The following is a 115,343-nucleotide window of genomic DNA, read 5'->3' as shown; positions in this document are numbered from 1 at the left end:
AACGCCGTCGGCGCGCTGACCGTGGAACCGTCGCTGCCGCCTGGGGCGCGGCGAGTCGAAGCCGCCCGCGAAGCCATTCGGCACTACGGGGTCCGCTGCGTGTTTCGCGAGCCTGAATTCGCCTCGCCGCTGATACGCACGGTAACCGCTGGGCGCGACGTGCGCGTGGGCGTGCTCGATCCGCTGGGCGCGGACCTCAAACCGGGGCCGGATCTCTATTTCAGACTGATGCGCAACCTAGGCGCTCACCTGGAGGCGTGCCTTGCCCACTGAGCAACCAGCTCGGGTACCGGCAGCGGCATGCCGGCGTCGACGACTTCGTCGCCGGCATGCTCACGCTCCACCCGCTTGTGGTCCGCCCAATGGATAAGCTGCAGGCGGCCGTCGCGGCGCTCGACCAGCGCAGTGCAATGCTCGACCCAGTCGCCATCGTTGCAGTACAGCACACCGTCCACCTGCTCGATGCCGGCAACATGGATATGCCCGCACACATAGCCGTCGAATGCGTGCCGCGCCGCCTCGTGTGCCGCCGCCCCCATGAAACGTCGCACATAACGGCGAGCGCCGCCAGAGCGGCCCTTGAGCCAGGCAGACAAAGACCAATAGGGTCTGCCGTAACGCCCGCGCAGCCGCGCGGTCTGGCGATTGAGCCAGAGCAGGACGTTGTAGGCGGCGTCGCCGATCGCCTGCACCACGCGGCCGCAGTGCACCGCGGCATCGAATTCGTCGCCATGACTGACCCGCAGCCGTCGCCCGTCGCGGGTCACGTGAACGTCGTCCAGGCGTATCTCGATGCCGTTGTAGGTGCTGCCGGCCAGGCTGCGCAGAGCTTCGTCGTGGTTGCCCGGGATATACACCACGCGCGTGCCCGCGGCGGCCAGATCGAAAAAGGCGCGCAGCACCTCGCTGTGCGTTTGCGGCCAGTGCACCTGACGCCGCATCGCCCACAGATCGATCACGTCGCCGACCAGATAAAGCGTGTCGCAATGCGTGTGACGGAGAAAATCCAGCAGGTAGTCGGCCCGGCAGTCGGCCGTCCCCAGATGGATATCGGAAATGAAGATCGCACGGTAGTCGAGCCGTTCCATGTCCACCCCCAGTCGCCCGGATGTGGGCACTATGGGTGGGCAAGATGACAGGGCGATCTCATCGGCTTGACGATGCGATGAAGTCCGCTGGACGTCAGAACAACAGCAGCGCCCACACGATCACGGCATTGAGGATGCTGACCAGCACCGCCGCCGACCCCATGTCCTTGGCGCGCGCGGACAGCAGATGGCGCTCGCCGCCGAAGCGATCGATCGCGGCCTCGATGGCGGAGTTGAGCAATTCGACCACGAGCACCAGGAACACGCTGCCGATCATCAGCGCACGGGCGACGGCATCGTCGCCCAGCCACAGCGCCAGCGGCATGAGCACCGCGCTGACAGCCAGTTCCTGCCGAAAAGCGGATTCGTGACGGAACGTTGAACACAGACCATGCCAGGAATATCCGGCCGCCTTGACGATACGCTTGAAGCCCGTGTGACCGCTCGACGCCATGAAACCCCATCCCCGTTGTGCGAGCACACACTAACGGGGCAAGGTTTCAGGGCGATGAATGGGGGCGGAACGCCGGATTCAGGATGACGGCTGCCAGCGCAAGTCGAGTTCGCGCGCGGCGCGCACTTCGTCGAAACGGCGGTTGGGCAGACGGTAGGGCGCGCCCTTGACCATGTCGGCCTCGCTCATGGATTCCCGGCGGATGGTGGCCATCGACTCCACGAAGCCGTCCAGGTCCTCCCTGGCTTCGGTCTCGGTCGGCTCGATCAGCAGACATTCCGGCACGAGCAGGGGGAAGTAGGTGGTCGGGGCATGATAGCCGTAATCGAGCAGCCGCTTGGCATAGTCCATCGCGGTGACGCCGGTCTCCTTGGCCTCGCGCTTGAGCGTGACCACGAACTCGTGGGTCGCCCGGCGTTGCGGATAGGCCAGCGAAAATCCGGCATCGCGCAGCCTGACGGCAAGATAGTTGGCATTGAGGGTTGCGTATTCGGCCACCCGCTGCATGCCCTCGTGTCCCAGCATGCGCATATAGGCGTAGGCGCGCAGCAGCACGCCGACGTTACCCATGAAGGCGGACAGCCGCCCGATGCTTTGCGGCATGTCGGCTTCGGTCAGCAGGCGGTACTGCCCGCTCTCGCGCGCCACCACCGGCACCGGCATGAACGGCAGCAGACGTTCGCCGACGCCGACCGCACCCGCACCCGGCCCGCCGCCGCCGTGCGGGGTGGAGAAGGTCTTGTGCAGATTCATGTGGATGACGTCGAAGCCCATGTCGCCGGGACGCACCTTGCCGAGAATCGCATTGAGATTGGCGCCGTCGTAGTACAACAGGCCGCCGGCCTCGTGCACGATCGCCGCGATCTCGTGGATACGCCGCTCGAACACGCCCAGCGTCGAGGGATTGGTCAGCATGATACCGGCGGTCTGGGGATCGACGGCGGCGCGCAGAGCCTCCATGTCGACATCGCCCTCGCTATCCGTCGGAATTTCCCGGACACCGTAGCCGCACATGGTCGCGGTCGCCGGGTTGGTCCCGTGCGCGGCATCGGGCACCAGAATTTCGGTGCGCGCGTGATCGCCGCGGGCCTCATGGTAGGCGCGGATCATCGCCACGCCGGCGAACTCGCCCTGCGCGCCGGCCATCGGCGTCAGCGAGACGCCGCGCATGCCGGTCACGCCCTTGAGCATTTCCTGCAGCTCGTAAAGGCAGGCCAGCATGCCTTGGGCATGCGCGTCCGGCGTATGCGGATGCAGGCTCAGGAACCCATCGAGCATCGCCGCCGCGTTCGAGCCGCGCGGGTTGTACTTCATGGTGCACGAACCCAGCGGGTAGAAATGGGTGTCGATGGAGAAGTTCTTCTGCGACAGCCGGGTGTAATGGCGTACCGCCTGCAGCTCGGACACCTCGGGCAGCCCCGTGGCGCTGCGACGCCGGAAACGTTCGGGCAGGGCAGCCGTGTCGGCGGTCTGCAGCGGCGCCTGCGCGGGTGCGCGGCGCCCCGGGCGGGCATGTTCGAAGATCAACATGGGCGAAAACTCTCGTAGGAATGGAATGACGCCGCCGGCACGCATGGTGCCGGCGGCGTCCGCTCAGGCCAGCGCCGCCAGGGCGGCGTCGTAATCCGGCTCGTCGGCAATCTCGGGCACCAGCTGCGTGTAAATCACGCGGTCGCCTTCGTCGATCACCACCACCGCGCGCGCGGTGATCCCCGCCAGGGGACCGTCCTCGATCAGCACGCCGTAATCCTTGGCGAAGGCGCGCGTGCGCATCAGCGACACCGGGATCACGTTGGACAGCGACTCGTCGCCGCAAAAACGCTTCTGCGCGAACGGCAGATCGGCGGAGACCATCAGCATCACCACGCCCTCGCGGCCCCTCGCAAATTCGTTGAACTTGCGGGTCGAGGTCGCGCAGGTCGGGGTGTCCAGGCTGGGCACGATGTTGAGCAGCTTTTTCTTGCCGGCATAACTGGCCAGGCTGACGTCGTTCAGATCGCCGTCGACCAGATGGAAGTCCGGCGCCTGCGTACCGACCGCGGGCAGTTCGCCGGTGGTGTGGATCGGATTGCCTTGCAAGGTGATCGTGGCCATGTGCTTCTCCTTCGGTGGTGGTCAGCCCTTGAGGGCACGCTTGAGGCTGTCGATGTAGCGGTCGATGTCGTCCGCCGTCTTGGTTTCGGTGGCGCAGACCAGCATCACGTCGCTCAGCGCCGGGTCGACGCGGCCGAGGTCATAGCCGGCCTGGATACCGTCGGCCGCCATCGCCTCGCACACGCCTGCGGCCTTGCGCGGCAGGCGCAGCGCGACCTCATGGAAATACTCGCCCGCAAACGCCCGACGCGCGCCGACTTCGGCGGCACGCTCCGCCAGGGCATGCGTATTGGCGTAGCTGGCGCCGGCGACCCGCGCCAGTCCGTCGGGCCCGAGAATCGCCATGTGGATGGTCGAGGCGGTCACCACCAGTCCCTGGTTGGTGCAGATGTTCGAGGTCGCCTTCGAACGTCGGATGTGCTGCTCGCGCGCCTGCAGGGTCAGCACGAAGCCGGGCTTGCCGTCGGCATCCACCGAGCGCCCGACAATGCGCCCGGGCATCTGCCGCACATGCTGCTTACGCGTGCACATGAAGCCGTAGTAGGGGCCGCCGTATGACAGCGGCGCGCCCAGCGGCTGGCCATCGCCGACGACGATGTCGACGCCACTCTCCCCCCATTCGCCCGGCGGCTTGAGCAGCGCCAGGGTCATCGGGTTGACGGCCGCGATCATGATCACGCCATGCCGGGCGGCCCAATCGCTCAACGCGTCGACCTCCTCCAACACGCCGTAGAAATTCGGCTGCGGCACCACCAGGGCGGTGGCCGCGCCCGTCTCCGCATACGCGGAGAGTGCGGCTGGATCGAGGCGCCCGCTGGCCGGATCGCAAGGCAGATCGACGAGTTCGATGCCCTGGTTGTGCACGATGTTGTGCGTGGTGGCGCGCCAGGCCGGGTTCAGGCTGGCCGGCACCAGCACCTTCCGCGTCTTGGCACGGCGGTTCAGGCGCACCGCCATCAACACCGCCTCGGCGAGCGCGGAGGCGCCGTCGTACAGAGAGGCGTTGGACACCTCCATACCGGTCAGCCCGGTCATCATGGTCTGGTATTCGTAGATCAGCTGCAGCGTGCCCTGCGAGGCCTCGGCCTGATAAGGCGTATAGGCGCTGTAGAACTCGCCGCGGGTGGCGATCTCCCAGACGGCGGCGGGGATGTGGTGTTCGTATGCGCCGGCACCGATGAAATTGAGCATCGGCCGATCCTGGCCGGCGCGTTCGCGCATCAGGCGCAGGGTTTCCATTTCCGAGAGCGCCGGCGGCACGCCGTCCAGACCCTTGGCGCGCAGCGCGGCCGGAATTTCGTCGAACAGATCTTCGATATCGGTCACACCGATGGCCGCGAGCATATCGCGGACATCGGCATCGGTATGCGGAATAAACGGCATGGGTTGCTTGTCCTCGACGGGGCCTCAGCCCTCGGCTTCCACGAAGGCGGCGTAGGCATCGGCGTCCATCAGGCCGGCCAGGCCATCGGCCGCCTGCAGGCGCAGGCGGAAGAGCCAGCCGTCCCCATAGGGATCCTGGTTGATCAGCTCGGGGCTGTCGGCCAGTGCCTCGTTGCCCTCGATCACCTCGCCGTCGAGCGGCGCATACACGTCGGAGGCGGCCTTCACCGACTCCACCACGGCGCAGGCATCGCCGGCGCTGACCTGGCGCCCGGCCTCGGGCGGCTCGACGAACACCAGATCGCCCAACAGCTCCTGGGCATGGTCGGTGATGCCGACGGTGCAGCTGCCGTCCCCATTGTCGCGCACCCATTCGTGGCTCTGGGTGAATTTCAGTTCCGCCGTCTGCTGACTCATTGCGATTGTCTCCCGAGACTGTCTTGCGTGTAAGTAAAAAGGCTGTAGGGTGCAGGCTGCGGCTACAAGCAGCTTTGGCCGTTGCGCACGAACGGTGGCTTGACCACGCGCGCGCGCAGGCGCTTGCCGCGGATCTCGACCTCGCAGCGCCCGCCGGTACCGGCGGGCACGCGGGCCAGCGCGATGGCAACCCCGAGGGTGGGCGAGAAGGTGCCACTGGTGGTTTCGCCCACGCCGGCGCCGTCGGCGATCACGCGCTGATGACCGCGCAGCACGCCGCGGTCCTCCAACACCAGACCCACGAAACGGCGCAGGCCACCGCCCGTGCGTTGCCGCTCCAGCGCCTCGCGGCCGATGAAATCGCGCTCGGCCGGCTCCCAGGCCACGGTCCAGGCCAGACCGCATTCCAGCGGACTGATGGTTTCGTCCATGTCGGTGCCGTAGAGATTCATGCCGGCCTCAAGGCGTAGCGTGTCGCGTGCGCCCAGGCCGATCGGCCGCACCCCGGCTGCCAGCAGGGCGCGCCAGAAGGCGGCAGCCTCGTCGTTCGGCAGCATGATTTCGAAGCCGTCCTCGCCGGTATAGCCCGTGCGCGCCACGAAGCGCTCGCCCAGCTCGGCCGCCTGGAACACGCCCAGCGCCAGCGCACGCGCGCCAGCGTCGCCGAGCACGCCAGCCGCCAGTTCACGGGCGCGCGGCCCCTGTACCGCCAGCATGGACAGATCGTCGCGCACCTCGATATCGACGTCGAAGGCCTCGGCCTGCTTGCGGATCCAGGTGAGATCCTTGTCGCGGGTCGCCGCATTGACCACGGTACGGTAACGCCCGTCGTCCAGGTAATAGGTGATCAGATCGTCGATGACCCCGCCATCCGCCTGCAGCATGCAGCTGTACAGGGCCTTGCCGGCCTGCTTGAGGCGGTCGACGTCGTTGGCTAGCAGACGGCGCAGGAAATCGCGTGCGCCGGGGCCCGCGAGATCCAGTACGGTCATGTGCGAGACGTCGAACACACCGGCTGCGCGGCGCACCTGATGATGTTCTTCAAGCTGGGAGCCGTAGTGAAGCGGCATGTCCCAGCCGGCGAAATCGACCATCTTGGCGCCGGCGGCGAGGTGTTCGTCATGCAGGGCGGTACGTCGGGTCATCACTCGGGTTCCCATCAAAAAGGCGGCAGGCGACATCCACCGGATGCCGGTCGCCGCCCCTCTGTCCACGGACCTGAGAGATCAGGCCCCATGGCGGAGCCCTCCCCTTCGGTGGGCGGGCCGAACCCGCCGCTCTCCAGAGTCGATATCGGCCCGCGTGTCCTTTTGCCTGAGCGTTTCCGGGCGGTTTGCGCCTTCGGCGCCCCGCCAGCGGCGGGGTCTCTCCAAGCGGGCTTGTCGATCGAGCGGCCAACTATAAACGAGAGCCGCGCGAGAGAGAAGCTGCGCACCCGGTCAATGCTTGCCCAGCACTGCCACGGTCTCCTGCGCTGCCGACGTCATCTGCGCCTCGATCGCGCGCAGGCCGGCCAGCAGCTGGGTGTCGTGCGAGGCGCGCAGGGCCTTGGCGGTCAATCCCGCCATAGCGTCGGGACGCAGCATGGTCGCGTTCGCCGGCAACGCAACCTTCTCCGTCGGCTCCAGGCCCTTGTGCCAGAAGGAATGGCCGTTCGGCGTGAGCCATTCCTCGACGGCGAGCAGCAGCGCGGCACCGTCGGGCAGCATGAATTGCTGCAGCACGGTACCGGTTCCAAAGGTCTTTTCGCCGATCAGCGGCGCCCTGCGATCATCCTTGAGCGCGCCGGCGACGATCTCCGCTGCACTGGCGGTGCCACCGTTGACCAGCACGACGACCGGCAACGCGGTCTTCGGCACATCCGCGCTCACCGGTACCGGCCGCACCCGCCCGTGCACGTTGCGCTCCAGCATGACGTTGCCCTTGACCACGAACTGGCTGGCCACGTCGATCGCCTCGGTAAGCAACCCGCCGGGATCGTTGCGCAGATCCAGGATGATGCCGCGCGCGCCGGCCTCTCGGGCGGCGGCCAGCGCCTTGGCAAGCTGCTCGGCCGTGCCATTGCTGAAGCTCGAGATGCGCACGTCGGCCACCACCGTACCCGGCAGCATGTGCCAGCTCACGGTGTGGATCGGGATTTTCGCGCGCACCAGCGTGACGGTGCGTTTCTTGCCGTCGGCGGGATCCATCAGTTCGAGCACCACGCGCGTACCCACCGGGCCGCGGATATGATCGACCACTTCTCCCAGCGGATCGCCGGTCACGCTCTTGCCGTCGACCTTGAGGATGATGTCGCCCGGCCGCAGATGCGCGCGCTGGGCGGGGGTGCCGTCGAGCGGGGTCACGATCACGACCTGCCGCCCCTTGAGCCTGACCTCGGCGCCGATGCCGGCGAAGTGCCCGCTGATGACCGAATCGGCCATCTTGACCATGTCCGGCGTCAGGAAAGTGCTGTGGCCGGTGTCACCCAGGGAGTCCACCATGCCGCTGATTGCCGCGTAGGTCATGTTCCTGGGCTTGATCGAGGCGCGGTCGACGTAGTGCGCGTCGATCAGGTTCCAGGCCCGCGACATCAGCAAAAAATCAGGCACCGCGCGCCAAGGCACCACTGCTGCGGGGATGAGACCGGCGAGATACTGCCGGTCGACCGCGACACCGGCCACAAGCCCGAAAACGAATACCAGCAGCAGGGTGGTCAAACGCATGCGACGGGGGGGGGAGGCAGGCTTCACGGCGACCCTCTTGATGCCATTGGACAGCGCGGCCGGATGGCCGCCAGAGCGCAGCTTACCAGATCGCACCCGCCTCGGCGGTCGCCGGCGCGGCAGCCTCGACGTACAGCCTCCCATCGCCAGGCGCAGCCTGAATGCCTGGCGTCACGAGCGGCCTGGACGTCGGCACCTGCGTCCGCCCGGGAACCGACGACGCGCCACGCACAAGGCAGCCGCCTGGCGCTCCAGTACGGAACAGGACGGGCAAGCCGGCTACTGACCGCCCTGGCGCAGGGCCATGATCGCCTGGTTGCGCAGGGTCTTGAGCGCGGTCAGCACCGTCTCGCCCAGCGTCACGCCACCCGGCAGATCGAGATAAAAAAGCCCGAGTCGACGTCCACCGGCGGTCAACGGCAACACCATGAATCGTTCGCCGCGCAACAGTCCGTCCAGTTCGGCGGGCAGATATCGCGCAGCGGGCCGTCCCGCTCCGGCCGATTCCTGCACCACGATATCCTTATCCACCGAAAGCCCCAGCGCGATGACATCGCGCCGTTCGCCAGCACGCGGCAGTTTCAACCCGAACAGCGCATCGGCCCGGTCGCCCAGCACGAGCCGCGCGGTCACCTGTGTGCCTCCCGCGTCGAGCAGGAACAATACCGCATGCTCGGCCCCCGAACCGCGATACATGGTTTCGAGCACGCTCTGCAGCAATTCCGCCAGATTGAATGTATCGACCAGGCTGGCCGTCACCTCGTTGACGCCCGCCATCAGCAGCCCGAGGCGCTGCTCATCGGTCATCTGCAGCGCCGTGGGGGCGTCGAACGCTTCGGCTGCCGCCTGCGGTGGCGCCTCCGCGGCGACCTGCCGCTTCGAGAGCGCCCACGCAGGCAGACTGATCCCCGTACCCGCGACGAAGACCCGCAGATCCTGGCGCGAAGTCTCGATCAATTCGTTGATCTGTGGCCGCTTGAGTGTGAGCGCGGGCTGGAAGCGCTCCGCCAGGCGGTCGAGCCGTCGGCCGCCATCGCGCTCGCCGCCGGACGCGACTTCCTGACTGAGTTCGTTGGCGAAGGCGCAGACCATGCGCAGACGGTCTTCGTCAGACCCGGGTTTCTTGACCACGCCATCAGGGACCGGCGTGAGCGTCTGGATCATGCCGGCCGGAAAGTTCCACTCCTTCAGCACCGCCTTGCCGATATGCGCATAGTCGACGCCCAGCACCTCGCGTGCCGCGCCGGTTTCCGGCACGCGCCGCCGCTCGGCCGCCAGCCGTATGTCCGCATGCTCCTCGGGAAAGTAGTAGATCACCAGCAGCCTGCCGACCGTATGCATCAGGGCGCAGATGAAGACCTGCTCGGCATCGAGGTTGGTGTATCTTTCAGCCATGGATTTGGCCATCAACGCGCTGTGCAGCGCCGCGACCAGGCCTTCGATCAGCTGCCGATCCTGCCCGCTGTCCTTGAGATTCTCGAACAGGATCAGGCTGAGTGCGGCGGTGCGGACCCTGTCGAAACCGAGGATCATGATCGCCCGGCTGACCGTGCGGATGTTGCCGCCAAACTGGCCGTAATAGCTGGAGTTGGCCAGTCGCAGCAGCTTCTGGGTAGTCGCATAGTCCTGCAGAACGACATTGGCCAGCTGTCCCACGCTACGGTTGCTGGACTCCGCGGACAGGCGGTTGATTTCCTGAATGGCGCGCGAGAAGCCGGGAAAATCCGGCTTGCGCTTGATGCGGCGCAGCATGAAATCCAGGCCGCTGCCTCGGCCGGCTTCGTATGCCACCTCGCCGAAGGCCGCGAGTGCACGCCGAAACTCGCCGGCATCGGCGTAGCGGTCCTCCGGCGCAGGCGCCGTCGCGCGCAGCACCAGTTGATCGAGACGCGCATCGCCGCTGCCGGCGACACGGGATGGCGGATCGAGCCGGCGTTGCACGATGGCGCGGCGGATCGCCTCCTGCGATTCGCCGGTAAAAGCCCGCTTGCCGGTCAGCAGCTCGTAAAACAGGACGCCCAGGGCGAAGACATCGGAACGCGCATCCACCTTGTCGCCCTTGACCTGCTCGGGCGTCAGATACGGCACCGAACCCCATTGCAGATTGGCATCGGTCACCGCCGCCGCCGGCATGGCGATGCCGAAATCGGTGACGCGGGCACGGCCGTCGCCACCGATCAGCACATTGGACGGCTTGATGTCGCGGTGCAGGATGTCGGCCGCATGCGCCGCCTCCACGCCCGCGAGCACGTCGAGCATGATGCCCGGCGCCTCATCGGCGCGGTACGGGCCTGCGCGCAACCTTTCCGCGAGCGAGGCGCCCTCGACGTATTCGAAAATCAGGAACACGCCTTCGGGGTAGCTCCCCGCCTCGAACAGCGGCACGATATTGGGGTGTTTGAGGCCGCCGACGATGCGCGCCTCGCGCATCAGCCATTCGCCGGCGCGCGTATCGCCCAGGGCATCCGCAAGCACGGTCTTGATCGCCACCAGACGCTCCAGACGCGGATCGTAGGCCTGGTAGACGGCGCCCTGCGCGCCCTTGCCCAGCACGCCTTTGACCTCGAAGCGATCGATATTGGAAGGTATTCTCACGGTGCCCACGCAAACCTCGTCCCTTGGCGTCATCGCCGCGCGGCCCTGCGCGAGGCGTTCCCTGCCATGCGTTATTGGCCGTTTCCGGCGCGCCCTCAGCCCTGCGTGCCATCATCGGCGCTGGCCACGCGGTTGCGGCCGCTCCGCTTGGCTTCGTAGAGCGCGGCATCTGCCTGACTGAGCGCACGGTCGATGGTCGCGACATTGCAGTCGACGGCCGACACGCCGATGCTCACGGTCAGATGGATCATCCCGTCCGGTGTCGTCACCGGCGTGGCGGCGACCGCCTCGCGCACGCGCTCGGCTGCATCGACACCCCACTCCGCGCTCATCTCGGGCAGCAGGATGGCGAACTCCTCGCCACCGATACGCGCTGCGATATCGTATTCGCGCAAACAGCGGCCGATCGCCTCGACGACCGAGTTTAACGCGTTGTCGCCGACGGCATGACCGAAACGGTCGTTGATCTGCTTGAATTCATCCACATCGAGCAGCAGCAGCGCAAGCGGTGCGCGCTTGCGTCGCGCGCGCAATATCTCGCGCTCGGCCAGTTCGAAAAAGCTGCGCCGATTATGCAGCCCGGTCAGGGTATCGGTGCGTGCCAGACGCTGAAGTTCGCGCTCGATCCGCTTGCGCTCGCTGATATCGACCAGACCGACGAAATAGACCGTCTCGCCATCATACTCGGTCCGCACCGCCGTGAGCATGGTTTCGATCGTCTTGCCGTCGACGGTGCGCAGATGCACGTCCGCGCCTTCCACCGCCCCCTGCGTGCGCAGACGTGTGATGACCTGCTCGCGCTCGCGCAGATCGACGTAAAAATCCGGCGTGCGCAGATCGCTGATCTCCCCCGGCTCCACGCGCAATAGCAATGAAGCCGCATGATTCATGCGCAGGATCGCGCCATCACGGTCCCGCGTCAGCACCAGCGGCACGGGGGCGACCTCGAACAAATGTTTCAGGTTGTCCTCGCTCTCGCGCAGACGCGCCTCCACAAGCTTGCGGTCCGCGATCTCCTGCCGCAGCTCGGCATTGAGCGACTGCAGAGCCTGTACGGTCACGTATTCGCCGCGCTGGCTGCGATTGATCAGGCGCACGAAGAATGTGCCCATCAGATTGCTCAGCAACAGCAGCAGCACCGGAATGGTCAGTTCGATCGATGTCGCCTCGAACGCGATTCGGAAAATGACCAGGAACGCCACGCTGAACACCCAGGGGATCAACAGCTGCCCCGTCGACAGGTTGGGCAGAAAGATATAGAAAACGGTGACGATGGCCAGCATGCTCATGGTGTGGAAGACGATGCTGCCACCGTGCAGGAAAACCACGCCCAGAAAACCCAGCGCGAGGGCGAGCTCGAACGCCAGCATGCTGAACACGGGCAGCGCCCGGTCGCGCTTGCCGTTATAGTGCGCGCGCGCCGCCAGCCATAGTCCCGCGGCCATGACCGCCAGTCGATCGACGAACAGCCAGTGATAGGCATTCGAGTCGCCGAGCACGGCATGGTCGTACAGCAAGGCGACAAAGTAGAGAATGCCGCCGAGTAGACCAGCCGTGATCAGACGTCCATTGAACCAGCCATGATGGGATCGCCTGAAATCCGCTTCCAGCCGCCCGTCGGCAAAGCCGCCGACCAACGAATAGACCGGGTCCCGCTCGGGCGCGTCGCGCCCTCGAACAGGCGGTTGTCCTGTCACCTGCCGCGTCATGGGTGGCCGACATTCCCTTTTCTTAGGTGCCGCGAGCAAGTGCCCGCCGCCATGACCCAAGCATATGACACACCCGGGCGCTTCGCTTGCGCCGCAGCGCTGCGGACGCCACGCACAAAAATATGGACACGCACGCCGCAATGATTATCATGCGGCGCGAGACCCGTCCGGCAGGCACCGGGCGCGCGGGCGCAGGCGAATCCAACCGACTGACGGACCCACCGCCCCATCGCGCTGCGCGTGGATGCGGCATGCCCGCACACGATGGCCGGACGGTCCCCTTAAAATTTCCCAGCGGTCAACCGGCAGGCTGTCAAACCTATGAGCGAAAATCCGATATGGTGCGGTTACTTGGAGGCGGGTAGCAAAAGCACGCCCGTGGTGCTGGATCAGCGCCTGAATACGGGCAAGCCGGACACCGTCTATCTCTTCAACCATTCGCGCAACGCCTTTCTCGAGTACAAACGCGAGATCGTCGACGCCAAACTGCGCGAACTCAGCGACGGCGAAGCCGACGTCGGCGCCCTCAAGGCGGCCTTTGCTGACGCGCGCAAGGAATTCCGCCCGCGCGTCAGCCGCGCTCAGGCGATCGCCGAAAGCTCGGAAAAGGCGGCAAAGCCGGCCCGCGAGGAACCGCCGGAAGACGACATGGACGAACTGGTCGTCGCCGGCGACGAGCCGGATACGGATGCCGACGAGGACGAAGACGACTGGGGTGAGGAAGACGAGGACTGACAGGCTCTGGCGTCACGCTCAGCCCGGGCGATAGCGCAGGTCCAGAGTGGTCGGCAGATAGGGATTGGGCGGTTCCGGCGACGGCACGCCGCCACCCGGCGAATGCCCCTCCGCGCGGAAACGCGCGATGCGGCGCGACTCCGCCTCGTTGGCGTTCACCGGATAACCGTCATAGTTGCGTCCGCCCGGATGAGCCACATGGTAGGTGCAACCGGCCACTGCGCGGGCATTGAAATCGTCGATCAGATCGAACACCAGCGGACCCTGTCGCGGGATGGTCGGATGCAGCCCGGAAGGCGGCTGCCAGGCCTTGAAACGCACTCCGGCCACGTATTCTCCGACCACGCCGGTCGACGTGAGCGGAACGTGGCGGCCATTGCAGGCCACCCGGTAACGCCCCTCCGGCAACCCGCTCACCCGCAGCTGCACGCGCTCGACGGAGGAATCCACGTAACGCGCGGTGCCGGTAGCCGTGACCTCTTCGCCCAGCACATGCCAGGGTTCGAGGGCGGCCCGCAGTTCCATGGCGATACCGTTCCACTGGACCGTTCCGTAATGCGGGAAACGGAATTCCAGAAACGGCGCGAACCACTGCAGGTCGAACTCAAAGCCCCAACGCTGCAGATCCTCGATCACCGAACGCAGATCCGACCAGACGAAATGGGGCAGCATGAAGCGGTCGTGCAGACCGGTGCCCCAGCGAATCGGCCGCTGCAGGTAGGGATGTTCCCAGAAGCGGGCGACCAGGGCGCGCAGCAGGAGCATCTGTACCGCGCTCATGCGCGGATGCGGCGGCATCTCAAATCCCCGGAACTCAAGCAGCCCGAGGCGGCCGGCCGGACCCTGCGGCGAAAACAGCTTGTCGATACAAAATTCCGCGCGATGGGTATTGCCGGTGATGTCGGTCAGCAGGTTGCGCAGCAGACGATCCACCAGCCAGGGCGCCGGGGTTTCGCCGGACGGCAGCTGCTGCAGGGCGATCTCCAGCTCGTAGAGACTGTCGTCACGCGCCTCGTCGATGCGCGGCGCCTGACTGGTAGGCCCGATGAACAAGCCGGAGAACAGGTAGGACAGCGCCGGATGATGCTGCCAGTATACCAGCAGACTGCGCAGCAGCTGCGGCCTGCGCAGCAGCGGGCTGTCGGCCGGCGTGGCGCCGCCGAGGGTGACGTGATTGCCGCCGCCGGTGCCGGTATGACGGCCGTCGAGCATGAATTTTTCCGTGCCGAGCCGGGTCTGGAAGGCTTCCTCATAGAGCGAGGTGGTCAGGTCGACGAGTTCATCCCAGCGCGCGGTCGGCTGCACATTGACCTCGATCACGCCGGGATCGGGCGTCAGCTTGAAACGGGCCAGGCGGGAATCTTCCGGCGGCTCGTAGCCTTCCACGATCACGGCCTGAGACAGCTCTGCCGCGACCGCCTCGACGGTCGACACCAGCGCCAGGAAATGTTCGGCATGGCTCAGCGGCGGCAGGAACACGTGCAGACGGGCATCGCGGACTTCGACGCAAAGCGCGGTATGGGCGATCGGCGTTTCGTCACCCGCCCACTCGTCGGCGTCCGCGGGTTCCGGCGCGGACTCGTCCACCGCGCGGTCGGGCGCATCGTATCGTTGCGCCACCTCGCCCATCGCCGCTCTCAGATCGGCCCGCGGCTCGAAGGGATCGCGCGTCGCTGGCGGTTCGCGCCGCGCCGGTTCGACCCAGGGCAGCGCATCCAGCGGCAAGCGGAACCCCATCGGCGAATCGCCGGGCAGCAGATACATCGCAGCGGCGCGAAAGCGCCAGCGGGACGAGCGCCAGCACGCGGCGACATCGTCCCAGCGCAACGGCAGGGCGTAGCCAACCGGTTGCGACAAGCCCCGCGAGAGCACTCGGGCAAGACGCTTGCGCGCGAGCGGGTCGTCCAGCGCCGCCGACTGCGGGTCCAGGTTGTCGGGCATGCGCTGCTCGGCGTGCAGGTAATGGAAGGCGTCCTCGTAACCGGCGGTCACGCAGGTATCGTCGAGGCCAAGGCGACGCGCCAGGCTGATGGCGAAACGTTCCGCCTGCGCGAGATCCGCCGTGCCGGGCGCGCGTTCGTCCGCCAGCCAGCGCGGGTCTCGCCACACGGGCTCGCCATCGCGCCGCCAGACGCAGGTCAGCGCCCAGCGCGGCAAGGGTTCGCCCGGGTACCACTTGCCCTGCCCTCGGTGCAGCAACGCACCCGGCGCGAAGCGCGCCTGCAGACGTTTGAACAGCGCATCGGCAAGCCGTCGCTTGTCGTCGCCCAACGCGGCCGTGTTCCACTGCGGATCGTCCATGTCGTCGACCGACACGAAGGTCGGCTCGCCGCCCATGGTCAGGCGCACATCGCCGCGCTCGAGCTCGGTGTCCACCGCCCGCCCGAGGTCCATCACCCGCTGCCACTGCGCTTCGCTGTACGGGCGGGTCACGCGCGGATCCTCGTGGATCCTCACCACCTCGTTGCGATAGGCGAATTCGGTCTCGCAAGGATCGGTCGCCCCCGTCAGCGGCGCCGCATCCTCAGGGGTCGGCGTGCAGGCAAGCGGGATGTGGCCCTCGCCGGCGAACAGCCCCGACGTGGGATCCAGGCCGACCCAGCCGGCGCCGGGCACGTAAACCTCAGCCCAGGCATGCAGGTCGGTGAAATCCTGCACCGGCCCGGAGGGGCCGTCGAGCGCCTTGACGTCGGCCGTCAGCTGGACGAGATACCCCGAAACGAAACGCGCGGCCAGACCCAGATGCCTCAGGATCTGCACCAGCAGCCACGCCGAATCGCGGCAAGAGCCGCTGCGCAGGCCCAGCGTCTGCTCGCAGGTCTGTACACCCGGCTCCATACGCACCAGATAACCGATGTCGCCCTGAAGACGCCGATTGAGCGCGACCAGGAAGTCGACCGTCGGCATCGGGTCGCGCGGCACCGCCGCCAGCCATTCGCGCAACAGCGGACCGGACTCCGTCTGCTCCCGGTAGGGCGCCAGCGCCCTGGCAAGATCGTGGGCGTAGTCGAAAGGCCATCGCTCCGCATAGGCCTCGAGGAAAAAATCGAAGGGGTTGATCACCGTCATTTCGGCGACCAGCTCGACGGTCACGGCCAACAGACGCGTCTTCTTCGGGAACACCAGTCTGGCCTGAAAGTTGCCGAAGGGATCCTGCTGCCAGTTGATGAAATGATCCGCCGGCTCGATCTTCAGCGAGTAGCTCGGGATGGATGTGCGGGCGTGCGGCGCCGGCCGCAGGCGGATCACATGCGGGGTCAGTTCAACCGCGCGGTCGTAACGGTATTCGGTGTGATGATGAATCGCGACGCGTATGGCCATCGTCAGGTCACTCCTTTCAATCGCCCATACGCACTACGGCGCCGGATGGCGGTCAGTTCTGCGTGGGTGCGACTACGGATTTCTTGCGGCCACGGCCTCTTCGCGGGCGCCGCTCGGCCGGCACGGCCTGGAAGTAGGTGGCCGCGATGGCATCGTGCAGACGACCGAGCTTGAGCTGCACAAGGTCCACGAAGGCATGCACCGCATCGTCGTCCATGCGGCCGACGCGGCGCTTGCCGATGCGCGCCGCCAACGCGTCGATCTCCGCGGTCAGTGCCTCGCTACGGGGCAAGTGGCCGATCGCCGCCGCCGCCTCGCCGATACCGTGCAGGATCGAGCGGGGAAACTGGCGCTCCTTGAACAGGAACTCGAGCACCTCGCGCCGGCGCACCGGCGCCTGCACCTTGAGCCAATAGGCTTGGTAGCCGGAGATGGAACGCAGCAGGGATAGCCACTGGGCATGCCGGAACGGCTCTAGCTCCGCGCTCTGCACGTCGGGATGCGCGGGCGCGGTGCGCACGTCAACGATACGCGTGGTCATATCGGCGCGTTCGAGATTGCGACCGATGCGCAGGAAGTCGTAGCCCTCGTCGTGCAACATCGAGCCCGCCAGCAACCCGGTCACTTGCTGCGCGGCCGCGATCACTTCGCCCAGTTTGTCGTAACGGCGGCTGCGCGCCAGCCCCGAAGGCAGCTCGGCCTTGGCCTTGAGGTAGAGGTCGTTGATGCGCTCCCAGCCCTCGCGCGGCAGCGCGTCCCGGATGGTACGCGCATTCTCCCGCGCGGAATGCAGCGAGCTGAGCAGGGACCCCGGATTTTTTTCGTCCGCCACCAGGAAACGGACGACATTGCGCTCCGAGGCCTCGTTGTAGTGTTCCGCGAACTGTTCGCTGCTGCCGGTGATGTCGACCAGCGGCTGCCAGCCCAGCGGCACGCGCCTCGGCAGATCGAGCAGCAGCAGCGTGTTGACGTTGACCAGCCGCGCCGTGTTTTCGGCCCGCTCCAGATAACGGCCCAGCCAGTAGATACGTTCCGCAACCCGCGACAGCATCCTCAGCTTCCCTCCGTGTCGACGATCCAGGTGTCCTTGCTGCCGCCACCCTGCGACGAATTGACCACGGTGGACCCCTTGCGCAGCGCCACACGCGTGAGGCCGCCGGTGGTGACGTAGGTCTTCTTGCCGGAGAGGATGAAGGGCCGCAGATCGAGGTGGCGCGGCTCGACGCGATTGTCGACCAAGGTCGGCGCGGTGGACAGCGTCAACATCGGCTGGGCCATGTAATTGCGAGGTTGCTTGCGGATCAGTTCGGCGAATGCCTCGCGCTCCTTACGGCTGGCCGCCGGCCCGACCAGCATGCCATAGCCGCCGGATTCATTGGCCGGCTTGACCACCAGCTTGTCCAGATTGGCAAGCACGTGGTCGCGCTCGCTCTTGTTGACGCAGAGGTACGAAGGCACGTTGGGCAGGATCGGATCCTGATCGAGATAGTAGCGGATGATTCCAGGCACATAGGTATAGATCACCTTGTCGTCCGCCACGCCCGAGCCCGGGGCATTGGCGAGCGCGACCTTGCCCTTGCGCCAGGCGCGCATCAGCCCCGGCACGCCCAGCTGAGAATCCGGCCGGAACACCTCGGGATCGAGAAACTGGTCGTCGATCCGGCGGTAGATCACGTCGACGCGCGACAGGCCTTCGATGGTGCGCATGTAGACGCAATCGTCCTCGCCCACCAGCAGATCGGACCCCTCCACCAGCTCGGCGCCCATCTGCTGGGCAAGGTAGGCGTGCTCGAAGTAGGCCGAGTTGAAAATGCCCGGCGTGAGCACCACCACCTCAGGCTGCTTGACCCTACGGCGAGACAGCGCCGAAAGACAGTCGTAAAGCTGGGCAGGGTAATCGTCCACCGGCAGGATGCTGGAGTCCTCGAACAGCTCGGGAAACACGCGTTTCATCACCTGCCGGTTCTCGAGCATGTAGGAAACGCCCGAGGGCACGCGCAGGTTGTCCTCCAGTACGTAGACCGTGCCGTCGCTGTCGCGGACCAGATCGGAACCGCAGATGTGCGCCCACACCCCGAGCGGCGGGTTGATGCCAATGCACTGCTCGCGGAAATCGCGCGAATTGGCGATCAGCTCGCGCGGCACGACGCCGTCCTTGAGAATGTGCTGACGGTGGTAAAGATCGTCGATGAACAGGTTCAGCGCCTGCACGCGCTGCTTGAGTCCCCGCTCGATAAGCTCCCATTCGGCGCGCGGAATCACGCGCGGCACGACATCGAAGGGCCAGGCCCGGTCGATGGAGCCGTCTTCTTCGGAATACACGGTGAAGGTGATGCCCATGGTCCGTATCGCCAGCTCGGCTGCGGCACGGTGTTCGGCCAGTTCGCGGTCGTCAAGCCCGCCGAGGAAGCGGCACAACGCCTCGGCGCCGTTGCGGGGTTTTCCCGGTTTTTCGATCAGTTCGTCGTACAGCCCATCGGTTACATAGCGCTGCCATTCAATCGCCATGCACAAGCTCCTTGTGAGATGATGCGCCGGCGACTTGCATCGGGCGATTCCCTCCGCAATATTCCACCCTGTCCGGCACGTGTCTTCGATTGGCTACGGCACACGCGACCCTAGCAGGCATGGGATGCACCATGACGGTGCGCAGAAGCACTTGCCCGGTCACCGCCATACTCCAATATCAACAGAGCGCCTGCCATGACGTACTGCCTCGCGATCAAGGTTAACTCGGGGATGGTTCTGGCCTCCGACAGCCGCACCAATGCCGGCATGGACCACATCAATACCTACTCCAAGATGTATGCATTCGACATGCCAGGCGCAAGATCCTTCGTGTTGCTGAGCGCCGGCAATCTCGCCACCACCCAGGCGGTGATCAATCTGATCGAACGCGATCTTGAGCAGGACGCCCCCACCAGCCTCAACACCGTAGCACATCTGTTCGAGGCTGCGGATTACGTCGGCAATCTCAGCTGCGAGGTCCAGCGACGCCATTCCGGCGGCAGCCAGCGCAGCGGCGTCAATCTGGAAACCACCTTCATCCTAGGCGGGCAAATCGAGGGCCAGGCGCAGGAACTGCTGCTGATCTACCCGGAAGGCAACTACATCGCCGCCCCGCCGTCCAAGCCCTATCTGCAGATCGGCGAAATCAAATACGGCAAGCCGATCCTCGACCGCGTGGTGCGGCCGGAAACCAGCCTCGGCGACGCCGCGCGCTGCGCGCTGGTTTCGCTTGATTCGACCATGCGCAGCAACGTTTCCGTGGGCGCCCCCTTCGAACTCGCAATCTACGAGGCCGGCACGCTGAGTCTCGGGCACCGCATGCTGCTCGACGTGGACGATCCGCTGTACATCGACATCCAACAGATCTGGAACAAGGTGTTGATCGACGGCATCAACGCGCTGCCGCAATTCGACTGGGAAGCCGGCTTGCAGGCGCCTTCAGCCGGCGGCTGACGCCGCGATGAGGCGGTGTACCAGGGCAATCTTCTCCACCGCCTGGCCGGTCAGGGTAAAGGGGTAGGCATCGGGCTGACCCATGCTGCGGTTGAGCGCATTGAGCGTCTGGGTCAGCTGGTGCCAGTCGGCCAGCAGATCGTAGAGATCGGTGGTGGCATCGAGGGTCGCCTCCAAGGAGCGCACGGGCCGCCCATGAATGGCCAGTTCGTAGTCGCGGGCCATTTCGAGCGTATCGACCAGATGCAGGTAATGCGCCCAGGTTTCCGCCCAATCCTCCCAGGGATGCGCCGCCGCATAGGCGCTGACGTGGCGACTGGGCCAGTCCTTGGGGGGGCCTGCGGCGTAGTAGCGCGCGAGCGAACGCGCGTAATCCTCGCGCTCATCCCCGAAAAGCGCTCTGAAAGGCGCCAGCCACTCGCTGGTCGCGACCAGACGGTACCAGTAATAGTGTCCGCTTTCGTGGCGGAAATGCCCCAGCAAGGTGCGGTACTGCTCGTTCATCGCCTCGCGGACGCGTTCACGCGTACTGGGATCGGCCTCCGCGAGATTGATGGTGATGGTGCCGTTGAGGTGGCCGGTGTAAATCCGCCCGCTGCCGCCCTCGTCGTTGAATTCGAGACTGTCGTCCACGTCCTCGAGAAAGGCGAAGGCCAGCCCGTGCGCGGGATCGGCCGCCTTGCCGAACACCGGAAGGCCGAGCCGGTCCAGGGTGTAGATCAACCTGCGCTTGGCCTTTTCGATACGCAGCCAGGCCTGGCGATTGCCGGGCTTGGCCAGATTGGGAATGGCTTCATTGAGCCGGCAGGCACGGCAGAAAACGCCGTCGTCCGTTTCCGCGATCATCCAGTTGCAAACATTCTCGACCGCATAATGACGGCACTGGCGATAACGCCGGCCACGAAGGCCTTCGAGATCGGGGCGCCAACGGCCGTCGCCCAGCGCAACCAGCGGCGAGAGCATCCCCATATCCGGCAGGTAGCCGAGCACCTTGCCGCAGGTCAGGCAACGCGTATTTTCGAAATAAAGGCGATTGCCGCAACTACAGGAAAAGGTCTTCATCGCCGTGCCACCTCTAACCGCGGGACGCACCCGATCGGCCGCACACGCCATCGGCCGGGCAAGCGCCTATCCTGCCGCAGACGGTCCGCCCCGGCCAACGCCGAGGCGGACTCCGGCATCAGGCCCGGCGCTGGCGCGCGCGCGGGCCGGGTTTGCTACCGGCCGCCTGCGGGCGACCACGCTCGCCACGCACCGGCTGCCCACCCTGAGGCGGCCTGCGGCGACCGACCTTGTTGCCCGCGCCGCGCTTGGCGGGCGGCTTGCCCGAGGCGCGATTGGGATCGAAGGCCGATTCCGGCTCGAAACCGTCGACGGTATCCACGGTCAGCGGCATGTTGATGAGACGCTGGATCGCGCGAAATTGATCCGATTCGTCCACGCAGACCAACGACAAGGCCTCGCCGCGCTCCCCGCCGCGACCGGTACGGCCGATGCGATGCACATAGTCCTCCGGCGTATCCGGCAGTTCGTAGTTGACCACGTGCGGCAGGCGGTCTATGTCCAGGCCGCGGGCGGCCACATCGGTAGCCACCAGCACGCGCACGGACTGGCGCTTGAAATCCTTGAGCGCACGGGTGCGCGCGCCCTGGCTTTTGTCGCCATGGATCGCCGCGGCCGTCAGGCCGTCCTTGGCGAGACTGACGGCCAGGCGGTCGGCGCCGCGTTTGGTGCGCGTAAACACCAGCACCTGGCGCCAGTTGCGCGACCCGATCAGATACGACAGCAGCTCGCGCTTGCGTGCGTGGTCCACCAGATATACCGACTGGCTCACCGCTTCGGTGGTGGCATTCGCGCGCGCGACCTCGATCGCCTCGGGCTCGTGCAGGAAACGCCCGGCGAGCTGGCGGATCGGGCCAGCAAACGTCGCCGAAAACAGCAGGGTCTGACGCTTCGCGGGCACGCTGCGCAGAATGCGCTCGATGGCGGGCAGGAACCCCATGTCCAGCATGCGATCGGCCTCGTCGAGCACCATGATCTCGACCTTGGACAGATCGACGCTGCCGCGATCGAGATGATCCTGCAGACGTCCCGGGGTCGCCACCAGGATATCGACGCCGCGGCGCAAGGCCATGATCTGCGGCTGGATACCCACGCCGCCGAACACCGCGAGACTGCGCAGCGGCAGATGGGCGCCGTATACGCGCACGCTGTCCTGCACCTGGGCCGCCAACTCGCGCGTCGGCGCGAGAATCAATGCGCGGACGCGCCGCGGGCCGCCCTGAGCGGCCGCCGCCAGACGATCGAGCAGCGGCAGCGTGAAGGCGGCAGTCTTGCCGGTACCGGTCTGCGCGCCGGCCATGAGATCCTTGCCGCGCAGCACCGCGGGGATGGCCTGGGCCTGGATGGGGGTGGGGCTTTCGTAGCCCTGCTCGGTGACGGCACGCAACACGGCGGCCGACAGGCCGAGATCAGAAAATGTCATGAAGCACTCCTTGAAGGAAAAATCGCCAAGGCATGGCCGGTCGCGGGGCGACGGCCTGAATACGGGTAATCGGGGAATGGCCCTGGCAGAAGGCAGACCGCGACCGGTTTGACGGTACCGGCCTGGTGCTTCGCCAAACGGGCGAGAGACTGCTGGTACGCGCGACACTGGGTCAACATCGTGTCTCGACAAACGGGATCATTGTAGCACGGCCCACGCCAAACCGCGCATGCGCCGCCACGGCCGTCAATAATTAGCACAAATGGCTCACATTTGTTTCATAATCAAGCCATAACGCCCAATAACACTCGCTACCGAGCCGACATCCAGAGCGACGCACGTGCCCGCAAGAATTGCCGCAAGTCTTGGCCTATGGCTGCTTTGCCTGCTGCCCGCCTGGGCGGCTGGACCGCCCAGCGTGGCCTTTTTCTACGGACAGCACCCGCCGGTCGACGTCCTGCATTCATTCGACTGGGTCGTGGTGCAGCCCTACGCGGACATCGACCCGCGGCAAAGCGATACTGCCCATACGCGCTATTTCGCCTACCTCTCGCTGGGCGAGGTGGACAAGTCCTCACCCGAGGCGACCGCCCTCCCCACGACCTGTCGCCTCGGCACCGACGCGCCGTGGAACAGCTGGATCGTGGACCAGGCCCATGCCGAGTGCCGCCGCTTCTATCTGGAGCGGGTTATCAAGCCCTTGATCGCGCGTGGCTTCACGGGTTTTTTTCTGGACACGCTCGACAGCTACCAGCAGGTGCTCACCCAACCCGCCGCGCAGGCCGCCTACCGCAAGGGGCTCATCGCGCTTATCCATGCAATCCACGAGCTGGCCCCCAACAGCCAGCTGATCCTCAACCGCGGCTTCGAACTCCTGCCCGCATTGCGCGACGACGGTGTCGTCGGCGTGGCCGCCGAATCGCTCTACCGCGGCTGGGATCAGGCCACGGGGCAGTACGTCGACGTGCCGGCGGAAGACACCCGCTGGCTGCTGCAGCGTCTCCAGGCCGTACGGCATGAGGGGCTGGTCCCCATCGCCATCGACTACCTGCCGCCCGACCAGCACCAGCAGGCCGAAAGCGACGCCCGCCGCATCGCGGCCGACGGCATCGTGCCCTACGTCACCAACGCAACACTCGACATCGTCGGCACCGGCGCCATCCGCGTGCTGCCACGCCGGGTGCTGCTGCTGTACGCCGGGCACGAGGACATGATGCACAACAACGCCAATTGGTATGCGGCCATGCCGCTCAATCACATGGGCTATGCCACATATTCGCTCGACGTGACCCTGGACCCGCTGCCGCAGGGCCCGCTGACCGGGCAGATCGCGGGCATCGTCACCTGGTTCAACGCCGACAGACTCAAAAATGCCGGCAAGGTCTACGCCTGGCTGCGCCGCCAGATGGCGGCCGGCGTGCCGGTCCTGATTCTGGGAGAATTCGGCTTCCCGATGGATGTCCCCCATCTCGCGCCGCTGGGCCTGGAGGCCGGCACCGCGCCGAACGGGCTGTTCAAGGCCAGCATCGCGCACGCGGACCCTGATTTTGTCGGCTTCGAGAGCCCGGCCCTGCCGAACGCGCCCGATTTTCAGCCGCTGCGCCTGGCGAAAGGGCGCCCGCTACTCGACATCGCGGTCGACGGGCACCGGGAAACCGCCGTGGCCATCACGCCCTGGGGCGGATACGCGCTTTCGCCCTACGTCGTGCAAACCCTGCCGCAGGGCAGCCTGGCGAGCGACATGCGGCAGAGCAGCTGGGTGATCGACCCCTTCCGCCTGTTCGCGGCCGCGCTGCGCCTGCCGCCCATGCCGGCACCCGACACCACCACCGCGAACGGCCGGCGCCTCCTGTTCGCCGAAATCGACGGCGACGGCTTCGCCTCCGGCTCCTGGGATTATCGCTACCGCGACCAGCTGGCCTCGAAGGTGATTCTCGATCAGGTGCTCAAGCGTTACCGCGTCCCCACCGCGGCCTCCGTGATCGCCTCGGAATTCGTCGACGATGGACTCTATCCGGCCGCCGAAGTCGCCCGCCTGCGTCCGGTGGCGCGCGAGATATTCAGCCTGCCGTGGGTCGAAATCGGCTCCCACACCTACTCCCACCCCTTCGACTGGTCCGCGCTCGAGCGCGACCCCGGGCTTTCGGCCGGCCTGCATCTTGGCAAACAGGGCAACGACGCGCGCGACGAACGCGGCTACGTACGGACCGACAACCTCAAATACGGCTACAACCTCCCGGTACCCGGCTACCGGTTCAGCCCCAAAATGGAGGTCGACGGTTCCATCGACATCATCAACCGCCTGCTCGCGCCGCCCGGCAAGCGCGTACGCATCATGCAATGGTCGGGCGACACCGACCCCGATGCCGAAGCGCTCTCGCTGGCCTACGCCGCCGGCGTAATGAACATCAACGGCCTCAACAGCACCATCGACCGCGCACGCCCCTCGCTGACCAACGTCGCGCCGCTCGGCGTCTGGAAGGGCGATCATTTCCAGGTCTTCGCACCCGATGCCAACGAAGACACCTACACCAACGGCTGGCAACCGCCCTACTGCGGCTACCGCAAGGTCATCCAGACCTTCGAGATGACCGACAAGCCCCGCCGGCTCGGCCCCATCGACATTTACTATCACTTCTATTCCGGCGCGCGCGCCTGCGCACTCGAATCGTTGCACATCGTCTATCGCTGGGCACTCGCGCAGAAGACCACGCCGGTCTTCCCGTCCACCTATTCGCATATCGCACTCGGATTCGAACACGCCGCGATCGCGCGCGACGGCGACAGCTACCTGATCCGCAATTACGGCATGGACCGGACGCTGCGCATTCCGGTTTCCATGGGCTACCCGGACATGGCTGCAAGCCGCAACGTCGCCGGCTTCGACGATCACGGCAAGGCCCGCTACATCCACCTGGGACCCGGCGGCGACGCCCGCCTGGTACTGTCCGCCCATCCGCCCGCCACGCCCTACCTGCGCAGCGCCAACGGGCTGACCGAACGGCTTGCCGTCGGCACGGGCTCGCTCAGGCTCAAACTCGCCGCAGTGGTCGCGCCGCTGGAGTTCACGCTGGGGCATGCGGCAGGCTGCAAGGTCGAGGTCGACGGGCGCCCCGCCAAGGGACAACGCCAGGGCAAATTCACGCACTATCGAATACCGCATGCCAGCGCCGATATCGCTACCGTCTGCCCAGCCCGCTAGGGAGCGCCTTGCCTCGCCGTGGTTCTCGGCGGGCCTGCTCATCGGCACGCTGGCGGCCTTCGTGTTCCTGTTCCCCAAGGCCAACCTGAATCGCCAACTGGCCAACGGGCACAACGTCAGCGCGGCGACGTTGATCTACCTGACGCTGATGACCCGCGCCAGCCCCAGCGACGTAGCCCTGCACACATTGCTCGCACGCAAGGCCCTTCAGGTCGGCGACCTGGCGCTGGCGCGGCGCGCGCTCGAGTCCTGGCCGGAAGCCTCGACCGACACGCCGGCAAGCGTGGCGCTGCTGCGCCTGGATATCCTTCGCGCCGCGCTACTGGCGGCGAAGCCGGGCACGGCGGCCCGGCAGCAGGCGATCACACGCTATCGCGCAGGCGTACTGCAAACCGCCCACCGACTTTCGACTTCCGAGCTGCTGGTGCAGGCGCACATAAGCCTGGGGTTCGGCCTGTATGAAACCGCCGCCGAACTCAGCGATGCCGCGCTGGTGCGTGCAACCACTCCCGGCGACAAGCTGCGTGCCCTGCATCTCGGCATCAACAGCCTGCTCGCTTCCGGCGATCCGAAAGCCGCGCTGCGCTTCGCCGTGCGCCAGGCCCGCCACATACCCGACGAAGCCGCCCTCTGGCACAGTCTGTTCCAACTGGGCATGCAGGCGGGCGAACCGCTGGAGGCCACTGACTACGCACGCCGCTGGTTCAGGCTCGCGAACTCTCCCGTCGAGCGCCGCCAGGCCTTCGACGGCCTCATCCACGCCTATCTTGCCGCCGGCAAACCGGGCGAAGCACTCGATCTCGCAGGCGCGCTGCTGCCCGACATCGTGCCCGACCGCTCGCTCTGGCGGCGACTGACGCGCCTCGCGCTGGCGGCCGATCGCCCCCATCTGGCCGCCCGCTATGCGCGCCGTCTGGTCGGGCTGCCGGAGCCGCGACCATGAGGCGCGCACCGCTGGCGCTGGCGCTGGCGCTGGCGCTGGCGCTAGGCGCCCCCGCGCTGCACGCCCAACCCCTGCCGTCCGCCGCCTACAATGCCGCGGATTGGCAACTCGCCTGGCAGGCCTTTCTCGGCAATGGCGACGTCGAATCCGCCTACCGGCTGGCGCGCGCCGCCGTCGCCGCACGGCCGCATAGCATCCTCTGGCACCAACGGCTGGCCGCCGCAGCGGAACAAAGCGACCATGCGCGGGATGCGCTGGAAGCCTACTACTGGCTGGTGACGCACGCCCACCGTCACGAATATCTCGGCAAGGCGCTCGGCCTGGCCGAAGGACTCGACGATCCGACACGCGCGATCCCGCTCATGCGTATCCAGCTGCGTGCGCGGCCGTACGACGAGCGTCTCTGGTCCGGCCTGATCGGCGAACTGCTCAAACTCGGCGACTACGCACGGGCGCTGCAGCTGCTGCAGGCGGCAGACCGCAAACACCCACGGCGCTTCTTCCTGTGGGAACAGGCCGTGCTCTACCACCAGAGCTGGGCGAACCCGAGCGCGAGCTGCGCACACTCGAAAGCTACAGCCGCCGTTACGGCCCCGAGCCGAAGGTCATGCTGCAGATCTCGACCCTGCTCTATCTGCGCGGCGATTATCAAGGCGCCTACGCCAGCCTGCAGGATGCCCGCCCCCTGGCCACGCCGCAGGACACCGCTTACTGGCGCACGCTGAGCGGTCTCGCCTGGCTGCTCGGCGACTACCGGGTGGCCGCCCAGGCCAGCCGGGTGCTCTACGACGCCGACACCGCAGAGCCCGACGATTACCGGCGCCTTTACCTCACTCAGCTGCACCAGGCACCGAAGCAGGCCTTCGACATCGCCCTAGTCGGCTGGCGCCGCACGCATCAGCCCGATCTTTTCCTCAATGCCGTGGCCGCCGCCGTCGCCGCCGGCAAACCGGCCTGGCTGACGCAAGCCTATGACGGACTCCCCGCCAACGAAATCGATCGACTGCAACGGCTCCCCGGCTACTGGACAGGACTCGCGGCGCTGCATGCCAGCCGCAACCAGCTGAATGCGGCGCAGGCCGCCTACGCTCGCGCGCTGGCGATCAGTCCCGACGACGACCAGCTATGGGCCGACGACCTGTGGATGCTCGTCGACCATCACGACAGGCAGACGCTTTCCGCACTGCTGCCGAAACTGTCCTCGAGCGCCGGCGACCACCCCACCTTGTGGTCGCCGATGGCCGCCGGCTACGCCCTTATCGGCCAGCCGCAACACGCCCTGCCGCTGCTCGACCGGCAGTGGTCGCGCCATGCCGGGGATCCGGCCTGGCTCGCGGCCTACGCGGACACGGCGCAACAGGCCGGCCATCCGCTAATCGCACGACGGCTGCGGCGCCATGTCTTCGAGCACCTCGCCGCTCGCCCCGACACCCCCGCTCACGCCAGCGCCATACAGCGGGACCGCTTGCTCGCATCCCTGGCCACCCAGCTGCTGCCCGGAGACCCTGCCCGCAAGTGGATCGCGAAGCTTGCGCGCCAGCCTCGCAGTGCGCAGGCACGCGCCGAGGTACTCGCATGGACCCTGCAGCTCGATACCGACGACAGCGCGCGGCTGTGGCGGCAGCAGGCATACGGCCCAAGCAACGCCCTGCCCGCATGGGCGCGCCTGTCACTCGCGCTCCGCGCCGACGATGCCTCGAGCGCCGCGGCCCTGCTGAGCCACGATCTCGACGCCCTGCCCGTGCAGGATGCCGCCAACGCCGCCTCGACACTCGGTTGGACGCCGCTGGCCACGCAGCTCTATTTCGACGACCTGCGCGACCGGTCGGACGCCTACGACGCGCTCTCCGCATTCCGCCCGCTGGCGTTGGCCGGCAGCGACCGCATCGGCACCGGCCTCGCACTGATGCGCGCAAGCGGCCTGAGCCTGATCGACACGCATCTCGCCACGCGCCATTGGCTGACGCCCGGGCTTGCGCTCGCCGGCCGCGTCGATCTCGGTGCGCAATCCGCCTACGACAACAGCCTGCTCGGCCCGCCGCCGACCGCAAGTCGGCAAGCCCAGCTGGCGCTGACCCGCACCCTGCGGCGCGGCAGCTTCTCGGCCAGCCTCGGCGGCGGGCGCAACCTCGCCGGCTATCTGACCGCCGGCGCCGGCTGGGAATACCGCTGGAGCCGGCGGCTGTCGACTACTGCCAGCCTCGCCTATGGCGCCACGCCCAGCGCCAGCGTACCGCTGCAGATCGGCGCCAGGGAGGATCGGCTGGAGCTGACCGCCAGCTTCGAACCGACCCCCCGCAACGCCCTGTACGGCAGCTTCCACACCGGCGAATACCGGGCACAGGGCGGCGGCTACCTGGGCGGCATCACCGCCTTGAGCCTCGACGTCGAGCACCGACTCTGGCTCTCGCCCCCCAGCCTGCGCATCAGCGCCAGCCTCAGCGGCGCGCGCTTCCGTCGCGCCGCACGGCTGCCCGCCCAGCTCGCGGCGCTGGTCCCCGCAGGCGAAACACCGGACGTCGGCTTCTTCATTCCACGCGACTACGCGCAGGCCTGCGTCGGTGGCGGCTTCAACGACCGTTACCAACAGGACTACACACCGCTCCTGCGGCCTTTCGCCAGCGCCAACGTGTGTGCCAACAGCGATTACGGGCCCGGTTATCTGGCCACTGCCGGCGTCGCCCTGCCCGTGGCCGGCCCCGACCATCTTGCGCTCAGCCTCCAGCTGGGCACCAACCTCGGCGCAACCGGCAGCACCACGCAAACGCTGACCCTGAGCTACCGCTACTATTTCAAACCAATCGACTGAACAAGGGATGCCCTCATGAAACCAAGAATCGTCGGTCTTTTGACGCTCTTCAGCCTGATTCTGCTCTCCGGCTGTGCGACATCCAGTCTTTACACCAGCCCCAAACCCACCACCGTGGCGGATACCGGCTGGGCCGTGCCCGCGCTGGTGAACAATACGGCTACGCCGTACGCCGGCGCACGCGCGCAACAGATGCTCGCGGCGCTGCTGGTCAGCCATGGCGTGCACCAGGTGCGGCTGCCGCCGCCGGCATCCGACAATGCCGCGCTCCCGCTGCACAATGGCGAGGCAGAACAGGCGGCCGCGCTGGCCTGGGCCCGCACTCAACATCTGCGCTACGCGCTGCTCGGCAGCGTGGACGAGTGGCGCTACAAGGTCGGGCTGGACGGTCAGCCGGCGGTAGGCTTCACGCTGCGGCTGGTGGATCTGGAAAACGGCCATACGCTGTGGAGCGGCACGGCTGCTGCCACGGGCGGCAGCCGCGAGGGCATCGCCGTGCTTGCGCAGAAGACCCTCAACCGGCTCATCGATCGTCTGCGGCCGCGATGAATCTGCGCCGCCGCCACACCGCGCGCCTGGGCCGGCTCGGCCCGGGACCCATCGCGGAAATTCTGCTGCTGCCGCTCGCGGCACTGTGGCTGGGCCACCTCCTGAGCCCGAACGCACCCTTCGATATCGGCGGCTTTCCCTGGCTGTGGCTGGCGCCGTTGCTCATCGGCCTGCGTTACGGCATCGGTCCGGCGCTGGCCGCCAGCGGCATCCTGGCCGTCGGCGGCCTGTGGCTGCCGGAACTCGGCCTCGGCAATCAGGCCATGGCCTTGCCCCAGATCGTCGGCGGCATGCTCGTCAGCCTGATCGGCGGTCAGTACGCCACACTCTGGCACGGCCGTCTGGGCCAGGCCGAGGCGCGCCTCTATTACAGCGAGAACCGCCTGGAATCACTGACCCGCGCCTTCTACGTCACGCGCATCTCGCACGATCGGCTGGAGGAAACCCTGATCACCCGGCCGGTCAGCCTGCGCGGGGCACTCGAAGCCGTGCGCACGGAACTGCAACACAACGGCTCGCACCTCACGCCCGAAGCCGGCCAAGCCCTGCTCCAACTGCTGGCGCACTACTGCCGCATCGAGTCCGCCTCGCTCTACGCCTTCGAGGGCGGGCAACTGAGCGCCCCTCCGCTTGCGCGGATTGGGCAGGACGGTGCGTTCAATGCCGACGATCCCTTGGTCGTGCTCGCGCTCGAACGCGAGGAAGCCGCCTACTTCAGCGTCGACCAGATCGTCGACGGGCTGGCGGGCGAATACCGGCTGGTGATACCGATCATCACCGCGGACGGTTCCCGCATCGGCCTGCTGGTGGTCAGCGACATGCCCTTGCTGGCCCTCGACGAGGAAAATCTGCTGACGGCAACCGCCATCCTCGAATATTTCGCCGACGAGGCAGCCGCCCAGCGGGATGCCGGCGGCTTGCTGAAACGCCATCCACGCTGTCCCGCCACCTTCGCGCACGAGCTGTACAAGATATGCCACCTGCGTGCCCGGGTCGGTGCGCAATCGACGCTGGTACTTTTCCGTCCGAAGGCCGCGCAACCGAATACCGAGCTGCTGCTGCTGATCCTGTCGATGCGGCGAGGGCTGGACCAGTACTGGCAGCACCCGCTAGCGGAGGATGCTCCCAGCCTGCTGGCCCTGCTGCCGCTGAGTGGCTCGGCGGGCGCACACGGTTTCGTGGCCCGCGTGGACGCGCTGTCGCAGGATCAATTCGGACTCTCGCTGAGCGACGCCGGCTGGGTCGCCGAGGTTCACCCCATCGAGACCATCGATCCCGATACGGTCCTGCAAGCCGTCCTGGGGCAGGATCCGACCGCATGAATGCCTCACTGCTGTCGCTGCACGACTGGCTGACGCCCAGCGGATCCACGGCGGGACCGCTGGTACTCGGCCTGCTGCTCATCAACACCTTGCTGAGCCTGCTGATCGCCCTGCCGGCAAGACGCCTGATTCCCGCGCGCCTGCGTGGACACCCCGTCATCGATTACGCCACCTTGACGGCCATGGGCACCCTGATCCCGATTTTGGGTCCGCTGCTGCTGCTCGTGATGCTGGTCGTGCTGCCCCGGCTGGAAAAATCGCGCGCACCGCAACAGCCAAACTACATCAGTTCGCCGGCGTTCGCCCCCGAAATCCCTAGTGAACCGAGTCATTTCGGCGTCGGCGGGGCGATCGCCCGTCTGCGCAATCTCGATCCAGGCTCCGCCCAGGGCGCGCGCGCGTTGATGGCGATCGAAAACCAGCGCAGCGCCAACACCACCGAACTGCTGCGCGAAGCCCTGCGCCACCCCGACGAACATCTTCGCCTGCTCGCCCACGCCCTGATCGACCAGCGCGAGTCGGACATCACCCGTATGATCCGGCGCCTCGAAGGCGTATTGCCGCAAACCCCCGATCACGCATCCGGGCCGCTGCGCCTCGAACTCGCGGAACTGCACCAGGAACTGCTTTACATGGGACTCGCACGGGAAGGCATGTCGAGGCATCACCAGGCCGCCTGCCAGCGCCATCTAGAAGCCGCGCGGGAAAACCTGGGCGACACGCCGCGCCTACTGCGCATCGAAGGGCGCCTGCTGCAGCGATCGCCGCGAGCCGAACGGACGGCCGCGACGTACGCGCGCGCGCTCGAAGCAGGCGCGCCACCCGGGCGCGTGCTGCCCTATCTGGCCGAAATCGCCTGGAGAAATCGCGATTACGCCGCCATTCGGGCGCTTTTCGCACGCAATTCCCTGTTCACCGAGTTACCGGTGGTAGGCCGGATCGCCGAGCGCTGGAGATCGAAGACATGAGCCGTGCGCAGCCGGAAATCGACGTCACACTGCTGCTCGAGGGCACCTACCCTTACATCAAGGGCGGCGTATCGAGCTGGGTGCACGCGCTGATCGGCAGTCTGCCCCACCTGCGCTTCGCAGCGGTGTTTCTTGGCTCGCGTCGACAGGATTACGGCGACATTCTCTACACCTTGCCGTCCAATCTCGTACACCTCGAAACCCATTTTCTGTTCAACCCGGACGCAGAGGGCCGCAATCCGATCAAGCCGCCGCGGCTACCCGCACACGCCCGCGAACAGATGGCAGCCCTGCACGAACGGCTGCGCACGACCGACGGCCAGGCGCTGTCGCCGGAGGCCTATCTCGACGATGACGGCGCATTCGGCGAACGAGCCTTCCTCTACAGCGAAGCCGCCTGGGACTACATCACCGAACAATACGAGAATGTGGCCGCAGAACCCTCCTTCGTCGATTATTTCTGGAGCGTGCGCAACCTGCATGCGCCGCTGTGGATACTCGCGAGGACCGCAGCCGCCCTGCCGCCCTCACGGCTGTTCTTCAGCCCGTCCACCGGCTATGCCGGATTCCTCGGCACCCTGGCGGCACAACGGCAGGAGCGCCCTTTCGTCCTCATGGAACATGGCATCTACACCAAGGAACGCCGCATCGATCTCATGAAGGCCGAATGGATCCACGACAGCCGCAACATCCTGCAGCGCGATCCGACCGAGATCAGCTACCTGCGCGAGTTGTGGGTCCGATTCTTCGAGGTGCTGGGACGGCAGGCCTACCGTAGCGCCGATCCGATCATCAGCCTGTTCAATGCGGCATCCGCCCAGCAGGTCAGGGACGGTGCCGATGCCTCGCGCTGCCGCGTCGTCCCCAACGGCATCGACGTCGAACGCCTGTCCCGTCTGCGTCGCGCGCCGGGCGCGCCGCCTCCTCCCGTCATCTGTCTGCTCGGGCGGGTCGTGCCGATCAAGGACATCAAGACCTTCATCCGGGCAACCCGCATCCTCTGCGACCGTCGGCCCGACATCGAGGCCTGGATCGTGGGGCCACAGGACGAGGATCCTGAATACACCGCCGAATGCCGTGAGCTCGCGGACGTACTCGATCTCGGCAATCACCTGCGCTTCCTCGGATTTCGCTACCTGGAGGACGTGCTGCCCCAGGTTGGGCTGCTGGTCCTGAGTTCGATCAGCGAGGGCCTGCCGCTGGCCGCCATCGAGGGCTTCGCAGCCGGCCTGCCGCTGGTGGCGACGGAGGTGGGCGCCTGCCCCGAGCTCGTCCACGGTCGACCGGACGAAAACCCGCCGCTCGGCACGGCCGGCCGCATTGTCGGATTGGCCGACCCCGAGGCCATGGCGGCGGCCTGCCAGGCACTGCTGGACGATCCCGCGGCCTATGCCGCGGCGGCGCGCGCGGCGGTGGCGCGCGCCGAACGCTATTACGACAAGACCCAGATGATCGAACGCTTCGACGCGCTGTTCCGCGAACGCATGGGAGACGATTGATGGCCGGCATTGGCTTCGAACTGCGCCGTCTCGCGGACAGCGAGACCTACCTCGGACTGTTGCGCGCCTACGCCTATGCCGGCGTCATCGGCTCCGGCCCCTGGGTGCTTTCGATTCTCGCCATCCTGATTCTCGGCTTCATGAGCCTCGGGGTCGTCATCCCGCCCGGCCTGATCACGCAGTTCCAGGTCAGCGTGACCTGGCTGATCGCCCTGAGCCTGATCTACACCGGCGGACTGCAGCTGCTGTTCACCCGCTATGTGGCGGATCGCCTGTTCGCACAGGAGCCGCGACGGGTCGTACCCAACCTGATCGGCCTGCTGTTCATCGCCCTGCTGCCCGCCTTCGTGCTCGCCATCGCCGCCAGCCTGTGGCTGCTGCCGGGCACCTCCGCCGCCTACCGGCTGCTGATGATCCTGGGCGGCCTGCTGCTATGCGTCATCTGGGTGCTGACCGTGCTGCTGTCGGGACTCAAGCAATACACCGCCGTGCTGACGCTGTATGCACTGGGCTACGGCAGCGCGGTGGCCAGCGGGCTGTGGCTGCGGCCCTGGGGACTGGAAGGCCTGCTCGCAGGCTTCGTCCTGGGACAGATTCTGCTGGCAGTCGGCATGTTCGCGCTGATCTGGCGCGAGTATCCCCCCACCCGTTTCGTCGAATTCGATTTCTTCCAGCCCGGCCGGCTGCACGCCTGGCTGTTCCCCGCGGGCCTGTTCTTCAACCTCGGCGTGTGGATAGACAAAATCATGTTCTGGCTATGGCCGGGCACCGGCAGCACCGTGATCGGCACCCTGCATGCCTCCGCCATCTACGACACCCCGATTTTCCTTGCCTACTTCACCATCATCCCCGGCATGGCGGTATTCCTGCTGCGCATGGAGGTCGACTTCGTGCACGCCTACGACCGCTACTACAACGCGGTCCGCAACGGTGGTGCCTTGTCCGCAATCCGCGATCAGCGAACGCAAATGGTCATCGCCGCCCGCGAAGGTCTGTTCGGAATACTCAAGGTGCAGGGCATGACGCTGCTGCTGCTCATCGTCTTCGGCGGCCACATCCTGCGGCTGCTCGGCATCTCCCCGCTGTTCGAACCTCTGCTGCTGCTCGATTCGCTGGGCGTCATGCTGCAGCTGCTCGTGATGGCAGGTCTGAACATCCTGTTTTACCTTGACCGTACCCGGGCCGCGGCCCTGGTCGCGCTGCTGATGTTCGGCTCCAACGCCCTGTTCACTGCCGTCAGCCTGATGCTCGGCCCCTACTTCTACGGCTATGGCTTCGCCGCCGCGATGCTGCTCACCGCGCTCGTCGCCCTGACGGTCACCGACCGCACGCTGGACCGGCTGAACTACGAGACCTTCATGCTCCGCTGACCCTGACCGACTCAAGGGCGCTCCGCCCGCCCCAGGTAGATCCCGCCGAAAACGCGGGCACCGCGCAGCTGATGCAGCACGGCGAATCCGACATGGCCGCACCAATAGGTCCAGGCGAGATAGGCAAGATAGCGGTGGATGAGCGACAGGCTGGTGATCGCCGCCGGGTGCGGGCCATCGGCCAGTCCGCCAAGCCGCGCGGGAATGAGCATGAACAACAAGACGCCTGTTGCCGCCATGCCCGTCATCGCGAGCAATCCCAGCCCATGCACGAAACTGGACAGGCCGATCTGCGGACCGGCGGCAGGCAATCGCCCGCGCAGCATGCCGGCCATCTCGCCGCCGACCCGTGCGAGGCCGGCGGCATGCCAGGGAAAGAGCAGCCCCAGATCCCGGTGCGAAAAACTCCAAATCCAATGCATCAGAATCACCGCCGCGGCAGCCAGGCCCATGTACTCATGCCAGTGGAAATACAGCAACGTGCCCGGCGTCGATATCCACAGACCGCTGAACAACTGGAACGTCACGCACAAGGTCAGACCCCAATGCAACACCCGGGTGAAACCGTCCCACCGTGCAGCCGCGTCCATTGTCGCCTCCTGGCACCCGCCCGATCATGTTCGGATATGATTACGACGATCGCGCGACAAGGGCGTTCCCGCCGGAGATCACGCGCGCTTGATCGAGGTCATGTGGGCACGCACGCAACGCAGGATGCCGTAATCGTAACACCCCTCCAGCGCCTCGTAGACCGGCTTCATGCGTTCGCCGCCGTGCGTCGAGAAGGCTTCGCGGATCCGCGCGATACTCGCCTCGTCCAGGCCCACCGCCTCGCCCAGCTCGATCTCGCCGCGCGCGACCGCCTCGGCCAGATGGGCGTAGATCGTGGACTGGCTCAACTCACGGCGCTCGGCAATCGCGGGAGCCGTCATGCCCGCGCGAAACAGCATCAGGGTCTCGTCGACGCTGGGCGCCGGCCGCGCCTCGTCGTCGGCATGCGCGCGGACGACGTCCAGAACATCGTTGCCGTAGGCCTCGAGCTTGCGTGCGCCGACGCCACCCAGCTCGCCCAGTTGCGCGAGCGTGTCCGGCCGCGCCTCGACCATTTCCCGCAAGGTGGCATCATGGAAAATCACATAGGCCGGCACGCCCTGGGATTCGGCCAGGCGCTGGCGTAGCTGGCGCAGTCCTGCCCAGAGCTTCGCGTCTGCCGCGTCCGAGAAGTCGGCATCCGCCGTCGCACGCGTCCGCGGGCGCCGCGCGGCCGTCACGCGCTGCACGCGCAGATGCAGGCGCTGTTCGCCACGCAGCACGGGCCGACTCGCCTCGGTGAGCAGCAGACTGCCGTGTCCCTGCAGGTCCACCGTCAGCAGGCCGCGCGCGATCAGCTGACGAAACAGTCCGCGCCAACCGGCGGTATCCAGCTCGCTGCCGATACCGTAGGTGCTCAGGCGGTCGTGCCCCAGCGAGCGCATGCGCTCGCTGTCTCGGCCGAGCAGCACATCGACCACATGATTCACGCCAAATCGCTGCCCGGTGCGGTGCACGCAGGACAGCGCTTTCTGCGCCGCCACCGTGGCATCCCAGGTTTCGGGCGGCGACAGACAGTTGTCGCAATTACCGCAGGGCGCCTCAAGCACATCGCCGAAATAGCGGAGCAGGGCCTCGCGACGGCAGCCCGTCAGTTCGCACAAGCCCAGCATGGCGTCGAGCTTGTGGCGTTCGAGCCGCTTGCGCGTCTCGTCGGCCTCGGAACCGGCCTGCATCTGCCGCAGGGTGATGACATCCTGCAAGCCATAGCTCATCCAGGCATCGGCCGGCAGGCCGTCGCGGCCCGCGCGACCGGTTTCCTGATAGTAGGCTTCGAGACTGCGCGGCAGGTTGAGGTGCGCGACGAAACGCACATCCGGCTTGTCGATACCCATGCCGAAGGCGATGGTGGCAACCATGATCACGCCTTCCTCGCGCAGGAAGCGCGACTGATTCGCCTGCCGCTGCTCGGCCGGCATGCCGGCATGATAGGGCAGCGCGTCCAGCCCCTTCGCGCACAGCCACTCGGCCACCGCTTCCACACGCTTGCGCGATAGGCAATACACGATACCGGCCTCGCCGGCATGCTCCTCGCGGATGAATCCCAGCAGGCGCTGGCGCGCGTCCCCGCTCTCTTCCGAAATGCGATAGCGGATGTTCGGCCGGTCGAAACCGCTGACGAACACCCGCGCCGCATCGAGACCGAGTCGCTCGACGATCTCCTCTCGGGTCGCTTCATCCGCCGTTGCCGTCAGCGCGATCCGGGGTATTTCGGGAAATCGCTCATGCAGCATCGACAACCGGATGTATTCGGGGCGGAAGTCATGCCCCCACTGCGACACGCAATGGGCTTCGTCGATCGCGAACAGCGCCACGCGGATTCCGGCCAGCTGCTCCAGTGTCCGGGGCATCAGCAACCGCTCGGGCGCCACGTAAAGCAGATCCAGTTCGCCCGCCATCAGCTGGGACTCGACCTCGCGCGATGCCTCGGCGCTGAGGCTCGAATTCAGGAATGCCGCGCGCACGCCATTCTGCCGCAGGGCAGCCACCTGGTCCTGCATCAGCGCGATCAGCGGCGACACCACGACGCCAACACCCTCGCGCAGCAACGCGGGAATCTGGTAGCACAGCGACTTGCCGCCCCCCGTCGGCATCAGCACCAGCGCATCGCCGCCAGTGCTCACATGCTCCACGATATCGGCCTGTTCGCCACGGAATCGCTCGTAGCCGAAGACCGTGTGCAACAGGGCTTCGGCTCGCGTGCGCGGCCGCTCAGTCATTGCCATCACAAATCGCCTTGCGGCGCACACGTCGCCAACCCCACCAGAGCGCGCCGGCCAGCAGCAGCACGATCGCCGTCAGGCCCAGATAGAAGGAAAAACGCTCGATCAGCGGCAGATAGTCGAAAAACCGCTTGCCGAGTGCATAGACGCCATATCCCCAGGCACCGACCCAGAGCGCCGCGCCAATGGCGTTGTAGACCAGAAAGCGCCGCCACGGCATGCCGGCGCTGCCAGCGACGATGCCATTGAGCTGGCGCGCACCCTGAAAAAAACGCGCCACCAGCACCACCTCGCCGCCGTAACGCTCGAAAAACCGATGCACCCGGTCGAGCCGCTCGTGCGTGAGGCCCACGCGCTTGCCGTAACGCACCAGCAGGCGCGCGCCGCCGAAGTATCCGATGGCGAACCCGATGTTGTCGCCGATCACCGCACCCAGCCAGGCGAGCATCAGCAAGGGCGCAATCTGCAGCCCGCCTTGGGAGGCGATCAGCGCCGTGCCGATGAGCACCAGTTCCCCCGGCGACGGCAGGGCGAAGTCCTCCAGCAACACCAGAAAGAATACGGCCGCATAACCGTAGGCATGGAAAAAGGCCTGATGCGCCGCGATATATTGCTGTATGTACTGGGCGGTCAAAACAAGGCTCGGTCGGTGAATGCGTCTCGGCGGCGGTCGTGCGGAATGCCGTTTCCCGCGTCCGGTTCGCGAGGCCGGCGAGCACGCGTCAGGCAGGCAGGCGGTTATCATACATTGGGCTGCAGCCCGCGTCAGCGCTCGCTGTCAGAGGCGCCAAACCCTCACACAAACCATTAGCATTCGCCCGAACCATGGGCTAGACTGTAGCCGCTGCAGTCAACGCTAAGGTTGTTTTGGTTGTCCCTTCGGCATCACCCTTAACCCCCTTCGTCTGCAGTCAACAACATCCTTTATTTGGCAACACCAGGTACATATCAAATGGCTACAGGTACTGTGAAGTGGTTCAACGAGTCCAAGGGCTTCGGCTTTATCGCCCAGGACAACGGTGGTGATGACGTCTTCGTGCACTTCAGCGCGATCCAGGCCCAGGGCTTCAAGACCCTGGCGGAAGGTCAGAAGGTGACCTTCGACCTCCAGCAGGGCCCGAAGGGACCCCAAGCGGCGAACGTCGTCGCACAGTAATCAGGGCCCCACGTCCCGGATTATGACGGGACCCTGCGAATAGCAGGGTTCCGTAGTTTGCCTTCCCTGGACCGGCGTCCGCCGCGTTCGATGGTATTTTGTTTTCGTTCCACCCTATCGGTCCGCCGCAGCGCGGATGGTGTGCGACCCCCTAGCCTTCGTCCTTGGGTCGTTTCTTCACACCCAGCTTCGTCCGCGGCGCGGCCGGCGAGATGCCTGCATTGCGTTTGCCTGTCGCCGGCCCAGACTTGCCTCGTTTGGCGGACGCCCGCTCGCTGGGGCGCGTAGCCGGCTTCGCCGCCTTGCCAGCCCCCGCCTTGCCGGCTCCCGCCCTGGCGCCGCCTGCCCGCTTGCCCCCAGTCGAACGCGGCGCACCGGTACGGCGACGCACGGGCGCGAGGCCTGCGTCATCGCCTCCACCCAGTTCGCTGATCTGCAACGGCCGTCCGCATACCCAGACCTTCTGCAGGTGGCGGAAAATGTCTTTCGGCATGCCTTCCGGCAGTTCAACGGTGCTGTAATCGTCGAACAGCTTGATCTGGCCGATGTGGCGACTTTCGACGCCGGCCTCGTTGGCGATCGCGCCAACGATATGCTTGGGCTGCACACCGTGTTCGCGCCCGACGTCGAGACGGTAGCGCACCATTTCCGGCTGCGATTCGCGCTTCGACGTGCGCTTGCGCGGTGCCGGATTGCCGGCATCCACAGAGACGGCTTCACTCCTGCGCGGCGCGGGTTTGTCCGCGACCGGTCGGGGCAGCGCAAACAATGGACGCTCGCGCTGAAGCAGGTAGGCCAGCGCCGCCGCGATCTCGGTCGGACCGACATCGTGTTCGGCCTGATAGGATTCGATCAGGTTCTCGAAGGGTGAAAGCGCCTGCGAGGCCATCACCTCGCCAATGCGCTGCTTGAACTGCGCAACGCGGCGGTCGGTGACGGCTTCGTGGCTGGGCAACTGCATCTGGGAGATCGGCTGGCCGGTCGCGATCTCGATCGCACGCAGCATGCGCCGTTCGCGCGGCGACACGAACAGGATCGCCTCGCCCTTGCGTCCGGCGCGTCCGGTACGTCCGATACGATGCACATAGGCTTCTGTATCGTTGGGAATGTCGTAATTGATGACGTGGCTGATACGCGACACATCCAGTCCGCGCGCGGCCACATCCGTCGCCACCACGATATCGAGGCTGCCCGACTTCAGGCGTTCGACGGTCTTTTCGCGCTGCAGCTGATTCATGTCGCCGTTGAGCGCGGCGCAAGCATAACCGCGCGCCTCCAGCTTCTCGGCCAGTTCGGCCGTGGCGGTTTTCGTGCGCACGAAGACGATCAGCGCGTCGGTATCCTCGACCTCCAGCATGCGTGTCAGCGCATCGAGCTTGTGCGCGCCGCTGACCAGCCAGTAGCGCTGGTTGATGGTCGCCACGGTGGTGGTTTTCGACTGGATGCGGATCTCCACCGGCTCGCGCAGGTGGGTACGCGCCACGCGGCGGATCGCCTCCGGCATGGTCGCCGAAAACAGCGCCACCTGACGTGTCGTCGGCGTATGCGTGAGAATCGCCTCGACGTCGTCGATGAAGCCCATGCGCAGCATTTCGTCGGCCTCGTCCAGCACCAGCGCGGACAGGCCGGAGAGCGAAAGCGTGCGTCGGCGCAGATGATCCTGCACCCGCCCAGGCGTGCCGACGATGACATGTGCGCCGCGCCGCAACTGGCGCAGCTGCGTATCCATGCCCTGGCCGCCGTAGACCGGGAGTACGTGGAAGCCCTTGAGGTGACGGGCATAGGTCTGCATGGCCTCCGCGACCTGGATCGCCAGTTCGCGCGTGGGCGTCAGCACCAGAATCTGCGGCTCCGCCCGCGCGAGATCCAGGCGGCTCAACAACGGCAACGCGAAGGCCGCCGTCTTGCCCGTACCGGTCTGGGCCATGCCGAGCAGATCGCGGCCTTCCAGCAACGGCGGGATGCTTTGCGCCTGAATCGGCGAGGGCGACTCGTAGCCGATCTCTTCGACGGCCTTGAGGATGGCGGGCGCGAGCGCCAGATCGGCGAAACGCGGGGACGGAACTGCTGACATGGGCGGCCTGCTGGCGAGGGCCCGGATTGCGAGAAACGCGGGCCAATGGGAACAAGGGCGCGCATTGTAGCCGAACGGGCGGCCCAATTCGCGGTTTATTTCGAATCGCCGGGCCGGCGACTCAGGCGAACTGCCCGGCCACCCAGCCCGAGGACCAGGCCCACTGAAAATTGTAGCCGCCCAGCCAGCCGGTCACATCCACCACCTCGCCGACGAAATAAAGCCCCGGCACTTCGCGCGCCTCCAGGGTTCTGGAAGACAGCGCATCGGTATCCACGCCGCCAAGCGTCACTTCCGCCTTCGCGTAGCCCAGCGTTCCGGAGGGCGTCAGCGACCAAGTGTTGAGTCGCTCGCCGAGGGCTTCAAGATCGCGACGGGCATAGGTGTCGAGCGGTCGATCGCCCCCCGCGAGCGTGCACCAGGCCTGCGCGAAGCGTCGCGGCAGACGCTCCGACAGCAGAGTGGACAGCAACGCCCGCGAGCGCTGCTGTCCGGCCAGCCAGCGCGCGCCATCCTCGCCGGGCAGCAGATCGATGCGCACCGGCCCCCGAGCGCCGCCGAACTGCCAGTAGCTCGAAGCCTGCAGGATGGCCGGCCCCGAAAGCCCGCGATGGGTCAGCAGCACGCTCTCCTGAAATGCGGGCGAGGATGGCGGCACCCGCGTCATGGCCTCGACCGATACACCGGACAGCGGCTTGAGCGCGGCCAGCAGATCGGGCGGCAGCACGAGCGGCACCAGCGCCGCCATCGGCGGCACCACCGGCAGGCCGAACTGCTCCGCCAGACGGTAACCGAAGGGCGTGGCGCCCATCTTGGGCACGGCCAGTCCGCCGGTCGCGACCACCAGGGACATGCCGCGGAAACGTCCCTGATCGGTGTCGACCTCGAAACGCTCCACCCCGCTGCCGTCGAGCCCGCGAACCGCATGCACCTTGCAGGGCTGCGCCCAACGCACGCCGGCGCCGTCGCAGTCCTGCCGCAGCAGGTCGATGATCGCCTGCGCCGAATCGTCGCAGAACAGCTGACCGTGATCGCGCTCGTGGTAGGCGATGCCCTGTCGCTCGACACGCGCGATGAAGTCCCAGGGAGTGAACCGCGCGAGCGCGGAACGCACGAAATGCGGATTGCGCGATAGATAATGGCCGGGTGCCACCTCGCGGTTGGTGAAATTGCAGCGACCGCCGCCGGACACCCGGATGCGTTCGCCGATCCGCGCGGCATGGTCGATCAGCAGCACCCGACGGCCACGCGCGCCGGCCTCCGCTGCGCACAACATGCCCGCCGCGCCGGCGCCAATCACGATGACGTCGAAACGCACGCAGCCCTCCGCACGGTTATCCGGCTGTCAAACGCTTCCGGTAACTTGGTCATCCCGATGATCGCTTCCGCCCCTTCGCAGCGCCCGGAGTATGCCATGTTTCTGACTTTCGGCTTCGCCCTCGCCACCCTAGGTCTCGCCTATGCCATGCTGCGCTTTTCCCGCCAGCAGACCCGTCTGGGGCGGCTGGCGGCGGCCTTGCCCGCGATCCGCGACTGGCAGGCCGGCCATTCGCTGTCGCTACCGGCCGATACGCCCGCTTTCTCCACCCATCTCGCCCGTCTGCATGACTGCCTGCCGCCGGAATCCCTGTACGCGCTGCGGGAAGCTTGCCTGGCCGGCCATGCCGCGGATCGCAGCCTGATCCCCGGACACAAGCGCGGCGGCACCCTTTCCTACGACACCCTGCTCGAGGTGGCGCCGGCGGTGATCGGACTCTATCTTTCCGAGGAACTGCAGGCGCTGTGTTCGCGGATCGTCGGCGCGTCGCTGATGCCGGTCCCCGTGGGCGATCAGAGCGCTTGCTCCGTATTGCTCTATGAGCGCTCCGGTGATCATATCGGCTGGCACTACGACCACGATTTCTACCGCGGGCGGCATTTCACTGTGCTGCTGTCTATCGAAAATCGCGGCAATGACCGCGGCGGCGTGTCGTCGGCATGGCTAGAAGCTCGGCGCGGCGAATCCGTCGAACGCGTGCCCACGCCGCCCAACACGCTGGTGATTTTCGAGGGTTGTCGCGTGCGACACCGCGTGACGCCACTGGCACGGGGCGAACGTCGCGTGCTCGTCAGCATGACCTACTGCACCGACCCCTCCGCGAGCCTGCTCGCAGACCTCGCGCGGCGCGCCAAGGACATGGCCTATTTCGGGCCGCGCGCGCTGTGGATATGACGCCTCAGCGCCATGCATCGACCGCCTGTCTCGCGGCTGCGTTCGCCGGCCGCGCGATCAGCCCCGTGGCGCCGAGGCTGACACGATACTCGGCACCGGCCGCCATCGGCAGATACACCGAGCTGCCGTACATCGCGTCGACAAATGGCAGGTGCAGCCGCCGCGACCAGCGCCACACGTCCAGGCCACGGTCGCGCGCCAGTGCGTAGACCGTGTGCGGGTCGCGGCGCGCGGCCGCCACCGAGGCATAGCGGCCGGACAGCCTCCGCAACTGATAGAGCGGCTCGAAACCGAGCAGCGCGGCCCAGGCCCGCCACTTGAGCACGCGCGCATCCAGCTGCCAGTCCTGTCCTTTCAAGCGGTAGCTTGCGCGCCCGGCCGGCGTGACGAGCTCGGCGACGAACTCGACGGGGCCCGCCGCCGCAAAGCGGATCACCGCCACCGGCCGCTCGACCGTCAGGCGCTGGTAGCCCGCCAGGTCCAGCGCCGCGAATCCGGCCAGGCCCGCCGCGGCGACCAGGACCAGCCCCACGCCGCCGTGACCGCCGGCACGCAACGGGTGACGCGCGGCGAGGTGATGCCAGCCGCGCCACAACGAGGCCAAGCCAGCCAGAATGAGCGCCAGCGCCATGATCACTACCGCTTCGGTCATGCCTGCTCCCGCTGTGGTCGTGCGCCCGATGATCCAACACACAGCCGGGCCGATCAACGCCACCATCGACTACATTTCGGCATATTTCGATATGCCGAGGTAACCATGCTATGCTCGCCACATGGATCACGTGATCATCTTCAAGGCGCTGTCCAATGCCTCCCGCTTGCAGATTCTCGAACTGCTCAAGGAGCCGGACCGCCATTTTGCCGGGCACGAGGCCATGAGCCGCGTGCACGAATACGGCGTCTGCGTGGGCGCCATCCAGGAAAAGCTCGGTTTATCGCAGTCCACCGTTTCGAGCTATCTCAGTCTGCTGCAGCGTGCGGGCCTGGTCGAGGCGCGGCGCGTGGGAGCCTGGACCTACTACCGCCGCAACGAATCAACCCTGCACGCCCTAGGGAACTTCTTCCAGTCGCAACTCTGAACCTCAACCCGCCCCGCGTTGGCAACCGGACCCCAATATCTATGTTCCTAGATATTGCGAATTGAAAACCCAGACCGGGGGCATGCCGACACCAGGCATGACACCCGACTTCCACTGTCATTCGAAGGAGAAAAAATGTCCGAACAAGCCTTGCTCAAACCCGTCAAACTCGGCCGTTACGCGCTACCCAACCGCGTCGCCATGTCGCCGCTGACGCGCAACCGCGCGGCCAATCCCGAGCTTGCCCCCACCGCGCTGCATGCCACCTACTACACCCAGCGCGCCGGCGCCGGCCTGATCATCAGCGAGGCGAGCCAGATATCGCCGCAGGGCGTCGGCTATCCCAACACCCCCGGCATCTACTCGGACGCCCAGGTGGCCGGCTGGCGCCGCGTCACCGAGTCCGTGCACGCGGCCGGCGGGCATATGTTCTGCCAGCTCTGGCACGTCGGGCGCATCTCGTTGCCGGATTTCCATGGCGGCGAACCGCCGGTGGCACCCTCCGCGATCAATCCCGAAACCACGCTGTACGCACCCGATTTCAGCCAGAAACCGACGGTGACCCCACGCGCACTCGGGACCGAGGAAATCAAAGGCATCGTCGACGATTACGCGCACGCCGCGCGATGCGCGCTTGAGGCCGGCTTCGACGGCGTCGAGGTGCACGCGGCGAACGGCTATCTGCTCAACCAGTTCCTGATCGACACCAGCAACCAGCGCAGCGACGCCTACGGCGGCAGCATCGAAAATCGCGCGCGCATCGTGTTCGAGGTAGTGGATGCGGTGGCGGCCATCTGGGGTGCCGACCGGGTCGGCATCCGCCTGTCGCCCAGCGGCCTGTTCAACATCGGCGCCGGCAGCGACAACCGGGCACAGTTCGACTACGTCGTCGACCGTCTCAACGACTATGCGCTTGCCTATCTGCATCTGATGGAACCCTTCGCCCCGGTGGACGACATCCCCAACATGATCCCTCGCGTGGCCGAACACTATCGCCCGCGCTACCGCGGCACGCTGATGATCAACAACGGCTTCGATCAGGCGAAGGGCAACGCGGTCATTGAAAACGGGCACGCCGATCTGGTCGCCTACGGCCGTCTCTTCATCAGCAACCCGGATCTGCCCGCGCGCTTTGCGGCTGGCGCACCGCTGACCGAGCCGGACCAGGCCACCTTCTATGTCGGCGGTGAAAAGGGCTATATCGATTACCCGACCTACGAAACCGCCTAAGCAACCATGTCACGCGGCGGGCGGGTTTCGGCCCGTCCGCCCGGGGAGGCCTTCATGTCAGCTCAACATCGCCATTTCGCACGGATACTCGAGGGGATGGATGCCAGCGACGGTGCGGGCGTGCGTCTCAAGCGCTATATCGCCCGCCCGGGACTGGAAGCGCTCGACCCCTTCCTGCTGCTGGACGAATTCCGCACCGACCGCGCGGACGACTACATCGCCGGCTTCCCGCCGCACCCCCATCGGGGCTTCGAAACCGTGACCTACATGATCCATGGACGCATGCGGCACCGCGACTCGACCGGCATGGAAGGCCTGCTCACGCCCGGCTCGGTCCAATGGATGACGGCCGGTCGCGGCATCATCCACAGCGAGATGCCGGAAATGGAATCCGGACTGATGTGGGGTTACCAGCTCTGGGTCAATCTCCCGGCCAGTCTCAAGATGAGCGCGCCGCGCTATCAGGACATCGGGCCGGAGCGCATACCCGAAATGACCGACGGCGCCGCGCGCGTGCGCGTCATCGCGGGCGCCCACGGCGGCACGCGCGGAGCGGCCGAAACCCTGACCGAGGTCGCCTACCTCGACGTCGAGCTTGCGGCCGAGGGCCGCTTCACCCGCGCGGAACTGCACGGCCATGCCAGCTTTCTGCTGGTGCTCGATGGCGAATTGCAGGACGTCGTCGGCACGCGCGCGCGCCGCGGCCAGCTTGCGGTCATCACCGGCGAGGGTCCGCTGGCGGTCGAGGCCGACGGCGAGGGCGCACGCTTTCTCTATCTGGCCGGCGCCCCCCTGAAGGAGCCCATCGCCTGGCGCGGGCCCTTCGTGATGAATACGGCGACCGAGCTGCGCCAGGCCTTCGACGACTACCAGAACGGGCGATTTACCGCCCCCGCGCCCGGGAATCAGGATTGATCCGTGGTTTTCCCGACACCTGCTATAGTCAGTCAATAAGTCAAACCAACCTTTCCGTTAGACCGCCCTATTTGTAGAGGCCGCCCTTCGGATGCATCCCCGTAAACGGCGCGAACGCCGTATCAGCGTGATTGCGAGCCTGATCCTCGTCACCCTGACGCTGGTGGCCAGCCTCTCCATTTTCCTGGTCATGGAGCACCAAGCGGAACGCATCGTCAACCGCAGCCTCCAGCTGTCCCTGGAAAGCCGCGTGCGGCTGTTCAATGCCAAGATCCAGCAACGGCTGGAGGCCAGTCAGCTGGTGGCCACCCGCCCGTTCATCATCGCCCAGCTCAAGCAGCTCGACGCCGACCCGCATGACGCCGCCGCCATCAAGGCCGTCCAACTGGCCGCCGACACCCTGCTGCCCACGGGTTTTTCGCTGATCCGCTTCAGCCTGCCTGACCGGCACACCATCGCCGCGGCCGGCATCGCCGCGGTCCACCCAGGTTTGAGCGTGCCGCTCAAGCTGGAAACCACCGCACAACTGTTGTGGAGCGACGGCGGCTTCGTGCTCGCGCAAGAGCGCCCGATGCTGGACGGTCGCCATCGGCTGGTGGGCTACGTCCTGACCGAATCCCGCCTGCCCGAGCTGACCCACATGCTGCGCGATACCGAAGCGCTGGGGCGCACCGGCGAATTGGTCGTCTGCGGCAACGCCAGCAGCGGCATGCAGTGCTTTCCGGCCGCGCTCAGCCGACGCATCTACCGCGACGTCCCGCCCGTGCAAAACGGGCAGCCGCTGCCCATGGCCTACGCCTTCGAAGGCAAGAGCGGGCTGGTCACCACCCGCGACTACCGCGGTCACGAGGTGGTCGCGGCCTATACGCCGCTCGCCCAACTCGGCCTCGGCATGGTACTCAAGGTCGATACCGACGAGCTGTACGCGCCCATCTACGAACAGGTGCGCGAGGTCAGCTACATGCTGCTGTTCTTCCTCGCCGCCGGCCTGCTACTGCTGTACTGGCTGGTCAACCCGCTGGTCCGCAAGCTCGCCATTTCCGAACGCGAGGCACGTCACGCCAGCGAGCGGCTGCGCGACAGCGAAACCCGTACCCGCACCATTCTCGACAATATCGACGAAGGACTGGTCACCCTTGCGGCCAACGGCACCGTCGAATCGCTCAACCCGATGGCCGAGCAGCTGTTCGGCTACGCACCCGGTGCACTGCTGGGCAGCAACATGCTGGACCTGATCGACGCGGACGACCACGCCAAATACCGCGAGCGCATCGAACACTTTACCGCCCGACAGGATCTGCACGCCCCGCCGACCGCCTTCGAACTCGCCATAGCGCACCGCAACGGCAAACGCCTGCCAACCGAGGTCCGTATCAGCGACATGGTGCTGGGCGGGCAACAAAAGTTCATCCTGGCCATCCAGGACATCACTCGCCGCAAGGAAGCCGAAGCCCGCATCCTGCACATCGCATCGCACGATCCACTCACCGGCCTGCCCAACCGCACCCTGCTCGAAGACCGCATCAAGCAGGCGATCCAGTCGCACTATCGGCGCCACGAGCGCTTTGCCGTGATCTACATCGATCTCAACGACTTCAAAACCATCAACGATTCGCTGGGGCACACCATCGGCGACTCGCTGCTGCGCGCCGTGAGCGGGCGCCTGAAGGAATGCCTGCGCCAGGAAGACACGGTGGCGCGCCAGGGGGGCGACGAGTTCATCGTCATCCTGTCCCGCGTCGAACACCCCGACGATGCGGCGACGGCCGTGCAGAAAATCATCCAGACCCTCACCCTGCCCTATTTCATCGAGGGCCATGAGCTGCACAGCGGCGCAAGCCTCGGCATCGCGATCTATCCGGAAGACGGCCACAACGTCACCGCCCTGCTGAAAAACAGCGATACCGCGATGTATCAGGCCAAGGCCCTCGGCCGCAACAACTATCGTTTCTATTCGCCCGAAATGGATGCCAAGGCCGCCGACCGGCTAATGCTGGAAAACAATCTCCGCCGGGCCCTGGAGCGCAACGAGCTGGCGCTGCATTACCAGCCCATCGTGTCGCTGGCAAGCGGCGAAGTCGTCGCCGTCGAGGCGCTGTTGCGCTGGACCCATCCGGTCATGGGCGCCGTTTCGCCGGCGCGCTTCATCCCGGTCGCGGAGGACTCGTCGCTGATTCTGCCGATCGGCGAATGGGTGCTCGAAACCGCCTGTCGGCAAATCCGCGAGTGGGACAGGAGCGGCAGCTTCCATGGGCGCATCGTGATCAATCTATCGCCACGCCAGTTTCGCCAAGGCGATCTGGTCCAGCGCTTCACGCATATCATCAAGCGGACCGGCATCGACCCTCGTCGACTCGGCATGGAGATCACCGAAAGCGTGATCATGGAAAATCTCGACTCGTCCATCCGCATGCTGCAATCGCTCAAGGACATGGGCGTGGAATTTTCGCTCGACGACTTCGGCACCGGTTATTCGAGTCTCAGTTACCTCAAGCGCTTTCCGGTCGACAAGCTCAAGATCGATCAGTCCTTCGTGCGCGATCTGGTCAACGATCACGACGACGAAAGCCTGGTCAAGGCGATCATCGCCATGGCGCACAACCTCAAGATCCGCGTGGTGGCCGAAGGCGTGGAAACCGTCGACCAGCTCGAATTCCTGCGCGAACACCGCTGCGATCTGTATCAGGGCTACTATTTCAGCCGGCCCCTGCCCGCGCACGAACTCAAATTCCCCCAATATCTCCCGCGCCCGAACGAACCAAACGCCGGCTCCAGCCTCTAATCGACAGAATTGATTTACACATCAGTCGATTGGATGGCGATGCCGGCTTGTCCGGCCGCCGTCTCCGCCCCCACCGCGAGGACCGGCGCCCATGGATCCCCTGATCGATATCATCCGCCGCACCCCTGACATACTCGCCACCAGCTTCATCCTGGTGGTCGGACTCGGTGCGCTCGCGGTGGTCGTGCTGTTCGTGATAGACCTGTCGCAGACCGGCAATGCCATCCGCCACAATTTCCCGGTACTCGGCCGTTTCCGCACGCTGTTCACCAAGCTGGGCGAATTCTTCCGTCAGTACTTCTTCGCGCTGGATCGGGAAGAACTGCCGTTCAACCGCGCCGAACGGGAATGGGTCTATCGCTCGGCCCAGGGCGGCAACAACACGGTGGCCTTCGGATCGACGCAGCCGCTGCAGCAGAGCGGCACCCTGCTGTTCGTCAATGCCCCCTTTCCGGTACAGGAGGCCGGCGCGCGCCCCGCCGCGCCGTTGTTGATCGGCGCGGACTGCCCGCAGCCCTACGCCGCGCCGTCGCTGCTCAACATCTCGGGCATGAGTTACGGCGCCATTTCCGCGCCGGCGGTCCGCGCACTGTCGCGCGGCGCGGCGCTCGCAGGCTGCTGGCTGAATACCGGCGAAGGCGGACTTTCCCCGCACCACTTAGAAGGCGGCTGCGACCTCGTGTTCCAGATCGGCACGGCCAAATACGGCGTGCGCGAGGCGGACGGGTCGCTGAGCGAGGCGCGACTGCGCGAGATCGCCGCACACGAACAGGTGCGCATGTTCGAGATCAAACTCAGCCAGGGCGCCAAACCCGGCAAGGGCGGCATCCTGCCGGCGGCCAAGGTAACGCCGGAAATCGCCCGTATCCGCGGCATCGCTGCGGGCACCGACTCGATTTCCCCCAACCGCCACCCGGAAGCCGGCAATACCGCGGAGCTGCTCGATTACATCGCCCGCGTGCGGACTCTGACCGGCAAGCCCACTGGCATCAAATGCGTCATCGGCGATCCGGCATGGGTGGACGAACTGTGCCGGGAAATCCGCGCCCGCGGCCCGGCCGCCGCGCCCGACTTCATCACTGTGGACGGTGCCGAAGGCGGCTCGGGCGCAGCACCGCTCGCCCTGATCGACGCCATGGGACTGCCCATTCGCTGCGCCCTGCCGGCGGTGATCGACGCCCTCGACCACGCCGGGTTGCGCGAACGTGTGCGCGTGATCGCCTCGGGCAAGCTGATCACGCCGGTGGAGATGGCCTGGGCCTTTTGCGCCGGCGCCGATTTCGTCGCCAGCGCCCGCGGATTCATGTTCGCGCTCGGCTGCATACAGGCGTTGCGTTGCAACCGCAACACCTGCCCCACCGGCATCACCACCCACAGCGAGCGCCTGCAGCGCGGCCTCAACCCACAGGAAAAGGCCGTGCGCGTGGCCAATTACGTCGCGGAAATGCGCGCGGGACTGGCCATGATCGCGCACAGCTGCGGCGCCGCCCATCCGCGGGCGCTGGAACGCAGGCACTGCCTGCTCGTCGGCGGCACACCCACGCCGGTATCCCTCGCCACCTCGGCCGGCACGCCGCGGTGACGCGACGCGTCCCTCCATTTTCGCCTGACCCACGGGGTATCCATGCAACGATTTCATGACATCAAGGCCGCCGAACTGCTCGTGCGCGCGCTCGAACACGAGGGCGTGGAATACATCTTCGGCGTACCGGGCGAGGAAAATCTCGATCTGATCGAAGCGCTCAGGCGTTCGTCCATCCGGCTGATCGTCACCCGCCATGAACAGGCTGCCGGCTTCATGGCCGCCACCTATGGCCGCCTCACCGGCAGGGCCGGCGTCTGTCTCGCAACGCTAGGCCCCGGCGCCACCAATCTGGTGACCGCGGCCGCCTACGGGCAGCTCGGCGCCATGCCAATGCTGATGATCAGCGGCCAGAAACCCATCCGCAAGAGCAAGCAGGGGCGCTTCCAGATCATCGACGTGGTCGAAATGATGCGCCCGATCACCAAGTCCGCGCGCCAGATCGTCTCGGCCCACGCCATACCCGCACTGGTGCGCGAGGCCTTTCGCGTGGCCCAGGAGGAACGCCCCGGCGCCGTGCTGCTGGAACTACCTGAAGACATCGCGGGCGAAATCGTAGGCGAGGCGCACCTGTTCGACATCGCCGTACCGCGCCGACCCGCGCCGGATCCGCAGGCACTCGACTGGGCCCTTGAAATGATCGCCGAGGCTCGCCGCCCGCTGCTGCTGATCGGCGCCGGAGCCAACCGCAAACGCATCATCGAGCCGCTGCGGCGTTTCGTGGACAAGACCGGCATCCCGTATTTCAACACCCAGCTCGGCAAGGGCATCATCGGCGAGCACCACCCGCGCTATATCGGTACCGCCGCGCTCTCGGCGGGCGATTACGTGCACTGCGCGATCGAGCGCGCCGATCTGGTGATCAACGTCGGCCACGACGTGGTGGAAAAACCGCCGTTCCTGATGACGCCGGGCGGCGCGCGCGCCATCCATGTCAATTACAGCAGCGCCATCGTCGACGAGGTCTATTTCCCGCAGCTGGAACTGATCGGCGACATCGCCGCCACCTTCGAGCACCTGGCCGAACGCATACAACCCTCGCCCAGGCACGAGTTCGATTATTTCCTGCGCATGCGCGAGGAAGTGCTCGCACATATCAGCGACCTCAACGACGACGCGCGCTTTCCGCTGGCGCCGCAGCGCATCGTCGCCGACGTGCGTCGCGCCATTCCCGCGGACGGACTCGTCACCCTCGACAACGGCATGTACAAGATCTGGTTCGCGCGCAATTACCTCACCGATCACTCCAACGGGCTGCTGCTCGACAACGCCCTGGCCACCATGGGCGCAGGACTGCCGTCGGCCATCCTCGCCGCCCTGCTCAACCCCTGCCAGCGCGTGCTTTCTGTGTGCGGCGACGGTGGTTTCATGATGAACAGCCAGGAACTCGAAACCGCGGTTAGACTCGGCATCGATCTCGTGATACTAGTGCTGCGCGACGATGCCTTCGGCATGATCCGCTGGAAGCAGGCCGTTTGCGGGCACGCCGACTGGGGACTGCAATTCGGCAACCCCGACTTCGTCCGCTATGCCGAAAGCTATGGCGCCGGCGGACACCGCGTCGCCGACGGCAATGCCCTGGCGCCGCTGATCGAGCGCTGTTTCGCGCTGGGCGGGGTACAGTTGATCGAGGTGCCGGTCGACTACAGCGAAAACGCCCGCGTGCTGACCGACGAACTGACCGCGAAGACCTGCCTCGTCTGAGGCGGCTCGCAAAACGAGGAAATCCTATGCCATTTCGCAGCATCAACCCCGCGACCGGCGAGACGGTCGCGACCCACGACGCCATGTCCGGCGCGCAGATCGACGACGCCCTCAATCGCGCCGTGGCGGCCCAACGCGAGTGGGCGGCCATGCCGATGAGCGAACGCGCGCGCCACATGCACGCGCTGTCCGACCACCTGCTGGCCGGCAAAGCCGAATTCGCCGCGCTGATGAGCCGCGAGATGGGCAAGCTGTATGCGCAAGGCATTGCCGAGATCGAGAAATGCGCCTGGGTCTGCCGCTTCTACGCCGACCAGGCCGAGGCCTTTCTGGCGCCCGATCCGATCGAAACGGAGGCCTATCGCAGCTACGTCAATTTCCGCCCCCTGGGCGTCGTGCTCGCCATCATGCCCTGGAACTACCCCTTCTGGCAGGTACTGCGCTTCGCGGCGCCTGCGCTGATGGCCGGCAACGGGGCCGTACTCAAGCATGCCCCCAACGTGTTCGGCTGCAGCCTCGCGATCGAAGCGCTGTTCCGCGAGGCGGGTTTTCCGGAACATCTGTTCCGCAGCCTGCTGGTCGACATTCCCGAAACCACCGCGGCGATTCACGACCCGCGCATCGCCGCCGTCAGCATCACCTCCAGCGTGCGCGCCGGCCGTGCGGTAGCCGCCGAGGCCGGGCGCGCGCTGAAAAAATGCGTACTGGAGCTTGGCGGTTCCGACCCCTTCATCGTGCTTGAGGATGCCGATCTGGCACGCGCCGTCGAGGTCGGCATCACCGCCCGCTTCCAGAACAGCGGCCAAAGCTGCATCGCCGCCAAGCGCTTCATCGTGGTCGACGAGGTGTACGACGCCTTCGAGCGCCGTTTCGTCGACGCCGCGAGCAGCCTGAGCATGGGCGATCCCCTGGATGCCAAGACCCAGATCGGCCCGCTGGCGCGAGTGGACCTGCGCGACGAACTGGCCGATCAGGTACGCCGCAGCGCACTCGCCGGCGCGCGCATTCTGACCGGCGGCGAGGTGCCCGCAGGCCTCGGTGCGTTTTACCCGCCCACCGTGCTTGCGGGCGTGGAGGCGGGCATGGCGGCCTGGTCGGAAGAACTGTTCGGACCGGTCGCCACACTGATCCGCGTGCGCGACGAAGTCGAGGCCATCCGCGTGGCCAACGCCACCGAGTTCGGGCTTTCCGGTGCCGTGTGGACACGGGATCTGGCGCGCGGCGAACGCATCGCGGCGCAGCAGATCGAATCTGGCGCCGCCTTCGTCAACAGCATGTCGAAGTCCGATCCACGCATGCCCTTCGGCGGCATCCGCCATTCGGGCTACGGCCGCGAGCTGTCGATCTACGGCATCCGCGAATTCGTCAACATCCACGCCGTCTGGGTGGAGGCGCCGGACTGACGGCGCTCAGCCACGCTGGGCCATCGACAGCAGCAGCCCCAGACCGATGAACAGCCCGCCACTGAGCCGGTTGAGCGCCCGTCCGCGATCCGCGCGACCGAACCACGACGCAAGTCGGGTGCCGCCGAAGGCGTAGGCCACCTGCCATGCGACCTCGAAGGTCACGAAGGTGCCGCAGAGCAGCGCATATTGCACCGGCTGCGGCCGCGCGGGATCGATGAACTGCGGGAACAGGGCACCGAAAAAGACGATGGCCTTGGGGTTGCTGGCGGCGACCCAGAATCCCTGGCCGAACAGCCGGTGCAAGGGCCTGCGCCCGGCGACGCGGGCGATATCGGGCGTCAGCGCCAACTCGCTTGCGCCCGTCCGCCAGGTCTTGATGCCGAGATAGACCAGATAGGCCGCCCCGATCCATTTGAGCGTTTCGAATGCCGGTTCGGAGGTGGCCAGCAAGGCACCGAGCCCCGTGGCGGACGCCAGCATCATCAGGATCAGCGCACTGATGGCGCCGAACGTGGTGGCCAGCGTCCGCCGCACGCCATGCTGCATGCCGTGCGTCGCGGCGAGCAACATGCAGGGACCCGGAATCATGCTGAGCACGAATACCGTCAGGGCGTAGATCGACCAAAGCTGCAGGCTCATGCACCACCTCGCAACGGCAAGGAACGAGCGCGCATCCTAGCGCCGCTCGCTGAACCAGAACAGCAGCGCGAGCAGCGGCGCCGCTGCGCCAACCGCAGACACGCCAACCCAGCCGGCCAGGCTGTAGGCGTAGGCCGCGCCGGCGGATCCGGCGGCGCCGCCGGCGAAATAGCAGGTCATGTAGGCGGTGGTCAGGCGGCTGCGCGCGGCCGCATCGAGCTGGTAGATCGCGCTCTGATTGAGAATCTGCGTCCCCTGCACGCCAAGATCGAGCACCACGACGCCGACCACCAACGCGAGCAGGGCATGCGGAAACGCACCCATCAGCAGGAAAGCCAGCATCACCAGCGCGATGAAGCCGCCGGTGGCGATGCGGGCGTGGCCGCGATCGTGCAGATGCCCGGCGAACGAGGCGGCCATCGCGCCGGCCACTCCGAGCAGGCCGAAGGCACCGATGCGCGCCAGGCTGTAACCGTAGGGCGGCGCTGCCAGCAGGAAGGGCAAGGCGGTCCACAGGGCGCTGAAGCTCGCGAAGACGCAGAGGCCGTAGACGATGCGCCGGCGCAGCACCGGCTCGTCGCGCAGCAGGTGCAGGACCGAACGCAGCAATGCCGGATAGGACACTCGCGCCTTGCCCGGATCCCGCGGCAACACGCGCGCGAGCACCGCGGCCTGGATCAGCATCGCACCGGCGGCGACCCAGAACATGCTGCGCCAGCCGAAGGCGTCGGACATCAGCCCGGAGACCGTGCGCGCCAGCAGGATGCCAAGCAATAGCCCGCTCATCACCCTGCCGACCACGCGACCGCGCGCGTGATCGGCGGCCAGATGGGCGGCGAAGGGCACGAGAATCTGCACCACCACGGAGGTGACGCCGATCGCCAGCGAGGCGGCGAAGAACAGCTCGATGTTCGGCGCCAGGGCGGCGCAGATCAGGGCGATGCTGGTCAACAGCGTGACCGTCACCACCAGCCCGCGTCGCTCGACCAGATCGCCGAGCGGCACCAGCAGCATCAGGCCGGCGGCATAACCCAGCTGGGTGACGGTGACGATCAGACCCGCGGTATGAATCGGCACGCCGAAGGCCTTGGCCAAGGTGTCGAGCAGCGGCTGCGCATAGTAGATGTTGGCGACCGTGACGCCGGTTGCGACGGCCATGGTCAGTACGAGGGCCGGGCTGATGCCCTGATTGCGGGCGACCGGGGCGGTTTCGAGGGCAGGAGGTTGGCTCACGGGGCATGCCGATCTTTCGACTGGGGCGGGCAGGATACGCCACCTGCGCGCGTACCGGAATCCCGGCGCGCGCACTCCCCGCTCAACCCGCTGCGGCCGCCTCGTAAACGCCTTCCAGCACCCGCTGGATTTCACGCTCCACGGCATCGGCCAGCAATACGGCCGCATCCGCCGGCAGCCGGGAAGCCACCGCATCGGTCAGTATCGGCGGATAACGATCCAGCAGCGCGCCCAATCCGGGCAACCGCGGCGCCACGGCGCGCAAAGGCGATTCGTCGCCCGCGCTCGTGACGGTACCTGTCTGCAACCGGCCGCGCAGACCGCGCGCCCAGAGCAAATGACCCGCGTAGGCGGGCATCAACGGATCGCCCGCAGTCGTGGCATCGAATGCCGGCCGATGCGATGCCAGCTCCTCGCCGCTCAGGGGAGGCGAGAGGAAGTAGCCCTGCACGCGATGGACGCCCAGGGTCTGCACCGCCGCCAACGTCTCGGGCGAGTCGACACCCTCCACCACCAGCGATACGCCAAGACTCTGCGCCAGATCGACGAGGCCCAGCAGAAAACGCAGATCGGCGGGACGTCGATCAAGGCCGATACCGAAACCGCGATCGAGCTTGAGGCTGTCGAACGGCAGGCTCCTCAATCGCTCCAGGCTGGCATAGGCGCTGCCAAGATCATCGAGGGCGAGGCCGATACCGAGCGCCTTGAGCGTCTGCAGGCGCTCGCGCATCGCCGGATCGGCGAAAAGTCGGCCGCTGTCGATGATTTCGATGGTCAGACGCGCGGGGTCTATATCGTGCGCCTCCAGGCGCGACTGGATCGCCAGCGCCGTGCTCGGCGCCAGCAGGTCCAGAGGCTCGAAATTGACGGAAACGCCGAGCGACAGCCCCGCACCCTCCCAACGACGCAACTGGGCCAGCGCCTGATCGAGCACCACGAAACTGGTCCTGCGCACATCCACCGGGGCCAGTTGGGCGAGAAAATCGTCCGGTCCCCTCGTGCCCTGGCGATGATGCAGCCGCGCCAGCGCCTCGACGCCGCTCATGCTACGCGCCGGCAATTCGATCACGGGCTGGTAGTACACCGTCAGATCCTGCGGCGCCAGCCGCTTGAGCGGTTGCGGCATCTGGCCGGCCTCCGGCAGGGGTTCGGCCGCATCGTGGACGGCAGGATTGTAGGCGTACAGCGTATAGAACAGCCCGCGCACCCGGTCCCGTCCCTTGGCGGCATAAAGCGCGTGATCGGCATGCCGCATCAGATCGCGCGGCTTGGAGTCGTCCAGCGGATAAAGGGTGAGGCCGAGGCTTGCCTTCATGTCCACCTCGTGCTGCCCCACATGGAACGGCGCATCGAACACGCTGCCGATGCGCTCCAGCAGTTGCTCGACATCGGCCCAGCGACGAATATCCTCCATCAACAACACGAATTCGTCGCCGCCCAGCCGCGCGAGAAAATCGGAGCTGCGCAACACCCGGCGCAGCCGATCCGCAAGCTGACGCAGCAGCAGATCGCCGACGTCGTGCCCGTAGGTATCGTTGACCGCCTTGAAACCGTCCAGGTCGAGCAGCCCGATGGCCAACAGGGTCTGCTGGCGCAGTGCGCGGGGCAGACAGGCCTCCAGACGCTGATCGAGGGCGAAGCGGTTCGGCAGGCCGGTGAGGAAATCGCGCGTCGCGGCCTGCTGCAACGCCATCTCGCGCTCCTTGAGCGCGGTGATGTCGGTGAACACGCCGACATAGTGCAGAACCGTGCCCTGGTCATTGCGTACCGCGCTGATGCTCAGCTGTCCAGGGTAGGCCTCGCCGTTGCGGCGGCGGTTCCAGAGTTCGCCCTGCCAGCAGCCGACGGTTTCGAGTGCTTCGCGCATTTCGCCGTAGCCGTCCTGGTCGTGGCGGTCGGAACGCAGCAGTTCCAGGGTCTGCCCGAGTACTTCGTCGCGGTCATGGCCGGTGATGCGGACGAAGGCCGGATTGACGTTGAGCATGCGCAGACCGGCATCGGTGAACACGACGCCCTCCTGCATGTTTTCGACCACGCTGGTCATCTGCCGGCGATAGATTTCCTCCCGCATGCGGTCGGACACGTCCGTCTGCAGGCCGATGTAATGAGTCAGCTCGCCCTCGTCCGACACCACGGGTGACAGGGATATCTCGTTCCAGAAGTGATGGCCATCCTTGTGCCGGTTCTGCAGCACCACCGTCGCGGGCCGACGAGCCTCGATCGCGTCGCGCAGCAGCGCGCGCACGGCGGCGTCCGCGGTATCGTCCTGCAACATGCGGCAATTACGCCCGAGGACCTCTGCCGCGGTATAGCCCGTGATGCGCGTGAAGGCCGGGTTGACGTAGATAAGCGGCTGCTCCGGCTGGCGCATGTCCGCAATGGAAATGCCCTGCTGCGCCGCCTCGATCGCACGGGATTCCAGATGCAGATCGGCCAGGGCATCGCGCAGCTCGCGTTCGCGGGCCTGACGCTCGATCGCGAGACCCAGTGTGCGCGCACCGCGCTCCAGCACCGGCAGCAGTCGTTCGAAGTCGACCACGCGCGCGAAGCTATTGGTCGCCAGTACGCCCCAGATCGAGCCGCCTACGGGGATCGGGCTCATGGCCACCAGACGCAGGCCATAGGCATCGACCTGCTCACGCCACTCCCGCATCCCCGGGTTATCGAGAATTCCCTCCTGCTGGTAGTCCTCGCGCCATTGCGATTCGCCGCTCTCCATGACGCGGTCGATCAGCATCGGCATGCCGGCCGCCTGAGCCGCACGGTGCGCATCGAGATAGATCGCCTTGATTTCCGGACTCACGCCTCGACTGGCCAACACCTCCAGCGCCCCGTTCGGCTGCTTGCGCCCGACCCAGACGAAGGGGAACAGCGACGACTCGTGCAGGATGCCGACGAAACGATCGGCAATTGCGGCCTCATCGGCACCCGGGTCGAAGGTCTCATGCGAACGGACGATGGCGTCGAGCAGGCACGCATAGGCCTGCTCCGACGCTTGGCCGCGGCAGCGCTGGAGGGCAAGCGCGAGCAGGCGTGCGAAATGCGTCCAAACGGGCACGTCGCAATCCGCGAACACACCCACCCGGCGGCTATGGAACACGAGACAGTCCTGCGGATCCGCATCCCCGGACAGGGGAAAAATTGCGGCCGACGCCCACTCGGGGTAGACCTCGCGCCACGCCTCCGCCCGGGGGTCCGTCGCCCAGTCGCTCACGACGGCAAGCGGCCCAGGGTGTGTCAAAACGTGAACCAAGAGAGTCCCATTTGATCTAAGTTTGAAGGCAGATTTCTGGGGGCGGGATGAAGCGTTTTATTGAAGGTCAGAGCCGTACGCAAAGCGTCTTGTTTCCAGAAGTCCTTGATGATTATGTCAGCGATGCCAACCCGGTTCGTGTGGTTGATGTCTTTGTCGATGAACTGGATCTGGGTGCGCTGGGATTTGCCGGGGTTGAGCCGGCGTCTACGGGACGTCCCGGTTACCATCCGGCCGTTCTTCTCAAGCTTTACATCTATGGGTATCTCAACCGGGTGCAATCCTCGCGTCGTCTTGAGCGTGAGGCCCAGCGCAACGTCGAGCTGATGTGGCTGACCGGTCGCCTGATGCCGGATCACAAGACCATTGCCCGCTTTCGCCAGGAACATGGACAGGCCATCGGTAATGTCTGTCGCCAGTTTGTGTATCTGTGCCGTCAGCTGGGTTTGTTCTCCGAAGCCCTGGTGGCCATCGACGGGAGCAAGTTTAAGGCGGTGAACAACCGGGACCGGAACTTCACGAAGGCTAAGCTCAAGCGTCGAATGGAAGAGATCGACAAGAGCATCCAGCGTTATCTGGTGGATCTGGACACGGCCGATCGTCAGGAAGATGAGGTGGCCCGGGCCCAGTCAGGGCGTCTTCAGGACAAGATCTTAGCGCTCAAGTCACAGATGAAGCAGCTGCAGGCCATCGAGACCGAACTCAATGCGAGTCCAGATGGCCAACTCTCACAGACCGATCCGGATGCACGTTCCATGAAGAGCCGTGGCGCAGGGATCGTTGGTTATAACGTCCAGACTGCGGTTGATGCGCAACATCACCTGATTGTCGCCCATGCGGTGACCTCGCACGGCAGTGATCGTGACCAGCTCACAACGATGGCAGAACACGCTCGAACGGCCACGGGTGAAACGGATCTGACAGTCATTGCGGATCGGGGGTATTACAAAAGCGAACAGATCCTGGCCTGTCATGAGGCGGGCATTACCGCCATCGTGCCGAAGACCACGACGTCGGGCGCCCGAGCTGATGGCCGCTTCGACAAGGCGGACTTTATCTATGATGCGACCAACAATGAATATCGCTGTCCTGCCGGACAACGTTTGATCTGGCGTTATGTCAGCACAGAAGGTGGCCTGAAGATCCATCGTTACTGGAGCTCACATTGCCCACGGTGCGACATTAAATCCCAATGCACGCCCGGTGATTATCGACGGGTCAGTCGTTGGGAGCATCAGGATGTCCTCGAAGCCATGCAAAGACGTCTGGATCAGGCGCCGCAGAGCATGCGCATCCGAAGACAAACGGTCGAGCATCCATTCGGAACGATTAAATCATGGATGGGCCACACGCACTTCCTGACCCGAACCCTGGAACATGTGAGTACCGAGATGAGCCTGCATGTATTGGCCTACAACCTCAAGCGCATGATGAACCTGATGGGAACGCAAAACCTGATCCAGGCCATCCAGGCTGGGTGAAACCCGGCGCGCCAATCCCTTCTTTATTCAGCACCACAGGTTTCTACTGAAGGGGCCAGCTGATTAGCTTAAGACCCAGATCGGCGGTTTTGACACGGCCTCGGCCACTCGCAAGCGAAAGGTGGCAGCCGCTTCCCGCGCCCGGCACGCTCATGCGGCGCCCCCTCATCCGCCGCATCGGTCCCGGCCGTGAGAGCGGGCTGGAGCCGGCCGTCACTGTCGGCGCAGCCGTACCACCCGCCGTCGATACCCGGGAAGCGGGTCGCCGCCTCCAGCATGCCTTGCAGCAGCGAGCGCTTGTCGGCCGCCGTCAACAGCAGAGGTTCCAGCGCCTGAATCAGTCGGGTCAGTTCTCCTGATGCATCCTTCATTTGCGCCACTGCACCCCCGCCCGCATTCCGATCGGCGCCCCGCACCGACACACTCCGTCCATGATCGTGTCACGGCAACCGTTTGCGGCAGTATACCCCTCATCAGAGGATGGGTTCAGTCTGCCCGGACAGGCCATCGCCCACATCGCCATCGCGGCAGACGCGGTTCTTGCCGCCGGTCTTGGCGGCATACATCAGCACGTCCGCACGACCGAGCAACTGGCCCGCCGTCTCGCCGCCGCGGTATTGCACCAGCCCGATGCTCGCGGTCACCGGGCGCCGGCTCAATCCGTCCGTCACCGCCGGTATCCGTTCACGCAGACCGTCCGACAGCGCATACGCCGCCTCCGCGCGCATACCCGGAAACACGATCAGGAATTCCTCGCCGCCCAGGCGCACCAGATAATCGCCCCGCCGAATGTGCCCGCGCACTTCGGCCGCCACGCCGCGCAGCACCCGGTCGCCCGCCTGGTGGCCCTCTTCGTCGTTGATGCGCTTGAAATCGTCCAGATCCAGCAGCGCCACGCTGACCGCCTCGCCGGGACGCCGATCCACCTGCGCCATGCAGCGCGCCAGCACCTCAAGCCCCGGCTCGCGCATCATCGCGCCNAGCAGCGCCACGCTGACCGCCTCGCCGGGACGCCGATCCACCTGCGCCATGCAGCGCGCCAGCACCTCAAGCCCCGGCTCGCGCATCATCGCGCCGGTCAACGCGTCGTAGCTCGCCTGCTCGCGCAGGCGCCGCTGGTACACGCTCAGCTCGCGATAGTGGTGCCAGGACAGCATCATCGAAACCCCGGCCGCGAGCAGCGAAACCCCGAATACCGTCGGCGCCACCGGTTGCGCCCCCTGGTTGATGGCCGGAAACAGGACATAGATCGCGCTCAGGCCGGCCATCAAGCCGGCGCTCCAGCGGAGCGAACGCACATGTCCGAGCAGTAGCACGTAGGCCAAGGGCATCACCGGTATCCAGACCAGCAAGATCGGCGAATCGAAATTGAACAGACTGCCCCAGAGCAGCGACAGCGTGATCAACAGCGCCATGACGCCGAAGATACGCTCACCGGTACCCGTGCTGCGCGACATCCAGTACCACAGCGGCAGCGCACAAATCGGGAATACGAGCGACGGCAACGTACGCAGGGTCAGCGGCGTCTCGCCATGGCGGGACTCGATATAGAACATCACCAGCGAGGCCACCACGCCGAGCGGCACGATCACGAACAGAAAACGGATGCGCTCGGCACGGTTTCCGACGCCGCCCACCTCGTAGCCTGCCCGGTCAGGCGACGCCTTTGCCATGTCGTCTTCCCTCTCAGATCGGCGGCCGAAGACGGAGCCACGCCGGTGGCGACCCCGTCATGCGATCGCACCGGTGGCGGTTTGCCCAGCCGCGGGGGGCGCCTCGCGGCAGACGCGGTTCTTGCCGCCGGTCTTGGCGGCATACATCAGCACGTCCGCACGACCGAGCAACTGGCCCGCCGTCTCGCCGCCGCGGTATTGCACCAGCCCGATGCTCGCGGTCACCGGGCGCCGGCTCAATCCGTCCGTCACCGCCGGTATCCGTTCACGCAGACCGTCCGACAGCGCATACGCCGCCTCCGCGCGCATACCCGGAAACACGATCAGGAATTCCTCGCCGCCCAGGCGCACCAGATAATCGCCCCGCCGAATGTGCCCGCGCACTTCGGCCGCCACGCCGCGCAGCACCCGGTCGCCCGCCTGGTGGCCCTCTTCGTCGTTGATGCGCTTGAAATCGTCCAGATCCAGCAGCGCCACGCTGACCGCCTCGCCGGGACGCCGATCCACCTGCGCCATGCAGCGCGCCAGCACCTCAAGCCCCGGCTCGCGCATCATCGCGCCCGTCAACGCGTCGTAGCTCGCCTGCTCGTACAGACGGCGCTGATATGTGCTCACCTCGCGGTGATCGTGCCAAGCCAGCAACGTCGCGAAGGCATATGCCAGCAACCCGGCGACGAAGGCCATCGGCGGCACCGGGTGCATGCCATGGTTGACGACCGGGAACAACAGATAGCCGGCGACAAGACCTGTCATCACGACCGCATTCCAGCGGATGGCGCGCTCATAACCCAGTAGGAAGATGTAGGTCAGCGGGAAGACCGGAAACCAGATTAGCGCGACCAGCTCGTTGAGCGTGAACAGCGCGCCAAGCAGCTGCTGCGCGCTGATCAGCAGCGCAAAACCGGTGAGACCCTGCTCGTAGCCGCGGTAGCCGCCGCGATGGATGCGATACAGCAGAAAAGGGGCGAACAGCGGGAACAGCATCGCGGGCAGCACGCGGAACCACGGCACCTGCTGCAGCTCGATATAGCTCATCAGCAAGGCCACCGCCACACCGATCGGCGTGGCGATGTCGAGAAACCGGATCTTGGTCCTGACGAACTCGTCGCTACGGCTCAGATCGCGCGCAATGTCGCGGATCACGGCGTCGGTCATGAGTGCCTCGGAGTGCATGCCGCCCGCGATGACCGGGCCGGTCGTTATGTATGCCGCCCATCGTGGCAACGGCGTCGCTCCATACCCGTACGGGTGTATTCCACTACAGTCAGCACGCGAAGTATAATCCGCGCATCCTATGATTGGCAGGCGCTACATGCGGTTGGTCTCCTTCGATGCTTTCCGAACCCTCGGACTGCCCGGCATCCATTACGTCAAACCCGAGCACTTCCTGCATCAGCAGGCGCTGGTCGATGCCGCCGACTGGGTACTGTTCCCGGAATTCTGGCAGCTCGGCACCCTGGTGTTCGCCCTGCGCAAACGCATCTTCCCGAGTCTGTCGAGCTACCTGCTCGGTCACGACAAGATCGAGATGACGCGAGCCTTCCAGGCGGTGGCGCCGCGTCACGTGCCCGAAACCGTCATCGCCGCCAACACACCGGACGATGCCGACCGGCTATGGTCCACGCTGACGCCGCCCTTCGTTGCCAAAATCCCCCGCAGCAGCATGGGCGAAGGCGTGTCTCTGATCGAATCGCACGCCGACTGGACGCGCTATCTCGCGGCCACGCCGACGATATACGCGCAGGAATACCTGCCCATCGACCGCGACCTGCGCGTGGTGATCGCCGGCAGCGAAGTCGTGGCCGCTTACTGGCGCCTGCAGTCCGCCCGCAGCTTCCACAACAACCTCGCGCGCGGCGGCCGCATCGGCGACGACCCGGTCCCTCCGGCGGCGATCGAACTCGCCCTGCTGCTCGCACGCACGCTCGGTATCGACCACGCCGGCTTCGATATCGCGATGGTCGGAGGTCATCCCTACGTACTCGAATTCAACCGCCTGTTCGGCTACCAGGGGCTCAACGGCCGCCTCGATCGGCTCGCCGGCGCCATACTCGATCACCTCCGCACGCAGGGCGACCATCATGGTCCCCATGACCCCATTCGCCCCACCCCGGTGTGGCCCACCGCCGCCTGAACGCAGCGACCGGCAAGGCGGGCCGTCTTATCGTTTTTCCCTATATCACCATCGGCAATCCCGCTGAATCCAAAAAAAACAATAAAAAAACAACAAATTAAATAAATATTGGCAATGAAAGCCCGGCCCGGGGCCGCATGGCGGTTTCGGGCCATCGGGCATAAAATGCCGCCCTCGGCAGACAGGCCCCTGCGGCCTTTCCCGTCACGTTCCATTCGCCACACCCGCCCCGCGGCCGCGTCCAGCCGACACGCCGGCGGGCAGTCTTCGGGGGAGCCGCACCCGCAGCGACCCGTTTGCACACCGGACAAGGAGTCGATCAACATGAAAGCCAAAGCCGCCGTCGCCTGGGAACCCCGCAAGCCCCTGGTCATCGAAGAGGTCGAGGTCGAAGGGCCCAAGGAAGGCGAAGTCCTGCTCAAGGTGCATGCCAGCGGCGTGTGCCACACCGACGCCTTCACCCTGTCAGGCGACGACCCGGAAGGCGCCTTCCCCTGCATCCTCGGCCACGAGGGCGGTTGCGAGGTGGTCGAGGTCGGCCCCGGCGTGAAGAGCCTCGCCGTCGGCGACCACGTGATCCCGCTGTACATCCCCGAGTGCGGCCACTGCGAATACTGCCTGTCCGACAAGACAAACCTGTGCCAGACCATCGCCGGCACGCTGTGGAGCGGCTACATGCCCGACCACACCCGACGCTTCAAAGCCCGCGGCCAGGACATCTTCCACTACATGGGCTGCTCGACCTTCAGCGAATACACCGTGGTGCCGGAGATCGCGCTGGCCAAGATCAACAAGGCCGCGCCGCTGGACAAGGTCTGCCTGCTCGGCTGCGGCGTCACCACCGGCATCGGCGCGGTGCTCAACACCGCCAAGGTCGAGCCGGGCTCGACGGTGGCCGTGTTCGGCCTCGGCGGCATCGGCCTGTCCGCCATCCAGGGCGCGGTGATGGCCAAGGCCGGGCGCATCATCGCCGTGGACATCAACCCGGAGAAATTCGAGATGGCCCGTGCCCTCGGCGCCACCGACTGCGTGAACCCCAAGGAACTCGGCGTCAGCACCACCGAGGCGATCAAGGAAATGACCCACGGCGGCGTCGACTACTCCTTCGAGTGCATCGGCAACGTCGAGGTCATGCGCGAGGCGCTGGAGTGCTGCCACATGGGCTGGGGCGTCTCCACCATCATCGGCGTCGCCGGTGCCGGCCAGGAGATCCACACCCGTCCGTTCCAGCTGGTCACCGGGCGCACCTGGAAGGGCACCGCCTTCGGCGGCGTCAAGGGCCGCACCCAGCTGCCCGACTACGTCGAGCGCTACATGAGCGGCGAGATCAAGATCGACGAAATGGTCACCCACACCATGCCGCTGGAAGACATCAACCGCGCCTTCGACCTCATGCACGAGGGCAAGAGCATCCGTTCCGTCATCCTCTTCTAAGGCCGGCCATGAGCTCACTCGAACGCATCGAACGCATCAAGGAAAGCGGCGGCTGGCTGGAGCGCTACCGCCACGACTCGGCGAGCTGCCGTTGCCCGATGACCTTCTCGATCTACCTGCCGCCGCAGGCCGAGCAGGGACCGGTGCCGGCGGTCTACTGGCTGTCCGGCCTGACCTGCACGGACGACAACTTCCGCACCAAGGCCGGCGCCCAGCGCTACGCCGCGGAACTCGGTCTCGCGCTGGTCATCCCCGACACCAGCCCCCGCGGCGAGGGCGTGCCCGACGTGCCCGAGCGCTACGACCTCGGTCAGGGCGCAGGTTTCTACGTCAACGCCACCCAGGCGCCGTGGTCCGAGCACTACCACATGTACGACTACGTCACCCGCGAACTGCCGGCGCTGGTCGAGGCGCACTTCCCGCTGGTGCCAGGGTTGAAGTCCATCTCCGGGCATTCGATGGGCGGCCACGGCGCGCTGATCTGCGCGCTGAAGAATCCCGGCGCCTACCGCTCGGTGTCGGCCTTCGCGCCGATCTGCCACCCGACGGTGTGCGGCTGGGGCGAGGGCTGCTTCGGCGCTTATCTGGGCGACGACCGCGAGGCCTGGAAGGCCTACGACGCGACCGAACTGGTCGCCGCCGGCGCCGCGCCCATCCCGCTGCTGATCGACCACGGCACCGACGACGAATTCCTGCCCGACCAGCTCTATCCGCAGGATCTCGAAACCGCCTGCCGCGCGCGCGATTTCCCGCTCACCCTGCGCATGCAGGCAGGCTACGACCACAGCTACCACTTTATCGCGAGCTTCATCGGCGAGCACCTCGCCTACCATGCGGCCGCGCTGAAATAGCGCCCGTCCTGCCGTGTCGGGGTGCGCCACCGCCCCCCGACACGGCTCACGCCAGCCCGGGTTCGCGCGCCGCGTGTTGCGCGGCCGCCCAGTCGCAGAATGCGTCCGCCGGCATCGGCCGGCCGTACAGATAACCCTGACCATAGCGGCAACCCAGACCGAGCAGCTGTTCGGTCTGCTCGGGGCGCTCGATCCCCTCGGCCACGACCGCGTGACCGAAGGGCTCCGCCATGCCGATGATCGCCTGCACCAGACTGCGGCTCTGGCTGACGTTGTCGATCTGGGCCACGAAGCGGCGGTCGATCTTGACCCCGCTGACCGGCATTTCGCTCAGATGGGAAAGACTGGCGTGCCCGGTGCCGAAATCGTCGAGGTAGACCGAAATGCCGCGCGCCACGCACTGCGACAGCACGTCGACGATTTCCTTGCGGTCGCTGAGCGCGGCGGTCTCGACGATCTCCAGGTGCAGGCGGTCGTAATCGATGGGATGCTCCCCGGCCGTGAGCTGATCGAGTGATTCGCAAAAACCCTTTTTGCGCAGCTCCCAATCCGACACGTTGAGCGCCAGGGTCATGCCCGACAGGGCCTCGCGGCACTGCCAGGCGCGCAGCAGCGCCACGCCGGTCACGATGACCCAGCGACCGATTTGCTCCATCAGCGGATCATCGTGCACGGCCCAGAGAAAGCTGTCCGGCGCGAGAACCGTGCCGTCCGCCCGCACCCAGCGCAGCAGCGCCTCAGCGCCGACGGGGCGGCCATCGCGCAGGTCGACGATCGGCTGCAGATACAGCGCGAGGCGGTTCTCCTGCAGAGCCGACTCCAGCGCCTCGCGGGTCGCGCGCCGGGCCTGCAGATGGCGGTCGATCTCGTAGCCGTAAAAGCGGTAGCCGCCGCCGTCGGCCTTGGCACTGTACATCGCCATGTCGGCCTGGTGGATCAGGGTATCGGCATCACCCTCGTCGTCCATCAGCATGGCCACGCCGATACTCGGACGCACCCCCACGCGGCGGCCTTCGACGGTCATGCGCAGACGCAGGGCGAGGTCGATGCGCCGGCACAGCGCCTCGACCTCGCTCACGCGCCCGATACCTTCCGAGAGCACCAGAAACTCGTCGCCGCCCATGCGCACCACGGTATCGCCGCGGCGCACGATCTCGCGCAGGCGATCGGCGCAGCTCTTGAGCAACAAATCGCCGAAATGGTGACCGAGGCGATCATTCACCGCCTTGAAGCCGTCGATATCGATCACAATGACGCTGAGCATGCGTTCCTGACGCCGCGCCCGGTTCATGGCCCCTTCCAGTACTTCGGGCAGGGCATGCCGGTTGGGCAGGCCGGTCAGCGAATCGCTCATGGCCTGCCTGCGCAGGCGCGACTCCATTTCCTCGCGCAGCAGCGCCGCGCCGATGAGGCCGGCCAGCGCCTCGACGGTTTCCAGGGCCTCGGGGTCGGGCAGGTTGGTGCGGCTGCCGAACCAGGACACGGCCAGCACGGCGGCCATCTCGCCGTCCGGCCAGCGCACCGGCACCGCAAGATTGGCGCGCAGCCCGGCCGCGACGAATATCTCCATCGCCATCGACGAATGCGCATAATCGCCCACGAAGCGGGACTGGCCGGTGCGCAGCACTTGGCCGGAAACGCCCTGTTCCACGGGGTAGCGATAGCCCATGAAACGCTTGCTGAAGGCCGGCGGCACGCCCAGAAAGAAGCGGTACTGCATGGTGTCGCCGTCGCGCACGATCAAGGCCGCGCCATCGGCGCCGCAGCAACTCGCCGCAGCGCCTGCCGCCTTGCGGAAATAATCCTCGAAACGCGACTCGCGCGACAAAGCCTTGAGCACCGCCGCCAGATTCAATGTGCCCGCGTTTTCCATGCCCCTTCCAGTCGCTCCATATCGGCACGCTCAAGCGGCTCAGGATACCGCAAGTGCACGCCGATTCGTCATTGTGATTGCAACGCCCGCACACCGGGTCAAGAATGCCCGCCTTCACGCATATTACGGACAGCATTTTTCATGCCCGACATGCCTGCCTCGCACGATAAGCGCCTGGCGCACTGGTCCCGTCGGCTTCGCAGGGCGGCGATCTCGCTCGCCGCCCTGCTGGCCGCCGTGCTGTTCGCCCACCCGCTTTTCGGGCTGGACACCGACGCCGCGCGCGGCGCCGCGCTGCTGGTGCTGACCATCGGCTTCTGGGCCACCGGCGCCCTACCGGAGCACCTCACCGCACTGTGGTTCATGCTGCTCGCGATGCTGCTGTCGGTGGCGCCGGCCGGCGAAGTCTTCTCCGGCTTCAGTTCGCCGGCGCTCTGGCTGGTGTTCTCCGGGCTGGTGCTGGGGCTGGCGATCGACCGTACCGGCCTGGGCGCACGCATCGCCAGGCAGATGGCCGACCGCATCACTCACCACTATCTCGCCCTGCTCGGCGGACTCGTCGCCGTCGGGGTCGTGCTCAGCTTCCTGATGCCATCCTCGCTCGGGCGTGTGGCCCTGCTGGTGCCGATTGCGCTGTCCGTGGCCGAGCATGCCGGCTTCGAGCCCGGCTCGCGCGGCCGCACCGGCGTGGTGCTGGCCGCCGCCTTCGGTTGCCAGATTCCCGCCTTCGCCATCCTCACCGCCAACGTACCGAATATGGTGCTTGCCGGCAGCGCCGAGACCCAGCTCCATCTCTCGCCCAGTTACGGCGAATATCTGCTGCTCCACTTTCCGGTGCTGGGCCTGCTCAAGGCGGTCGTGCTGACCCTGCTCGTGGCCTGGCTCTATCCCGACCGCACGCGGCCTGCCGCCAGGCCTGCGACCGTCAAACGCCCCCTGAGCCGCGACGAGCGCCTGCTCGCCGGCGTACTGGCAGCGGCCCTGGCGTTGTGGATGACCGATTCGATCAACCATCTCTCGCCGGCCTGGGTGGCGCTCGCGGCGGCGTTGATCCTGATGCTGCCGCGATTCGGCATGGTCGGGCCCGCCGCCTTCCGCGAGGGCATCAACTTCAATTCGCTCTTCTTCGTCGCCGGGGTCATCGGCTTCGGCGCGGTCGTCACTTACACCGGCCTCGGCGCGCGCTTTGCCCACCTGCTCGCTCAGGTGCTGCCGCTGGCACCGGGACATCCGTTGCGAGACTTCGCCTCGCTGACCCTGGTTTCGCTGGTCACCGGCATCTTCACCACCCTGCCCGGCGTGCCCGCCGTGCTGACCCCGCTGGCCGGCAAGATGGCAGCCGCCTCCGGACTGCCGGTCGAAACCGTGCTGATGACTCAGGTTCTGGGCTTTTCCACCGCGCTGTTCCCCTACCAATCCGCGCCGCTGGTAGTGGCGATGCAGCTGGGTGGCGAATCGCTGCTGCCCGCCTTGCGCCTGCTGCTGGCGTTGGCCGCGCTGAGCCTGACGGTGCTGCTGCCGCTCGATTATCTGTGGTGGCACGTGCTCGGCTGGCTTTGAGTTCGCCGGAAACGCCCCCCGCCGCGCCTAGCGCTCCGCCTGCGCCAGCAGCCAGTCGCGGAAGGCCTCAACCTCCGGCCGTTGCAGACGCGCGGGCGGCGCCACGAAGTGATACACATGATCGGTGGGCACCGCGCCGTCGAACAGATGGACCAGGCGGCCGGCCTTCAGCTCGTCCGACACCAGGCTGCGCCAGCTCAAGGCCACGCCGATACCGGACACCGCAGCCTGGATCGAAAGATTGAGATCGCCGACGTAGCGCGTGCGCAGCGGACCGTCCACATCGACGCCCAGCGAAGCCAGCCAGGTCTCCCAGTCCGGCATGCCGAGTTCCAGCTCCTGCTGGTCGTCCTGCAACAAGGTCACGCGCAACAGATCGTGCGGCGTGCGCAGACCGGCGGCGAGCGCCGGCGAGGCCACCGGCACGATGGATTCCGGCATCAGGCGCTCGGCATGCAGTCCGGCAAACGGCCCGGCGCCGAAGCGCACCGCCGCGTCGACGTCCTCGATGCGGAAATCGACCGCACGGCGGGTCGGCGACAGGCGCAGTTCGATCTCGGGATGTCTGGCCTGGAAATCGTCCAATCGCGGCACCAGCCAGCGTGCGGCGAACACCGGCGGACAGGAAACCACCAGAGGCCGGCCGGCATCGGCGCCGCGCAGCCGCCCGATGCCCTCGTACAGACGTTCGAATCCTTCGCTCAGCAGCGGCAACGCGGCCAGCGCCGCATCGCTGGGCTGCAGTTCGCGACCGCGGCGAAACAGGCTGATGCCGAGCAATTCTTCAAGCTGCCGCACCTGCTGGCTGACGGCCGCGGGCGTGACATGCAGTTCCTCGGCGGCGCGGGTGAACGAACGCAGCCGGATGGCCGACTCGAGCGCGCGCACGGCGGTCAACGGCGGCAGACGCCTTGCTATTAGATTTCCTTTAAATTGACTCAATGAAATGTCGTTTGATGTCTTGTTTAACGGAATTTAGGCTGTGTCCATCCGAAATTCAATTCAAGGAAAACTTTAGATGAACACGGCACTGGTCTATCTGCTCGTCACCGCCGCGGTGTTCTTCGGCGGCGCCAATTTCACCCTCGCCGGTCCGGTGATGACCGCCCTGCCCCCGCTGTGGGCGGCGGCCGCGCGCTTTCTCTTCGGCACGCTGCTGATCATGGCCATCGTGGCCTGGCGCGGCGGCGATCTGGTCGGTTCCGCACGCCGTCACGGTCCGATCTACCTGATGCTCGGGGTGGTCGGCATCGGCGGCTTCAATCTGCTGTTCTTCTTCGCCCTGCAGCACACCTCGCCGGCCAACGCCGCATTGATCCTCGCCACCAACCCCTTGCTGACCACCCTGCTTGCGGCGCTCACCCTAGGCGAACGCCCCACCGCGCGCCAGCTCGCCGCACTGCCCCTGGCGCTGATCGGCGTGGTGGTGGTGATCTCGGGCGGCAGCCTGGAGCGCCTGGCGGCGCTCAAGATATCCAGCGGCGATGCGCTGATGATCGCCGCCGATTTCGCCTGGGCGGCCTACAACGTACTTACCCGCCGTTACATGCCGGCCGGGCCGCCGCTGACCAACACCTCGCTGGTGATGGCGGCCGGCGCGGCGCTGCTGGTGCTCGTCGCCCTCGGTTCGGGCGAGCCGCTGCGCATGCCGGGCGGCGAGGCCCTGGCCGCGCTGGCGGTGATGGTGATCGGCGGTACCGTGCTGTTCTATCTCTTCTGGAGCATCGGCATCGCCCACCTGGGCGCGGGCCGCACCTCGCTGTTTCTCAATCTGGTGCCGGTCTTCGCCATGCTGCTCGACACCCTGGTCGGCATTCTGCCGACCGCCGCCCAACTCGTCGGCGGCGCGCTGGTGATCGGCGGCGTCACGCTCGCGATGCTGCCGCGCAGGCAACCGGCCGAAGCCTGAACGGCTAGGGCGCGAACGGTACCCGTAACAGCACGCGGTGCGCCTGACCGTGAGCATCGACCTCAGCGATGCCGATGCCCACGGCACGGATCCGACCGCCGGCGAAATGCCCGCCCGGCCCGCGCATGAAGGACGCGATGCGTGCCGGGTCGGCGGGGGTCAGCAGGGTCAGGTGCGGCTGGAACTGCGCGAACACGTTGGGACTGCCCCAGCGGCGGAACACGGCCTGCTTTTCCGGATAGGCCCTCACCCAACCCGGCATCGGCGGGTGCGACACGCGCAGGGGATCGAGCGCGCGGGTGACCGCATCGGCAAGACGCCGCATGCGGCGATTGACGCCGACCTGAAGCAGCAGCCAGTGGCTGGGCGTGGCCACGATCCGCCCGAGGCGCATGTCGAAGCCAGGCTCGTGCGCCGCCAGCGCACGCACCCGTCGCTCGATCTCCGGCAGCCGCCCCGACGGGTAGTCGGTGAGATACAGCGTGACGTGCGGCAGGTAGCCCTGCGCGTATAGCGGGTGCAAACCCTGGGCCGACAACTGCCGCGCCAGCGTCTGCACCAGCGGACGTAGACCGTCTCCCGGGATCAGGAACACGTCGTAAGCGATCACCTTGCCGTTCGCCATCGCGCACCCTCCCGCCGCAAGCAGTCCCAACCCCAGCACCACGCCGGCCCAGCCGCGCACGCGCCTCCAGGTCCGCGCGTTCAATCGTCCGATCCCTTCACGCGGCCGCGCAGTGATTTGGTGCGCCCGCGCAACGCCTTGCCCGCCAGGCGCCGCTCGCGCGCGCCACGCGAGGGCCGGGTCGGCCGGCGCGGCCTCGACAAGCGTGCGCAGGCGCGCCCGGGCATCCTCGACGTTGCGCTCCTGGCTGCGGTAGCGCTGCGCCTTGACCACGATCACACCCTCCCGGCTGATGCGCTGGTCGCACCATGCCAGCAGTCGCTCGCGTACGGATTCGGGCAGCGAGGAGGCACGGATGTCGAAGCGCAGATGGATGGCGGTGGCCACCTTGTTCACGTTTTGCCCCCCAGGCCCCGTCGCACGTATCGCCGTCAGCTCGATCTCCCGTGCGGGAATCGTCAAGCCGTCGGCCATTCTGAGATCGTCATCTTGCGCATTCATTCTGCAACCCTTGTCGGCCTCTCGCCCCAACGGCGTACATACGGTCGCTTCCACAAGCCGCGTCGAAAGGCGCCTCCTCCGGCATTGCCCGCACCCTCGACCGTGAACAGGCCCTAGCATAACGCCCCGCGCCACCCGCTTCAGCGCGCGGGCATCATATCCATTACAAGCAAAAGGTTTATTGCGCATACTTGTCCACGACAATGTCCGCGCATCATTCATGATCAAGGGATAACCTGATGTCCAACAGCTACCGACTCGTGATGGCCTGCGAAGACCGCGTGGGAATCGTCGCCGCCGTTTCCGGCTTCCTCGCCGAGCACGGCGGCTGGATACTGGAAGCCAGTCAGCACGCGGACGCGGCCAACGGCTGGTTTTTCATGCGCTACGAAATCCTGGCCGACTCGCTGCCCTTCGACCTCGACGGCTTCCGCACCCGCTTCGCGCCCATCGGCGAGCGTTTCGGCATGGAATGGCGTATTGCCGACGCCGCCACGCCCAAGCGCGTGGTGCTGATGGCCAGCCGGCTGGACCACTGCTTGTCGGACCTGCTGCACCGCTGGCGGAGCCAGGAAATGGTGTTCGACATTCCCTGCGTGATTTCCAATCACGAGGATCTGCGCGACTTCGTCGAATGGCACGGGATCCCCTACCACTGCGTGCCGGTGCCGCAGCATGACAAACAGGCCGCCTTCGCCGCCGTCAGCAAGCTGGTCGACGGCTGCGACGCCGATACCGTGGTGCTCGCACGTTACATGCAGATCCTGCCGCCCGATCTGTGCACGAAGTACGCCGGCCGGGTGATCAACATCCACCACAGCTTCCTGCCTTCCTTCGTCGGCGCCAAGCCCTACCACAAGGCCTTCGAGCGCGGCGTCAAACTGATCGGCGCCACCTGCCATTACGTCACCGAGGTGCTCGACGCCGGTCCCATCATCGAGCAGGACGTGATCCGCGTGGCCCACGACGACACCGTCGACGACCTCGTCCGGCTCGGTCGCGACGTGGAAAAATCCGTCCTCGCACGCGGCCTGCGCTATCACCTGGAGGATCGTGTCCTCATCCACGGCAACAAGACCGTGGTGTTCGACTGACGCCGTCGATCGGCCGTCCTCAATCAGGCGGCAAGGTCAGGCCGTGGCGGGCATGCCACTCGGCCAGGGATTCGTCCGGGTAATCGTCGAAGACGAGGTCTCCTGGCCGCAGCTCGGGTTCGGCCCAGCCGGCCCTGGAGCCCAGCATCATGTGCGTGCGCGCGGGCGGTACCGGCAAAGGCGTATCGATGGCGGAAGCCTGCGGATGCACCAGCTCCGGCCAGCGCGAATCCCACAGCCACAGCGCGCTGCCGCAGTGCGTACAGAAATAGCGTCTACCCGGATCCGGCCGACGATCGCCGCTTTCGGGATCCGTCATCAGCGGACGATATTCACCCAAGTGTTCGAATCCTTCGACCGCCAGACTGGCATGATCGGCGCCGAGGTTGACGGCATAGCCGCCTCCGCCGGCGGTCTTGCGGCAGATCGAGCAATAGCAGCGGTTGAAGGGATAGGGCTGGGCCGATTCGACCGAGAAACGAACCCGGCCGCAATGACAGCTTCCGCGCAGCAGCATGTCAATCCTCCTGCTCAGGCATGGTCGGCATGGGCTTCAACAGACAGGCGCGCACCTCCGGCCCCGTCGCCACGGCCTTGCGCGTGTGACGGTCGACCGGACACCAAAGCGTGCGCGCGCGCACCAAAAGACGACCGTCCTCGGCACGCAGAAATTCGGTATGACGCACGAAACGGCGACGCAGCGCTTCGCTCACCCAGGTCTGCACCCGCAGCGTCTCGCCCTCGTAGGCCGGACGCTTGTAGTCGATCTCGTGCCGCAGCACCACCCACAGCAGGGTCGCGCGCAGCTCCGGCGTGGCCACGACGCGCCAGTGCGCAATTGCGGCATCCTGGACCCAACGGAGGTAAACTACGTTGTTGACATGGCCCAGGGCATCGATGTCGGCCGGCGAAACCGTCAGGCTCAACTCGAAGCGCCCGCCTTCAGGTGTCACAATAGGGGCCTCCATGCACACACCCCGCCGCGCCGGCACGCCGGCCGCGCCGCGGACTGACTCGAACCGCGACGGCCCCGGCAAGGCCGCGCCGCCGCAAGCCACAGAGAGATCGGGAAGTATTCATGCCTTACACGGAACAGCAAGTCACCTCCGTCCGCAAGTGGTCGGACAAGACCTTCAGTCTCACCACCACCCGCCCGGAGAATTTCCAGTTCAAGAACGGCGAATTCGTCACCCTGGGTCTGCGCCCCGAGGGCAAGCTGATCGCACGCGCGTATTCCATCGTCTCGACCAATGACGCGGATCACCTCGAATTCCTGAGCATACACGTCCCGGACGGCCCGCTCACCAGCCGGCTCGTGCACATCAGCGAGGGTGACGGCATCTGGATCAACACCAAGGCCACCGGCTCCCTGACATTGGACTACGTCCGCCCGGGACGCAATCTTTATCTGCTCGCCACGGGTACCGGGCTGGCACCTTTCATGAGCCTGATCCGCGCCCCCGAAACCTACAGCCAGCATGAGCGCGTGATCCTGGTTCACACCGTGCGTACCGTGCCCGAACTGGCCTATCGCCACGAGATCGAGGCCCTGTGCGACGACAAGCTGCGCTACGTGCCGACCGTCACCCAGGAACCCTTCGAGGTCTGCCGCCGCGGCGCCGATCTGTTCCGCTCGGGCGAGTTGTCGGAAATGCTCGGCCTCCCGGTGCCGGACCCGGAGCATGACCGCGTCATGCTCTGCGGCAACCCGCACATGAACGAGGAAATGACCGACCACCTCGAAGCCAACGGCTGGGTCATGACCAACTACAAGGGCGTCGGCAACTTCACCGTCGAAAAGGCCTTCGTCCTCGCCAAGGACGACTGACCCGCGCGGCCGCCGCCCGACGACGGGCGGCGGCCGCGTGCACTAGAGCGTGCGCACCCGCTCCAGCATGCGTTCGGCATGCCCATTCGGGTCGACGCCGTATTCGACATAGGCCAGCCGGCCCTCCCGGTCGACGATGAAGGTTGAGCGCATGATACCCATCCGCCGCTCCCCGTTTTTCTCCTTTTCCTGCCATACCCCGTAGCGCTCGCACAAATCGCCCGAGGTATCCGCGAGCAGGCCGATATCCAGTCCGTACTTGTCGATAAAGTCGCGATGGCTCTCGCTGGAATCCCGGCTCACGCCGAACACCACGGCGCCGGCGGCCGAGAAGTCGCGGGCCAGACGCGAGAAATCCTTCGCCTCGATGGTGCATCCGGGGGTGTCGTCCTTGGGGTAGAAATACAGCACCACGTGCTGCACGCCCTCGTAATCCGCCAGCCTGACCGGCGCGCCAGACTGGTCGAGCGTGGAGAAATCCGGCGCCTTTTGTCCCGTTTCGAGCATGTTGTGTCCTCCTGTTGCGTGGTTCGGGTATCGCTAGGGTCTGTTCGCAAGACTGTGGCCGCGACATGCCCCGCGGTTCAAGTGGCGCGCGACAGGGCATACGGGTCGCTCTCGAACCAATCGGCCAAATGACGCATCGTGGCCCCGATCGCCGGATTGCGCCGGACATCGCGATGCGCCACGCACCAGCATTCGAGCGCCGGCAGCTGCAGCCAGGTCATGACCGGAACCAGCTCCGGCCAACGCACGGCAAGCCCCTGGTGCATGGCACAGATGCCCGCGCCCGCCCGCGCCAGTTCGATCTGCGTCGGCAGATGATCGCAACGCAGGCTGAAATCGTCACGCGTGATCTCCAGGCCCATGCGCGAAGCACCCTCGATGAAATCGGCGTCAAGATCGTTGCCGATCACGCTGTGCCCGACCAAATCGCCCCAATGGGCCGGATCGCCGTGCCGGGCCACGTAATCCCGGTGCGCATAAAAACCCAGCGGCATGTCGGCGAGCCGACGCACCACCAGATCGGCCTGCGCCGGACGGAACATGCGCAGCGCGATATCCGCCTCGCCGCGGTCGAGACTGGCGACGCGATTGCTGATCACCACATCCACCCGGATGCCCGGATGACGGCGGCGCAGCGCCGCCAGCGCGGCCGGCAGCAGATAGGTACCCAGCACCTCGTTGACGCTGACCCGGACGTCACCCACCGTCTCGGCGGAAATGCCCGCAGCCTCGCGGGCAAAATCGCCCGCAGCCCGCCCCATCCTTGCCGCGGTTTCGACCAGGCGTTCGCCGGCCTCGGTCAGGCTCACGCCCTGTTTCGTACGGCGCAGGAGATTGACCCCGGTTTCGCGCTCCAGCGCCAGCATCTCCCTGCTCAGGGTCGGCTGCGAAAGACCCAGCTCACGGGCCGCCGCGGACAGACTGCCGGCAACGGCAACGGCCAGGAAAATACGCACGCGGCGCCAATCGACGTCATTCATATTTGCATAACGGTACGAAGAATATTCCTATTCTAATACCAATATACATAACTCAAACTGGCCGTCGAAATCACATGGTCAGGAGACAACCATGCCGAGAGCACTCATTTTGGGCCTGGGCGGCGGTTTCGGCAGTGCCGTGGCCGGGGCGCTGCACGCACGGGGCTGGGAACTCAGCGCGTTGGTACGCGATGCGTCGCGATTGCCCCCAGGCTTGCCGGCGGCGAGGCTATTCGCCGGCGATGCCCGGCGGCGCGACGATCTGCAACGCGCCGCGGAGGGTGCCGAGGTGCTGGTGCACGCGGCCAACCCGGCCAAATACCGCTGGCGCGGCGTCGCGCTGCCGATGCTCGAAAACGCCGCCGCAGTCGCCGAGAGCGAACGTCTGACCGTACTTTTCCCGGGCAACGTCTACGTCTTCGACCCGGCCGACGGTCCGGTCTTCGACGAGAGCTCGCCGCAGCGGCCGATCACCGAGAAAGGTCGGCTGCGCCTGGCCATGGAGGCGCGGCTCGCGCAAGCCGCCGAGCGGGGCGCCAGGGTCATCCTGCTGCGCATGGGCGACTTCATCGGCCGCCATGCCGCAGGCAGCTGGTTGCAGTACCTGATCCGACGGGTACCCCGGGGCATCCGACTCACACTGCCGGGCACGTCCGAACTGCCGCATACCTGGGCCTATCTGCCGGACGCCGCGGCCTGTGCCGCGGCCCTGCTCGAGGTGCGGGGGGAGCTGCCCGCCTGGTATTCCCTGCACTACCGTGGCCACCGCGCCAGTTTCGCCGAAATCGCCACCGCCCTGCACACAGCCAGCGGCCTCGAAGTGATTCCGCATCCCATGGCGTGGTGGCCGTTGCGACTCGCGGCTCCGTTTTCGCCTCTGATGAGAGGCGTGATCGAAATGCGCTACCTGTGGCAGCGGGAGGTAAACCTGGATGACGGGCGGCTGCGGTCGATCGTCGGCGACCGTTGCCCGCGGACCCCGTTGGACGAGGTCATGCGCGAGATGCTGCAAGGGCCGGTGCCAGCGGATTGACCCCGAGGCGCAGGCGCACGAGAATCCCGCGTTTGCCGCCTGCGTCGTACCGCCATGCCCGGCCTGCCGCCGATCTCCATAGCACGCTCCCGCCCGCACCGGACGCCGACATGACCTCCGTGCTGGGTTCGGTGCTGCCCGTGTTCGCGCTGATTCTGGCCGGTTTCGTGGTCGGTCGGCGGGGCCTGCTCGGCGCCGCGGCGACCGACAGCCTGAACAATTTCGTGGTCTGGCTGGCACTGCCCGCGCTGCTGTTCCAGGCCATGGCGCAGATCACCTGGCGCGAGGTCGCCCACCCGGGTTTCCTGATCGCCTTCGGCGTCGGCATGGGCGTCACCTTCCTGGTCGCACTGCTGTTCGCGCGCGCACCGGGCCGCGGACTCGCGGACCTGAGCCTGGAGGGACTGAGCGCGTCCTACGCCAACACCGGCTACATGGGCATCCCGCTGTGTCTGATCCTGTTCGGCAAGGACAGCCTGCCGCCCGCGATCATCGCCACCCTGATGACCGCGACCGTGCTGTTCGCCGGCGCCATCGTGCTGATCGAGACCGATCTGCAGCAAAGCCCTCATTTCGGCCGCACCCTGCTGCGCGTGGGCCGCTCGCTGCTGCGCAATCCGCTGGTGCTCGCCCCCCTGCTCGGGTTGGCCTACGCGCTCACCGGATGGCCATTGCCCGCCCCGGTGCTGCGCTTCACCAGCCTGCTCGGCGCCGCCGCCAGCCCCTGCGCGCTGGTCACCATCGGCCTGTTCCTGTCGCGCAGGCAACCCGGGCAGGCCGGCGGCAGCGTCGGCCGCGTGGTCGGATTCAAGCTGTTCCTGCAGCCGCTGGTCACCGCCGCGCTCGCCTTCGGCGCCTTCCAGATGCCGGCGGTGTGGTCGCATACGGCGGTGCTGATGAGCGCCCTGCCGGTGGGCACGGGACCGTTCATGCTGGCCAAGTTCTACGACCGCGAAGCGGGTCTCGCCTCGCGTTCGATTCTCTATTCCACGCTGCTCTCGGTGGCGACGATCTCCGGTCTCGCCGCCTGGCTCGGCGGCTAGCGCGATTCGCGCGGCGGCAGCGTTTCCTCGTCCTCCTGCGCCAGGCCGTCGTTCAGCGACACCCAGGGCAGGCGGCTGCTCACCCAGATATGTCGATCCGGCGGATGGCGCTCGGGATGGTCCAGGGTGCTCACGGTGACGTCGAGGGTATCCGGCGCGAGCGGCGTCCACAGCGCGAGGTGTGCGCCGCAGGCGGGACAGAAATAACGTTCGCCCCCGCTTGCCGGCCGGTAGCAGTGCGGCTCGACTCCGGTCCACTGGAAGGCCGCGCGCGGCACGCTGGCCCAGGTGACATGCGTCCCTCCGGTGCTGCGCCGGCACTCGCCGCAGTGGCAGATCGCCACGTCGTCTAGAGCGGGCATGTCGATCCGGTAGCGGCAGGCACCGCAGGCACAGCCTGCCTGCGATCGGGCCGGCGACAACGGATGGGTGCGGACGGTCGGTAGCGGGAACGCTCATGTGCGGCACTCGCTGCAGCGGATACCCCGAGTATAGTGGGCACGCGCGCAGGCACGCTCGTGGTGCCGGCATCGCATCCATGCACGGCGCGGGTGCGTCTGGCGTACGGCGCTCAGATAAACTGGTCGATACAGAGGATCGTGTACAGGTTCGCCAGCAGCTCCGGATAGGGCTGGTCGAAGACGACGCCGGCGACGTTCGCCTTGCCCTGCTCCGTAATGCGCACGATCTTGCCGATCAACGCCTGGATGCCCAGCGGGTCCGGCAAGGCCAGCTCCAGGCCGACGGCCATGCCCGCGCTGCGCTGACCCGCTGACGGGTTGCGGCAAGCCACCTTGGCGCCCTGCTCGGAGATATCCAGCAGCAGGGCGGTTTCCTTTTCGCCATTGTCGCCGGTCACCACGCACGGCAGACGACAGGGCAGACGCTGATGCTGGCGCACGCTGACGCGCGTGATCGTAGCCGGATACTGCATGAATATCAGTGGCTCGGGCACCGAAATCGTATGCATGATCGAACTGTTGAAGCCGTAGGCCACACCCTCCACCAGGAAACGCACGACAATGTTGTCGCCCACCCTCGGCGGCACCGGCGGCCCGCCACGCGTGCCGTCGGCACGGAAAATGAGGTAGCGGTCGGCCACGCAACCGAGCACGCTGGCCTCGAAACGGGCCTCGTAGGGCCGTATCTGCACATAGACCCGGGTCCCGCCCGCCAGCACGGCGGCAAGCTCGTGGCTGACGGGCTGCTCGACCATGGCCTGTCCCTGGGTGACTTCTTGTTGTGTATTCACCACGAACGCTCTCGCTCCGGCGGCAAGCGAACCGAGCTGCCGCCACATTATCGGTTATTTGATTCGCTGGATCGTCGATTGGCCAGCCGACACACTTATCACATACGCGCTGCATTCTTATTTCAACGACAGGCCGCCTCGTCCTGCAGGCCCGGGCCGCCGTTGAACATTTTCCTGCAACATTCAGGCCCGCGAATTGCGCGCGCGGCTACTTTGCCTCGTCGGCCACAATGGAACCGATGCGCTCGCCCATGCCGGGGTCCCGTGCGGTGGCGCTACGCGCATAGAAATAGGCCACCGCGAGCACGCCCAGCGCCACATAAGGGTAGAGATTGAACGGGTAGGGCTGCCCCGGCGTGACCAGCCCCCAGACCGGCAGAATCATCGCCAGAAAACCCAGCATCGGCAGCGCGGCATGCCGTACCCAGGAGAAAGCCGCGCGATGGGTTCGCCAGACATACGCCGGCAGGGCCAGATTGGTCACGCCATAAATGATCGCGACCGGGATGGTACCGCAGGTCGCGGCCTCGCCGAAGTAATTCACGGGATTCTTGCCCTCCGCAAACATGAACAACAAAGCGAGCGCGGCGAGCAGGAAGGTCGCGATGGCCGCCCACGGCGTACGATGGCGGTCGTGCACCGCGCCGAACAGATTCGGCAGCAGTCCCTCTCGCCCGCTGTTGAATAGGATGCGCGATTGAGCGTTCACCAGCCCGATCAGCGAACCGAGAATGCTCGTCACGCCGGCCAGATACAGCAGCACCACCACACCGCCCAGCAGATGGGCCGTCAGATCGACATAGGGCACCTGCGCAGCTTCAAGCGCCTTGGCGTCGTAACCGAACCCCACCACCGTGGCATAGGCGAGAAAGGTGTAGAGCACGCCGATGGCGAGCACGCTGGCGAACAGCGCACGCGGTACCAGTCGCCGGGGAGTCATCGTTTCATCCGCCATCATGGAGGCGTTTTCCCAGCCGATGAACAGAAAAATGGCGATGGGAAATCCAAGCCCCAGCCCCTTGAACCCGCCCGCCAGCGACTGCGGATCGAGCGGACGCAGACTCAGGCGACCATGCACGCCCAGCAGCGCAATGCCGACGACCACCAGAATCGCCAGTTCCAGCCAGAAGGCCGCCGCCGCCCAGGCCGTGGACAGGCGCACCCCGCGCACGGTCATCGCGCCGACCAGCACCAGGGCCGCAAAGGTCATGATCTGCCAGGGAATCTGCACATGGAGGTATCGATGAAGCGTTTCGCTGGTCCAGCCGCCCATGATTGCCACCACGGCTGAACCGGCGAGGATATAACCGAATATCAGGAACACGGCGGCGGTCACCGCCGCCGTCGCGCCGAAACCTTTGCCGATGAATGTCACGAACGAACCCGCCGAGGGCGTAAAACGCGAAAATTCCGCCAGCGTGTTGGCGAGGAACAGCACCGCGATCATGGCCACGAGGATGGTCAGCGGCGCCGCCACGCCCGCTCCCGCCACGATGACGCCGAAACCGAAATAAAAACTCATGGCCGGGGCGATATTCGCGAGCGTCGCCGACACGATATGCCCGAGGCCGAGTTCGCCCTGGCGGAGTCTTGCCGGCACTGCGTGGGAATGCATGATGATCGCCCGCCATCATCGTAAAAAACGATTGGACAACGGATGCGGCTGCAGGTTTCACGCGGGGTTGCGGCGTCACCCTTGACAGCGCCTAAAGTGGCCTCGGCGCCCGCCTTTGCTGATGGTTCGATCCGTCATTCAAACCGCCGCACGAACGGCCTTCAGCTTCGCTCCCAGCACAACACCCGGTTGTTCGCCGGCATCGCGATGTCTTGCAGCAGCCGCAGGCCGACCTCCGAGGTCAGCGCCTGCACCGCTTCGAAATCGCGCACCCCGCTTTGCGGGTCGCGCGCCTTGAGCCAGGCGTCGAAGCGGGCATTGCTGTCGCTGGTATAGCGGCCGCCGTAGTTGAAGGGGCCGTACAGGGCAAAACGCCCACCGGGGACGAGCGTGCGACCAACGCCGGCGACGAAGGCCTGCACGGCCGCCCAGGACATGATATGCGCGGTATTGGCGGAATAGACATAATCGAAGGCCGCCGCACGCACCGGCCACGGCTGCGTGCGCACATCGAGTTCGAGCGGTTCGAGAAGATTTTCGCCGCCCTCCTCCTCGCGCCAGGCGCGGATACCGGAAAGGTTCTCGGCGACATCGCTCGGCTGCCAGATCAGATGCGGCAGATCGCTGGAGAAATACACCGCGTGCTGGCCCGTGCCGCTGCCGATTTCAAGCACGCGGCCCGGCGCCGCGAACAGGCGGATCAGGACGGCGAGAATAGGCTCGCGATTCTGGTCGCTGGATTCTGAATAGGGTTTGTGCATATTTGACATCGGCGGACGGCGGACGGCGGACGGCGGACGGACCTAAGGTTAGCATCCGCCGGCCGGACGCGAGCGCGCGGCGATGTGCGTGACGCACACCGCCGCGCCTGCGCACTTCCGTCGTCGATCAGTCCGCCGGCGGCAGTGTGATCGCGGTGAACAGCGTCTGGCCATGCGCCTTCACGCGGACCGCGATCGAATGGCCGGCCGGCAGCCCGTCGACCAGACGTTTGAGCTGCTCCGGCGAACGGATCGGCTCGCCGGCCAGATCGAGGATCACCATGCCCGGGGTGATGCCCGCGTTGGCGGCCGGACCGTTGCCGACGCCGATGACCAGCACGCCGTGCCCGACGCCGAAATGCTTCTTGTCCTTCTCGCTCAGCGATTGGACCTGAATATGCAGGCGCGAGATATTGCCGTTCACCGTCGAACCGTTGCCGCCGCCGGCGTTTTGCGGCAGTACGCCGACCGTCGCATGCAGCGTCATCGCCTTGCCGTTGCGCAGGATGCCGATGTCGACCTTCGTCCCCGGCAGGGTGTTGCCCACCATCGGCGGCAACTGCCCCACCGTGTCGACCGGCTGCCCGTTGAAGGTCACGATCACGTCGCCGGGCTTGAGACCGGCCATGGCGGCGGGGCTATGGTGCGACACCGAGGCGACCAGCGCGCCCACCGGCTCCTTCAGATTGAGGGCCTTGGCCATCTGCGTGGTCACGTCCTGCACCTCGACGCCGAGCCAGCCGAACTGCACCGGCTTGTGCTGCTTGAAGTCGTCCACCACGTGCATCACGGTGTCGATCGGGATCGAGAACGAGAGCCCCATGTAACCGCCGCTGCTGGTGTAGATCTGGTCGTTGATGCCGACCACCTGACCGGACATGTTGAGCAGCGGGCCGCCGGAATTGCCGGGGTTGATCGGCACGTCGCTCTGGATGAAGGGGATGTACTCGTCGTCGTGCGGCAGGGTGCGGTTGATCGCGCTGACCACGCCCTGGGTCACGGTATTGAAGAACCCGAACGGCGCACCGACCGCAAGCAGCCACTGGCCGACCTTGAGGTTATTGGAATTGCCGATCGGCGCCGTGGGCAAATCATGCGCGTCGATCTTGAGCAGCGCCGTGTCGTAGCGCACCGACAGGCCGACCAGCTTGGCCGGGTAGGAGCGGTGGTTGGTCAGGGTCACCACGATGTGGCTGGCGTGGCGCACCACGTGGCCGGCGGTGACAATGTAGCCGTTGGAGCTGAGGATGAAGCCCGAGCCGAGGTCAGTCACCTTCTCGTGCTGCTGCCCGCCGGGCGCCATGAACTGGCGGAAGAACTGATGGAACGGCGAACCCGGGGGGAAAGGATCCTGCGGTCCTTCGTGCACCACACGGGAACTGGTGCTGCTGATGTTCACCACGGCGTCGCCGACGCGCTTGATGATCGGCGTGAAGTCGGGCAGGTTCACCAGTTGGCGCTGCGGCGAGGTGTCGGGGTGTATGGGCAGGTCCGGCTTGCCGGCGAAGGCCCAGCCGCTCATGCCCATACCGATCCCGAACACCGCCGCCAGGAACGCGTTCAACCAGATGCGGGGCGCCCTGTGCCGGCGTCGCGGCAACATTTTCCATTTCATGATCGTTTTCTCCCTGTCTGGCATATTGTCTGGCGGATGGACAGGAAAGCGCCGCGTGGGTTCCGTGCGCTCGAAACGGCTCGCTTGCGGCGTAAATGCCGCAAAGCGAGAGACCGCGCGGTCTGTGGCCAGCCCGCCGCGGTTGCCGCTTGGCGAAGATTTACTCGTTTTTACGCATCAGGGAGGACCTGCAGACCGATGACGGCGGACGCACGCGAAATCGTGATTTGCGAACTGGACGGCGTGCTCGCGCTGATCGAGCATCGCCTGCACCACCTCTACAACGATACCGGCGAACGCAACTGGCAGGCCTTCCACGCCGCCTGCGGCGGCGACATGCCCAACCTGCCGCTGATCCAGCGGCTCAATCAGGCGCGCGCGGCGGGAACGCCGGTGGTGCTGCTGAGCGGCCGTGGCGCCGAGGTGCGTGCGCAGACCCTGCAGTGGCTTCACGACTGGCAGATCGCGCATGACGCGCTTTGGCTGCGGCCGGAAGGCGACCGCCGTCCGGCGCTCGCCTTCAAGGCCGAGGTGATCGAGCGGCATTACCCCGGCAGTCGCATCCGCCGCGTCTACGAATCGGCGCATCACCTCGACGTCGCGCGCTGGCATGCCCAGCAGGGCACGCCCTGCACGCTGTTCGGCCCCAACCAGGGCAACGGCGCGACGCGCGAGCAGTTCGAGCTGAAAACCGTCCGCCACGCCTGCGAGCATGTGATGCTCTACCCCTTCTACGGCGACGACGACTATGCCTGGGAAGACCGTTGCGGGCAGCTTGCCGCCGGCACCTGCCTGCTGTGCCAGGCCGGGGAGGCCGAGGCGGAGCGCGCCCGGCAGGCCGCCGCAGCACGCCTCGCGGCGCAGGCGCGCGGGCTGCCGCCGCTGGAGGGTTCGGAAAGGCAGGTCGCCTGGGCCGAGGGCGTACGCCTGTCCGCCTTCGGCGGCCTCGACAAGGTCAACGCCTGGGTCGCCCGCGTCGATGCGCAGGCCGAGGCCGAGGACCCCGACCACTGGCGCGCGGTCAAGCAGGGCATCGCCCGCGCCGCCGACTATCTCGCCGCGCAGACCGAGGCGCGCTGGTGGATCGACCACCGCCACGGCATCAGCAACAGCCTCGACGGCGGACGCGCGCTGGTCAACGCGGTGGCCGAGCAGGAAGGCTACTTCTAGGGCTTGACGAACAGCTTGCGCGGGAACGGCGCGAGCAGTTCGTAGCCGTCGGCGGTGACCACGAAGCTTTCGGATATCTCCACGCCCCAGTCGTCCATCCAGATTCCGGGAATCAGATGGAAGGTCATGCCCGGTTCGAGCACGGAACGGTCGCCGGGGCGCAGGCTCATGGTGTGCTCGCCCCAGTCGGGCGGATAGTTCAGCCCCATCGAATACCCGATGCGCGACTCCTTGACGATGCCGCGCGGCGCCGTGACCGACCGCCAGGCCGCCTCGATGGCCTCGCAGGTGGCGCCCGGCTTGACCGCATCCAGCGCCGCCTGCACGCCGTCGGCGACGATCATCGCCGCGTCCACCAGACGCTTGGGCGGATCGCCCATGAACACGGTGCGCGCCATCGGGCAGTGGTAGTGGTAGCGCGCCGCGGCCAGCTCCAGGATGCAGGCCTCGTCGCGCACGAAGGGCTTGTCGGTCCAGGTCAGGTGCGGGGTCGAGGTGCCGCGGCCGGTCGGCAGCATCGGGGCGATGGCGGGGTAGTCGCCGCCATAGGCCTGGGTGCCGCGCATCTGCGCGCGGTAGATCTCGCCCACCGCGTCGCACTGGCGGATGCCCGGCTCGACATTGCCCAGCGCGACCTTCATCACCCGCTGCATGATCTGTCCGGCCTGGCGCATGTATTCGAGTTCCTGCGGCGACTTGATCGAACGCAGGCCGGAGATCAAGCGGGTGACGTCGGTGAAGCTCGCATGCGGCAGCTGCCGGCGCAGCACCTCGTAACCGCGTGCGGAGAAATAGTAGCTGTCCATGTCCAGGCCGACGCGGGCGTTGTCCAACTCACGCTCGCGCAGGATGTGCGCCACGAAATCCATCGGATGGCGGTGATCGTGGTGCACGTAGCGGTCGGAATAGGCGTAGAGATTGCCGTCGTCCACGTAGGTGGTCTCGCGCGCGCCGTTGAGGTCGATCCCGCGCCCGATCCACAGCGGCTCGGGTTCGGCCAGGGCCACCACGATCAGCTGCGGCACGTAAAACGACCAGCCGTCGTAGCCGGTCAGGTAATTCATGTTGGCCGGGTCGAACACCAGCAGCACCTCGATCCCCTGCGCCTTCATCAGAGTCTTGGTGCGCAGCAGGCGGTCGGCGTATTCCAGCGGGCTGAAGGGCAGCGGCCAGATGTCGCCGTGACGCGCGGGGCAACCGACCGGCGACACCGCGCTGGCATGCTGGTAAGGGGTTTCATTGGTCATGCATGAGCCTCTCGTTCACTTTCGCGCCGGCGCAGGTGCCGGCCCCCTCTACGCGCCGGGCCGGCCCGGCGCGTCAGTCCCCGATAGCCAGACCGTACCCCGCCGCGACCGCACGCGCCAGTGCATGGGCCGCGATCGCGGTGTCCTGCGCACCGGTGCCGGTCAGATCGCAGAGCGTGATCTCGTCCCTGTCGGTGCGTCCGCTGGACCGTCCGCAGAGCACCGCGCCCAGTTCGACGGGCAGGGTGTCCGCCGGCATTGCGCCCGCCGCCACCGCCGGACCCAACTCGCCGAGGGCCAGGCTCTGCGCGGCCACGTCGCATATGAATCGGTCTGCCCGCGCCACGGCGGCGGGGGCGATCTCGTTCTTGTAGGGCGCATCCGAACCCATGGCCGTGACGTGCTGGCCGGGATGCAGCCATTCGGCCTGCACCAGCGGTTCGCGCGCAGGCGTCGTGGTCACCACGATATCCGCCTCGCGCACCACCGCCTCGGCCGCTTCGCGCGGCTCGACCGGAATGCCGAGGCGCGCGTGCATCTCGTCGGCATAGGCCAGCGCGGCATTGCGCTCGCGTGCCCACACCAGCACCCGTTCGAGCGGACGCACGAGGCTCAGCGCCTCGATCTGCAGCCGCGCCTGCACGCCGCTGCCAAGCACGCCGGCCATGCGGGCATCGGCACGCGCCAGGGTGCGTGCCGCCAGCGCGCCTGCGGCGGCCGTGCGCACGTCCGTGAGATAGCCGTTGTCCAACAGCACCGCGACCGTGCGCCCGCTCGTGGCATCGAGCAGCGCCATGAAGCCCGAGAGGCTGGGCAGACCGCGCGCAGGATTGCCGAAAAAGCCCGAGGAGGCCTTGATCGCAAGCTGCGGCAAGCCGTCGATGTAGGCGGTCTTGATGTCGACCTCGGCGTTGCGTGCGGCGATCTCCAGCGCCAACACCGGCGGTTGGATCGCGCGGCCCTCGCCGAGGGCCAGAAAGGCGTGCTCCGCGGCCTCGATGGCGGCCTCGTCGAGCCGCACGAGGCGGCGCAGTTCACCCTCGCCGAGAATCCGTACGCTCATGTCAGTCTCGTTCGCAGATGAGTCGGGTAAACCGGTCCATGTCGACATTGTTGCCGGTGACGAGAACGACCGCGCGGCGACCGCCGCCGGGCACCTCGCCGCGCGCCAGCAGCGCCGCGCCCACCGCGGCCGCCCCTTCCGTCACCAGGCGCTCGTGACGATGGAGCTCGCGCATCGCGGCGGCGATTTCCGCCTCGGAAACCTGGACGACCGTGTCCGCCAACGCGCGCACCAGGGCGAAGCTGTAGCGGTTGTCGAGGCCGATGCCGCCACCCAGGCTGTCGGCCAGCGTCGTTTCCTCGGCGACCTCGACCGGACGCCCGGCACGCAGGCTCTCGATCATCGCCGCACCCCGCTGCGGGCTGATGCCGACGACATGCACGTCCGGCTTGACCGCCTTCACCGCCAGCGCCACCCCGGCAAGCAGCCCGCCCCCGGACAGCGGCACCAGCAGAGTGTCGAGATCGGGCGCATCCTCCAGCAGTTCCAGGCCTAGGGTGCCCTGCCCCGCGATCACATCGGGGTGATCGAAGGGCGGGATATAGCCAAGGCCCCGCGTCTCGGCAAGGCGCAGGGCCTCGGCCACCGCGGCATCCTGGTCGTCGCCGGCCAGCACCACCTCGGCGCCCAGTTCGCGCACCGCCGCGACCTTGTTGGCGGGCACCAGAGCGGACAGACAGACGGTGCAGGCGACGCCCTCGGCGCGCGCGGCCCAGGCCAGCGCGCGGCCGTGGTTGCCGGTGGAAGCGGTCACCACGCCGCGGGCGCGGGTCTCGGGCGCCAGCGCGAGCAGCGCATGCGTCGCCCCACGCAGCTTGAAGGCGCCGCTGGGCTGCAGCATCTCCAGCTTGAGCGACACCGAGTCGGCGCCGCAGGCGCGCGCCAGACGCGGCGAGGACAGCAGCGGCGTGCGCGCCACGCGCCCGGCGATGCGGGCGCGGGCGCGGTAGATGTCGGCCGGGGTCGGCGCGCCGGCCTCAGCCGCCACTCAGCGCGCCCTGCCCCACGAGCTCGTCGGCCACGGCGGCCACCGCCTCGCGCGCGGTTTCGGCGATGCGGTCCGCCTCGGCGCGGGTGAGCACCAGCGGCGGCGCGAAGCCGAGGATGTCGCCGTGCGGCATGGCGCGGGCGAGCACGCCGCGCGCGCGGCAGGCCTCGTAGATGCGCACGCCGACCTTGTGCTTGGGTGCGAAGGGCAGCCGCGCCGCCGGATCGCGGGCGAACTCGACCGCGGCCAGCATGCCCGCGCCGCGCACCTCGCCGACGATGGGCGAATCGGCCAGCGCCTCGCGCAGGCCGGCCAGCAGATAGTCGCCGGTGGTGCGCGCCCGTTCGACCAGCCCCTCGCGCTCGATGATGTCGAGGTTGGCCAGCGCGGCGGCGGTACCCAGCGGATGGCCGGAATAGGTCCAGCCATGGCCCAACGCGCCGAGGCGATCGGCGCCCTCTTCCAGCACGCGCCACACGCGCTCGCCGACCATCACCGCGGACAGCGGCGCGTAGGCGCTGGTCAGGCCCTTGGCCAGGGTCATCAGGTCGGGCTCGATGCCGTACTTCTCGCTGCCGAAGGTCGTGCCCAGGCGGCCGAAGCCGGTGATCACCTCGTCGGCGATCAGCAGGATGTCGTAGCGGCGCAGCACCGCCTGGATCGCCTCCCAGTAGCCCTCGGGCGGCGGGATGATGCCGCCGGTGCCGAGCACCGGTTCGCCGATGAAGGCGGCGACCGTGTCCGGCCCTTCCTCCAGAATCATGCGTTCCAGCTCGTCGGCGCAGTACTGCGAGAACTCCCGCTCGCTCATGCCGGCATCCTCGCGGCGATAGTAATGCGGGGTGAGCGTATGCCGGATCTGCGGCATCGGCAGATCGAAGGCCTGATGGAACACGGGCAGGCCGGTCAGGCTGCCGGTCATCACGCCGGAACCGTGATACGCGCGGTGGCGCGAGATGATCTTCTTCTTGGTGGTGCGGCCGAGGATGTTGTTGTAGTACCAGACCAGCTTGATCTGGGTTTCGTTGGCGTCGGAGCCGGAAAGGCCGTAGTACACCCGGCTCATGCCCGCCGGCGCCATGCGGATCAGGCGCTCGGACAGCTCGATCAGCGGCTCGTTCGAATACCCGGCGTAGCTGTGGTAGTAGGCCAGCTCGTGTGCCTGCCGTGCGATGGCCTCGGCCACCTCGGTGCGACCGTAGCCGATGTTCACGCAGTACAGCCCGGCGAAGCCGTCGAGGTATTCATTGCCGTGGGCGTCGCGGATGGTCGCGCCCTGCCCGCCGGTGATGATCTGCGGGCCGCCCGAAAGGCCCTGGGCGTGCGCCTTGAGCTGGGTGGACGGGTGCAGCACATAGGCGCGGTCGGCGGCTTCCAGCTCGGCCAGGCCGGCGCTGTCTCGTGGGGTGGTGGCTTGCTGGCTCATGCGATTCTCCCGTGGCTTGGCCTCACGCCGGCAGGGCGAGGCAGGTGTAGTGAATTTCGCTGTATTCGTCGAGGCCGTGGCGCGAGCCCTCGCGCCCCTGGCCGGACTGCTTGACGCCGCCGAAGGGGATCGGCGGGCCGGTCAGCTTGACGCAGTTGACCGCCAGCATGCCGTAGTCGAGCGCATCGCCGACGCGGGCGGCGCGGGCGAGATCGCGCGTATAGCAGTAGGCGACCAGGCCGTATTCGGTGTCGTTGGCGAGGCGGATCGCCTCGGCCTCGTCGTCGAAGGGCATCACCGCGGCGACCGGCGAGAAGGTCTCCTCGCGGAACACGGCCATCTCAGGGGTCACGTCGGCGAGCACGGTCGGCGCATAGAAATGGCCGCCGAGGGCCTCGCCGCCGGCCAGCACGCGGGCGCCGAGCCGGCGCGCATCGGCCACGTGGGCCGCCGCCTTGGCCACCGCGCGTTCGTCGATCAGCGGGCCGATCTCGGTATCCTCGGCCAAGCCGTGACCGACGCGCAGGCGTGCCGTGGCGGCGGCGAAGCGTTCGAGGAAGCGTGCGTAGAGCGGCCGCTGCACCAGGATGCGGTTGGCCGCCAGGCAGTCCTCGCCGGAGGTCTGGAACTTAGCGGCGAGCGCGCCCGCGACGGCGGCATCCAGATCGACGTCGTCGAACACCACGAACGGCGCGTTGCCGCCGAGTTCGAGGGTCAGGCGCTTGACCGTGTCCGCCGACTGGCGGATCAGCGCCTTGCCGACCTCGGTGGAGCCGGTGAAGCTGAGCGCGCGCACGCGCACGTCGCGCATCAGCTCGGCGGCGAGCGTGCGCCCGTCGCCGGTGACGACCTGGAACACGCCGCCGGGAATCCCGGCGCGCTCGGCCAGACGCGCCAGCGCCAGCGCCGAGAACGGCGTTTCGCTCGCTGGGCGCACGATCATCGGGCAGCCCGCGGCGAGGGCGGCGGCGGCCTTGCGCGTGACCATCGCCGAGGGGAAGTTCCAGGGCGTGATCGCGGCGGTGACCCCCACCGGTCGGCGCACGGTGCTCAGGCGGCGCCCGGGCAGATGGCTGGGGATGGTCTCGCCACTGGCCCGGCGTCCCTCATCTGCGAACCAGCGGACGAAGCTGGCGGCGTAGTCGATCTCGCCGCGCGCCTCGGCCAGCGGTTTGCCCTCCTCCAGCGTCATGATGCGCGCGAGATCCTCGCGGTGGCCGCGCATGCCCTCGTACCAGGCCAGCAGACGCTCGGCACGCTCGTCCGGGGTCAGCGCCGCCCAAGCAGGCAGCGCCGCGGCGGCCGCGTCGATGGCGCGGCGCATCGTTGCGGGGCCGGCCGCGGGCACGTGGCCCAGCGTCTTGCCGGTGGCGGGATCGACGACCGGGATGCGGCCGCCCTCGGCGACCCATTCGCCCGCGACCCAGTCGCGCTCGTTCCAGAGTTCGGGATCGGCAAGGCGTGTATCGAATTCGCGGTTGATGGCGGCTTCGGCCATGATGTCGCCCTCCGTTGCTGAGGTCGTGGGGGTTCGGGCAACGACTCACGCCGCGCCCACGGTCACAGTATGGGCGCGCCCCGGGCGATACCGTGGCCTTAAACGGCCCCGCTGCGCAGAGAGTCTTGCCTGTCCTCGGCCCTCGAAACGGACCGCTTCGCGGCAGTGCGTGCGCCCCCCGGTGGGTGCCGGCGCTTGACTCGCCGGCTGCATCGCGGTTTCTTGGGAGCATTACGGGAGGAACTCATGGACGACACCAGCCGCGTGCACTGCGACATCAACCTGGACTCGCCCGGCCTGCGCGCCGGCAATCTGCATCTGCCCCTGTCCACCGACGCCTCTGCCTGGGGGCGTCTGCTGACGCCGATCGTCGCCTGCGTGGGCGGACCGGGGCCGACCCTGGTGCTCACCGGCGCCAGCCACGGCGACGAGTACGAAGGCCCGCTCGGCATCCTGCGCCTGCTGCAGGGCCTGGACGCCTCCTCGCTGCGCGGGCGCATCGTCGCCCTGCCGGCGCTCTGCTATCCCGCGCTCCAGGCGGGCCGGCGGCTGTCGCCGCTCGACGGCGCCAACATGAACCGCAGCTTCCCCGGACGCGCGGACGGCGGCCCCACGGCCGCCATCGCCCACTGGGTCCACACGCGGCTGCTGCCGCAGGCCGATGCGGTAATCGACATCCATTCCGGGGGCAGCACCCTGCGCTTTGCGCCCAGCGCGGTCATCCACGAACTGGCCGATCCGGCGCAGCGCGCGGCGACGCGCGCCCTGGCCGAGGCCTTCGCCGCCCCCTTCACCCAGGTGCTCACCGAGCTGGACAGCGCCGGCGAGCTGGACAGCGCGGTCGAGTCCATGGGCCTGCCCTTCCTGTCGACCGAGCTGGGCGGTGGCGGCGGCGTCACCCCCGCCACCGTGGCGCTGGCCCATGCCGGGCTGCTGCGCTGCCTCGCCGCCCTCGGCATGCTCGACGCTGCCCCGCCGGCGTCCGCGCCGACGCGCTTTCTCGAGGTGCCCGAAGACGGCTACGTGATGGCGCTGCGCGGCGGCCTGCTCGAACCGCTGATCGAGGTCGGCGATCCGGTCGCCGCGGGACAGGTCGTCGCCCGGCTGTACGACATCGACACGCCGCTGGCGCCCCCCCTGCCGCTGCACGCACCGGCCGACGGCGTGCTGGTGTGCCGTGCGGCCCGCGGCGGCGTGGCACGCGGCGACACGCTGGCCGTGGTCGGCCGCGACGGCGGACACGGCGCATGAGGTCCGCCCGCCACGGCAGACGGACACGAGGCGGTTCGCGATGAGGCGCGCGCGACTGGACCGTTACGACCTCGCCATTCTGACGGCGCTGCAGCGCGACGGGCGGATGTCCAAGCTGCGCCTGGCCGAGGCCATCCACCTCTCGCCCACCCCCTGCTGGGAGCGGTTGCGCCGGCTCGAACGCGAGGGTCTGGTGCGCGGCTACCATGCCGAGGTGGCGATCGACGAACTGCTCGACGTCGCCCACTTCCTGGTCGAGGTCACGCTCACCCGCCATCGCGCGGAGGATTTCGCGCGCTTCGAAGGCGCGGTGGCGCAACGCCCGGAGGTGCTGTCCTGCTACGCGGTCGCCGGCGGCTTCGACTATCTGCTGCTGGTCGTGGCCGCCGATATCGTCGCCTACCAGCGCTTCATCGACGGCTGGCTGGAGGACGGCATGGGCGTGGAGCGCTACTTCACCTACGTGGTCACGCGCACCGTCAAGCAGGACCGCGCATTCCCGCTCGAACGCTTCTGGGACAACCGCCGGCGCGACGACCAGGAGCCCGGCTAGGCGCCGCCGTTGGCCCTTGCCCAGCGCACGATGTCGGCCGTACCCATGGCGCCCGCCTGACGCGCCGCCTCGCGACCGCCCTTGAACAGCGCCAGCGTGGGGATGCTGCGGATCGAGAACTGCGCCCCCAGCGCCGGCTCCGCCTCGGTGTCGACCTTGACCAGGCGCACGTGCGGTTCGAGCTGCGCCGCCGCCTCGGCGAAGTAAGGCGCCATCATCCGGCAGGGGCCGCACCATGGCGCCCAGAAATCGACCAGCAGGGGAATGTCGCTGCGCGCGACGTGCTTGTGGAAACGCTCGGCGGTCAGCGGCAGCGGCTCGCCGGTGAACAGCGGGCGATGGCAGCTGCCGCAGCCGGGGCCGTCGGCCAGGCGGGCGGCGGGGATGCGATTGACCGCATCGCAATGCGGACACACGATGTGCAATGAATCACTCACGGGACGACCTCACTGTCGGGTTGTCGAAAAACGCTCACCATCGGAACGCGCCCCAGCGACGCGGCGACATCGCGCCGCGACCATGCCCTGCGCCGGCGGCGAAACCGGCCTCGCCATGCCGCCAGGGTGTCGAACGCGCGGGCACCGGGCGGTATTCGGCCAGACGTGCGATGCGCCGCGCGCTCGACGGGTGCGAGCGCAGCAGCGCGGGCTCGCGCCGATAGCCGGGCAGCAGGATGCGCGCGAGCCAGCCCTGCCGCCCCTCGTCCAGCTTGGCCAGCGCGGAGGCAAGACCCTCGGGATCCCCGGTCAGGCCGACGGCGAAACGGTCCGCATCGTATTCGCGCGTGCGCGACAGCGCGAGCTGAGCCAGCGCCGCCGGATACGGCGCGAAGATGAGCAGACCCAGGGCGAGGGGATTGAGCGCCACGTGGCCGAACAGCATCAGCGGCAGGCTGAACAGGGCCAGCAGGACCCCGATCTGCGCGCACAGGGCGATGGCCCGGCTCATCAGGTCGGCGATCGCCATCACCCGCAGGTCGCCGCTGTGGATATGTCCGATCTCGTGTGCCAACACCCCGGCCAGCTCGCGCGGCGCGAGCCGCCTGAGCAGGCCGTCGGTCAGCGCCACCGCGGCGGCGCCGCGGCCGCCGACGGTAAAGGCATTGGCGGCCGGACTCGGCAGATAGTAGAGGACCGGACGCCGCGGCAGTCCGGCGCGCGCGCTCAGCTCGTCGAGCATCGACCACAGCTCCGGTGCGCGTTCCGGCAGGATCGGCACGGCGCCGAAGCGCGCCATGGCCTGCGCGGACGACATGCCCGACACGAACGGCAGCACGAACAGGCCGACCAGGAGACCCAGGCCGGCCGGACCCCACAGCATCCAGCCCAGCAGGGTCAGGAAGACGGCGATGAACGCCAGCAGCAGCATGCTCTGCAGCGCATTGCGCCAGGCATGGCGCCGTGCGGCGGGAGGCAGGGCGGGGGGCATCACCAGCGGTAACCTCAATCCGCGGCCGGACCCAGCCGTGCGCGCAGGCGCCCGATCTCGTCGAGCAGTTCCAGCGCCAGCGCGGCACCGGCCGCATTCACGCCGAGATCGCGCTGCAGGCGCAATGCGCTGCGCACGCGGTAGACGGCGACGGCCCGAAAACGCCAGCTCCCGACGTCGCGTCCCAGCGGCACCACCGCCCCCTCCTCCGCCAGTTCCACGATGCGCTCGACCGGCACCCGGCAGACGGCGCACAGCTCCTGCAGGGTCAGCTCGAACTCGTCGGCCAGCAGATCGCCGCTGAGCGGCGTCGGTATGTCTCGGCTCATGGGCGTCCTCCCGTGAGATCGGCGCGGGGGTCGAAGGGCATGCTGCGGGCGCAGGTACGATAGGCCTCGCGCGCGGCCTCGGTGTCGGCGGGCGGCAGTGCGATGCTCAGGACCACGTAGAGATCGCCCGGCGGATCGCCTGGAATCCCGCGCCCGCGCAGACGCAGCCGGCGCCCGCCCGCCGAGTTCGGCGGAATCTTCAGATCCACCCGCCCGTCCGGCGTCGGCGCCTCGACGCTGGCGCCGAGCGCCGCCTCCCAGGGGGCGACCGGCAGCGAAAGATAGACGTCGCGGCCCTCGACGCGGTACAGGCCGTGCGGCTCGAAGGTGACCTCGAGATACAGGTCGCCGGCAGCGCCGCCGCCGATGCCTGGCCCGCCCTGGCCGCTCAGGCGAATCATCTGACCCTCGCGCACGCCCTTGGGGATGCGTACGTTCAGGGTGCGCTCGACCAGATGCGGGCGGCCGTCGGCGCCGAGTTCGGTGTGCTTGAGCGCGAGGCTGCGCGTGGCGCCGCGGTAGGCGTCTTCCAGCGCGATGGCGACGCGGGCGTGCGCGTCCTCGCCGCGGGCATGAAAGTGCGCCCCATGTGCGCCTCCGCGCGCACGGCGGGCATGGCCGCCGGCAAAATCGCCGCCGAACAGGCTCTCGAAGAAATCGCTGAACTGCGCCGCGTCCTCGGGATTCATGTCGTGGTATTCGAAGCCCTGGTTCCAGTCCGGCGGCGGCCGGAAGTCCTGCCCGGCCTTCCAGTTGGCGCCCAGCTGGTCGTAGGCGGCGCGTTTCTCGGGATCCTTGAGCACTTCGTAGGCCTCGTTGACCTCCTTGAAGCGCTCTTCGGCATCCGCCTCCTTGCTCACGTCCGGATGGTATTTTCGCGCCAGTTTGCGGTAGGCGCGCTTGATCTCGTCCTGCGTCGCGTCGCGCGCCACGTCCAGCAGCCGGTAGTAATCCTTGAACTCCATGGTGCGTCACCCTCGCCTCGCCGCAGCCGGCGCGTTCCGGGAAAGTATGGAAGATCGCAAGGCAATGCGTGACGACCGGGATCAAGTTGCGCTACGGGAATTCGCCTCGGCACGCCTTCTCCGGGGAATATTCCGTCGCCTGCGGGCAGGATCAAGGGTGCCGGGATGCTTTACCGCGGGCGGTCGAAGGCCAGACGCGCGGCAAGCCCCAGAAGCACCAGCCCCATCAGCCAGCGCTGCATCAGCATCCAGGCGGGCCGACGCGCCAGGAAGACGGCGACGCTGCCGGCGGCGATGACGATCAGCCCGTTGACGGTGAGACTCACCAGGATCTGCGTCGTGCCGAGTTCGATCGACTGCAGGAATACATCGCCATGCGGGGTCATGAATTGCGGCAGCAACGAGAGATAAAGCACGGCGGCCTTGGGATTGAGCAGAGCCGTCAATAGAGCTGACAAATACAGCCGACGGCCGCTTGCGATCGGCAGGGCGCGCAACTCGAACGGCGAGCGCCCGCCGGGGCGTACCGCCTGCCAGGCCAACAGCAGCAGGTAGGCCGCGCCGGCCGCGCGCAGGGCATCGTAGGCGTAGGGCACCACCAGCAGCAGTGCGGTGATGCCGAGCGCGGCGCACAGCATGTAGCAGACGAAGCCGGTGGCCACGCCGGCCAACGACACCAGTCCCGCGCGGCGCCCCTGGCAGAGGGTGCGCGACAGCAGATAGATCATGTTCGGCCCCGGGGTCAGCACCATCGCGAGGCTGACCAACCCGAAACCGAGCAGATGGATCGGCGCGGCCCCCGTCATCGCATGGTCACTCGGCCTGGAGCCGCGCTCGGTTCGACGAGGCATTCGTGGGTGATTTCCACGCTGCCGTCCTCGAACACCGTCTCCAGGCGCACGTCGAAACCCCACAGCCGCGCCAGGTGGCGCAGCACCTCGTCGGTCGACTCGCCCAGTTCGCGCCGGTTGTGCCGGGTGTGGCGCAGGGTGAGCGAACGGTCGCCGCGACGGTCGACGTCGTAGATCTGGATGTCGGGTTCGCGGCTGCCGAGGTTGTATTGCTCGGCCAGGGCGTCGCGCACGTAGCGGTAGCCGGCTTCGTCGTGGATCGCCGATATCTCGAGGTTCTCGCGCTCGTCGTCGTCCAGCACGGAAAACAGCTTTAGGTCGCGGATGACCTTGGGCGAGAGGTACTGCACGATGAAGCTCTCGTCCTTGAAGTTGCGCATCGCGAAATCCAGCGACTGCAGCCAGTCGCTCCCCGCCAGCTCAGGAAACCACTGACGATCCTCGTCGGTCGGATGCTCGCAGATGCGACGGATGTCGCTCATCATCGCAAAGCCCAGCGCATAGGGGTTGATGCCGCCGTAGCGCGGGTCGTCGTAACCGGGCTGGAAGACGACATTGGTGTGCGACTGCATGAATTCCAGCATGAAGCCGTCGCTGAGCAGGCCTTCGTCGTACAGGTGGTTGATGAGCGTGTAATGCCAGAATGTGGCCCAACCCTCGTTCATCACCTGGGTCTGGCGCTGTGGGAAGAAATATTGCGCGATCTTGCGCACGATACGTACGATCTCCCGTTGCCAGGGTTCGAGCAGCGGCGCGTTCTTCTCGATGAAATACAGCAGGTTCTCCTGCGGCTCCTGCGGAAAACGCTCCGCATCATCGTCCCGGGCCTCGTCGGTGGGACGGGTCGGGATGGTCCGCCACAGATCGTTGATCAGGGACTGGCGGTAGGCCTCGCGCTCACGCTGGCGTGCTATTTCACGCTGCGCCGAAAGCCGGGTCGGACGCTTGTAGCGGTCGACGCCGTAGTTCATCAGCGCATGGCAGGAATCGAGCAGCAACTCGACGGCCTCTTCGCCGTAACGTTCCTCGCAATGCGCGATGTAGTGCTTGGCAAACAGCAGGTAGTCGATGATGGCATCGGCATTGGTCCAGGTACGGAACAAATAATTGCCCTTGAAGAAGGAATTGTGCCCATAGCTGGCGTGCGCGATCACCAACGCCTGCATCATCATGGTGTTTTCTTCCATGAGGTAGGCGATGCAGGGATCGGAATTGATCACGATCTCGTACGCCAGTCCCATTTGCCCTCGCTTGTAGCGCTGCTCGACGGCAATGAACTGCTTGCCGTACGACCAGTAGTGATAACCCACAGGCATGCCGGCAGACGAATAGGCGTCCATCATCTGCTCCGCACTGATGATCTCGATCTGATTGGGATAGGTATCGAGGCCGTAGTGCGAAGCCACGCGCGCAATTTCCTTTTCGTAGCGCTGGATCAGCTCGAACGTCCACTCGGAACCCTCGGAGAGACATTGCCGGCGCGTCATGACAGCCGCTTCCTGAACAGTTCGCGAAAAACGGAATAGATATCCCCCGGAGTGCGGATTCTCTGCATGGCGAAGTTCTCGCAAGCCGCCTGGACCTTCTCGTACTCCATCCACAGGTTCTGCGGTTTTTCCGCCTCGATTTCGACATAGGCGTAATACTGCAGGCACGGCATGATTTTCTCGATCAGCAGATCCCGGCACAGCGGCGAGTCGTCGCTCCAGTTGTCGCCATCGGAGGCTTGGGCGACATAAAGATTCCATTGCGAAGACGGATAGCGATCGCGGATCACTTCGTAGGTGAGCTCCAGCGCGCTCGACACCACGGTGCCGCCGGTTTCGCGGGCATAGAAGAAATCGTGTTCGTCGACCTCCATGGCGGTCGTGTGGTGGCGAATGAAGACGACTTCGATATGTTCGTAATTCCTGGTCAGAAACAGATAGAGCAGGATGAAAAAGCGCTTGGCGATATCCTTGCGCGTCGCATCCATGGACCCGGAAACATCCATGAGGCAGAACATCACGGCTTGCGATGCCGGGGTCGGCTGGCGCACCCGGTTGCGGTAGCGCAGATCGAAGGTGTCCAGAAACGGAATGCGCTCGATGCGCTGGCGGAGTTCGGCGATTTCGTCTCGCAGGGATCGAATCCTTTCCGAATCGTCCTCGGCACACTCGCTCAGCAGCGCTTCCAGCGTGGCTTCCAATTCACGGATCTGCCTGCGGTGCGGCGCTCCCAGCGCCATGCGCCGTGCCAGCGCACCGCGCAGCGAGCGCACTACGTCTATATTGGTCGGCACGCCGCTTGGCGTGTAGCCCGCACGCACGGACTTGTAGTCATCGATCTTGGCGAGCTGCGTTTTCACCAGATCCGGCAGGGCCATGTCTTCGAAAAAGAACTCGAGAAATTCCTCCTGCGAGAGATTGAACACGAAATCGTCCTCACCCTCGCCATCCGGACTGGCGCCGCTGCCGCCACTCGCGCTTCCGGAATTCGGGCGCCTAATCCGGTCGCCCGTCACGAAATCGTGATTGCCGGGGTGCACGGCCTCGCGACGACCCGATGGCGCATGATGGAAGATCGGCTCCGATATGTCCTTGCTCGGAATACTGATCTGCTCGCCCTTGTCGACATCGGTGATGCTGCGACCGGCAATGGCATCACCCACCGCCTGCTTGATCTGGCTCTTGTAGCGGCGAATGAAGCGCTGGCGATTGACCGCACTCTTGTTGCGCCCATTCAGCCGTCTGTCAATCAGCTGACTCATCAGACTACCCCGCTCAGGAGGATTTGCGAACGCGCAGATACCACTCGGCCAGCAATCTCACCTGCTTTTCGGTGTATCCCTTGCTCACCATGCGCTCGATGAAGTCCTGATGCTTGCGCTGATCCTCCGCCGAGGACTTGGCATTGAAGGAGATGACCGGCAGCAGTTCCTCGGTGCTCGAAAACATCTTCTTTTCGATCACTTCGCGCAATTTTTCGTAGCTCGTCCATGCAGGGTTCTTGCCATGGTTGTTGGCGCGCGCGCGCAAGACGAAGTTGACGATCTCGTTGCGAAAATCCTTCGGGTTGCTGATGCCGGCGGGCTTTTCGATTTTCTCGAGCTCCTCGTTGAGCGAGGCGCGATCGAGCACCTCGCCGGTATCCGGATCCCGGTATTCCTCATCCTGTATCCAGTAATCGGCATAGGTGACATAGCGGTCGAAAATATTCTGCCCGTACTCTGAATACGACTCCAGATACGCGGTCTGTATTTCCTTGCCGATAAATTCTGCATATCGCGGAGCCAGATATTCCTTGAGATAAGAAACATAGGCATCGCGCACCTCGGGCGGATATTGCTCCTGCTCGATCTGCTGTTCGAGCACGTGCAGGAGATGCACGGGATTGGCCGCGACCTCCTGATGATCGTAATTGAATACGCGCGACAGGATCTTGAATGCGAAGCGCGTCGACAGCCCGTTCATGCCCTCGTCGACGCCACCGTATTCTCGGTATTCCTGATAGGACTTCGCCTTTGGATCGACGTCTTTCAGGTTCTGGCCGTCGTAAACGCGCATTTTCGAGTAGATATTCGAGTTTTCAGGTTCCTTGAGCCGGGAAAGCACGGCAAACTGAGCCATCATCTCGAGCGTGTGCGGTGCGCATATCGCATCCGAAAGCGAGCTGTTCTTGAGCAGTTTCTCGTAGATCTTCACCTCCTCTGACACGCGCAGGCAGTAAGGAACCTTGACGATATAGATGCGGTCGAGGAAGGCTTCATTGTTGCGGTTGTTCTTGAAGGACTGCCATTCCGATTCGTTGGAGTGCGCCAGGACGATGCCGTCAAACGGGATCGCGGACAGCCCCTCTGTGCCCATGTAGTTGCCTTCCTGGGTGGCGGTGAGCAGCGGGTGCAGCACCTTGATCGGAGCCTTGAACATCTCGACGAATTCGAGCAAGCCCTGGTTGGCGAGGCACAGCCCTCCCGAGTAGGCATAGGCATCGGGATCGTCCTGCGAGTATTGCTCCAGCATGCGGATGTCGACCTTGCCGACCAACGAGGAGATATCCTGGTTGTTCTCGTCGCCGGGCTCGGTCTTGGCGATGCCGATCTGTTCGAGCACCGAGGGTTTGAGTTTGACGACCTTGAACTTGGAAATATCGCCGCGAAACTCATGCAGGCGCTTGACCGCCCAGGGAGACATGATGCCCTTGAGGTATCGGCGAGGGATGCCGTAATCCTCTTCGAGGATTTCGGCATCTTCGGTCGGGGAGAACAGGCCGAGCGGCGACTCGTTGACCGGAGAACCCTTGATCGCATAGAAACTGACTTTTTCCATCAATGACTTGAGTTTTTCAGCCAGTGAAGACTTGCCGCCGCCGACAGGTCCAAGCAGGTAGAGTATCTGCTTTTTCTCCTCCAGGCCCTGCGCCGCGTGACGGAAGTAGGCCACGATCTGCTCGATGGTTTCCTCCATCCCGTAGAATTCCCTGAACGCAGGATAGATTTTGATGATCTTGTTGGAAAAAATTCTGCTGAGGCGCGCGTCATGGCGCGTATCCAGCAGTTCCGGCTCACCGATCGCCATCAGCATGCGTTCGGCCGCGGTGGCGTACACGGTGGGATCCTGCTTGCACAACTCCAGGTATTCCTGGAGCGTCAGCTCCTCTTCACGGCTTTGCGCATATCGAGACTGATAGCGATTGAATATGGTCATGGACATACCCTCTCTCGAAACCAACCGTTTCAGATACGGACGTTCCACCTGAGGTTTGTCCCTGCTCCGTTATTCTTGGTTTTTGTATCGGCACGGACCAACAGAGGACGCCTCCACTTGCAACGGATGCAATTGCAGTGCCACGGGAGCCCGGCACCGTCGGGCCGAGTCGCCGCGCGCGGAGCGCGCCTGCGCACTCCCCGCCACGCCCACTCCACACACCGGACCATGGCTTGAACGTACCATGAGCCGGCGTCCGTTTGCGGCGCCGTGCATGGCGCGACCCGCACCATAATGAGGCCCCCCATCCCCTTTAAAGCTAGTGCAAAGCGCGCCAAATAGCATCCGGATCAACAAGAAAAAGTCGCATCAAACGACGGCGCAAGCATCGGACAAGCGCACCAAACCGGTGCGCTGCCGACCAGATCACGCCCCTCCCGCAGGCGGCTTCGCGGGCAGGCAGGAACTCGCCGCCCGCGCCCGCCGCTTGCCACTCAAGAGGCAGACAGACACCGCCGGCGCGGCAACCGTTCAACCACTCAACCGCTCGCGGTCGAGAAGTAGTAGGCCATCGCCAGATTGAAGCGCGAATACCAGTGACCATTGTCGTAGCCGGTGAATCCCGGTCCCGCCGCGTTCTTGCCGGCAATCATCTCTGCCCACAGGTACACCGGGCCGGCGACGGCTGCGACGCCGGTCTCGTTGAGCTGGATGTCACCCACCGATTGGCCGCCGGCATCGAGGAACCGCCGCGAAGGCGTGCCGACCTTGAGGTAACCGTAGTCGTCATAGACTTGGATACTGCGAAACGGCCCCCAGTTCACTGAAAACCTGCGCCCCAGGCTGGCATCGTACAACTGCCCCCTGGCGGGAAGCTGATACTGGTAGCCGTAACTTTCGACAGTGATCGAGTGACGCGGATAGCCGCTGTCTGCGGGGACAAGGTAGGCATACGCGGTCGCCTGCATCTGCAGCGTCCACGGCCCCCAGTGACCGTTCATCGATGCCGCGGTGGCCCATTGCTTGCCGGTATGTCGACTGTTCGGCGTCGGCCCCAACTCGAGCTGGCCGCCCTTGCCCGACCAGGCGAAGGTCACATGATCGGTGGCGCCATCGTGCACGGTATAGGCTGCACGCAGATTAACCGTGTTGATGCTATGGTAATTACCCACGGGATTGATGCCGTAGGTCGTCACCTGACCCAGGGTATTGTTCTTGAAGAAATCGGCGTCGAAACGCCAGTTTCCCGGCATGTAACGGTAGCCGATGCCGGCCGCCTGATTGTCGGTCAGGCCGGCGTAGTAGCCCAGGTTGCCCCAGAAGCTCTGATAGCCGTAGGGCAGCGTGCCGAAGGGCACCTTGAAATATCCCACCTTGATCTGCTCGTCGCCGCCCTCGCCGAAACGGTAGGCCGCCCAGCCATAGTGCAGGAACTGGTAAGGACTGTTGAAATTCACCCCGGAGAAGCGTTCTTCCGCCGCGTAGCTGAGGGCGCCATGATGCCCTTTGACGTTGACCTCGAAATAATCGAGCTTGAAATCGCCGCCGGGGGTTTGAGCCGGGTATGCGTACCCCTTGTACTGATACTCGGTCACCAGACCACCACCCAGGCTCAGGGAATTGGGCAAGATGTGCCCGGCCGCCAGAGCCTGGCCGCCGTACAGCAAGCCGGCCGCCAGGGCACACCCTGCGATACGCCATTCGGTCGATCGGATCATAAGTTCACTCCAGGATGATGAGCCCCCCTTATGATGTATCGGTCGAATACCGCCGCATTGACACGCCCATTCTAAACACAGCCGCAACCGGGACCTCAAGCAACAAGCCACCCAAAACATGATCAAATATAATGGCTTATTAAGAAATTCGAATAACCAAGGACAGATGAAGACACTGCCACGCGCACGCACGCACGCGCGGATGCGGCTCGGGGCGACCGAGCGGCCGCCCCGCGGGACCCCGCGTGTGTCAGCTCGGCAAGGCGCTGCGCATCAGGCGCGTTAGCGGCATGCCGGCGGGCGCAGCCCCTTGGCCACACTGCCGCCCGTACAGCGCCAGTGCAGCCGTCCATCGCTGATGTACGGGCTGACCACCACGGTTTTGTCGCGCAGGGCCGGCACTCGACCCGCCAGATGAACGATCAGGCTTCCCTTGTCGCCGACTTCGATCGCGGCAATCTGTGGCGAACGGAAATCCGCCGCGCCGATATCGTCGAGCGTGGCCGGAAACGCACGATGCTCGAGAATGTAGCGGTACTCCCGCTGCTTGAGCGGCTCGACCTGCTGCAGCGCCAAGGCCACGTTCGCGCGGGCGGTGTAGTTCTGATACGCAGGAATGGCGATGGCGGCCAGGATGCCGATCATGGCCACCACGATCAGAAGCGGCGCGAGACCGCCGGCGCGACCGCCCAGCCGGGGCACGAAGGCGGCCAGCACCCAGGCCAGCGCGCTACGGCGTGGACGCTCGGGCGCACGTTGCTCCGCCGTCGCGGCCACATATTCCAGGCGCTTGACCAGCCAGGGATAGTCGGCCGTCAACTCATGAAAGGACATCCAGAATCCACCCGTCGGCGGCAACTGTGCGCGATAGGCGTCCAGGTCGAGCCTGGGCCACAGATGGTTGCCGGCTGCCAGCACAGCAAGCGCCCGCTGTGCATCGCCGGTATCCGCGCAGCAGGCCAAACCGTGCAGATCGCAGGTGTATTCGCGGGCGCGCGAATAGGCCGCCCCGATCAACGGCAGCAGCGAGCCGAACAGAAGCAGCGGCGCATGCCGCAGGTGCTTGCGGCGGATGTGGCCCAGCTCGTGCCCGATGTAGAAATCGACCGCATTGGGTCGCTCGGCCAGCGCTTCGATCGCGTCCGAATAAAGCACCAGGAAGTCACGACCGAGAAAACGGGTTGCCAAGGCGTTGACGATGCCGTGCGAGTTGATCAGATAGGCTTCCGGCAGCGGCGTCACTCCGAGTCGTTCGCAGGCCCGTTCGAGCCGCTCGTGGATATCAGGGAACTGGGCCGCGGTAATTTTCACGCCATTGCCCTTGAGATGGGCAATGAACGCAGACTGTGCGAACAGGTAAACCACCCAGAACAGCAGTGCGTAGATGAGTACCATGCCCACCGTCCCCACAAGCACGGCGACCCAGACCAGCGTGGAAATAATCGCGAGCAGCACGAAAAGTCGCTTCTCGTTCGGATAGACGAGCCGCATTGCACACCCCTTTGTCATTTATTATTAATTAGAAAAATCGATCAGAGAAGGCGAGGCTAGCAAAGCCCACAGGCACAGGCAAGCCGGCCTCGCGATGTCCTTTGCGGCGGATGGCCGGCGGGCTTGGCGCGCCCGCCGGTGACTACCCGTTAACCCAGCAGACGGCTCAACCAGCCCTCTCGCCGGCGGCGCTGTTTGTCGGCAACGATTTCCAGCATGTTGTCGCGCACCGCGGACACATAGTCCGCGTCGTCGTGTTTGATATGGCTGATCAACCAGGTCCGCAGCAAACCGTGGATCTCGCCTGCCACGTCGTCGCCCAACCGGAATCGGTCGAGATACTGCCGCACCCGCCGCGCAAATAGTTCGTGCACCTTCTTGTGCGGCCCCGCATATTCGTACCCGGCCTCTTCCTGCAGGCGTTCCTCGAAGGCGAAATGGGAAAGGGTGTAATCCATCAGTTCGTCCAGAACCCTGCCGATGGTCTGACGATCTCCCTGATGATGGATATCTTCAAGCTCGTTAATGTAATCCGCGATCCGCATATGCTGCCTGTCGATCACGTCGATACCGGTATTCAGATCCCGGGTCCATTTGATGGTCATCGCATGCGCTCCTGTTTCGTTCCTGTCCGTTCATGCGCTCCCCTCCCGATATCGTCGAAACAAACCAACGTCCGCGCCAAGGCGGCCCGCCCGGGCGGCCGAATCGCGAACGAAGACGGGCGCCCGCAGGCGCCCGCCCCGGATCAAGCGCTGGCCGCTCGGGCTTAGAACTTGATCATCATGCCGGTGGAAATGGCATAGGGGTTCTTGCCGGGCGCCACCGAGATGGAGGCGGCGTTGTTGGTCGCATCCACGTACGTCGCGACGTGACCGCCGCCCCACACGTTCATCTTGGCGCCGTTCTGGTTCGTCATCTGCGCATAGTCGACGAAGGCCATCACGCGCTTGCTGAAGGTGTGGTCGAAGCCCACGGCCCACATCGTGGAGTTGTTGTTGCTGCCGTCCGGGTTGGACTGGTACACCTGCGCCTTGAGCGCGTTCGAACCCATGGTGTACTTGCCGCCGACGCCGTACACGGTCGCCTTGGCCTTCGGGTTCGCGGTGTTGTTGCCCACGTACTCGTAGCCGCCCAGGTTGGTCAGCTGCTCGACCAGGCCCACCAGCTTGAAGGCGCCCAGCTTGTAGCTGCCCGCCAGACGCAGGCCGGTTTCCGGCTTGGCGCCGTTGTACAGGCCCTTGCCGTGGTTCTCGTAGGCCAGACCGACCATCATCGGACCCATCGCGTACTGCCCCAGCAGGCTGTAGGTGCCCGCGTTCTTCACGCCGCCGTCGAACACATAGGCCGCGACGGCCTTGAAGCCGCCCATCTGCGGGGTCACGTAGGCGAYCAYRTCCGGYACGCGCWGRTCGAAGCCCACGCTGCCGTTGTACTTGCCGCTGATCAGGTTGCGGCTGTCGCCGATCTGATCGCCGAACAGGTCGACCGCGCGGCCCAGGCTCTTCATCGGCGTGTCGTGACGACCGGCGATCACCGTGCCGAAGCCGCCGGCGATGCCGACGAAGGTATTGCGGTTGCCCAGTTGCGGTTTGGCGTTGCTTGAAATCGAGCTCTCGACCTGGAACAGGGCGCGCAGACCGTCGCCCAGATCCTCCGAGCCCTTGATGCCCCAGCGCGAGCTGTTCAGGGAGAACCCGGAGATGCTCTTGCTGGTGGAGCTGCCGTTGGTCACACCATTGGTGGTGTTGGTGTTGAGGTAGTCGAGCGAAGGCTCGAACTTGCCGTACAGGGTCACATCCGCCTGCGCAATGGCAGGGGCCGCGATTATCGCGCCCACCGCGGCAGCGATCAGGGTTTTCTTCATGTGCGATGACTCCTCAGCGTATTTTTTGATGCAGACATTCCAATGGAAAAATCCACCCGTCCACACGCACCACTCCCATGCATGGCGCGAATTTCCAACCATATGCCATGCGGCGATTTCGGCGAGTGCGGGTGAAAAGCGAAGCTACGCAGGCGCGTTTCAGCACGCAAGCGGCGACGGCACGAAATCACTCCCCGCGTTGACTTCGATCAAAGCGACTTCAATTCACGGCGCGCGGACACTCCGATCCTTCGGCCGGGGAGGCCCTCGCAACGCGTCCGAACAGATGCGCATGCGCTTGTCATGTACACCGGGACATGCTTAAGTTTGCTGGCGCGACTGGCGCGCCGCGCCAACCCAAGAGGAGCATCCAATGTCGAGCCGATTGCGAATCGCCGTGTTGACGTTGTTCTGCATGACACCTACCGCGCAAGGACTGGCCGATGTCACCACACTGCCGATCAAGGCGCTGCCCGCCTATCTGGAATCGCACACCGACGTCGTCGTCCAGTTCACGAGCCCCGACCCGGGCTGCGTCTATTGCGTGCATGCCAACGCCCCGTTCCAGGCCGTCAGCACCCGCTTCGATCAGCGCATTTCGTTCGTACGCGTGCAATGGGCGCCCTGGTATCGAATCCCCGCCGAGGCCAAGCCCTTCGGCATCATCGCCCTGCCCGCGCAGATCGCCTTCAAGCAGGGTGCGCGCGTGCATACCCAGCTCGGTGTCATCGCGCAACCCGCGCGGTTCGCAGAGCAGATCAGCAAGGTCTACGACGTGCCCCAAAAACCCTAGGACCTGTCCACACACGATGGGGTGGCGTGCTGTTGTGACTGCAAAACCGCCAATCAAGGCGCGAGGAGCGCAGTTTGGTAATGCCAAATCAGCGACGGCGCAACGCCAAGTGGCTGGATTTCAGCCGCAACCCGCAGGCCCGGACCGCCTTTCGCGTCGCGCGGTGCCGGGCACGCCACGAAAAGTGGCTCCGGCAACACGCAACCCCATAGCATGAACAGGCGCTAGAGATGTAAGACCACGCCCAGCGCCGATCGTGCACGCGTCGGGCGACCGTCTTTCACCCCAACAGGAACGCCCCTTATGCATCGAAGCCACCCTTGCCGCAGCGGCCCGCTGGCCGTTCTCGCCCTCATCGGCTGCCTGACGATCTTGCCAGACGAAGCCGGTGCCGCCGAACAAAGATTTCCCGACGTGGTGGCGGCCGACGTAACGCCGCACGGCGCGGATTCCTTCGACTTCGACGTCACGATTTCCTCGCCTTACGACAGCCCGCAGCGATATGCGGACGGCTTCCGCGTCAGCGGCGCGGACGGGACCGTCTACGGCGAGCGCAAACTGTTGCACGACCATGCCACCGAGCAACCGTTCACTCGCGATCTGTATGGCGTCACGATCCCGCACAGCGTGCGCAATGTGATCATCCAGGCACGCGATCAGCGCTATGGCTACGGCGGGAAAACGCTCGAAGTGACCCTGCCCGGGCGCTGAGCGATCCGACACGGGACGATCTTGCGGCGGCGCGGACGCCAACGGTCCGCGCCGCCGCCACGTCAGGGCATCAGAAATTGGCCGTAAGGCTGGTGTAGACCGTGGTCGGCTCGCCCGGCAGCACCAGCAACTGTCCCGCCGAATTGCCGCCGAGCAGACCGCCGCCGGTGACATACTCGAAGGCGTTGTAGCGGGCGTCGGTCACATTCAACACCTCCAGGCTCAACTTGACGTCCTTGAGCCCGGCGCCGTTGGCAGGCGTCGGCAGCGTATAACCAAACCCCAGATTGAGGGTGCCGTAACCCGCCAGCTTGCGGCGGCTGGGCGCGCCGGTATTGTCGTTGAAGATGGCCTGAGCACCCATGTACTGATACCACAGACGCGGCGTCAGCACGCCACCCGCGACATAGGTATTGTAGTCGCCGCCGACATTGAAGGTGCTGTCCGGCACATTCGAGACCGGGAGTCCATCGTAGCTGACGCCGCCCGTCACGTAGTGTGTGAACTTCGCGCTTTCCAGATTCAGATTGGCGAATACCGATGCGCCGGCAAATGGCTTGTCGTTGACCGCAAGATTGACGCCCTGATAGACGGAATCCCCATTGGCATCGCCAAGGTAATTACCGTTGGCGTCATAGAGCGGGATGTATTGATTGGCGTAATGCAGGTGGTAGTAGCTCGCGCTGAACATGAAATCGTGCAGATAGGTCACCTGGCGCACATGAACCTTGATGCCGACATTGTAATCCGTGCTTTTTTCCAGACTGTAGACCGGAGGCGTTGACTGGTAAAGACCGCCGCCGCCACCAACCTGCGGCTCCTTGTGGGCGGTCGAATAATTCGCGAACAACGCCACGTTTCGCTGCACCTTCCAGTTGAAATCGATTGAGGGCTCGATTTTCACGAAGGCATTCTTGGCCGGTGGCAGTTGCCCCTGATTGTTGTTCGGATACAGGGCGTAGGCCTGGGCGAAATCACCCGCCGCGGCCGGATAGTAGCGGGTGAAATATTTGATCAGACGCACGCCCGGCGTTACGTGCACGTTGTCGACGGGACTGATGCGGTCCTGCACGAAGGCAGCGATATCGGTTTGATCCCAGTAGTCGCTGCGGTAGTGTGCATTCGGCACCGCTGCGGAGCCGTAGTATGGCGCATTGGGATTATAAAACGCGTTGCGCGAATTATAGTGGCTCTTGAGGAAAAACCCGCCGAAATTCACTTCATTGTACGGCAGGCTCACCGACAGCCAAAGCTTGTCGCCGTACACGTCGTCTCGCGGATTGTTGTATTCGTAAAGATTTGACGGATTGCCCAACCCGTAATTGTTGTAATGAAAATGCAGACGATGGCCATAGCGATACCAGACCATGTTGTGCGCGCTCGTTGTGCGGTCGAGGGCGACATTCAGCTTGCTGTACAGCAACCAGGTTTCGTTGCTGTCCTGCTTGTTCCACACGCTTCCCGGAATCGACGAGTAATACCCCGAGGTTTGCTGGCTGTACAACGGGCTGTTCGGCGTGCCATTCAGCGTAACCCCCGCGATGGGGGTTATCGGAATCGGAACCGGACGATAACCCGATCCCTTGGCCAGATAGGCGCCCACCGAAAAATTGCCATTGCTGAAGGTCTTGATGGTTTTGGCGAACCACGCGTAGTTGTAGCTCGGGCTCTTGAAGCCGTCCGGGCTCTTGCGGTAACTGTCGCTGGAGCCGACACCGCCGGCCACCACCGTGGACCAGCCACCGATATCGCCCGTGCGTCCCGAAACGAACAGATTGCGCGCGTTGTAGCTGCCGTACGTAAGCTTGACCTTGGCGCCAGGCTTGCGTGCAGGCTGCAACGGCACGAAGGCTATCTGACCGCCAATGTTGTTGTACCAGCGATCCAGCGGGTTGCCCGGGCCATAGGTGATGCCAATCCCCTGCAACAGATCCAGCTGCGGCACCTGCGGGCTTTCCCATAGGCCGGTCGAGGGATCGACCATCGGCACCCCGTCGAAGGTGACCGACACGCTGCCGTCGTCGATCTGTCCGCCCGCGAAACCGCCCCAACCCTGCTTGATGCCGTTGACGCTGATCGAATTCTTGGTTGCACCCGTTCCGCCGTATCCGGAAACACTCACGCCCGGCGCATAGCTCAAGGCCTGCGCGCTGCCACCGACAGGACCCGCCGCGGCCATTTCGTGTTGGCCGAGCACCTTGATGGACTGTCCCGACTTGAAATTGCCTTTTTGCGTCAGCGCCTTGGCATCGTTCCCCATCAAGGTGGATTCCGAACCGATTGTCGCGCTGACCTTGCCGACATTGATATCCGTCTGTGAAGATTTCTGATCGCGGGTGACCCCAGCGTCATTGGCAGCCAACGCAACCGTGGGCAGCGCGCCCACCCCCAGCGTCGCCAGTGCAATCACCAGTGGCCGTACGGCAAACAAACCTTGCATGGACTCACCTCTGCTTTGATGGAATACCAGTTTGATGGAATACCAGCGCGGCACCCGACGCGGTGGTCAGGTGACGGGAACAGCGGGATATTCTTCGGTGAGCGAGTGCCGGGAGCCTGACACCAACCTTAAGCGCGATTGCATAAATCCTGAAAAATAACTATAAATCAAATGCTTGATAAAATATTCACGATGTTTGAATTTTATTTTTAAGTTTCATGACATCGCGACGATGGTATCGAGCTGCCGCCTGGAAGACATGGGGGCTCGGCCTGCCTGCCCCCACCCCGATCGGCTACGATCAGCGCGCCGCCTCGGAGTGCTTTTGTACATACATGTGCGCGTCCGCCTTGCGGAAAAGCGTCTCGCGAGTATCGCCATCATCCGGATAGCACGCCATCCCTATACTCGTGCCTAGCGTCACGCGCGCACCATCGAGCAGGAAGGGTTCCGCGAGGACACTCATCAATTTCCGCCCGACCTGCCGAGCGTCCGCATGATCGCGCATATGCGTCAACAGCACAGTGAATTCATCCCCGCCCATGCGTCCCACCGCATCCTCGGCACGCAGGGTTCGTCGCAGGCGAGCGGCCACCTCGCACAGCAACCGGTCGCCGACATCGTGGCCGAACCCGTCGTTGACACTCTTAAAATCGTCCAGATCGAGAAACAGCAGGGCAAGTTGTCCATGCGTACGTCTGGCGTGCTCCAAGGCCATGTCGAAACGGTCGTAAAAAAGAGTTCTGTTGGGCAGGCCGGTCAACGGATCGTGCAACGCCATGTGCTCCAACCGCGTTTCGGCCTGCTTGCGCTCGATCACCGTTGCGATCTGCGCCGAGACGAATTGCAGCAATTCGCGATCTTCCCCCGTGTACTGCGGGTGATCGGCTCGAGTACGCAGGGCGATGGCGCCGATGACCCCGCGTTGGGTGATCAGCGGCGCGGCCAGCCAGTCGCCACTCGTGGATGCCGATGAAACCGGCCTTAAAGCTGGCGAGACCTGAATTTGGCCGGTGCGTACCACCAGGTCAATCAGCGAGTCCCCATCGGGCACAAACGGCTCGACTGCCTCCGGGTCGTGCGTCTCCGAAACCGCGTACGGGAAATGCCACCTGTCCGTATCGGGTTCATATAGTGCAACCTGAAAGTCCGTAGCCGGCAGCAACCCGGCGACGATCTCATGTATTCGCCTGCAAAGGGCGTCCAGGCTCGTGCTGTGATGCGACGCCTCGGAAATCTCGTACAACGCGCTTCTGACGAGATTGACGCGCCTGATCTCCGTCACGTCGCGCGCAACCGCAAAACGCAGCCGGTCGGACGCCGACCAGCGCGCTGACCACATGATGTGCACCACCCCGCCATCCTTGCGGATATAGCGATTCTCGAAATGCATCGCGGGCTCGCCGTCCATGATCTCGTCGACCATCGACAGGGTGCGCGCGCGATCTTCCGGATGCACCAATTCAATCATGTTGCGGCCGATCAGTTCTTCCGGCGCATAGCCGAGCAGACGCTCGCCGGAAGCGCTGATGTAGACGAAACGGCCCGCTTCATCGACCACGCAGATGGTGTCGATCAGCAGGTCCATGATCTTGGTGGGAAGAAATTCGTCCATTGGTGTCCATGATAATCGGCCGCCACGACTTGCATAGGGCTTGCGAAAGGGATGGCCCGACCGGTGGACGCTCGGTTGTCGTACCCGGCCGAACGGTCGGCCGAAACGCATCAGTTCCCGGGATCGTCTTCGGTTTCTCCGGCGGACGCCTGATCAAAGAACCGGAAACGCCGATCCTGCGACTGCTTGGCCCGATACATGGCCGTGTCGCTGTGTCTGATCAATGTCTCGAAATCGGCGCCGTCGTTGGGGTAGATGGCGATGCCGATGCTTGCGCTGATATGCAGCGCGTGCGCTCCGATATCGAAAGGGGCAGACAGCGCCTCGACGATCTTTTCCGCCACGGCGGCGGCATCCTCCGGCTGCTCCAGTCTCGCCAGCAAGGCGATGAATTCGTCGCCGCCCTGTCGTCCTACCGTATCCTCCTCGCGCAGGCAGGCGCTCAGACGCCGGGCAACGGCCCGTAGCAGCTGGTCGCCGATGTCGTGCCCGAGGCGGTCGTTGACGGACTTGAATTTATCGAGATCGATGAACAGTATCGCGAAGCAGTCGTGCGCGCGCCGCGCATGCGCGATCGCCTGTTCGATCCGATCCTGCACCAGCCGACGGTTGGCCAGATTCGTCAGCGCGTCGTAGTTGGCGAAATGCGCCATTTGCGCCTCGATGGCCTTGCGCTCCGAAATATCCTGCAGGATGCCGATGAACCCCCGGTTGGCACCGCCTCGTTCAAGCAATGACACGCGAAGCTCGACGTTGAACAGGCTGCCGTCCCGACGGCAGGCCTTCACCTCCCTCGGGCGCCCGATCACATGCGCCTCGCCGGTACGCCAGTAACGCGCAAGATATTCGTCATGCTCGCTGCGGAAAGGCTCCGGCATGAGCATGGAGACGTTCCTGCCGAGCATGTCCTCGCCGCGATGGCCGAACATCTTCTCGGCACCGGGATTGAAGAGTTTGATGGTACCGTTCTCGGAAATCACGACGATGCCCTCGTTGACACTCTCCACAAGGGTCCGCACCTGGCCCTCGCTTTCACGCAGGCGCTCGTTCGCCTCGTGCGTCTCGCGCTCGGATCGCACCAGTTCGGCCACCAATGGCGTGAACAGCCAGCGCAACGACAGCAATGCGATCGCCAGCACGATACCGAGGAGAGGCAACACATAGCGAAGTTGCCGCCAGATCGGCGCGTACAGCTCACGACTGTCGATTTTCAGCACCATGCCAAGCCCCAGGCGCCCGACCGGGCGATAGGCCGCGACCACCTCGCGATGACGATAGTCGCGCGTGACGATCGCGCCGGACTCGCCGCGCAGGGCATACGTCATCGGCAGCGGCATGCCGGAGGAGGTGGTCGTCGAAAGATCGAGCGCGCGATGGGACAGCGTCGAAGGGAAGCAGTGCATGCCGTGTTCGCCGGCAGGCGCGCACATGGCCAGCTCGGCCGTTTCCCCGCGCAGGCCAACGGACCGGAAAAGACGATCCAGCGTAGGCAATGGGATCTCCGTGATCACCTTCCCGATCATCAGGCCGTCGTGCCACACGCGTTTGGTCGAACGCAGGTAATAACCTCCTCGATACAGCAATCGCGCCTCGTCGTGCAATTGAATGGGCGCGCTCACTTCCGGGTTGCCCACAAAATGTCCGGCGTGCGCAACCTCCCTGCCCGCGCGGTCGAACATGGAAATGGCCGAGGGCCCCGTCATGAGAAACGAATCCGCTCCACGTTGCAGGGCCGCGCGCGCCGCGGCGTTGTCAGGCTCGGCATTCACCGTTTCGATCTGCCGGATCAGGAAGGGACGCGTGGCGATGGTCGAGGTTTTCTCCATGCCGTGCTCGATCGTGGCCAGCTCCAGCGCAACGATACTCTCCAGATCGGAACGCAGACTCGTGATCAACTGATTTTCTCCGGCATTCTTCATCACGAAAAATACCGCGGCGCCCACGGCTGCCGTTGCCAGAATCAGAATCAGTCGGGCGATCAGCAGAATTCTGCTTTGCTTGATTTTTGTTGTTTGCATGATTTCCTGCCGATCTTTCTTAGGTGCTGCGCCTGCCCAGCGGCAGCCGCCGCGCGATGTGGATCAAAGGCGGGCTGCGCCCCGCATCCCCACGCGGTCACGCCGCTCGGGAGCGGATCATATACCCGCCGCCGCCCAACGCCCGATAAACCACCTTTCGAGCGTGGACATCGGCCTCGGCCCAGCCGCTCACCCGCCCTGCCCGCGTCCTTCGCGCGCCGATGCCGCATCCCCTCTGCTCCCGACGACGGGCCGGCCGCAGCGCTCGCTGTCGACACG

The 115,343-nt window shown here is 65.9% G+C and carries 95 protein-coding genes, 1 pseudogene and 1 riboswitch (1 of these 97 running past the window's edge); of the genes and pseudogenes, 36 read left to right on the top strand and 60 right to left on the bottom strand.

Annotation, left to right across the window (positions count from 1 at the left end):
* Nucleotides 1-273, top strand: the final stretch of a protein-coding gene (locus tag THPRO_RS13845) for a zinc ABC transporter substrate-binding protein (RefSeq protein WP_052064453.1). 687 nt of this gene lie to the left of the window's left edge; 273 of the gene's 960 nt are visible here — the last part of the coding sequence; its start codon lies beyond the left edge, outside the window; its stop codon occupies nt 271-273.
* On the opposite strand, the gene THPRO_RS13840 is transcribed toward THPRO_RS13845, so the two are convergent.
* The 10 genes from THPRO_RS13840 to THPRO_RS13795 all read right to left on the bottom strand — a co-directional run bounded on the left by THPRO_RS13840 (nt 246) and on the right by THPRO_RS13795 (nt 12,445).
* The gene (locus tag THPRO_RS13840) at nt 246-1,088 is read right to left on the bottom strand and encodes a UDP-2,3-diacylglucosamine diphosphatase (protein WP_038090846.1); all 843 of its coding nucleotides are present in this window, start codon (nt 1,086-1,088) and stop codon (nt 246-248) included. The genes THPRO_RS13845 and THPRO_RS13840 overlap by 28 nt on opposite strands.
* Before the next feature lie 94 nt (nt 1,089-1,182).
* Nucleotides 1,183-1,542, bottom strand: a complete 360-nt coding sequence (locus THPRO_RS13835) for a diacylglycerol kinase (RefSeq protein ID WP_065089770.1) — start codon at nt 1,540-1,542, stop codon at nt 1,183-1,185.
* A 78-nt stretch (nt 1,543-1,620) separates the two neighbouring features.
* Nucleotides 1,621-3,072, bottom strand: a complete 1,452-nt coding sequence (gene gcvPB / locus THPRO_RS13830; RefSeq protein ID WP_038090849.1) for an aminomethyl-transferring glycine dehydrogenase subunit GcvPB — start codon at nt 3,070-3,072, stop codon at nt 1,621-1,623.
* Nucleotides 3,073-3,135: 63 nt separating this feature from the next.
* Nucleotides 3,136-3,636 (bottom strand): thiol peroxidase, encoded by a 501-nt coding sequence (gene tpx, locus THPRO_RS13825; protein WP_065089769.1) that lies wholly within the window; start codon nt 3,634-3,636, stop codon nt 3,136-3,138.
* Between the two features lie 21 nt (nt 3,637-3,657).
* Complete coding sequence (gcvPA, locus tag THPRO_RS13820) at nt 3,658-5,019, bottom strand: aminomethyl-transferring glycine dehydrogenase subunit GcvPA (protein WP_038090851.1); 1,362 nt, start codon at nt 5,017-5,019, stop codon at nt 3,658-3,660.
* Between the two features lie 24 nt (nt 5,020-5,043).
* Nucleotides 5,044-5,436: a glycine cleavage system protein GcvH gene (gcvH, locus tag THPRO_RS13815; protein ID WP_038090853.1), complete on the bottom strand. Its 393-nt coding sequence runs from the start codon at nt 5,434-5,436 to the stop codon at nt 5,044-5,046.
* A gap of 62 nt (nt 5,437-5,498) precedes the next feature.
* The gene (gene gcvT, locus THPRO_RS13810) at nt 5,499-6,581 is read right to left on the bottom strand and encodes a glycine cleavage system aminomethyltransferase GcvT (protein WP_038091018.1); all 1,083 of its coding nucleotides are present in this window, start codon (nt 6,579-6,581) and stop codon (nt 5,499-5,501) included.
* 147 nt (nt 6,582-6,728) lie between these two features.
* Nucleotides 6,729-6,819, bottom strand: a riboswitch (glycine riboswitch).
* A 56-nt stretch (nt 6,820-6,875) separates the two neighbouring features.
* Nucleotides 6,876-8,168 carry a S41 family peptidase gene (locus THPRO_RS13805; protein WP_161489993.1) on the bottom strand — a complete coding sequence of 431 codons (1,293 nt, stop codon included), beginning with the start codon at nt 8,166-8,168 and terminating at the stop codon, nt 6,876-6,878.
* A gap of 252 nt (nt 8,169-8,420) precedes the next feature.
* Nucleotides 8,421-10,745: a serine/threonine protein kinase gene (locus tag THPRO_RS13800; RefSeq protein WP_161489992.1), complete on the bottom strand. Its 2,325-nt coding sequence runs from the start codon at nt 10,743-10,745 to the stop codon at nt 8,421-8,423.
* An 86-nt stretch (nt 10,746-10,831) separates the two neighbouring features.
* On the bottom strand, nt 10,832-12,445 hold the full coding sequence (locus tag THPRO_RS13795; protein ID WP_082954658.1) for a GGDEF domain-containing protein: 1,614 nt from the start codon (nt 12,443-12,445) through the stop codon (nt 10,832-10,834).
* Nucleotides 12,446-12,766: 321 nt separating this feature from the next.
* Between THPRO_RS13795 and THPRO_RS13790 the strand changes: the two genes are divergently transcribed.
* A complete protein-coding gene (locus THPRO_RS13790; protein WP_038090858.1) occupies nt 12,767-13,180 on the top strand; it encodes a hypothetical protein in 414 nt (137 codons plus the stop codon).
* Between the two features lie 18 nt (nt 13,181-13,198).
* Here THPRO_RS13790 and THPRO_RS13785 read toward each other — a convergent pair whose 3' ends face one another.
* From THPRO_RS13785 to THPRO_RS13775, 3 genes are read right to left on the bottom strand one after another with little or no spacing between them, the layout of a single operon-like run.
* On the bottom strand, nt 13,199-16,501 hold the full coding sequence (locus THPRO_RS13785) for a transglutaminase family protein (RefSeq protein ID WP_038090859.1): 3,303 nt from the start codon (nt 16,499-16,501) through the stop codon (nt 13,199-13,201).
* A gap of 52 nt (nt 16,502-16,553) precedes the next feature.
* Nucleotides 16,554-17,552 carry an alpha-E domain-containing protein gene (locus THPRO_RS13780; protein ID WP_065089767.1) on the bottom strand — a complete coding sequence of 333 codons (999 nt, stop codon included), beginning with the start codon at nt 17,550-17,552 and terminating at the stop codon, nt 16,554-16,556.
* A 2-nt stretch (nt 17,553-17,554) separates the two neighbouring features.
* Nucleotides 17,555-19,009, bottom strand: coding sequence for a circularly permuted type 2 ATP-grasp protein (locus tag THPRO_RS13775; protein ID WP_038090861.1), 1,455 nt, complete (start codon nt 19,007-19,009; stop codon nt 17,555-17,557).
* A gap of 195 nt (nt 19,010-19,204) precedes the next feature.
* On the opposite strand from THPRO_RS13775, the gene THPRO_RS13770 reads away from it, so the two are divergent.
* Nucleotides 19,205-19,963, top strand: coding sequence for a peptidase (locus tag THPRO_RS13770; protein WP_065089766.1), 759 nt, complete (start codon nt 19,205-19,207; stop codon nt 19,961-19,963).
* On the opposite strand, the gene THPRO_RS13765 is transcribed toward THPRO_RS13770, so the two are convergent.
* Together THPRO_RS13765 and THPRO_RS13760 are read right to left on the bottom strand one after the other, a co-directional pair.
* A complete protein-coding gene (locus THPRO_RS13765; RefSeq protein WP_038090863.1) occupies nt 19,949-21,025 on the bottom strand; it encodes a zinc-binding metallopeptidase family protein in 1,077 nt (358 codons plus the stop codon). The genes THPRO_RS13770 and THPRO_RS13765 overlap by 15 nt on opposite strands.
* A gap of 118 nt (nt 21,026-21,143) precedes the next feature.
* Nucleotides 21,144-22,448 (bottom strand): DEAD/DEAH box helicase, encoded by a 1,305-nt coding sequence (locus tag THPRO_RS13760; protein ID WP_038090865.1) that lies wholly within the window; start codon nt 22,446-22,448, stop codon nt 21,144-21,146.
* Between the two features lie 340 nt (nt 22,449-22,788).
* On the opposite strand from THPRO_RS13760, the gene THPRO_RS13755 reads away from it, so the two are divergent.
* The 9 genes from THPRO_RS13755 to pelG are packed head-to-tail and all read left to right on the top strand — an operon-like array spanning nt 22,789 to nt 35,110.
* Nucleotides 22,789-25,650 (top strand): bifunctional glycoside hydrolase 114/ polysaccharide deacetylase family protein, encoded by a 2,862-nt coding sequence (locus THPRO_RS13755; protein ID WP_065089765.1) that lies wholly within the window; start codon nt 22,789-22,791, stop codon nt 25,648-25,650.
* A complete protein-coding gene (locus THPRO_RS13750) occupies nt 25,610-26,593 on the top strand; it encodes a hypothetical protein (RefSeq protein WP_065089764.1) in 984 nt (327 codons plus the stop codon). The genes THPRO_RS13755 and THPRO_RS13750 overlap by 41 nt, the downstream gene beginning before the upstream one ends.
* A complete protein-coding gene (locus tag THPRO_RS16855; RefSeq protein ID WP_038090869.1) occupies nt 26,590-27,318 on the top strand; it encodes a tetratricopeptide repeat protein in 729 nt (242 codons plus the stop codon). Before THPRO_RS13750 ends, THPRO_RS16855 begins: the two co-directional genes overlap by 4 nt.
* Complete coding sequence (locus THPRO_RS13745; RefSeq protein WP_065089763.1) at nt 27,201-29,402, top strand: tetratricopeptide repeat protein; 2,202 nt, start codon at nt 27,201-27,203, stop codon at nt 29,400-29,402. Before THPRO_RS16855 ends, THPRO_RS13745 begins: the two co-directional genes overlap by 118 nt.
* Nucleotides 29,403-29,417: 15 nt before the next feature.
* Entirely contained in the window at nt 29,418-29,951 is a 534-nt protein-coding gene (locus THPRO_RS17065) for a hypothetical protein (protein ID WP_038090871.1), read from the top strand.
* Complete coding sequence (locus THPRO_RS17060; protein ID WP_038090872.1) at nt 29,948-31,273, top strand: PelD GGDEF domain-containing protein; 1,326 nt, start codon at nt 29,948-29,950, stop codon at nt 31,271-31,273. The genes THPRO_RS17065 and THPRO_RS17060 overlap by 4 nt, the downstream gene beginning before the upstream one ends.
* Entirely contained in the window at nt 31,270-32,241 is a 972-nt protein-coding gene (locus tag THPRO_RS13730) for a hypothetical protein (protein ID WP_065089762.1), read from the top strand. Before THPRO_RS17060 ends, THPRO_RS13730 begins: the two co-directional genes overlap by 4 nt.
* Nucleotides 32,238-33,740 (top strand): GT4 family glycosyltransferase PelF, encoded by a 1,503-nt coding sequence (gene pelF / locus THPRO_RS13725; RefSeq protein ID WP_065089761.1) that lies wholly within the window; start codon nt 32,238-32,240, stop codon nt 33,738-33,740. The genes THPRO_RS13730 and pelF overlap by 4 nt, the downstream gene beginning before the upstream one ends.
* Nucleotides 33,740-35,110: an exopolysaccharide Pel transporter PelG gene (gene pelG, locus THPRO_RS13720; protein ID WP_038090888.1), complete on the top strand. Its 1,371-nt coding sequence runs from the start codon at nt 33,740-33,742 to the stop codon at nt 35,108-35,110. The genes pelF and pelG overlap by 1 nt, the downstream gene beginning before the upstream one ends.
* Before the next feature lie 11 nt (nt 35,111-35,121).
* Here pelG and THPRO_RS13715 read toward each other — a convergent pair whose 3' ends face one another.
* The 3 genes from THPRO_RS13715 to THPRO_RS13705 form a co-directional block, all read right to left on the bottom strand.
* Complete coding sequence (locus THPRO_RS13715) at nt 35,122-35,700, bottom strand: cytochrome b/b6 domain-containing protein (protein WP_038090890.1); 579 nt, start codon at nt 35,698-35,700, stop codon at nt 35,122-35,124.
* A 78-nt stretch (nt 35,701-35,778) separates the two neighbouring features.
* The gene (gene recQ, locus THPRO_RS13710) at nt 35,779-37,920 is read right to left on the bottom strand and encodes a DNA helicase RecQ (protein WP_065089760.1); all 2,142 of its coding nucleotides are present in this window, start codon (nt 37,918-37,920) and stop codon (nt 35,779-35,781) included.
* Nucleotides 37,913-38,557 carry a DedA family protein gene (locus THPRO_RS13705; RefSeq protein ID WP_052064460.1) on the bottom strand — a complete coding sequence of 215 codons (645 nt, stop codon included), beginning with the start codon at nt 38,555-38,557 and terminating at the stop codon, nt 37,913-37,915. The genes recQ and THPRO_RS13705 overlap by 8 nt, the downstream gene beginning before the upstream one ends.
* Nucleotides 38,558-38,875: 318 nt before the next feature.
* Between THPRO_RS13705 and cspE the strand changes: the two genes are divergently transcribed.
* The gene (cspE, locus tag THPRO_RS13700) at nt 38,876-39,079 is read left to right on the top strand and encodes a transcription antiterminator/RNA stability regulator CspE (protein WP_038090891.1); all 204 of its coding nucleotides are present in this window, start codon (nt 38,876-38,878) and stop codon (nt 39,077-39,079) included.
* A 151-nt stretch (nt 39,080-39,230) separates the two neighbouring features.
* Here the strand turns inward: cspE and THPRO_RS13695 are convergent, their stop codons facing one another.
* Both THPRO_RS13695 and THPRO_RS13690 read right to left on the bottom strand, forming a co-directional pair.
* On the bottom strand, nt 39,231-41,153 hold the full coding sequence (locus tag THPRO_RS13695; protein ID WP_065089759.1) for a DEAD/DEAH box helicase: 1,923 nt from the start codon (nt 41,151-41,153) through the stop codon (nt 39,231-39,233).
* 121 nt (nt 41,154-41,274) lie between these two features.
* A complete protein-coding gene (locus THPRO_RS13690; RefSeq protein ID WP_038090898.1) occupies nt 41,275-42,471 on the bottom strand; it encodes a BaiN/RdsA family NAD(P)/FAD-dependent oxidoreductase in 1,197 nt (398 codons plus the stop codon).
* Between the two features lie 96 nt (nt 42,472-42,567).
* Here THPRO_RS13690 and THPRO_RS13685 point away from each other — a divergent pair, with 96 nt between their 5' ends.
* Nucleotides 42,568-43,365 (top strand): 2OG-Fe(II) oxygenase, encoded by a 798-nt coding sequence (locus tag THPRO_RS13685; RefSeq protein WP_161489991.1) that lies wholly within the window; start codon nt 42,568-42,570, stop codon nt 43,363-43,365.
* A gap of 4 nt (nt 43,366-43,369) precedes the next feature.
* On the opposite strand, the gene THPRO_RS13680 is transcribed toward THPRO_RS13685, so the two are convergent.
* On the bottom strand, nt 43,370-44,017 hold the full coding sequence (locus THPRO_RS13680) for a hypothetical protein (RefSeq protein WP_038090921.1): 648 nt from the start codon (nt 44,015-44,017) through the stop codon (nt 43,370-43,372).
* 121 nt (nt 44,018-44,138) lie between these two features.
* Here THPRO_RS13680 and THPRO_RS13675 point away from each other — a divergent pair, with 121 nt between their 5' ends.
* The 7 genes from THPRO_RS13675 to THPRO_RS13645 all read left to right on the top strand — a co-directional run bounded on the left by THPRO_RS13675 (nt 44,139) and on the right by THPRO_RS13645 (nt 54,060).
* Nucleotides 44,139-44,444 (top strand): ArsR/SmtB family transcription factor, encoded by a 306-nt coding sequence (locus THPRO_RS13675; RefSeq protein ID WP_065089758.1) that lies wholly within the window; start codon nt 44,139-44,141, stop codon nt 44,442-44,444.
* 135 nt (nt 44,445-44,579) lie between these two features.
* Nucleotides 44,580-45,674: an alkene reductase gene (locus THPRO_RS13670; RefSeq protein ID WP_038090922.1), complete on the top strand. Its 1,095-nt coding sequence runs from the start codon at nt 44,580-44,582 to the stop codon at nt 45,672-45,674.
* 54 nt (nt 45,675-45,728) lie between these two features.
* On the top strand, nt 45,729-46,589 hold the full coding sequence (locus tag THPRO_RS13665) for a pirin family protein (RefSeq protein ID WP_038091032.1): 861 nt from the start codon (nt 45,729-45,731) through the stop codon (nt 46,587-46,589).
* 91 nt (nt 46,590-46,680) lie between these two features.
* On the top strand, nt 46,681-49,371 hold the full coding sequence (locus tag THPRO_RS13660; RefSeq protein ID WP_052064463.1) for a putative bifunctional diguanylate cyclase/phosphodiesterase: 2,691 nt from the start codon (nt 46,681-46,683) through the stop codon (nt 49,369-49,371).
* Nucleotides 49,372-49,462: 91 nt separating this feature from the next.
* Nucleotides 49,463-50,953: an FMN-binding glutamate synthase family protein gene (locus THPRO_RS13655; protein ID WP_052064464.1), complete on the top strand. Its 1,491-nt coding sequence runs from the start codon at nt 49,463-49,465 to the stop codon at nt 50,951-50,953.
* A 42-nt stretch (nt 50,954-50,995) separates the two neighbouring features.
* Entirely contained in the window at nt 50,996-52,657 is a 1,662-nt protein-coding gene (locus THPRO_RS13650) for an acetolactate synthase large subunit (protein WP_065089757.1), read from the top strand.
* Nucleotides 52,658-52,683: 26 nt separating this feature from the next.
* Nucleotides 52,684-54,060 (top strand): NAD-dependent succinate-semialdehyde dehydrogenase, encoded by a 1,377-nt coding sequence (locus THPRO_RS13645; protein WP_052064465.1) that lies wholly within the window; start codon nt 52,684-52,686, stop codon nt 54,058-54,060.
* Between the two features lie 6 nt (nt 54,061-54,066).
* Here THPRO_RS13645 and THPRO_RS13640 read toward each other — a convergent pair whose 3' ends face one another.
* From THPRO_RS13640 to THPRO_RS13630, 3 genes are all read right to left on the bottom strand, one after another.
* Nucleotides 54,067-54,702 (bottom strand): LysE family translocator, encoded by a 636-nt coding sequence (locus tag THPRO_RS13640; protein ID WP_038090928.1) that lies wholly within the window; start codon nt 54,700-54,702, stop codon nt 54,067-54,069.
* Between the two features lie 36 nt (nt 54,703-54,738).
* Nucleotides 54,739-55,935 (bottom strand): MFS transporter, encoded by a 1,197-nt coding sequence (locus THPRO_RS13635; RefSeq protein WP_038090930.1) that lies wholly within the window; start codon nt 55,933-55,935, stop codon nt 54,739-54,741.
* Between the two features lie 82 nt (nt 55,936-56,017).
* Nucleotides 56,018-59,149: a putative bifunctional diguanylate cyclase/phosphodiesterase gene (locus THPRO_RS13630; protein WP_065089756.1), complete on the bottom strand. Its 3,132-nt coding sequence runs from the start codon at nt 59,147-59,149 to the stop codon at nt 56,018-56,020.
* 86 nt (nt 59,150-59,235) lie between these two features.
* Between THPRO_RS13630 and THPRO_RS13625 the strand changes: the two genes are divergently transcribed.
* Nucleotides 59,236-60,669: an IS1182 family transposase gene (locus THPRO_RS13625; protein ID WP_065089110.1), complete on the top strand. Its 1,434-nt coding sequence runs from the start codon at nt 59,236-59,238 to the stop codon at nt 60,667-60,669.
* Nucleotides 60,670-60,737: 68 nt separating this feature from the next.
* Here THPRO_RS13625 and THPRO_RS17055 read toward each other — a convergent pair whose 3' ends face one another.
* The 3 genes from THPRO_RS17055 to THPRO_RS13610 all read right to left on the bottom strand — a co-directional run bounded on the left by THPRO_RS17055 (nt 60,738) and on the right by THPRO_RS13610 (nt 63,497).
* Entirely contained in the window at nt 60,738-61,040 is a 303-nt protein-coding gene (locus THPRO_RS17055) for a hypothetical protein (protein WP_065089755.1), read from the bottom strand.
* A 102-nt stretch (nt 61,041-61,142) separates the two neighbouring features.
* Nucleotides 61,143-61,604 carry a GGDEF domain-containing protein gene (locus tag THPRO_RS17570; protein WP_456236357.1) on the bottom strand — a complete coding sequence of 154 codons (462 nt, stop codon included), beginning with the start codon at nt 61,602-61,604 and terminating at the stop codon, nt 61,143-61,145.
* A 795-nt stretch (nt 61,605-62,399) separates the two neighbouring features.
* Complete coding sequence (locus THPRO_RS13610) at nt 62,400-63,497, bottom strand: GGDEF domain-containing protein (RefSeq protein WP_065089881.1); 1,098 nt, start codon at nt 63,495-63,497, stop codon at nt 62,400-62,402.
* 157 nt (nt 63,498-63,654) lie between these two features.
* Between THPRO_RS13610 and THPRO_RS13605 the strand changes: the two genes are divergently transcribed.
* From THPRO_RS13605 to fghA, 3 genes are all read left to right on the top strand, one after another.
* A complete protein-coding gene (locus THPRO_RS13605) occupies nt 63,655-64,476 on the top strand; it encodes an ATP-grasp domain-containing protein (protein ID WP_038093332.1) in 822 nt (273 codons plus the stop codon).
* 324 nt (nt 64,477-64,800) lie between these two features.
* The gene (locus tag THPRO_RS13600) at nt 64,801-65,910 is read left to right on the top strand and encodes an S-(hydroxymethyl)glutathione dehydrogenase/class III alcohol dehydrogenase (RefSeq protein ID WP_065089753.1); all 1,110 of its coding nucleotides are present in this window, start codon (nt 64,801-64,803) and stop codon (nt 65,908-65,910) included.
* Nucleotides 65,911-65,918: 8 nt separating this feature from the next.
* Nucleotides 65,919-66,761: an S-formylglutathione hydrolase gene (fghA, locus tag THPRO_RS13595; RefSeq protein ID WP_038093260.1), complete on the top strand. Its 843-nt coding sequence runs from the start codon at nt 65,919-65,921 to the stop codon at nt 66,759-66,761.
* Nucleotides 66,762-66,807: 46 nt separating this feature from the next.
* On the opposite strand, the gene THPRO_RS13590 is transcribed toward fghA, so the two are convergent.
* Entirely contained in the window at nt 66,808-68,634 is a 1,827-nt protein-coding gene (locus THPRO_RS13590; protein WP_065089752.1) for a putative bifunctional diguanylate cyclase/phosphodiesterase, read from the bottom strand.
* Nucleotides 68,635-68,775: 141 nt separating this feature from the next.
* Between THPRO_RS13590 and THPRO_RS13585 the strand changes: the two genes are divergently transcribed.
* A complete protein-coding gene (locus THPRO_RS13585) occupies nt 68,776-70,194 on the top strand; it encodes an SLC13 family permease (RefSeq protein ID WP_201786998.1) in 1,419 nt (472 codons plus the stop codon).
* 27 nt (nt 70,195-70,221) lie between these two features.
* Here the strand turns inward: THPRO_RS13585 and gcvA are convergent, their stop codons facing one another.
* Nucleotides 70,222-71,136: a transcriptional regulator GcvA gene (gcvA, locus tag THPRO_RS13580; protein WP_269085376.1), complete on the bottom strand. Its 915-nt coding sequence runs from the start codon at nt 71,134-71,136 to the stop codon at nt 70,222-70,224.
* 76 nt (nt 71,137-71,212) lie between these two features.
* Here gcvA and THPRO_RS13575 point away from each other — a divergent pair, with 76 nt between their 5' ends.
* Complete coding sequence (locus tag THPRO_RS13575) at nt 71,213-72,103, top strand: DMT family transporter (RefSeq protein WP_038093263.1); 891 nt, start codon at nt 71,213-71,215, stop codon at nt 72,101-72,103.
* 4 nt (nt 72,104-72,107) lie between these two features.
* Here the strand turns inward: THPRO_RS13575 and THPRO_RS13570 are convergent, their stop codons facing one another.
* Entirely contained in the window at nt 72,108-72,845 is a 738-nt protein-coding gene (locus THPRO_RS13570) for a DUF1045 domain-containing protein (protein ID WP_407922457.1), read from the bottom strand.
* A pseudogene (gene arfB, locus THPRO_RS16415) lies at nt 72,809-73,229 on the bottom strand (alternative ribosome rescue aminoacyl-tRNA hydrolase ArfB). Before arfB ends, THPRO_RS13570 begins: the two are co-directional and overlap by 37 nt.
* Nucleotides 73,230-73,468: 239 nt before the next feature.
* On the opposite strand from arfB, the gene purU reads away from it, so the two are divergent.
* Nucleotides 73,469-74,323, top strand: coding sequence for a formyltetrahydrofolate deformylase (gene purU, locus THPRO_RS13565; protein WP_065089751.1), 855 nt, complete (start codon nt 73,469-73,471; stop codon nt 74,321-74,323).
* Between the two features lie 19 nt (nt 74,324-74,342).
* On the opposite strand, the gene THPRO_RS13560 is transcribed toward purU, so the two are convergent.
* A complete protein-coding gene (locus THPRO_RS13560; protein ID WP_038093266.1) occupies nt 74,343-74,840 on the bottom strand; it encodes a GFA family protein in 498 nt (165 codons plus the stop codon).
* A 1-nt stretch (nt 74,841) separates the two neighbouring features.
* A complete protein-coding gene (locus THPRO_RS13555) occupies nt 74,842-75,291 on the bottom strand; it encodes an acyl-CoA thioesterase (RefSeq protein WP_052064678.1) in 450 nt (149 codons plus the stop codon).
* Between the two features lie 110 nt (nt 75,292-75,401).
* Between THPRO_RS13555 and THPRO_RS13550 the strand changes: the two genes are divergently transcribed.
* Nucleotides 75,402-76,151 carry a ferredoxin--NADP reductase gene (locus THPRO_RS13550; protein WP_038093273.1) on the top strand — a complete coding sequence of 250 codons (750 nt, stop codon included), beginning with the start codon at nt 75,402-75,404 and terminating at the stop codon, nt 76,149-76,151.
* 42 nt (nt 76,152-76,193) lie between these two features.
* Here the strand turns inward: THPRO_RS13550 and THPRO_RS13545 are convergent, their stop codons facing one another.
* Together THPRO_RS13545 and THPRO_RS13540 are read right to left on the bottom strand one after the other, a co-directional pair.
* Complete coding sequence (locus THPRO_RS13545; RefSeq protein WP_038093276.1) at nt 76,194-76,658, bottom strand: peroxiredoxin; 465 nt, start codon at nt 76,656-76,658, stop codon at nt 76,194-76,196.
* Nucleotides 76,659-76,735: 77 nt separating this feature from the next.
* On the bottom strand, nt 76,736-77,638 hold the full coding sequence (locus THPRO_RS13540) for a LysR family transcriptional regulator (protein WP_038093278.1): 903 nt from the start codon (nt 77,636-77,638) through the stop codon (nt 76,736-76,738).
* Between the two features lie 91 nt (nt 77,639-77,729).
* Here THPRO_RS13540 and THPRO_RS13535 point away from each other — a divergent pair, with 91 nt between their 5' ends.
* Nucleotides 77,730-78,671: an NAD-dependent epimerase/dehydratase family protein gene (locus tag THPRO_RS13535; protein WP_038093281.1), complete on the top strand. Its 942-nt coding sequence runs from the start codon at nt 77,730-77,732 to the stop codon at nt 78,669-78,671.
* A gap of 110 nt (nt 78,672-78,781) precedes the next feature.
* Nucleotides 78,782-79,714, top strand: a complete 933-nt coding sequence (locus THPRO_RS13530; protein WP_038093344.1) for an AEC family transporter — start codon at nt 78,782-78,784, stop codon at nt 79,712-79,714.
* On the opposite strand, the gene THPRO_RS13525 is transcribed toward THPRO_RS13530, so the two are convergent.
* The 5 genes from THPRO_RS13525 to THPRO_RS13505 all read right to left on the bottom strand — a co-directional run bounded on the left by THPRO_RS13525 (nt 79,711) and on the right by THPRO_RS13505 (nt 84,957).
* The gene (locus tag THPRO_RS13525; protein ID WP_038093283.1) at nt 79,711-80,136 is read right to left on the bottom strand and encodes a GFA family protein; all 426 of its coding nucleotides are present in this window, start codon (nt 80,134-80,136) and stop codon (nt 79,711-79,713) included. The two genes, THPRO_RS13530 and THPRO_RS13525, sit on opposite strands and share 4 nt — an antisense overlap.
* Nucleotides 80,137-80,285: 149 nt before the next feature.
* Nucleotides 80,286-80,966, bottom strand: coding sequence for a flagellar brake protein (locus THPRO_RS13520; RefSeq protein WP_161489990.1), 681 nt, complete (start codon nt 80,964-80,966; stop codon nt 80,286-80,288).
* Between the two features lie 208 nt (nt 80,967-81,174).
* Nucleotides 81,175-82,581 carry an APC family permease gene (locus THPRO_RS13515; protein ID WP_052064671.1) on the bottom strand — a complete coding sequence of 469 codons (1,407 nt, stop codon included), beginning with the start codon at nt 82,579-82,581 and terminating at the stop codon, nt 81,175-81,177.
* Nucleotides 82,582-82,742: 161 nt separating this feature from the next.
* Nucleotides 82,743-83,351, bottom strand: coding sequence for a DUF938 domain-containing protein (locus tag THPRO_RS13510; RefSeq protein ID WP_038093291.1), 609 nt, complete (start codon nt 83,349-83,351; stop codon nt 82,743-82,745).
* A 118-nt stretch (nt 83,352-83,469) separates the two neighbouring features.
* Nucleotides 83,470-84,957, bottom strand: a complete 1,488-nt coding sequence (locus THPRO_RS13505) for a Do family serine endopeptidase (RefSeq protein ID WP_201786996.1) — start codon at nt 84,955-84,957, stop codon at nt 83,470-83,472.
* A 198-nt stretch (nt 84,958-85,155) separates the two neighbouring features.
* Here THPRO_RS13505 and THPRO_RS13500 point away from each other — a divergent pair, with 198 nt between their 5' ends.
* A complete protein-coding gene (locus tag THPRO_RS13500; protein WP_065089749.1) occupies nt 85,156-86,127 on the top strand; it encodes a phosphatase domain-containing protein in 972 nt (323 codons plus the stop codon).
* On the opposite strand, the gene THPRO_RS13495 is transcribed toward THPRO_RS13500, so the two are convergent.
* The 5 genes from THPRO_RS13495 to THPRO_RS13475 all read right to left on the bottom strand — a co-directional run bounded on the left by THPRO_RS13495 (nt 86,124) and on the right by THPRO_RS13475 (nt 92,349).
* Nucleotides 86,124-87,374 carry a M24 family metallopeptidase gene (locus THPRO_RS13495; RefSeq protein WP_082954654.1) on the bottom strand — a complete coding sequence of 417 codons (1,251 nt, stop codon included), beginning with the start codon at nt 87,372-87,374 and terminating at the stop codon, nt 86,124-86,126. The two genes, THPRO_RS13500 and THPRO_RS13495, sit on opposite strands and share 4 nt — an antisense overlap.
* Before the next feature lie 73 nt (nt 87,375-87,447).
* Nucleotides 87,448-88,437: a cyclodeaminase gene (locus tag THPRO_RS13490; RefSeq protein ID WP_038093298.1), complete on the bottom strand. Its 990-nt coding sequence runs from the start codon at nt 88,435-88,437 to the stop codon at nt 87,448-87,450.
* 1 nt (nt 88,438) lies between these two features.
* Nucleotides 88,439-89,425, bottom strand: a complete 987-nt coding sequence (gene eutB, locus THPRO_RS13485; protein ID WP_038093301.1) for a hydroxyectoine utilization dehydratase EutB — start codon at nt 89,423-89,425, stop codon at nt 88,439-88,441.
* Nucleotides 89,415-90,851 (bottom strand): aminotransferase, encoded by a 1,437-nt coding sequence (locus THPRO_RS13480; protein ID WP_038093304.1) that lies wholly within the window; start codon nt 90,849-90,851, stop codon nt 89,415-89,417. The genes eutB and THPRO_RS13480 overlap by 11 nt, the downstream gene beginning before the upstream one ends.
* Nucleotides 90,852-90,873: 22 nt before the next feature.
* The gene (locus tag THPRO_RS13475) at nt 90,874-92,349 is read right to left on the bottom strand and encodes an NAD-dependent succinate-semialdehyde dehydrogenase (protein ID WP_052064672.1); all 1,476 of its coding nucleotides are present in this window, start codon (nt 92,347-92,349) and stop codon (nt 90,874-90,876) included.
* 246 nt (nt 92,350-92,595) lie between these two features.
* Between THPRO_RS13475 and THPRO_RS13470 the strand changes: the two genes are divergently transcribed.
* A complete protein-coding gene (locus THPRO_RS13470; RefSeq protein WP_038093307.1) occupies nt 92,596-93,600 on the top strand; it encodes a succinylglutamate desuccinylase/aspartoacylase domain-containing protein in 1,005 nt (334 codons plus the stop codon).
* A gap of 40 nt (nt 93,601-93,640) precedes the next feature.
* Complete coding sequence (locus tag THPRO_RS13465; RefSeq protein WP_052064673.1) at nt 93,641-94,153, top strand: Lrp/AsnC family transcriptional regulator; 513 nt, start codon at nt 93,641-93,643, stop codon at nt 94,151-94,153.
* Here the strand turns inward: THPRO_RS13465 and trxC are convergent.
* From trxC to THPRO_RS13405, 12 genes are all read right to left on the bottom strand, one after another.
* Nucleotides 94,150-94,590 (bottom strand): thioredoxin TrxC, encoded by a 441-nt coding sequence (gene trxC, locus THPRO_RS13460; RefSeq protein WP_038093310.1) that lies wholly within the window; start codon nt 94,588-94,590, stop codon nt 94,150-94,152. The genes THPRO_RS13465 and trxC overlap by 4 nt on opposite strands.
* Nucleotides 94,591-94,624: 34 nt before the next feature.
* Nucleotides 94,625-95,581 carry a zinc metalloprotease HtpX gene (locus tag THPRO_RS13455; protein ID WP_065089748.1) on the bottom strand — a complete coding sequence of 319 codons (957 nt, stop codon included), beginning with the start codon at nt 95,579-95,581 and terminating at the stop codon, nt 94,625-94,627.
* Nucleotides 95,582-95,595: 14 nt separating this feature from the next.
* Nucleotides 95,596-95,910 carry a chaperone modulator CbpM gene (locus tag THPRO_RS13450; RefSeq protein ID WP_038093313.1) on the bottom strand — a complete coding sequence of 105 codons (315 nt, stop codon included), beginning with the start codon at nt 95,908-95,910 and terminating at the stop codon, nt 95,596-95,598.
* Nucleotides 95,907-96,875, bottom strand: coding sequence for a DnaJ C-terminal domain-containing protein (locus THPRO_RS13445; protein ID WP_038093316.1), 969 nt, complete (start codon nt 96,873-96,875; stop codon nt 95,907-95,909). Before THPRO_RS13445 ends, THPRO_RS13450 begins: the two co-directional genes overlap by 4 nt.
* A gap of 170 nt (nt 96,876-97,045) precedes the next feature.
* Entirely contained in the window at nt 97,046-97,681 is a 636-nt protein-coding gene (locus THPRO_RS16850; RefSeq protein WP_038093320.1) for a LysE family translocator, read from the bottom strand.
* Nucleotides 97,678-99,213 (bottom strand): SpoVR family protein, encoded by a 1,536-nt coding sequence (locus THPRO_RS13435; RefSeq protein WP_065089747.1) that lies wholly within the window; start codon nt 99,211-99,213, stop codon nt 97,678-97,680. The genes THPRO_RS16850 and THPRO_RS13435 overlap by 4 nt, the downstream gene beginning before the upstream one ends.
* Complete coding sequence (locus tag THPRO_RS13430; RefSeq protein ID WP_065089746.1) at nt 99,210-100,475, bottom strand: YeaH/YhbH family protein; 1,266 nt, start codon at nt 100,473-100,475, stop codon at nt 99,210-99,212. Before THPRO_RS13430 ends, THPRO_RS13435 begins: the two co-directional genes overlap by 4 nt.
* A gap of 13 nt (nt 100,476-100,488) precedes the next feature.
* Nucleotides 100,489-102,411 carry a PrkA family serine protein kinase gene (locus THPRO_RS13425; protein WP_038093353.1) on the bottom strand — a complete coding sequence of 641 codons (1,923 nt, stop codon included), beginning with the start codon at nt 102,409-102,411 and terminating at the stop codon, nt 100,489-100,491.
* A gap of 539 nt (nt 102,412-102,950) precedes the next feature.
* Nucleotides 102,951-104,129 carry a hypothetical protein gene (locus THPRO_RS13420; RefSeq protein ID WP_065089745.1) on the bottom strand — a complete coding sequence of 393 codons (1,179 nt, stop codon included), beginning with the start codon at nt 104,127-104,129 and terminating at the stop codon, nt 102,951-102,953.
* Nucleotides 104,130-104,411: 282 nt separating this feature from the next.
* Nucleotides 104,412-105,620 carry a M48 family metalloprotease gene (locus tag THPRO_RS17450; RefSeq protein WP_065089744.1) on the bottom strand — a complete coding sequence of 403 codons (1,209 nt, stop codon included), beginning with the start codon at nt 105,618-105,620 and terminating at the stop codon, nt 104,412-104,414.
* Between the two features lie 149 nt (nt 105,621-105,769).
* Nucleotides 105,770-106,225, bottom strand: a complete 456-nt coding sequence (locus THPRO_RS13410) for a bacteriohemerythrin (RefSeq protein WP_038093326.1) — start codon at nt 106,223-106,225, stop codon at nt 105,770-105,772.
* A gap of 164 nt (nt 106,226-106,389) precedes the next feature.
* A complete protein-coding gene (locus tag THPRO_RS13405) occupies nt 106,390-107,487 on the bottom strand; it encodes a porin (protein ID WP_065089743.1) in 1,098 nt (365 codons plus the stop codon).
* 373 nt (nt 107,488-107,860) lie between these two features.
* On the opposite strand from THPRO_RS13405, the gene THPRO_RS13400 reads away from it, so the two are divergent.
* Both THPRO_RS13400 and THPRO_RS13395 read left to right on the top strand, forming a co-directional pair.
* Nucleotides 107,861-108,280 (top strand): YbbN family protein, encoded by a 420-nt coding sequence (locus THPRO_RS13400; RefSeq protein ID WP_038093965.1) that lies wholly within the window; start codon nt 107,861-107,863, stop codon nt 108,278-108,280.
* Nucleotides 108,281-108,583: 303 nt separating this feature from the next.
* On the top strand, nt 108,584-108,991 hold the full coding sequence (locus THPRO_RS13395; protein ID WP_065089742.1) for a hypothetical protein: 408 nt from the start codon (nt 108,584-108,586) through the stop codon (nt 108,989-108,991).
* 70 nt (nt 108,992-109,061) lie between these two features.
* On the opposite strand, the gene THPRO_RS13390 is transcribed toward THPRO_RS13395, so the two are convergent.
* The 3 genes from THPRO_RS13390 to THPRO_RS17445 all read right to left on the bottom strand — a co-directional run bounded on the left by THPRO_RS13390 (nt 109,062) and on the right by THPRO_RS17445 (nt 115,064).
* Complete coding sequence (locus THPRO_RS13390; protein WP_038093962.1) at nt 109,062-111,431, bottom strand: TonB-dependent receptor; 2,370 nt, start codon at nt 111,429-111,431, stop codon at nt 109,062-109,064.
* Between the two features lie 301 nt (nt 111,432-111,732).
* The gene (locus THPRO_RS13385) at nt 111,733-113,046 is read right to left on the bottom strand and encodes a GGDEF domain-containing protein (RefSeq protein WP_065089741.1); all 1,314 of its coding nucleotides are present in this window, start codon (nt 113,044-113,046) and stop codon (nt 111,733-111,735) included.
* Between the two features lie 110 nt (nt 113,047-113,156).
* On the bottom strand, nt 113,157-115,064 hold the full coding sequence (locus tag THPRO_RS17445) for a diguanylate cyclase domain-containing protein (protein ID WP_052064727.1): 1,908 nt from the start codon (nt 115,062-115,064) through the stop codon (nt 113,157-113,159).
* Nucleotides 115,065-115,343: the final 279 nt, after the last annotated feature.

It is taken from the genome of Acidihalobacter prosperus (assembly GCF_000754095.2).
GTDB classification, from domain to species: Bacteria; Pseudomonadota; Gammaproteobacteria; order DSM-5130; family Acidihalobacteraceae; genus Acidihalobacter; species Acidihalobacter prosperus.
The sequence above is the reverse complement of the archived record's forward strand: the minus strand, read 5'-3'. Positions and strand labels throughout refer to the sequence as shown.

Excerpts from the sequence above, each read along its gene's own strand:
- THPRO_RS13840 (WP_038090846.1), bottom strand. The coding sequence starts at position 1,088 with ATGGAACGGCTCGACTACCGTGCGATCTTCATTTCCGATATCCATCTG.
- THPRO_RS13835 (WP_065089770.1), bottom strand. The coding sequence starts at position 1,542 with ATGGCGTCGAGCGGTCACACGGGCTTCAAGCGTATCGTCAAGGCGGCC.
- gcvPB (WP_038090849.1), bottom strand. The coding sequence starts at position 3,072 with ATGTTGATCTTCGAACATGCCCGCCCGGGGCGCCGCGCACCCGCGCAG.
- tpx (WP_065089769.1), bottom strand. The coding sequence starts at position 3,636 with ATGGCCACGATCACCTTGCAAGGCAATCCGATCCACACCACCGGCGAA.
- gcvPA (WP_038090851.1), bottom strand. The coding sequence starts at position 5,019 with ATGCCGTTTATTCCGCATACCGATGCCGATGTCCGCGATATGCTCGCG.
- gcvH (WP_038090853.1), bottom strand. The coding sequence starts at position 5,436 with ATGAGTCAGCAGACGGCGGAACTGAAATTCACCCAGAGCCACGAATGG.
- gcvT (WP_038091018.1), bottom strand. The coding sequence starts at position 6,581 with ATGACCCGACGTACCGCCCTGCATGACGAACACCTCGCCGCCGGCGCC.
- THPRO_RS13795 (WP_082954658.1), bottom strand. The coding sequence starts at position 12,445 with ATGACGCGGCAGGTGACAGGACAACCGCCTGTTCGAGGGCGCGACGCG.
- THPRO_RS13790 (WP_038090858.1), top strand. The coding sequence starts at position 12,767 with ATGAGCGAAAATCCGATATGGTGCGGTTACTTGGAGGCGGGTAGCAAA.
- THPRO_RS13785 (WP_038090859.1), bottom strand. The coding sequence starts at position 16,501 with ATGGCCATACGCGTCGCGATTCATCATCACACCGAATACCGTTACGAC.
- THPRO_RS13780 (WP_065089767.1), bottom strand. The coding sequence starts at position 17,552 with ATGCTGTCGCGGGTTGCGGAACGTATCTACTGGCTGGGCCGTTATCTG.
- THPRO_RS13775 (WP_038090861.1), bottom strand. The coding sequence starts at position 19,009 with ATGGCGATTGAATGGCAGCGCTATGTAACCGATGGGCTGTACGACGAA.
- THPRO_RS13770 (WP_065089766.1), top strand. The coding sequence starts at position 19,205 with ATGACGTACTGCCTCGCGATCAAGGTTAACTCGGGGATGGTTCTGGCC.
- THPRO_RS13765 (WP_038090863.1), bottom strand. The coding sequence starts at position 21,025 with ATGAAGACCTTTTCCTGTAGTTGCGGCAATCGCCTTTATTTCGAAAAT.
- THPRO_RS13760 (WP_038090865.1), bottom strand. The coding sequence starts at position 22,448 with ATGACATTTTCTGATCTCGGCCTGTCGGCCGCCGTGTTGCGTGCCGTC.
- THPRO_RS13750 (WP_065089764.1), top strand. The coding sequence starts at position 25,610 with ATGCCAGCGCCGATATCGCTACCGTCTGCCCAGCCCGCTAGGGAGCGC.
- THPRO_RS16855 (WP_038090869.1), top strand. The coding sequence starts at position 26,590 with ATGAGGCGCGCACCGCTGGCGCTGGCGCTGGCGCTGGCGCTGGCGCTA.
- THPRO_RS13745 (WP_065089763.1), top strand. The coding sequence starts at position 27,201 with ATGCTGCAGATCTCGACCCTGCTCTATCTGCGCGGCGATTATCAAGGC.
- THPRO_RS17065 (WP_038090871.1), top strand. The coding sequence starts at position 29,418 with ATGAAACCAAGAATCGTCGGTCTTTTGACGCTCTTCAGCCTGATTCTG.
- THPRO_RS17060 (WP_038090872.1), top strand. The coding sequence starts at position 29,948 with ATGAATCTGCGCCGCCGCCACACCGCGCGCCTGGGCCGGCTCGGCCCG.
- THPRO_RS13730 (WP_065089762.1), top strand. The coding sequence starts at position 31,270 with ATGAATGCCTCACTGCTGTCGCTGCACGACTGGCTGACGCCCAGCGGA.
- pelF (WP_065089761.1), top strand. The coding sequence starts at position 32,238 with ATGAGCCGTGCGCAGCCGGAAATCGACGTCACACTGCTGCTCGAGGGC.
- pelG (WP_038090888.1), top strand. The coding sequence starts at position 33,740 with ATGGCCGGCATTGGCTTCGAACTGCGCCGTCTCGCGGACAGCGAGACC.
- THPRO_RS13715 (WP_038090890.1), bottom strand. The coding sequence starts at position 35,700 with ATGGACGCGGCTGCACGGTGGGACGGTTTCACCCGGGTGTTGCATTGG.
- recQ (WP_065089760.1), bottom strand. The coding sequence starts at position 37,920 with ATGACTGAGCGGCCGCGCACGCGAGCCGAAGCCCTGTTGCACACGGTC.
- cspE (WP_038090891.1), top strand. The coding sequence starts at position 38,876 with ATGGCTACAGGTACTGTGAAGTGGTTCAACGAGTCCAAGGGCTTCGGC.
- THPRO_RS13695 (WP_065089759.1), bottom strand. The coding sequence starts at position 41,153 with ATGTCAGCAGTTCCGTCCCCGCGTTTCGCCGATCTGGCGCTCGCGCCC.
- THPRO_RS13685 (WP_161489991.1), top strand. The coding sequence starts at position 42,568 with ATGTTTCTGACTTTCGGCTTCGCCCTCGCCACCCTAGGTCTCGCCTAT.
- THPRO_RS13680 (WP_038090921.1), bottom strand. The coding sequence starts at position 44,017 with ATGACCGAAGCGGTAGTGATCATGGCGCTGGCGCTCATTCTGGCTGGC.
- THPRO_RS13675 (WP_065089758.1), top strand. The coding sequence starts at position 44,139 with ATGGATCACGTGATCATCTTCAAGGCGCTGTCCAATGCCTCCCGCTTG.
- THPRO_RS13670 (WP_038090922.1), top strand. The coding sequence starts at position 44,580 with ATGTCCGAACAAGCCTTGCTCAAACCCGTCAAACTCGGCCGTTACGCG.
- THPRO_RS13665 (WP_038091032.1), top strand. The coding sequence starts at position 45,729 with ATGTCAGCTCAACATCGCCATTTCGCACGGATACTCGAGGGGATGGAT.
- THPRO_RS13660 (WP_052064463.1), top strand. The coding sequence starts at position 46,681 with ATGCATCCCCGTAAACGGCGCGAACGCCGTATCAGCGTGATTGCGAGC.
- THPRO_RS13655 (WP_052064464.1), top strand. The coding sequence starts at position 49,463 with ATGGATCCCCTGATCGATATCATCCGCCGCACCCCTGACATACTCGCC.
- THPRO_RS13650 (WP_065089757.1), top strand. The coding sequence starts at position 50,996 with ATGCAACGATTTCATGACATCAAGGCCGCCGAACTGCTCGTGCGCGCG.
- THPRO_RS13645 (WP_052064465.1), top strand. The coding sequence starts at position 52,684 with ATGCCATTTCGCAGCATCAACCCCGCGACCGGCGAGACGGTCGCGACC.
- THPRO_RS13640 (WP_038090928.1), bottom strand. The coding sequence starts at position 54,702 with ATGAGCCTGCAGCTTTGGTCGATCTACGCCCTGACGGTATTCGTGCTC.
- THPRO_RS13625 (WP_065089110.1), top strand. The coding sequence starts at position 59,236 with ATGAAGCGTTTTATTGAAGGTCAGAGCCGTACGCAAAGCGTCTTGTTT.
- THPRO_RS17055 (WP_065089755.1), bottom strand. The coding sequence starts at position 61,040 with ATGAAGGATGCATCAGGAGAACTGACCCGACTGATTCAGGCGCTGGAA.
- THPRO_RS17570 (WP_456236357.1), bottom strand. The coding sequence starts at position 61,604 with ATGGCGCAGGTGGATCGGCGTCCCGGCGAGGCGGTCAGCGTGGCGCTG.
- THPRO_RS13610 (WP_065089881.1), bottom strand. The coding sequence starts at position 63,497 with ATGACCGACGCCGTGATCCGCGACATTGCGCGCGATCTGAGCCGTAGC.
- THPRO_RS13605 (WP_038093332.1), top strand. The coding sequence starts at position 63,655 with ATGCGGTTGGTCTCCTTCGATGCTTTCCGAACCCTCGGACTGCCCGGC.
- THPRO_RS13600 (WP_065089753.1), top strand. The coding sequence starts at position 64,801 with ATGAAAGCCAAAGCCGCCGTCGCCTGGGAACCCCGCAAGCCCCTGGTC.
- fghA (WP_038093260.1), top strand. The coding sequence starts at position 65,919 with ATGAGCTCACTCGAACGCATCGAACGCATCAAGGAAAGCGGCGGCTGG.
- THPRO_RS13590 (WP_065089752.1), bottom strand. The coding sequence starts at position 68,634 with ATGGAAAACGCGGGCACATTGAATCTGGCGGCGGTGCTCAAGGCTTTG.
- THPRO_RS13585 (WP_201786998.1), top strand. The coding sequence starts at position 68,776 with ATGCCCGACATGCCTGCCTCGCACGATAAGCGCCTGGCGCACTGGTCC.
- THPRO_RS13575 (WP_038093263.1), top strand. The coding sequence starts at position 71,213 with ATGAACACGGCACTGGTCTATCTGCTCGTCACCGCCGCGGTGTTCTTC.
- purU (WP_065089751.1), top strand. The coding sequence starts at position 73,469 with ATGTCCAACAGCTACCGACTCGTGATGGCCTGCGAAGACCGCGTGGGA.
- THPRO_RS13560 (WP_038093266.1), bottom strand. The coding sequence starts at position 74,840 with ATGCTGCTGCGCGGAAGCTGTCATTGCGGCCGGGTTCGTTTCTCGGTC.
- THPRO_RS13555 (WP_052064678.1), bottom strand. The coding sequence starts at position 75,291 with ATGGAGGCCCCTATTGTGACACCTGAAGGCGGGCGCTTCGAGTTGAGC.
- THPRO_RS13550 (WP_038093273.1), top strand. The coding sequence starts at position 75,402 with ATGCCTTACACGGAACAGCAAGTCACCTCCGTCCGCAAGTGGTCGGAC.
- THPRO_RS13545 (WP_038093276.1), bottom strand. The coding sequence starts at position 76,658 with ATGCTCGAAACGGGACAAAAGGCGCCGGATTTCTCCACGCTCGACCAG.
- THPRO_RS13540 (WP_038093278.1), bottom strand. The coding sequence starts at position 77,638 with ATGAATGACGTCGATTGGCGCCGCGTGCGTATTTTCCTGGCCGTTGCC.
- THPRO_RS13535 (WP_038093281.1), top strand. The coding sequence starts at position 77,730 with ATGCCGAGAGCACTCATTTTGGGCCTGGGCGGCGGTTTCGGCAGTGCC.
- THPRO_RS13530 (WP_038093344.1), top strand. The coding sequence starts at position 78,782 with ATGACCTCCGTGCTGGGTTCGGTGCTGCCCGTGTTCGCGCTGATTCTG.
- THPRO_RS13515 (WP_052064671.1), bottom strand. The coding sequence starts at position 82,581 with ATGCATTCCCACGCAGTGCCGGCAAGACTCCGCCAGGGCGAACTCGGC.
- THPRO_RS13510 (WP_038093291.1), bottom strand. The coding sequence starts at position 83,351 with ATGTCAAATATGCACAAACCCTATTCAGAATCCAGCGACCAGAATCGC.
- THPRO_RS13505 (WP_201786996.1), bottom strand. The coding sequence starts at position 84,957 with ATGAAATGGAAAATGTTGCCGCGACGCCGGCACAGGGCGCCCCGCATC.
- THPRO_RS13500 (WP_065089749.1), top strand. The coding sequence starts at position 85,156 with ATGACGGCGGACGCACGCGAAATCGTGATTTGCGAACTGGACGGCGTG.
- THPRO_RS13495 (WP_082954654.1), bottom strand. The coding sequence starts at position 87,374 with ATGACCAATGAAACCCCTTACCAGCATGCCAGCGCGGTGTCGCCGGTC.
- THPRO_RS13490 (WP_038093298.1), bottom strand. The coding sequence starts at position 88,437 with ATGAGCGTACGGATTCTCGGCGAGGGTGAACTGCGCCGCCTCGTGCGG.
- THPRO_RS13480 (WP_038093304.1), bottom strand. The coding sequence starts at position 90,851 with ATGAGCCAGCAAGCCACCACCCCACGAGACAGCGCCGGCCTGGCCGAG.
- THPRO_RS13475 (WP_052064672.1), bottom strand. The coding sequence starts at position 92,349 with ATGGCCGAAGCCGCCATCAACCGCGAATTCGATACACGCCTTGCCGAT.
- THPRO_RS13470 (WP_038093307.1), top strand. The coding sequence starts at position 92,596 with ATGGACGACACCAGCCGCGTGCACTGCGACATCAACCTGGACTCGCCC.
- THPRO_RS13465 (WP_052064673.1), top strand. The coding sequence starts at position 93,641 with ATGAGGCGCGCGCGACTGGACCGTTACGACCTCGCCATTCTGACGGCG.
- THPRO_RS13455 (WP_065089748.1), bottom strand. The coding sequence starts at position 95,581 with ATGCCCCCCGCCCTGCCTCCCGCCGCACGGCGCCATGCCTGGCGCAAT.
- THPRO_RS13450 (WP_038093313.1), bottom strand. The coding sequence starts at position 95,910 with ATGAGCCGAGACATACCGACGCCGCTCAGCGGCGATCTGCTGGCCGAC.
- THPRO_RS13445 (WP_038093316.1), bottom strand. The coding sequence starts at position 96,875 with ATGGAGTTCAAGGATTACTACCGGCTGCTGGACGTGGCGCGCGACGCG.
- THPRO_RS16850 (WP_038093320.1), bottom strand. The coding sequence starts at position 97,681 with ATGACGGGGGCCGCGCCGATCCATCTGCTCGGTTTCGGGTTGGTCAGC.
- THPRO_RS13435 (WP_065089747.1), bottom strand. The coding sequence starts at position 99,213 with ATGACGCGCCGGCAATGTCTCTCCGAGGGTTCCGAGTGGACGTTCGAG.
- THPRO_RS13430 (WP_065089746.1), bottom strand. The coding sequence starts at position 100,475 with ATGAGTCAGCTGATTGACAGACGGCTGAATGGGCGCAACAAGAGTGCG.
- THPRO_RS13425 (WP_038093353.1), bottom strand. The coding sequence starts at position 102,411 with ATGACCATATTCAATCGCTATCAGTCTCGATATGCGCAAAGCCGTGAA.
- THPRO_RS13420 (WP_065089745.1), bottom strand. The coding sequence starts at position 104,129 with ATGATCCGATCGACCGAATGGCGTATCGCAGGGTGTGCCCTGGCGGCC.
- THPRO_RS17450 (WP_065089744.1), bottom strand. The coding sequence starts at position 105,620 with ATGCGGCTCGTCTATCCGAACGAGAAGCGACTTTTCGTGCTGCTCGCG.
- THPRO_RS13410 (WP_038093326.1), bottom strand. The coding sequence starts at position 106,225 with ATGACCATCAAATGGACCCGGGATCTGAATACCGGTATCGACGTGATC.
- THPRO_RS13400 (WP_038093965.1), top strand. The coding sequence starts at position 107,861 with ATGTCGAGCCGATTGCGAATCGCCGTGTTGACGTTGTTCTGCATGACA.
- THPRO_RS13395 (WP_065089742.1), top strand. The coding sequence starts at position 108,584 with ATGCATCGAAGCCACCCTTGCCGCAGCGGCCCGCTGGCCGTTCTCGCC.
- THPRO_RS13390 (WP_038093962.1), bottom strand. The coding sequence starts at position 111,431 with ATGCAAGGTTTGTTTGCCGTACGGCCACTGGTGATTGCACTGGCGACG.
- THPRO_RS13385 (WP_065089741.1), bottom strand. The coding sequence starts at position 113,046 with ATGGACGAATTTCTTCCCACCAAGATCATGGACCTGCTGATCGACACC.
- THPRO_RS17445 (WP_052064727.1), bottom strand. The coding sequence starts at position 115,064 with ATGCAAACAACAAAAATCAAGCAAAGCAGAATTCTGCTGATCGCCCGA.